Source organism: Methylococcus mesophilus, from assembly GCF_026247885.1.
In the GTDB taxonomy this organism is placed as follows: domain Bacteria; phylum Pseudomonadota; class Gammaproteobacteria; order Methylococcales; family Methylococcaceae; genus Methylococcus; species Methylococcus mesophilus.
The window spans coordinates 114,467-226,817 of sequence record NZ_CP110921.1; the positions used below are offsets into that span (position 1 = coordinate 114,467).

General features: G+C 63.2%; 105 protein-coding genes (2 of these 105 cut by a window edge). 44 read left to right on the forward strand and 61 right to left on the reverse strand.

What is annotated here, in order from left to right; translation table 11 throughout:
- The 3 genes in view from OOT43_RS00635 to OOT43_RS00645 are tightly spaced (at most 29 nt apart) and all read left to right on the forward strand, a layout consistent with a single transcriptional unit that may run on beyond the window.
- A protein-coding gene (locus tag OOT43_RS00635) for a DEAD/DEAH box helicase (protein WP_266022709.1) crosses the window boundary here: on the forward strand, window positions 1-1,138 show its final stretch. Its footprint begins 3,107 nt before the window's first position; the window shows 1,138 of its 4,245 coding nt (coding positions 3,108-4,245); its start codon lies off the left edge, out of view; its stop codon occupies window positions 1,136-1,138.
- A gap of 29 nt (window positions 1,139-1,167) precedes the next feature.
- Complete coding sequence (locus tag OOT43_RS00640; protein WP_266022710.1) at window positions 1,168-2,520, forward strand: GH1 family beta-glucosidase; 1,353 nt, start codon at window positions 1,168-1,170, stop codon at window positions 2,518-2,520.
- Between the two features lie 16 nt (window positions 2,521-2,536).
- Entirely contained in the window at window positions 2,537-3,115 is a 579-nt protein-coding gene (locus OOT43_RS00645) for a DUF4136 domain-containing protein (RefSeq protein ID WP_266022711.1), read from the forward strand.
- An 18-nt stretch (window positions 3,116-3,133) separates the two neighbouring features.
- Here the strand turns inward: OOT43_RS00645 and pbpC are convergent, their stop codons facing one another.
- From pbpC to OOT43_RS00660, 3 genes are all read right to left on the reverse strand, one after another.
- Complete coding sequence (gene pbpC, locus OOT43_RS00650; RefSeq protein WP_266022712.1) at window positions 3,134-5,272, reverse strand: penicillin-binding protein 1C; 2,139 nt, start codon at window positions 5,270-5,272, stop codon at window positions 3,134-3,136.
- A gap of 201 nt (window positions 5,273-5,473) precedes the next feature.
- Window positions 5,474-5,893: a type II toxin-antitoxin system VapC family toxin gene (locus OOT43_RS00655; protein ID WP_266022714.1), complete on the reverse strand. Its 420-nt coding sequence runs from the start codon at window positions 5,891-5,893 to the stop codon at window positions 5,474-5,476.
- Window positions 5,890-6,120, reverse strand: a complete 231-nt coding sequence (locus tag OOT43_RS00660) for a type II toxin-antitoxin system Phd/YefM family antitoxin (protein ID WP_266022716.1) — start codon at window positions 6,118-6,120, stop codon at window positions 5,890-5,892. The genes OOT43_RS00655 and OOT43_RS00660 overlap by 4 nt, the downstream gene beginning before the upstream one ends.
- Window positions 6,121-6,249: 129 nt before the next feature.
- Here OOT43_RS00660 and OOT43_RS00665 point away from each other — a divergent pair, with 129 nt between their 5' ends.
- The gene (locus tag OOT43_RS00665) at window positions 6,250-7,314 is read left to right on the forward strand and encodes an NAD(P)-dependent alcohol dehydrogenase (protein WP_266022717.1); all 1,065 of its coding nucleotides are present in this window, start codon (window positions 6,250-6,252) and stop codon (window positions 7,312-7,314) included.
- Window positions 7,315-7,477: 163 nt separating this feature from the next.
- On the opposite strand, the gene OOT43_RS00670 is transcribed toward OOT43_RS00665, so the two are convergent.
- On the reverse strand, window positions 7,478-9,211 hold the full coding sequence (locus OOT43_RS00670) for a DEAD/DEAH box helicase (RefSeq protein WP_266022718.1): 1,734 nt from the start codon (window positions 9,209-9,211) through the stop codon (window positions 7,478-7,480).
- A 241-nt stretch (window positions 9,212-9,452) separates the two neighbouring features.
- Here OOT43_RS00670 and OOT43_RS00675 point away from each other — a divergent pair, with 241 nt between their 5' ends.
- Both OOT43_RS00675 and OOT43_RS00680 read left to right on the forward strand, forming a co-directional pair.
- Complete coding sequence (locus OOT43_RS00675; RefSeq protein ID WP_317134027.1) at window positions 9,453-9,842, forward strand: glycine zipper family protein; 390 nt, start codon at window positions 9,453-9,455, stop codon at window positions 9,840-9,842.
- Between the two features lie 90 nt (window positions 9,843-9,932).
- On the forward strand, window positions 9,933-11,465 hold the full coding sequence (locus tag OOT43_RS00680) for a long-chain-fatty-acid--CoA ligase (protein ID WP_266022720.1): 1,533 nt from the start codon (window positions 9,933-9,935) through the stop codon (window positions 11,463-11,465).
- 35 nt (window positions 11,466-11,500) lie between these two features.
- Here OOT43_RS00680 and OOT43_RS00685 read toward each other — a convergent pair whose 3' ends face one another.
- Both OOT43_RS00685 and OOT43_RS00690 read right to left on the reverse strand, forming a co-directional pair.
- Window positions 11,501-13,462, reverse strand: a complete 1,962-nt coding sequence (locus OOT43_RS00685; protein ID WP_266022722.1) for an iron-containing redox enzyme family protein — start codon at window positions 13,460-13,462, stop codon at window positions 11,501-11,503.
- Window positions 13,459-15,222 (reverse strand): carbamoyltransferase family protein, encoded by a 1,764-nt coding sequence (locus tag OOT43_RS00690; protein WP_266022723.1) that lies wholly within the window; start codon window positions 15,220-15,222, stop codon window positions 13,459-13,461. Before OOT43_RS00690 ends, OOT43_RS00685 begins: the two co-directional genes overlap by 4 nt.
- A 20-nt stretch (window positions 15,223-15,242) precedes the next feature.
- Between OOT43_RS00690 and OOT43_RS00695 the strand changes: the two genes are divergently transcribed.
- The 4 genes from OOT43_RS00695 (at window position 15,243) to chrA (ending at window position 19,326) form a co-directional block, all read left to right on the forward strand.
- Entirely contained in the window at window positions 15,243-16,352 is a 1,110-nt protein-coding gene (locus OOT43_RS00695; RefSeq protein ID WP_266022724.1) for a fatty acid desaturase, read from the forward strand.
- A complete protein-coding gene (locus OOT43_RS00700) occupies window positions 16,336-16,536 on the forward strand; it encodes a hypothetical protein (RefSeq protein ID WP_266022725.1) in 201 nt (66 codons plus the stop codon). Before OOT43_RS00695 ends, OOT43_RS00700 begins: the two co-directional genes overlap by 17 nt.
- Window positions 16,537-17,002: 466 nt before the next feature.
- Window positions 17,003-17,953 (forward strand): chromate resistance protein ChrB domain-containing protein, encoded by a 951-nt coding sequence (locus tag OOT43_RS00705; protein ID WP_266022726.1) that lies wholly within the window; start codon window positions 17,003-17,005, stop codon window positions 17,951-17,953.
- Window positions 17,950-19,326, forward strand: a complete 1,377-nt coding sequence (gene chrA, locus OOT43_RS00710; protein ID WP_266022727.1) for a chromate efflux transporter — start codon at window positions 17,950-17,952, stop codon at window positions 19,324-19,326. Before OOT43_RS00705 ends, chrA begins: the two co-directional genes overlap by 4 nt.
- Before the next feature lie 358 nt (window positions 19,327-19,684).
- Here chrA and OOT43_RS00715 read toward each other — a convergent pair whose 3' ends face one another.
- From OOT43_RS00715 to OOT43_RS00735, 5 genes are all read right to left on the reverse strand, one after another.
- Window positions 19,685-20,092, reverse strand: a complete 408-nt coding sequence (locus OOT43_RS00715; protein WP_266022728.1) for a VanZ family protein — start codon at window positions 20,090-20,092, stop codon at window positions 19,685-19,687.
- A 114-nt stretch (window positions 20,093-20,206) separates the two neighbouring features.
- The gene (locus OOT43_RS00720) at window positions 20,207-21,427 is read right to left on the reverse strand and encodes a ribonucleotide-diphosphate reductase subunit beta (protein WP_266022729.1); all 1,221 of its coding nucleotides are present in this window, start codon (window positions 21,425-21,427) and stop codon (window positions 20,207-20,209) included.
- Window positions 21,428-21,481: 54 nt separating this feature from the next.
- Window positions 21,482-22,036 carry a cytochrome b gene (locus OOT43_RS00725; protein WP_266022730.1) on the reverse strand — a complete coding sequence of 185 codons (555 nt, stop codon included), beginning with the start codon at window positions 22,034-22,036 and terminating at the stop codon, window positions 21,482-21,484.
- A 36-nt stretch (window positions 22,037-22,072) separates the two neighbouring features.
- Window positions 22,073-22,492: a hypothetical protein gene (locus tag OOT43_RS00730; RefSeq protein ID WP_266022731.1), complete on the reverse strand. Its 420-nt coding sequence runs from the start codon at window positions 22,490-22,492 to the stop codon at window positions 22,073-22,075.
- A 110-nt stretch (window positions 22,493-22,602) separates the two neighbouring features.
- Window positions 22,603-25,512 (reverse strand): ribonucleoside-diphosphate reductase subunit alpha, encoded by a 2,910-nt coding sequence (locus OOT43_RS00735; RefSeq protein WP_266022732.1) that lies wholly within the window; start codon window positions 25,510-25,512, stop codon window positions 22,603-22,605.
- 206 nt (window positions 25,513-25,718) lie between these two features.
- Between OOT43_RS00735 and OOT43_RS00740 the strand changes: the two genes are divergently transcribed.
- Window positions 25,719-26,930, forward strand: a complete 1,212-nt coding sequence (locus OOT43_RS00740) for a toxic anion resistance protein (protein WP_266022733.1) — start codon at window positions 25,719-25,721, stop codon at window positions 26,928-26,930.
- 48 nt (window positions 26,931-26,978) lie between these two features.
- Here the strand turns inward: OOT43_RS00740 and OOT43_RS00745 are convergent, their stop codons facing one another.
- From OOT43_RS00745 to OOT43_RS00775, 7 genes are all read right to left on the reverse strand, one after another.
- Window positions 26,979-28,004, reverse strand: a complete 1,026-nt coding sequence (locus tag OOT43_RS00745; protein ID WP_266022734.1) for an HD domain-containing phosphohydrolase — start codon at window positions 28,002-28,004, stop codon at window positions 26,979-26,981.
- Window positions 28,005-28,014: 10 nt separating this feature from the next.
- Window positions 28,015-30,945, reverse strand: coding sequence for a PAS domain S-box protein (locus OOT43_RS00750; protein ID WP_266022735.1), 2,931 nt, complete (start codon window positions 30,943-30,945; stop codon window positions 28,015-28,017).
- Window positions 30,942-31,850 (reverse strand): phosphate/phosphite/phosphonate ABC transporter substrate-binding protein, encoded by a 909-nt coding sequence (locus OOT43_RS00755; RefSeq protein WP_266022736.1) that lies wholly within the window; start codon window positions 31,848-31,850, stop codon window positions 30,942-30,944. The genes OOT43_RS00750 and OOT43_RS00755 overlap by 4 nt, the downstream gene beginning before the upstream one ends.
- A 127-nt stretch (window positions 31,851-31,977) precedes the next feature.
- Complete coding sequence (locus OOT43_RS00760) at window positions 31,978-34,314, reverse strand: mechanosensitive ion channel domain-containing protein (RefSeq protein ID WP_266022737.1); 2,337 nt, start codon at window positions 34,312-34,314, stop codon at window positions 31,978-31,980.
- The gene (locus OOT43_RS00765; protein WP_266022738.1) at window positions 34,314-35,366 is read right to left on the reverse strand and encodes a PspC domain-containing protein; all 1,053 of its coding nucleotides are present in this window, start codon (window positions 35,364-35,366) and stop codon (window positions 34,314-34,316) included. Before OOT43_RS00765 ends, OOT43_RS00760 begins: the two co-directional genes overlap by 1 nt.
- A gap of 112 nt (window positions 35,367-35,478) precedes the next feature.
- Window positions 35,479-36,483: a chromosomal replication initiator protein DnaA gene (locus OOT43_RS00770; protein ID WP_266022739.1), complete on the reverse strand. Its 1,005-nt coding sequence runs from the start codon at window positions 36,481-36,483 to the stop codon at window positions 35,479-35,481.
- Between the two features lie 5 nt (window positions 36,484-36,488).
- Window positions 36,489-37,091: a hypothetical protein gene (locus OOT43_RS00775; RefSeq protein WP_218797788.1), complete on the reverse strand. Its 603-nt coding sequence runs from the start codon at window positions 37,089-37,091 to the stop codon at window positions 36,489-36,491.
- 170 nt (window positions 37,092-37,261) lie between these two features.
- Between OOT43_RS00775 and OOT43_RS00780 the strand changes: the two genes are divergently transcribed.
- The 4 genes from OOT43_RS00780 (at window position 37,262) to OOT43_RS00795 (ending at window position 39,437) form a co-directional block, all read left to right on the forward strand.
- On the forward strand, window positions 37,262-37,759 hold the full coding sequence (locus OOT43_RS00780; protein ID WP_266022740.1) for a hypothetical protein: 498 nt from the start codon (window positions 37,262-37,264) through the stop codon (window positions 37,757-37,759).
- A 7-nt stretch (window positions 37,760-37,766) separates the two neighbouring features.
- A complete protein-coding gene (locus OOT43_RS00785) occupies window positions 37,767-38,534 on the forward strand; it encodes an NAD-dependent protein deacylase (RefSeq protein WP_266022741.1) in 768 nt (255 codons plus the stop codon).
- Entirely contained in the window at window positions 38,531-38,800 is a 270-nt protein-coding gene (locus OOT43_RS00790; protein ID WP_266022742.1) for a hypothetical protein, read from the forward strand. Before OOT43_RS00785 ends, OOT43_RS00790 begins: the two co-directional genes overlap by 4 nt.
- A gap of 67 nt (window positions 38,801-38,867) precedes the next feature.
- Window positions 38,868-39,437: a Uma2 family endonuclease gene (locus OOT43_RS00795; protein WP_266022743.1), complete on the forward strand. Its 570-nt coding sequence runs from the start codon at window positions 38,868-38,870 to the stop codon at window positions 39,435-39,437.
- 87 nt (window positions 39,438-39,524) lie between these two features.
- Here the strand turns inward: OOT43_RS00795 and OOT43_RS00800 are convergent, their stop codons facing one another.
- From OOT43_RS00800 to OOT43_RS00840, 9 genes are all read right to left on the reverse strand, one after another.
- The gene (locus OOT43_RS00800) at window positions 39,525-39,752 is read right to left on the reverse strand and encodes an AbrB/MazE/SpoVT family DNA-binding domain-containing protein (RefSeq protein ID WP_266022744.1); all 228 of its coding nucleotides are present in this window, start codon (window positions 39,750-39,752) and stop codon (window positions 39,525-39,527) included.
- A gap of 118 nt (window positions 39,753-39,870) precedes the next feature.
- On the reverse strand, window positions 39,871-40,299 hold the full coding sequence (locus OOT43_RS00805; protein ID WP_266022745.1) for a hypothetical protein: 429 nt from the start codon (window positions 40,297-40,299) through the stop codon (window positions 39,871-39,873).
- A gap of 65 nt (window positions 40,300-40,364) precedes the next feature.
- Complete coding sequence (locus OOT43_RS00810; RefSeq protein ID WP_266022746.1) at window positions 40,365-40,955, reverse strand: hypothetical protein; 591 nt, start codon at window positions 40,953-40,955, stop codon at window positions 40,365-40,367.
- Between the two features lie 16 nt (window positions 40,956-40,971).
- Complete coding sequence (locus tag OOT43_RS00815; RefSeq protein ID WP_266022747.1) at window positions 40,972-41,376, reverse strand: type II toxin-antitoxin system VapC family toxin; 405 nt, start codon at window positions 41,374-41,376, stop codon at window positions 40,972-40,974.
- The gene (locus OOT43_RS00820; RefSeq protein WP_266022748.1) at window positions 41,373-41,651 is read right to left on the reverse strand and encodes an antitoxin; all 279 of its coding nucleotides are present in this window, start codon (window positions 41,649-41,651) and stop codon (window positions 41,373-41,375) included. Before OOT43_RS00820 ends, OOT43_RS00815 begins: the two co-directional genes overlap by 4 nt.
- 338 nt (window positions 41,652-41,989) lie before the next feature.
- Entirely contained in the window at window positions 41,990-42,421 is a 432-nt protein-coding gene (locus OOT43_RS00825; protein ID WP_266022749.1) for a hypothetical protein, read from the reverse strand.
- 92 nt (window positions 42,422-42,513) lie between these two features.
- On the reverse strand, window positions 42,514-43,608 hold the full coding sequence (locus tag OOT43_RS00830) for a helix-turn-helix transcriptional regulator (RefSeq protein WP_266022750.1): 1,095 nt from the start codon (window positions 43,606-43,608) through the stop codon (window positions 42,514-42,516).
- A 72-nt stretch (window positions 43,609-43,680) separates the two neighbouring features.
- A complete protein-coding gene (locus tag OOT43_RS00835; protein WP_266022751.1) occupies window positions 43,681-44,700 on the reverse strand; it encodes a helix-turn-helix transcriptional regulator in 1,020 nt (339 codons plus the stop codon).
- Between the two features lie 224 nt (window positions 44,701-44,924).
- Window positions 44,925-46,391: a DUF2779 domain-containing protein gene (locus OOT43_RS00840; RefSeq protein ID WP_266022752.1), complete on the reverse strand. Its 1,467-nt coding sequence runs from the start codon at window positions 46,389-46,391 to the stop codon at window positions 44,925-44,927.
- 239 nt (window positions 46,392-46,630) lie between these two features.
- On the opposite strand from OOT43_RS00840, the gene OOT43_RS00845 reads away from it, so the two are divergent.
- Window positions 46,631-47,056, forward strand: coding sequence for a hypothetical protein (locus OOT43_RS00845; RefSeq protein ID WP_266022753.1), 426 nt, complete (start codon window positions 46,631-46,633; stop codon window positions 47,054-47,056).
- Entirely contained in the window at window positions 47,053-49,311 is a 2,259-nt protein-coding gene (locus OOT43_RS00850) for an AAA family ATPase (RefSeq protein ID WP_266022754.1), read from the forward strand. The genes OOT43_RS00845 and OOT43_RS00850 overlap by 4 nt, the downstream gene beginning before the upstream one ends.
- 22 nt (window positions 49,312-49,333) lie before the next feature.
- Here OOT43_RS00850 and hypF read toward each other — a convergent pair whose 3' ends face one another.
- The 10 genes from hypF to OOT43_RS00900 all read right to left on the reverse strand — a co-directional run bounded on the left by hypF (window position 49,334) and on the right by OOT43_RS00900 (window position 62,509).
- On the reverse strand, window positions 49,334-51,586 hold the full coding sequence (gene hypF, locus OOT43_RS00855; protein ID WP_266022755.1) for a carbamoyltransferase HypF: 2,253 nt from the start codon (window positions 51,584-51,586) through the stop codon (window positions 49,334-49,336).
- A gap of 8 nt (window positions 51,587-51,594) precedes the next feature.
- Entirely contained in the window at window positions 51,595-52,695 is a 1,101-nt protein-coding gene (gene hypD / locus OOT43_RS00860; RefSeq protein ID WP_266022756.1) for a hydrogenase formation protein HypD, read from the reverse strand.
- A gap of 12 nt (window positions 52,696-52,707) precedes the next feature.
- The gene (hypB, locus tag OOT43_RS00865) at window positions 52,708-53,559 is read right to left on the reverse strand and encodes a hydrogenase nickel incorporation protein HypB (protein WP_266022757.1); all 852 of its coding nucleotides are present in this window, start codon (window positions 53,557-53,559) and stop codon (window positions 52,708-52,710) included.
- 35 nt (window positions 53,560-53,594) lie between these two features.
- Complete coding sequence (hypA, locus tag OOT43_RS00870; protein ID WP_266022758.1) at window positions 53,595-53,948, reverse strand: hydrogenase maturation nickel metallochaperone HypA; 354 nt, start codon at window positions 53,946-53,948, stop codon at window positions 53,595-53,597.
- Complete coding sequence (locus OOT43_RS00875) at window positions 53,941-54,177, reverse strand: HypC/HybG/HupF family hydrogenase formation chaperone (RefSeq protein ID WP_266022759.1); 237 nt, start codon at window positions 54,175-54,177, stop codon at window positions 53,941-53,943. Before OOT43_RS00875 ends, hypA begins: the two co-directional genes overlap by 8 nt.
- Window positions 54,178-54,289: 112 nt before the next feature.
- The gene (locus OOT43_RS00880) at window positions 54,290-55,762 is read right to left on the reverse strand and encodes a Do family serine endopeptidase (RefSeq protein WP_266022760.1); all 1,473 of its coding nucleotides are present in this window, start codon (window positions 55,760-55,762) and stop codon (window positions 54,290-54,292) included.
- Window positions 55,763-55,879: 117 nt separating this feature from the next.
- Complete coding sequence (locus OOT43_RS00885) at window positions 55,880-56,536, reverse strand: CerR family C-terminal domain-containing protein (RefSeq protein ID WP_266022761.1); 657 nt, start codon at window positions 56,534-56,536, stop codon at window positions 55,880-55,882.
- A 54-nt stretch (window positions 56,537-56,590) separates the two neighbouring features.
- A complete protein-coding gene (locus tag OOT43_RS00890; protein WP_266022762.1) occupies window positions 56,591-59,758 on the reverse strand; it encodes an efflux RND transporter permease subunit in 3,168 nt (1,055 codons plus the stop codon).
- Entirely contained in the window at window positions 59,755-60,915 is a 1,161-nt protein-coding gene (locus OOT43_RS00895) for an efflux RND transporter periplasmic adaptor subunit (RefSeq protein ID WP_266022763.1), read from the reverse strand. The genes OOT43_RS00890 and OOT43_RS00895 overlap by 4 nt, the downstream gene beginning before the upstream one ends.
- Before the next feature lie 31 nt (window positions 60,916-60,946).
- Window positions 60,947-62,509 (reverse strand): efflux transporter outer membrane subunit, encoded by a 1,563-nt coding sequence (locus tag OOT43_RS00900; RefSeq protein WP_266022764.1) that lies wholly within the window; start codon window positions 62,507-62,509, stop codon window positions 60,947-60,949.
- Between the two features lie 140 nt (window positions 62,510-62,649).
- Between OOT43_RS00900 and mntA the strand changes: the two genes are divergently transcribed.
- From mntA to OOT43_RS00920, 4 genes are read left to right on the forward strand one after another with little or no spacing between them, the layout of a single operon-like run.
- On the forward strand, window positions 62,650-63,054 hold the full coding sequence (gene mntA / locus OOT43_RS00905) for a type VII toxin-antitoxin system MntA family adenylyltransferase antitoxin (RefSeq protein WP_266022765.1): 405 nt from the start codon (window positions 62,650-62,652) through the stop codon (window positions 63,052-63,054).
- Complete coding sequence (gene hepT / locus OOT43_RS00910; protein WP_266022766.1) at window positions 63,044-63,463, forward strand: type VII toxin-antitoxin system HepT family RNase toxin; 420 nt, start codon at window positions 63,044-63,046, stop codon at window positions 63,461-63,463. The genes mntA and hepT overlap by 11 nt, the downstream gene beginning before the upstream one ends.
- Window positions 63,463-64,119 carry a thermonuclease family protein gene (locus tag OOT43_RS00915; protein ID WP_266022767.1) on the forward strand — a complete coding sequence of 219 codons (657 nt, stop codon included), beginning with the start codon at window positions 63,463-63,465 and terminating at the stop codon, window positions 64,117-64,119. Before hepT ends, OOT43_RS00915 begins: the two co-directional genes overlap by 1 nt.
- A gap of 4 nt (window positions 64,120-64,123) precedes the next feature.
- The gene (locus OOT43_RS00920) at window positions 64,124-64,759 is read left to right on the forward strand and encodes an RluA family pseudouridine synthase (RefSeq protein ID WP_266022768.1); all 636 of its coding nucleotides are present in this window, start codon (window positions 64,124-64,126) and stop codon (window positions 64,757-64,759) included.
- Between the two features lie 65 nt (window positions 64,760-64,824).
- On the opposite strand, the gene OOT43_RS00925 is transcribed toward OOT43_RS00920, so the two are convergent.
- On the reverse strand, window positions 64,825-66,924 hold the full coding sequence (locus OOT43_RS00925; RefSeq protein WP_266022769.1) for a phosphocholine-specific phospholipase C: 2,100 nt from the start codon (window positions 66,922-66,924) through the stop codon (window positions 64,825-64,827).
- A gap of 332 nt (window positions 66,925-67,256) precedes the next feature.
- On the opposite strand from OOT43_RS00925, the gene OOT43_RS00930 reads away from it, so the two are divergent.
- The 5 genes from OOT43_RS00930 (at window position 67,257) to OOT43_RS00950 (ending at window position 70,782) form a co-directional block, all read left to right on the forward strand.
- On the forward strand, window positions 67,257-67,628 hold the full coding sequence (locus OOT43_RS00930) for a VOC family protein (protein ID WP_266022770.1): 372 nt from the start codon (window positions 67,257-67,259) through the stop codon (window positions 67,626-67,628).
- A 49-nt stretch (window positions 67,629-67,677) separates the two neighbouring features.
- On the forward strand, window positions 67,678-68,361 hold the full coding sequence (locus tag OOT43_RS00935) for a helix-turn-helix transcriptional regulator (protein WP_266022771.1): 684 nt from the start codon (window positions 67,678-67,680) through the stop codon (window positions 68,359-68,361).
- Between the two features lie 16 nt (window positions 68,362-68,377).
- Window positions 68,378-69,670 carry an RNA polymerase sigma factor gene (locus tag OOT43_RS00940; RefSeq protein ID WP_266022772.1) on the forward strand — a complete coding sequence of 431 codons (1,293 nt, stop codon included), beginning with the start codon at window positions 68,378-68,380 and terminating at the stop codon, window positions 69,668-69,670.
- 13 nt (window positions 69,671-69,683) lie between these two features.
- Window positions 69,684-70,292 (forward strand): GyrI-like domain-containing protein, encoded by a 609-nt coding sequence (locus OOT43_RS00945; protein WP_266022773.1) that lies wholly within the window; start codon window positions 69,684-69,686, stop codon window positions 70,290-70,292.
- 97 nt (window positions 70,293-70,389) lie between these two features.
- Window positions 70,390-70,782, forward strand: coding sequence for a YciI family protein (locus OOT43_RS00950; RefSeq protein WP_266022774.1), 393 nt, complete (start codon window positions 70,390-70,392; stop codon window positions 70,780-70,782).
- A gap of 102 nt (window positions 70,783-70,884) precedes the next feature.
- On the opposite strand, the gene OOT43_RS00955 is transcribed toward OOT43_RS00950, so the two are convergent.
- Window positions 70,885-72,621 (reverse strand): tetratricopeptide repeat protein, encoded by a 1,737-nt coding sequence (locus OOT43_RS00955; protein WP_266022775.1) that lies wholly within the window; start codon window positions 72,619-72,621, stop codon window positions 70,885-70,887.
- A gap of 277 nt (window positions 72,622-72,898) precedes the next feature.
- On the reverse strand, window positions 72,899-74,359 hold the full coding sequence (locus tag OOT43_RS00960; protein WP_266022776.1) for a beta-barrel assembly-enhancing protease: 1,461 nt from the start codon (window positions 74,357-74,359) through the stop codon (window positions 72,899-72,901).
- 96 nt (window positions 74,360-74,455) lie between these two features.
- On the opposite strand from OOT43_RS00960, the gene tusD reads away from it, so the two are divergent.
- The 6 genes from tusD to ubiA all read left to right on the forward strand — a co-directional run bounded on the left by tusD (window position 74,456) and on the right by ubiA (window position 77,321).
- A complete protein-coding gene (gene tusD / locus OOT43_RS00965; RefSeq protein ID WP_266022777.1) occupies window positions 74,456-74,827 on the forward strand; it encodes a sulfurtransferase complex subunit TusD in 372 nt (123 codons plus the stop codon).
- The gene (gene tusC / locus OOT43_RS00970; RefSeq protein WP_266022778.1) at window positions 74,824-75,192 is read left to right on the forward strand and encodes a sulfurtransferase complex subunit TusC; all 369 of its coding nucleotides are present in this window, start codon (window positions 74,824-74,826) and stop codon (window positions 75,190-75,192) included. The genes tusD and tusC overlap by 4 nt, the downstream gene beginning before the upstream one ends.
- Window positions 75,189-75,497: a sulfurtransferase complex subunit TusB gene (tusB, locus tag OOT43_RS00975; protein WP_266022779.1), complete on the forward strand. Its 309-nt coding sequence runs from the start codon at window positions 75,189-75,191 to the stop codon at window positions 75,495-75,497. Before tusC ends, tusB begins: the two co-directional genes overlap by 4 nt.
- A complete protein-coding gene (locus OOT43_RS00980; RefSeq protein WP_266022781.1) occupies window positions 75,488-75,811 on the forward strand; it encodes a TusE/DsrC/DsvC family sulfur relay protein in 324 nt (107 codons plus the stop codon). The genes tusB and OOT43_RS00980 overlap by 10 nt, the downstream gene beginning before the upstream one ends.
- Window positions 75,812-75,957: 146 nt before the next feature.
- Complete coding sequence (locus tag OOT43_RS00985) at window positions 75,958-76,446, forward strand: chorismate--pyruvate lyase family protein (RefSeq protein WP_266022782.1); 489 nt, start codon at window positions 75,958-75,960, stop codon at window positions 76,444-76,446.
- A complete protein-coding gene (gene ubiA / locus OOT43_RS00990; protein WP_266022783.1) occupies window positions 76,443-77,321 on the forward strand; it encodes a 4-hydroxybenzoate octaprenyltransferase in 879 nt (292 codons plus the stop codon). Before OOT43_RS00985 ends, ubiA begins: the two co-directional genes overlap by 4 nt.
- 109 nt (window positions 77,322-77,430) lie before the next feature.
- On the opposite strand, the gene OOT43_RS00995 is transcribed toward ubiA, so the two are convergent.
- Complete coding sequence (locus OOT43_RS00995; protein WP_266022784.1) at window positions 77,431-78,252, reverse strand: cytochrome C assembly family protein; 822 nt, start codon at window positions 78,250-78,252, stop codon at window positions 77,431-77,433.
- A 102-nt stretch (window positions 78,253-78,354) separates the two neighbouring features.
- Here OOT43_RS00995 and ffh point away from each other — a divergent pair, with 102 nt between their 5' ends.
- From ffh to groL, 5 genes are all read left to right on the forward strand, one after another.
- Window positions 78,355-79,713 carry a signal recognition particle protein gene (gene ffh / locus OOT43_RS01000; RefSeq protein WP_266022785.1) on the forward strand — a complete coding sequence of 453 codons (1,359 nt, stop codon included), beginning with the start codon at window positions 78,355-78,357 and terminating at the stop codon, window positions 79,711-79,713.
- A gap of 134 nt (window positions 79,714-79,847) precedes the next feature.
- Window positions 79,848-81,395, forward strand: coding sequence for an IPT/TIG domain-containing protein (locus OOT43_RS01005; RefSeq protein ID WP_266022786.1), 1,548 nt, complete (start codon window positions 79,848-79,850; stop codon window positions 81,393-81,395).
- A gap of 160 nt (window positions 81,396-81,555) precedes the next feature.
- Window positions 81,556-83,133, forward strand: coding sequence for an IPT/TIG domain-containing protein (locus OOT43_RS01010; RefSeq protein ID WP_266022787.1), 1,578 nt, complete (start codon window positions 81,556-81,558; stop codon window positions 83,131-83,133).
- A gap of 467 nt (window positions 83,134-83,600) precedes the next feature.
- On the forward strand, window positions 83,601-83,891 hold the full coding sequence (gene groES, locus OOT43_RS01015) for a co-chaperone GroES (RefSeq protein ID WP_266022788.1): 291 nt from the start codon (window positions 83,601-83,603) through the stop codon (window positions 83,889-83,891).
- Between the two features lie 49 nt (window positions 83,892-83,940).
- Window positions 83,941-85,569 (forward strand): chaperonin GroEL, encoded by a 1,629-nt coding sequence (gene groL, locus OOT43_RS01020; protein ID WP_266022789.1) that lies wholly within the window; start codon window positions 83,941-83,943, stop codon window positions 85,567-85,569.
- A 119-nt stretch (window positions 85,570-85,688) separates the two neighbouring features.
- Here the strand turns inward: groL and arsB are convergent, their stop codons facing one another.
- From arsB to OOT43_RS01085, 13 genes are all read right to left on the reverse strand, one after another.
- Window positions 85,689-86,777: an ACR3 family arsenite efflux transporter gene (gene arsB / locus OOT43_RS01025; RefSeq protein ID WP_266022790.1), complete on the reverse strand. Its 1,089-nt coding sequence runs from the start codon at window positions 86,775-86,777 to the stop codon at window positions 85,689-85,691.
- Window positions 86,774-87,262, reverse strand: a complete 489-nt coding sequence (locus OOT43_RS01030) for an arsenate reductase ArsC (RefSeq protein WP_266022791.1) — start codon at window positions 87,260-87,262, stop codon at window positions 86,774-86,776. Before OOT43_RS01030 ends, arsB begins: the two co-directional genes overlap by 4 nt.
- Before the next feature lie 53 nt (window positions 87,263-87,315).
- Window positions 87,316-87,813: an arsenate reductase ArsC gene (locus OOT43_RS01035; protein WP_266022792.1), complete on the reverse strand. Its 498-nt coding sequence runs from the start codon at window positions 87,811-87,813 to the stop codon at window positions 87,316-87,318.
- Window positions 87,810-88,151: an ArsR/SmtB family transcription factor gene (locus OOT43_RS01040; protein ID WP_266022793.1), complete on the reverse strand. Its 342-nt coding sequence runs from the start codon at window positions 88,149-88,151 to the stop codon at window positions 87,810-87,812. Before OOT43_RS01040 ends, OOT43_RS01035 begins: the two co-directional genes overlap by 4 nt.
- Window positions 88,152-88,290: 139 nt before the next feature.
- Window positions 88,291-88,524 (reverse strand): formate dehydrogenase subunit delta, encoded by a 234-nt coding sequence (locus OOT43_RS01045; RefSeq protein ID WP_266022794.1) that lies wholly within the window; start codon window positions 88,522-88,524, stop codon window positions 88,291-88,293.
- A 44-nt stretch (window positions 88,525-88,568) separates the two neighbouring features.
- Complete coding sequence (fdhD, locus tag OOT43_RS01050; protein WP_266022795.1) at window positions 88,569-89,459, reverse strand: formate dehydrogenase accessory sulfurtransferase FdhD; 891 nt, start codon at window positions 89,457-89,459, stop codon at window positions 88,569-88,571.
- 6 nt (window positions 89,460-89,465) lie between these two features.
- Window positions 89,466-92,309 (reverse strand): formate dehydrogenase subunit alpha, encoded by a 2,844-nt coding sequence (gene fdhF, locus OOT43_RS01055; RefSeq protein ID WP_266022796.1) that lies wholly within the window; start codon window positions 92,307-92,309, stop codon window positions 89,466-89,468.
- Between the two features lie 57 nt (window positions 92,310-92,366).
- The gene (locus OOT43_RS01060) at window positions 92,367-93,917 is read right to left on the reverse strand and encodes a formate dehydrogenase beta subunit (protein WP_266022797.1); all 1,551 of its coding nucleotides are present in this window, start codon (window positions 93,915-93,917) and stop codon (window positions 92,367-92,369) included.
- Window positions 93,914-94,393, reverse strand: a complete 480-nt coding sequence (locus tag OOT43_RS01065; RefSeq protein ID WP_266022798.1) for a formate dehydrogenase subunit gamma — start codon at window positions 94,391-94,393, stop codon at window positions 93,914-93,916. Before OOT43_RS01065 ends, OOT43_RS01060 begins: the two co-directional genes overlap by 4 nt.
- Before the next feature lie 142 nt (window positions 94,394-94,535).
- The gene (locus tag OOT43_RS01070; RefSeq protein ID WP_266022799.1) at window positions 94,536-96,167 is read right to left on the reverse strand and encodes a GTPase; all 1,632 of its coding nucleotides are present in this window, start codon (window positions 96,165-96,167) and stop codon (window positions 94,536-94,538) included.
- Window positions 96,164-97,966: a GTPase domain-containing protein gene (locus OOT43_RS01075; protein WP_266022800.1), complete on the reverse strand. Its 1,803-nt coding sequence runs from the start codon at window positions 97,964-97,966 to the stop codon at window positions 96,164-96,166. The genes OOT43_RS01070 and OOT43_RS01075 overlap by 4 nt, the downstream gene beginning before the upstream one ends.
- A gap of 156 nt (window positions 97,967-98,122) precedes the next feature.
- On the reverse strand, window positions 98,123-98,854 hold the full coding sequence (locus tag OOT43_RS01080; protein WP_317134030.1) for a J domain-containing protein: 732 nt from the start codon (window positions 98,852-98,854) through the stop codon (window positions 98,123-98,125).
- On the reverse strand, window positions 98,851-99,558 hold the full coding sequence (locus OOT43_RS01085; protein ID WP_266022801.1) for a hypothetical protein: 708 nt from the start codon (window positions 99,556-99,558) through the stop codon (window positions 98,851-98,853). The genes OOT43_RS01080 and OOT43_RS01085 overlap by 4 nt, the downstream gene beginning before the upstream one ends.
- Before the next feature lie 186 nt (window positions 99,559-99,744).
- Between OOT43_RS01085 and OOT43_RS01090 the strand changes: the two genes are divergently transcribed.
- Window positions 99,745-100,173: a hypothetical protein gene (locus tag OOT43_RS01090; RefSeq protein ID WP_266022803.1), complete on the forward strand. Its 429-nt coding sequence runs from the start codon at window positions 99,745-99,747 to the stop codon at window positions 100,171-100,173.
- A gap of 75 nt (window positions 100,174-100,248) precedes the next feature.
- Here the strand turns inward: OOT43_RS01090 and OOT43_RS01095 are convergent, their stop codons facing one another.
- Window positions 100,249-102,741, reverse strand: coding sequence for an ABC transporter permease (locus tag OOT43_RS01095; RefSeq protein WP_266022805.1), 2,493 nt, complete (start codon window positions 102,739-102,741; stop codon window positions 100,249-100,251).
- Window positions 102,738-103,451: an ABC transporter ATP-binding protein gene (locus tag OOT43_RS01100; protein ID WP_266022806.1), complete on the reverse strand. Its 714-nt coding sequence runs from the start codon at window positions 103,449-103,451 to the stop codon at window positions 102,738-102,740. The genes OOT43_RS01095 and OOT43_RS01100 overlap by 4 nt, the downstream gene beginning before the upstream one ends.
- Between OOT43_RS01100 and OOT43_RS01105 the strand changes: the two genes are divergently transcribed.
- Window positions 103,450-104,052, forward strand: a complete 603-nt coding sequence (locus OOT43_RS01105) for an arylesterase (RefSeq protein WP_317134032.1) — start codon at window positions 103,450-103,452, stop codon at window positions 104,050-104,052. The genes OOT43_RS01100 and OOT43_RS01105 overlap by 2 nt on opposite strands.
- A gap of 2 nt (window positions 104,053-104,054) precedes the next feature.
- Window positions 104,055-104,408, forward strand: coding sequence for a HopJ type III effector protein (locus tag OOT43_RS01110; protein ID WP_266022807.1), 354 nt, complete (start codon window positions 104,055-104,057; stop codon window positions 104,406-104,408).
- A 4-nt stretch (window positions 104,409-104,412) separates the two neighbouring features.
- On the opposite strand, the gene OOT43_RS01115 is transcribed toward OOT43_RS01110, so the two are convergent.
- Together OOT43_RS01115 and OOT43_RS01120 are read right to left on the reverse strand one after the other, a co-directional pair.
- On the reverse strand, window positions 104,413-105,630 hold the full coding sequence (locus OOT43_RS01115) for a transglycosylase SLT domain-containing protein (protein WP_266022808.1): 1,218 nt from the start codon (window positions 105,628-105,630) through the stop codon (window positions 104,413-104,415).
- A gap of 166 nt (window positions 105,631-105,796) precedes the next feature.
- Window positions 105,797-107,347: an FAD-binding oxidoreductase gene (locus OOT43_RS01120; RefSeq protein ID WP_266022809.1), complete on the reverse strand. Its 1,551-nt coding sequence runs from the start codon at window positions 107,345-107,347 to the stop codon at window positions 105,797-105,799.
- A 1,380-nt stretch (window positions 107,348-108,727) separates the two neighbouring features.
- On the opposite strand from OOT43_RS01120, the gene OOT43_RS01125 reads away from it, so the two are divergent.
- The 4 genes from OOT43_RS01125 (at window position 108,728) to OOT43_RS01140 (ending at window position 110,417) form a co-directional block, all read left to right on the forward strand.
- Window positions 108,728-108,862: a hypothetical protein gene (locus OOT43_RS01125; protein ID WP_266022810.1), complete on the forward strand. Its 135-nt coding sequence runs from the start codon at window positions 108,728-108,730 to the stop codon at window positions 108,860-108,862.
- A 55-nt stretch (window positions 108,863-108,917) separates the two neighbouring features.
- Entirely contained in the window at window positions 108,918-109,769 is an 852-nt protein-coding gene (locus tag OOT43_RS01130; RefSeq protein ID WP_266022811.1) for a class I SAM-dependent methyltransferase, read from the forward strand.
- Between the two features lie 92 nt (window positions 109,770-109,861).
- Window positions 109,862-110,140: a hypothetical protein gene (locus tag OOT43_RS01135; RefSeq protein WP_266022812.1), complete on the forward strand. Its 279-nt coding sequence runs from the start codon at window positions 109,862-109,864 to the stop codon at window positions 110,138-110,140.
- Window positions 110,124-110,417: a hypothetical protein gene (locus OOT43_RS01140; protein WP_266022813.1), complete on the forward strand. Its 294-nt coding sequence runs from the start codon at window positions 110,124-110,126 to the stop codon at window positions 110,415-110,417. Before OOT43_RS01135 ends, OOT43_RS01140 begins: the two co-directional genes overlap by 17 nt.
- Before the next feature lies 1 nt (window position 110,418).
- Here the strand turns inward: OOT43_RS01140 and OOT43_RS01145 are convergent, their stop codons facing one another.
- The 3 genes in view from OOT43_RS01145 to sseA are tightly spaced (at most 15 nt apart) and all read right to left on the reverse strand, a layout consistent with a single transcriptional unit that may run on beyond the window.
- Window positions 110,419-110,826, reverse strand: coding sequence for a F0F1 ATP synthase subunit epsilon (locus OOT43_RS01145; RefSeq protein WP_266022814.1), 408 nt, complete (start codon window positions 110,824-110,826; stop codon window positions 110,419-110,421).
- Window positions 110,823-112,208, reverse strand: a complete 1,386-nt coding sequence (gene atpD, locus OOT43_RS01150; protein WP_266022815.1) for a F0F1 ATP synthase subunit beta — start codon at window positions 112,206-112,208, stop codon at window positions 110,823-110,825. The genes OOT43_RS01145 and atpD overlap by 4 nt, the downstream gene beginning before the upstream one ends.
- Window positions 112,209-112,223: 15 nt before the next feature.
- A protein-coding gene (sseA, locus tag OOT43_RS01155) for a 3-mercaptopyruvate sulfurtransferase (protein WP_266022816.1) crosses the window boundary here: on the reverse strand, window positions 112,224-112,351 show its 3' portion. It continues 727 nt past the right edge of the window; 128 of the gene's 855 nt are visible here — the last part of the coding sequence; its start codon lies beyond the right edge, outside the window; it ends in the stop codon at window positions 112,224-112,226.

A 112,351-nucleotide genomic window follows, 5' to 3' on the forward strand; every position in this document is an offset into this window, starting at 1 on the left:
GGCGCGCATCCATCGCTACACTCTCGGGCGGCTGCGGCAATCGATCGAGCCGGTCACGACGGCCGATTTCGTGCGGTTTCTCTTGCACTGGCAGCATGTGCATCCGGCGGCGAAGGCCCGCGGCAAGGACGGCCTCGCCCTGGTCCTGGATCGGCTCGAAGGCTTCCAGGCCACCGCCGCGGCCTGGGAACGGGAGCTGCTGCCCTTGCGGGTCGAGGATTACAATCCGGCCTGGCTGGACGCGCTCTGCGTCTCCGGCCGTATCCTATGGCGGCGTCTGCCCCGCGAAGGTTCCGGTGGCGGGGCGCTGCGGGTCGCGCCCTTGGTCCTGTTGCCGCGTTCCCACAACACCCAGTGGCTGCCCGCTGCGTCTCCGGAAGTGTCGGGCACCGCGGTCCGCGTGGCCGAGAGCCTGGAACGGCGCGGTGCGCAGTTCTTCGACGAACTGGTGGCTTCGACCGGCTTGCTCAAGACGCAAGCCGAGGAAGCCCTGTCGGAACTGGCTGCGAAAGGCCGGGTCACTTCGGACAGCTTCATGGGCTTGCGCGCCCTGCTGATGCCGGAGCAACGCAAGCGGCGCTACCGCGGCGTGACGGGGATCGAGGAGGCCGGGCGCTGGAGCCTGGTGCCGTCCGACCCGGGCGAGAATCAGGCGGACCGCACCGAGCATGCCGCCCGGGTGCTGCTGAAGCGCTACGGCGTGGTGTTCCGCAGCCTGCTGGAGCGCGAACCGGCGATGCCGGCTTGGCTGGAGCTGGTCCGGGTGTACCGGCGGCTGGAGGCGCGGGGCGAAATCCGCGGCGGGCGTTTCGTCGCCGGCCGCTACGGCGAGCAGTTCGCCTTGCCGGAGGCGGTCGAGTCGCTGCGCAAGCTGCGCAGCCAGCCGCCCGACGGGCTGGTCGTCTCCGTCGACGGCGCCGATCCGCTCAACCTGGCCGGCACCGTGCTGCCCGGCGAGCGCATCGCTGCCAACAGCGGCAAGCGGCTGGTGCTGCGGGACGGCGTGCCGGTGGCGGTGGGAACGGTGCAGGGGGTGGTGCATCTGACCACCGACGGCGGGCCGGTCGACCCGCGGCAAGTGGCGGCGCGGCCGCCGGTGGCGCCCGGCTTGCGGGCCTACCTGGGCAAGCGGCGATAATTCGAAGTTTTCGACAGACAGGACGTTGCATGAGCAGATACGAGTTTCCCGAGAATTTTCTGTGGGGCGCGGCCACCTCGGCCTACCAGGTCGAAGGCTCGCCCCTGGCCGATGGCGCGGGGCCCAGCAACTGGCACCGCTTCTGCCGCCAGCCGGGCCGGATATTGAACGGCGACACCGGCGACCTCGCCTGCGACCACTACCGGCGTTTCCGGGAGGACATCGCGCTGATGAAGGAACTGGGGCTCTCGGCCTACCGCTTCTCGATCGCCTGGAGCCGGGTGTTCCCGGAAGGGCGGGGCAGGCTCAATCCGGGCGGACTCGCCCATTACCAGTCCCTGGTCGACACGCTGCTGGCCCATGGCATACAGCCGATGGCCACGCTCTACCACTGGGATCTGCCGGCGGCGCTCGAGGATGCCGGCGGCTGGGCGAACCGCGACAGCGCGGGCTGGTTCGCCGACTATGCCCATGCCGTCATCCGCGCCCTGGGCGACAAGATCGATTTCTGGGCGACGCTGAACGAACCCTGGGTCATCATGGACGCGGGCCACATGTCGGGCGTGCACCCACCGGGCCATGTCTCGCCGAAGGAAGCGCCCTGGGTCTCGCATAATTTGCTGCGCGCCCATGCCTTGGGCGTTCAGGCCTTCAGGGCCGACGGCCAGGGCCGGATCGGCCTGGTGGTCAACCTCGAGCCCAAGTACGCCGCGACCGGCAGCCGGGACGACCGCGCAGCGACCGAGCGCGCCCATGCCTACATGAACCGCCAGTATCTCGACCCCGTGCTGCGCGGCGCCTATCCGGAAGAACTGGCGGAAGTCTTCGGGCCGCATTGGCCCCGGTTCGAGAGCGAAGACCTGCGCCTGATCCAAGAACCCATCGATTATCTAGGCATCAACTATTACACCCGTGCGGTGGTGAAGCACGACCCGCTGGGCGGGCCGCTCAAGGTTTCGGCCATACCCCAGCGCGGCGCGGAGCACACCGAGATGGGTTGGGAGGTTTACCCCCAAGGCCTGAAAGACATCCTGCTCTGGGTCAAGGCCCGCTACGGCGACATCCCGCTCTACATCACCGAAAACGGCGCCGCCTTCGCCGATCCGCCTCCGGCAGACGGCCGGATCGACGACCCGCGCCGCATCGCCTATTACCGAAGCCATCTGCGCGCGCTGCACGAGGCCATCGCCGAAGGCGTGGATGTCCGAGGCTATTTCGCCTGGTCGCTGCTCGACAATTTCGAATGGGCCTACGGCTATGCCAAGCGTTTCGGCCTGGTGCAGGTCGATCCGTTGACCCAGCGGCGTCATCCTAAAGCCAGCGCGGGATTCTATTCGGAAGTTGCCGGCAGCAACGGCGCAGTGCTGGAGCGGGAAGACTGAGGAGGGGGAGGTGGCCATGAAACGAATAGTTGCGATAGGGACGGCCCTGCTCCTGGCCGCGTGCGCCGGACCGGCCTTGAAGAGCGGGTTCGACAAGGATTACGACTTCGCCCAGGCCAAGACTTGGAGCTATGCCGTCATGCCCGGCCCCGACAAGGCGGCTGCCGAACGGCTGCAACTCGACGCACTGATGAGGGGCATTCTCGATCCGCTGCTGGCGGCCAAAGGCTACACCAGGCGCGAGGCCGGTGCAGATTTCCAAGTCGGCTGGTCCTTCGGCGAATGGAAGATCGACCGCCGTCACAAATCCAGCAGCGAGTGGGGCGCGGTCGGCCTGTTCTATCCCGGCATGCACGCCGTGCCTCCGCCAAAAGAGCCAAGCGGACGGGCTTTGCCGCCCAGCGTCGATCCTTACGGTTCGTCCTACGAAAAGGCCAAGCTGGACTTGGTGGTGGTGGACGGCAAGACCCAGCGCGTGGTCTGGCATGCCAGCATCGAAGACGACGGCGACTTCGGCTACAACCCGGACACCCAAAGGACGGAAATCAGGGAGGCGGTGGAAAAGGCGTTCCAGGCATTTCCGCCAGGCCGATAGGTTTGCAGTCTCCGGACGTCAACGCACACCCCGCACCTGAAACTTCACCGTATCCACGATCCTCCCGCGGTTGTCCTTGAGTTTCAGCACATGGCTGCCCGGTTCCGGCAGCCATTTGACCGGATTTTCCGCACCGCCCATCGGTCTGTCGTCGAGCAAGAATGATGTGCCAGACCGGGCCGGCCGGGCGCGGAAGACCAGTTTCTGGTTGCGGAGGGGGATGTCGGGATCGAGAGCGACGATCATTCCGTCGGCGGGCGATTCGATCCGGGGCGGCTGCGTCATGGGATCGGGGATTGCCAGTTCCGCGGTTTCGGTGCCGGCGATGAACCACTCCTGGCGTTCCGGTTCCAGGCCGTCGGCGTAATGGATGCGCCGGCCGACTACCCCGTCCGGCGGCGACGGCGGCTGGCTGGGGAGGTCTGCATGCAGGCTGTTCATGATTTCGAGCCAGGCCGGGGCCGCGCCGGTGACGCCGGAGACGTCCTGCATGGCATCGCCTTCGAAGTTGCCGACCCAGACGCCTACGGTGTAGCGCGCGCTGTAGCCGATGCACCAGTTGTCGCGCATGTTCTTGCTGGTGCCGGTCTTGACCGCGGTCCAGTAGCGGGTGGTGAGCGGGTTGTCCAGGCCGAAGCTGAGGGCGCGGCTGGAGCGGTCGCTGAGGATGCTGCCCACGATATAGGCCGAGCGCGGATCGATCAGTGGGCGGGATTCCCCGGACGCGTCGCCGGGCAGAATATGAAGAGGCGTCTGGCGGCCTCCGTTGGCGAGGGTCCGGAAGGCGTTCACCTGCTCCCCCAGGCTGACTTCGGCCGAACCCAGGGCTAGCGAGTAGCCGTAATACTCGCCGTCCTCGGTCAGGCCCTTGTAGCCCACGTTCCAGAGCCGTTCGTGGAAGGGTTCCAGCCCCACCATCATGAGCGTGCGGATGGCCGGAATGTTGAGCGAGGCGGCCAGGGCGGTGCGGACGCTGACCCGGCCTTTGAAGTTGCGATCATAGTTCTGCGGCACATAGAGACCGGTGCGGGTCTCCAGGTTGAGCGGCGAGTCGTCCAGGATGGAGGCGGCGGTGAGGTAGCGCTTCTCCAGGGCCAGCGCATAAAGGAAGGGCTTGAGGGTGGAGCCGGCCTGGCGCCGGGCGCGGACGCCGTCGACCTGACCGGCTCGGCTGGTCGCTCCCGCCGAGCCGACGTAGGCGAGCACCTCCCCGCTGCGGTTGTCGACCACCAAGGCCGCTCCGTCGCGGACGTTGCGCGCTTTCAAGCCCTGGAGCTGCTGTTCCAGGGCTTGGATGGCGCGGCGCTGGACCGCCGCGCTGAGCGTGGTCCGCACGCTTTCCCCGCGCTTTTTCAGCAACTGGCGGGCGAGATGAGGAGCGAGCGCGATCGAAGGTGGCGGACGATTGGCATGGGTCAGCGCCATCTCCGCACGGCGCTCAAGATCGCCGCAGTCAAGCGGGAAGGCGGCAGTTTTCGCGATGGCGCAGGCGCGGCGGGAGATTCGCGCCGGGCCGGCGTTGGGGGACGGCAGGATCGCGGCGAGCAGCGCCGACTCGGCCTCGTCCAAGCCCGAGGCCTGCTTGCCGAACAGCCCTAAGGCCGTCGCCGGCACGCCTTCCAGTTCGCCCCGGAATCGCACCCGGTTGAGGTAGGCTTCCAAGATATCGTCCTTGGTCCAACGGCGTTCCAGCTTCAACGCCGCGGCGATCTGCCCGAGCTTCTGCCGGATGGAGCGGCCCCCGCCGTGCATGGCGAGCTGCGGATCGAGCAGCGCCGCCAGCTGCATGGTGATCGTGCTGGCCCCGCGCTTGTGGCCGCCGAACGTGCCCCATGCCGCTGCGGCCATGGCCTGCCAGTCTACGCCGCCGTGGCGATAAAAGCGCCGATCTTCGGCGGCGACGATGGCTTTCAGCAAGGCCGGAGAAAACGTAGTTAATAACATCCAGGGTTTGCGCCGGGCGGAAAAATCCACCCGCTGTTCGTGGATGACCTCGCCGTTGCGATCCACAAGATAGGCTTCCGACGGAATCCATTCGGCTTTGACGGCTTGGAATTCGGGGATGGAGGCTTCCGGGAGGCTTAGGAAAACGACGGCGACAACCGAGAGTATCAGCAGGGCGATACCCATGAGCCAAGGGGTGGTGTGGCGGGTCATGCTTGGCTTCGATTCGGCAGATCTTCCAGCCGCTATCGTCCTCGCCGAGCGCCGTTTCCAAAACATTGATGCGGTCGGCGACGCCTAGACAAGGAGACCCTGACCGCAAGATTCGAACAATTGTTGAGGGTCATGACATGAAAGGATTGGAGGAAATTCGCAGTCGGGCGGCAGGAAAACCGAGGAGGGGCGAACCCTGTCTTACATCGCGATAAGGCCGATACCTAACGCTTCCGCCGCCGCATTCAGCCGCTGATCGAGGCTGAACATCTCGGCGCTCAAGCGCCGGGCCACGGCGAGATGCAAGGCGTCGCCCGCCCGCAGAACCAGCGGGCCGTCGATGAACACTGCCGCAGTACGGAAATCCGCCGGCTCGATTTCCACCACACCGAGTTCGGCCGAAACGAACCGCTGAAAATTCGCCAGCGCTTGCTGGCGGGTGGCCGCATCGATGGCCCCGGTACGCGCTTTGATACCACCGACGCTGGCCATTTCGGTCAGGGTCCAGGCTGAAACCATCAGCTTGCGTTGGCGCAGCCGTTCGAGCCAGGTCAGCAGTTCGGCGGCATTCGCCTCCCGGAAGAAGATCGCTCCTAGCAGGGAGGTATCGAGATAAATCACAGCCTATCCTGTTCGCGCATTTCAGCGACCGTCAGGCCTTGAGGCGCAGCCCCCTGGGCGACCCAGGCGCGCAAATCCGACCAGCCGAAACCTTCGGCACAGGGTTCCGCGACCAGACGGGCTACGGGTTTTCCCCGCCGGGTGATGACCACCTCTTCACCCGCTTCGATGTCTGCGAGCAGAGCGGATAAATGCGATTTGGCATCGGCGATGCTGGCGGTTTTCATAGGCAAAGTCATAACATGGTCAAATATGGCCTTATTTTCTGCTCTAATGGTCATCCGAGCAAGAGCCACATGGCCGCCCTTCCCAGTGCTGCCCCGCCTGAAATAACTGTATCTATGGAGGATATCCGCATGTACACCGCTAAAGCTTTTGCCGCCCACAGTGCCAGTTCGCCTTTGGCGCCGTTCGCCTTACAGCGCCGCGAGCCGCTGCCGCAGGATGTTCGCATTGAAATCCTGTACTGCGGTGTCTGCCATTCGGACCTGCACCAGGCGCGCAACGAATGGAATGCGACCACTTACCCTTGCGTGCCGGGGCACGAGATCGTGGGCAAGGTGGCGCAGGTCGGCAGCGGCGTGACGAAGTTCAAGCCGGGCGACATGGTCGCGGTCGGCTGCATGGTGGATTCCTGCCGGACCTGCCCGAGCTGTGCGGACGGCCTGGAACAGCATTGCGAGCACGGTCCGGTGTTCACCTACAACAGCCCGGACCGCCATAGTGGCGGCATGACTTACGGCGGCTACGCCGACCGCATCGTGGTCGACGAGGCTTTCGTCCTGCGGGTGCCGGAGAAGCTGGATCCGGCCGCCGCCGCGCCTTTGCTGTGCGCCGGCATTACCACCTATTCGCCCTTGCGGCACTGGAAGGTGGGGCCGGGGCAGCGGGTCGGGATCATCGGCCTGGGGGGCCTGGGGCATATGGCTTTGAAATTCGCCCATGCCTTCGGTGCCGAAGTGGTCCTGTTCACGACTTCGCCGGGCAAGGCGGAGGATGCGCGGCGCTTGGGCGCGGGCGAGATCGTAGTGTCGAGGGATGCGGAGGCGATGGCGCGCCAGGCCAACCGTTTCGATTTCATCCTCGACACCGTATCGGCGCCGCACGACATCAACGCCTATCTAAACCTGCTGAAGCGTGACGGCACGCTGACCCTCGTCGGCGTGCCTCCTGAAGGCCTGCCGGTCATGCCTTTCAGCCTGATCGGCGGGCGCCGCCAGTTGGCGGGCTCGCTGATCGGCGGCATCCGGGAAACCCAGGAGATGCTGGACTTTTGCGGCGAACACGGCATCGTCTGCGACATCGAGGTGATACCGATCCAGCGAATCAACGAGGCCTTCGAACGCCTGCTCAAGAGCAACGTGAAATACCGCTTCGTGATCGATATGGCGACGCTGGGCGGGGAACCGGCCGGGAATTGACGAAGCCCGTTTCCCTCACGCGGCCCTAAAGGCCACCTTTTGTTTTCGGGCAGTCCTGCCCGAAGCCCTTCGGGCGGGCTCCGCTCGACCAAAACCGCTCCTGGCGGATTTGTCCCAGAGGGAGAAGGAAAGACATTCCCTTTCCCTCTGGGAGAGGGGATGGTCAGCCGTTCTTCTTCGGATAACCCTTCTTCTTCTTCTTCGGCTTGTCGAAAACCGGTGCGGCAGGCGCGTCGCCGGTCCAGAGCCGGATGTTGATCGGCTTGCCGACGATCCACACTTTCTCCAGCCGTTTCAGCGACTTTTTAGGCATGTCGGCCGGCAGGCTGACCGTGCTGAAGTCGTCGTACAGCTTGATGTGGCCGATGGCGCTGCCGGGAATATCCGCTTCGTTGGCGATGGCGCCCACGATGTCCTTGGGCGCGGCCCCGTCGTTGCGGCCCACGTCGATGCGGTAGAGCACGCCACCGTCTTCGCGCTCCTTGCGCTTGGGTTTCTTGTCCCGCGGTTCGCTATCGCGGAATTTCTTCTGCGGTTCGCGGCCGGACGGGGTGTATTCGGCCGGTGCGGGCTTCTCGTCCGGAACCAGCGGACGGTCCTTCTGGACCAGGAAGGTGAGAGCCGCAGCGATATCGGTGGGCGAAATACCCTGTTCCCTTCCGAGTTGCTGGACCAGCGGCCGGAAGAAGTCTAGGTTCTCCTCTTCCAGCGTCGCCATGACCTGGGCCTTGAACTGCTCGACCCGGCGTTCGGCGATGTCCTGATGGCTGGGCAGGCGCATCTCGGCGATGCGCTGGCGGGTGGCTTTTTCGATTGCGCTCAGCATGCGCTTTTCGCGCGGGGCGACGAACAGGATAGCCTGGCCTTTACGCCCGGCGCGGCCGGTGCGGCCAATGCGGTGGACGTAGGCCTCGGTGTCGTAGGGGATGTCGTAGTTCACCACATGGCTGATGCGTTCGACGTCCAGGCCGCGGGCGGCGACGTCGGTGGCGACCAGGATGTCGAGGGTGTTTTTCTTCAAGCGGTCGACCGCCTTTTCACGCAGCGCCTGGCTCATGTCGCCGTTCAGGGCGGAGGCGGAATAGCCGCGGGCCTCCAGTTTTTCCGCCAGTTCTTCCGTCAGCACCTTGGTGCGGACGAAGATGATCATGGCGTCGAAGTCCTCGACTTCGAGGATGCGGGTCAGCGCGTCGAGCTTGTGCGCGCCCGAGCCCAGCCAGTAGCGCTGGGTAATCGCCTCGACGGTCGCGGTCTTGGCCTCGATCTTGGCTTCCTTGGGGTGGCGCAGATGACGTTTGGCGACCTTGCGGATCACCTCCGGCATGGTGGCCGAGAACAGGGCGATCTGGCGCTGGGGCGGGGTGTGCTCCAGGATCCACTCGACGTCTTCGATGAAGCCCATCCGCAGCATCTCGTCTGCCTCGTCCAGCACCAGGGTGCGCAGGCTGTCCAGGCTGAGGCTCTTGCGGCGCAGATGGTCCATCACCCGGCCTGGCGTGCCGACGATGACGTGGACGCCGCGGCGCAGATGGCGCAACTGGGCGTCCATCGACTGGCCGCCGTAGATCGGCAGGATGTGGAAATCGGGCAGATGGCGGGCGTAGCTCTGGAAGGCTTCGGCGACTTGCAGCGCCAGCTCGCGGGTCGGCGCCAGCACCAGGGCCTGGGGTTCGCGGCGCTCGAGATCGATGCCGTTCAGGATCGGCAGGGCGAAAGCGGCGGTCTTGCCGGTGCCGGTCTGGGCCTGGCCCAGCAGATCGTGGCCGGCGAGGAGATGGGGAATGCTCGCCGCCTGGATGGGCGAGGGGGTCTCGTAGCCGATTTCGCGGATCGCCTGGAGAATGGGAGCCGAGATGGCCAGATCGGAAAAGGAAAAAGAAATTTCAGTCGATTGCATCAGGATGGGAAGTATAGAAGTGAAAACGCCAGATGAGAGGGGACCGCACGCCGATCGGCGGAGGGGTTCAGGCGGTCGTTGCGTTCATCGGATACCGTGATCATAACAGAAGCGCCGGATATTCCCGAATCGGCCGAGTGTTCGGCGGGAACTCTGTTTTGATATAGTGGCTCCGTCTTCCAGCACGGGACCCCGGCGCCCGGCTGTAAGGATGGAATTTTCGAGCGAGGAGTTTATGAACATGCTGAAGAATATATCGGTACTGCTGATCTCCGCCGTGGCCGTTTCGGGCTGCGCCACCTATACCGGCTGGAAGCCGACCTACGACACCTACAAGGATCCCAACGCGGCCCGCATTTCCCTCGATGAGGAGGAATGCCGGATGATGGCCAATGAAGCCGGCAGCGCGGGTACGGAAGCCCTGAAGGGCGGCGCAGTGGGCGGTCTGGTGGGTGCGGCGGCCGGTGCGGCGATCGGTGCGGCGGTGGGAAGCCCTGGGACAGGCGCGGCCATCGGTGCAGCGGCCGGCGGCATCGGCGGCGCTACCCAGCAGGGAGTCTCCGGCGACGAGCAGTACAAGCGCGCGTTCATCAACTGCATGCGCGGACGCGGCCACAACGTCATCAACTGATGCTCAAGGCATAACCCTTTTCCCCGGATGAGAGGGGTGTGGCCGGGTTTGCCGCGGCCGCCGCCATGAAACGTTTTTAAGTTTCCAAGAATGCAAGCATCACTCCCGGCTGCGCTCCGGCAGGCCGCAGCCCGCTTTTCGTCCCTTCCCGCCGTTTTGGCGGACGACCGGCCCATCGGGTTCGCCGAGTTCGACCGCTCCTCCGACGCCATCGCCGCGGGGCTTGCCGCCCGTGGTGTCACCAAGGGGGAGCGCATCGGTCTCTACTGCATCAATTCCGCGGAATTTGCCCTTGCCTACGTCGGTATCCTCAAGACCGGCGCCGTCGTCGTGCCCGTCAACCTGCTGCTCAGTGCCGAAGAGGTGCATTACAACCTTGCCGACGCCGGGGTCAGCGGGCTGATCTATCACGGCCACGTCTCGGCAAATGCCTCCGCCGTGCTGGATCGGCTTCCCGGCCTGAAGGTCCGCGCCGGCATCGGCTGCGACGGTTCGGACGGAGAGGTTTGGCGGGCCTTGCTGGAAGATGCCTGCGCGCCCCCGTCCGTCGAATTCGACGCTCTGGAAGACTTGGCCGCGATTCTCTACACCTCCGGCACGACCGGTCATCCCAAGGGCGCGATGTTGACCCACGGCAATCTGCTGGCGAATACCGCGAGCGTGCGGGAGGCCCTGGACTGGCGTCCCGGCGAGGACCGGGTGTTGGTGGTGCTGCCGATGTTCCATGCCTTCGCGGCCACCGTCGGCATGCTCACGCCGCTCCTCCACGGCTGTGCCCTGGCGCCGCTGGCGAAATTCGAGCCGGACACGGTCGCCGACACCATTGGCCGGCACGGGGCCACCCTGTTTCTCGGCGTGCCCAGCATGTATGCCTTGCTGTGCCGGCTGCGTGACGATCGAGTCGCTCGGTTCGGAACCATCCGCCTGTGCGTGTCCGGCGGCGCGGCCTTGCCGCCCACCGTCATGCAGCAGTTTCAGGCGCGTTTTGGCTTAGCCATTCACGAAGGCGACGGTCCCACCGAATGCTCGCCTGTCACCTGCGTCAACCCCGTGGGCGGCCCCGTCAAATGCGGCACGGTTGGCTTGCCGGTGCCGGGTGTGGAGATGAAGATCGTCGACGAGCAAGGCGCCGAACTGCCGGTCGGCGAGATGGGTGAAATCGCCGTGCGCGGCGCCAATGTCTTCAAAGGCTACTGGAAGCAGCCCGAAGCCACTGAAGAAAGCTTTCGCGACGGCTGGTTCCTCACCGGTGACCTGGGGCATGTCGACGAGGACGGCTATTTCAGCATCGTCGACCGCAAGAAGGACCTCATCATCGTCAACGGCATGAACGTCTATCCAAGGGTGATCGAAGACGTATTGTGCCGGCATCCGGCGATCCGCGAGGTGGCCGTGGTCGGCGATCCGGACCCGTTGCACGGCGAGCGGGTCGTGGCCTATGTCGTATTGGAAACCCTCGCCACCGAGGCGGAAATCCGCGCGTGGTGCAAACCCTATCTGGGGCGGCACGAGATCCCCCGCCATGTCGTAGCGCTCGAGCAACTGCCCAGGAACGCCGCCGGCAAGATATTGAAGCGGCAGTTGCGGCGGCAGGGGGAAGTGGAGCGTGGGGTGGATGTCTGAGCCCCCCTTCGGCAGAGCGTTGCCGAAGCCTGTTTTCAACCTCGCCGGCTTCGTAGCTGGGAGCGAAGCCGCCAGGCCAGGCTCAGCCCGGCGGTGTAGAGCGAGAGATAGCCGGTCCAGATTCTCCTCCATACCTGGTGTGAAACCTCCGCGCCGCCCTTCCGTTCCATTTCGTCCATGTAAATCATGACGGCATCCCTTGCCCGGGCGGCATGCCCGGAGGCGAGATTGTCGATGCTGAGGTGCAACTGGATGATGGCGGGGTCGATCCCATGGTCGCGCAGCAGGTCGATCAGCCGCATGTAGCCGGCGCCGAGTCCGCTGAGTTCGATGGCGAGATTGAGACCGAGCAGTTCTGGGAAATAGCGGCGGGGGTCCTGGCCGATGGCGAGGAGGTAGACGGGTAGGTCGAAGGCGGCATCCAGGAAGCGCGGGTCATTGGCAAAGGCTTCGCTCGCGAACGGCGGCAGCCCGATGCCGAGGTCGTCGAGCAGGCGGCGGTAGACGTTGGGATGGTTGCGTTTGGGTCGGCCGTTGCCCAGTTCGTCGGCGTAGATTTTCAGCAGATGGCGGTTGATGGTATCCAGGTTTTCGGCAGCCGTGGCGATGCCGGCCAGCCAGCAGCCGTCGACCAGGATGGTGGGCGCGAGCTGGAGGATGACCCATCGGCAGAAATCCTTGCCGATCCGAGGCGGCACGGCGAGCGGGCGGTAACGCTCGATTTCGTGCCGGTATATGGCTTCGATGCGGGCGTGGAAAGCCGTCTCATCGTAGGGGAAAAAACGGCGGTCACCTCGTTGCAGTTGCATGAAAAAGCGGGTCAGGCGGAGAGTCCGTTCTATGGCCTCGGTGGCTTGTCCGGGGATATCTGACGTCGACTCGGCGTCCAGCAGGGCGGTGTATAACGCACGCTTCGAGCGAGGGCCGGACTTTGGCCGTCGGTTCACGAGATTCGGCCGTGGAATGAAGGCCGAGCCGGTCGCCGCAATGCCGACGCTCCGGCGCTCATCTTCGATCCAGTCCAGCCAAACCCGCCGCTCGGCGGCATCGAACACGCCGAACATCGGTCCGCCGAAGTCCATGGCGCGGATCAGCCGGCTTTCTTCCGCGCAGGTTCGGTCCACGTAGGGCGAATCGCGCAGCGCGTCGAGCAGCGGTTCCGGACCGGCCTGCGCCAGCCATTCATCGAGGCTGCGTCCGGCGAGCAAGACCCTGCCGTGATGGCCGAGGGCATGGGCGCGTTTGGCCTGGACGATACTGGCCATCGCTTCTCTGGCCTGGAGTCGGCGGGCCAATTGGCCGGCGGCTTCCTGGAGCAGTTCGGTGAACGACAGGCAGTAAAGGGACCAGCCGGCCTGGACGCGACCTTCGTCGCGATCCGTGCAAGCCTCCAGCGCGGTGCGGGCCAACGCGCGGCAGTGGCCGGTTTCGGCTGCATCGCCGTCATCCCACCAATCCGGTTCCCGCAGGCTGTGGGCCAGAGTCCAACCCAGCAGTTCCGGGAAGTAGCTGCGCGGGCGATGGAACAGGCAAAGCTGGACGGCCGGCAGCGCCCAGGCGAAATCGGGAATGTTGGGAGCGTGAAAGAAGGTGGGATCGTCCAGGGCAGGCAGAGTCGCGCCGGCGAGGGTGAGCTTTGCCCGGAACTTCAAGGGAGCCGAGGTGGCGGGCTCGTCGAGGCCGACGCTGCGGCAATACAGTTCGAACAGCTGGCATTCGGCGAGGCGGTGCGCCGTGGCCGGCCGCGCGGCGCGGGCCAGCCAGATTCCATCCAGCAAAAGCGTCGGCGCCAGGGCGAGAAGCACGATGCGCCGTCCGGCTTCTTCTTTTGGATTGGGCCGGACCGGTGGCGACCAGGGATTCCCGAAGCTCGGGAGCGTGCCGGCCTGCACGGCCTTAGCGAGCGTCGACTCGAAGAATTCCGATGCCCCCCGAAGCGTCTCGGCATCGGCGGGACCGTGCAGCAGCGCCCGGCACAGGCCGCGCAGCCCGGTCATGGCAGTGTCTCCGGTTTGGTGAAGAGATAATCGCCGGCGACCAGGGCGTCCAGGCCCGATCCCAGGAATACACCGAAGGCGTCTTCCATGCTGTGCACCATGGGCTTCCCCATGACGTTGAAACTGGTGTTGAGCAATACCGGCACCCCACTCAGCCGGTGGAATGCTTCCAGAAGGGCATGAAAGCGCGGATTCCAACTCTGTTTGACGGTCTGCAACCGGCCGGTACCGTCCACATGCACCACCGCCGGCACCCGCTTCCGTGCCTCCGGCCGGAACCGCAGGGTACGCTCCATGTACCGGGATTCCTGATAGGCCTCGAACCAGTCGGGGCCGTGTTCGTGCAGGATGGCGGGAGCATAGGGCCGGAAGCGTTCGCGGAACTTTACCTCGCGGTTGATGCGCTCGCCGGTTTCGGCATGGCGGGGATCGGCCAGGATGGAGCGGTTGCCGAGCGAGCGGGGGCCGAATTCGGCCTTGCCCTGAAGCCAGCCCAGGACCTTGCCTTGGGTCAGCAGTTCGGCCGCGCTGCCGATGAGGGCATCTCCGGGGAGGTGCCGAACCGGCAAGCCGGCGTAGCGGGCGAAGCGTTCGATGTCCGGGGCCGCGATTTCGCTGCCGAGATAAGGGGAGAGACCGCCCGGTTCGAAGGATTGCCCGGGGTGATCTTCCCGGAAGGCGAGCCATGCCGCCCCCAGCGCGGTGCCGTCGTCGGCCGGCGCCGGCGGCACGTACAGCGCCCGGAACGGCGTCCCGCCCGGAATCTGGCCGTTGCATACCGAGTTCAGCGCGCAGCCGCCGGCCAGCGCGAGGTGTTCGGAAAATCCGCGAGCGTGGAAGTTGGCGAGCAGCCGATTGACGGTTTCGGCGAAAAAAAGCTGGCCTGTATGGGCGAGGTCGGCAGCGGCTTCCGGCGCTTGCTCCGGATGCCGCCGGCGGGATTCGAGCCGTTGCAGCCGGTCGAAAAACACATCGTGGCCGGTCTTCAGGCGCAGGCCGTCCACCTGCATCATGTCCCGTAGCCAGCCCATCACTTCCGCGTCCGCGCGCCCGTAGGAGGCGAGCCCCATGACTTTCCATTCCTCGCCGCCGAGCCAGTCGAATCCGCAGAGTTCGGTGAGCTTCATATAGTAGAATCCCAGACTCTGCGGTCCCTCGAGTTTGGCCACGGGGCGCAGCCGGCCGTTGCGGTAGTCGAAGAACGCCATCGATCCGGTTTCGCCGTATGAGTCGATCACGGCGCAGGCCGCGGTCTCGAAGGGGCTGCCGTAACAGGCCAGCGCGGCATGGCTGAGGTGGTGGTCGTAGCCCCGGATACGGACCGGGACGCCGGGAAAATCGCGGCGCAGGCTTCGTGCAAGGTTGAGCAGCCGGCTTTTCAAGGCATGGTGCTGGGCGGCTTGCATATGATAGAGCTGATGGGGCTCCAGCCAGGCATGGAGCCGGCGGCCTGCATCGGCAAGGATGCCCTCAGGCGACAGCCATCCCAGCCAGCGTGCGAGATGCTCGTGCAGAGGGCGCGACTCCTGCCAGTTGCAGGCAATGACGAATTCGTCGGCGTCGGCGCAATGCGCGTGCAACAGTGCAGGCGTTTGGAACAGGTCGTCTGGCGGGGCGTTCAAGGCCCGCTTGCTCTGGAGCCGGCGCTCGGCGGCTTCGGCGAACAGGATGCCGCCGTCCGGACCGACGATCGCCAGGGCCGGATCATGGTAGGTCAGGCACAGGCCGAGATAATAGGTTCTCGCTTTTGATGGCCGCATCGTGAGGTTCCGCAAAGCCCATGAGCATTCTATCGAAAACCCGATCGGAGGCCATTTGGCCGCTGCCGTGGTGGACCGGCTACGGACTCAGCCTGGTGTTTCCTCTGGCCGTGCTCGGGTTTCTCGCCACCGGTCCGCACCGGCCGGCGGCTGCGCTGCTCTGGACTCTGCCCATGCTCGGCCTGCTGCTGGCCGAGTATTTCGGTCCGGCGGAAACCCGCGTGGTGCAGGAAGATGCGCCGCATCTTTTCTTCGACGGCATCCTCTATTTGCTGGCCGGACTGCAGGTGCTGAACCTGATCCTGCTCGGCCGGCTGGTGTCGCAACTCGGCTGGACTGGATTTTCCGAAATCGTGGCGAGCCTGGCCGATATGTTCGCGATACGGGCGATGGTCTCCGCGGATTTCGTCTGCGCGGGCATCTGTCCGGCCCATGAGCTGATGCATCGGCGCTCCCGTCTGCAACGAAGGCTGGGACGGCTGCTGCTCGCCTCGCTCGGCTACGACCATTTCTACGTCGCGCACAAGCAGGGACATCATGCCCGGCTGGGAACGGCCGACGACCCCTCGACTGCGCACAGAGGGGAGAACTTCGAGGATTTCTATCGGCGCGGGCTTCGCCAGCAATGGCGCATCGCCTGGTCGGACCGGCGGGGGGCGGCGGTGGCGGGGTTGGTGTTCGAACTGGCATGGCTGGCGCTCTACGCCGCGCTGTTCGGCTTGCTGGCAGCACTGGTGCTGCTGCATCAGGCGCGAGGCGCGGTACGGACCCTGGAATCGGTGAATTATTTCCAGCACTACGGCCTGACCGAAGATTCCGGCCAGAGCGGGGCGATCGCATGGCGCAATGATTCGGCCCTCAGCCTGTTCATGTTCCTCGGGCTCAGCCGCCATGCCGATCACCATCTTCGGCCCGGCGTGAGCTATGCGGAGTTGCGGACTACGCCGAAGGGACCGGGGATGCCTTATGGCTATATGGGCATGGCGCTGTGGGTGCAACGCCGGAACGAGAGCTACCGTCGATGGGCCGAAGCGCACCTTGAACGGGTCGCTGCTTCAGAGAGCGCTTGGTCGACGCGGCGAACACCTGGGGTCAGGCAATCGGAAGCGGGTCTTGTGGAAACACCGTGAGAGACGCCTGACGGATTCAGTCCCGCTCGGTTTTCAGGATTTTGCCACTGACGTCCAATTCGAGTTCGAGTTCCTCGCCATTCTCTTTGAGCTCGACCTCATACCCGGTGACCGTGCCATCGGGTTCATTATTTTCTCCGCTTCCTTCACCTTGCCTTTCGGATATGCGCTTGTGACGGCCTGAATGACGGGATCAGGCAGCGCCTTGCTGTCGATTTCCTCTTCCTTCTGCAGAAGGAAGCCGTGAGCGTCGTAGAGGGGCTCGTATTCCCTGTCGCTCTCCTCGTGCTCCACTTCATAAGCGACCTTGCCTTCGACGGTTTCCTTCTCAAACTCTACGCCTTTGACATGGGGATAGGCGTTTTCGAAGGCTTAGACCAGCATCTTGGGCACCTGCCGCCTGCTCAGTTCCTGTTCCTCGCCCCGGGCGTGCCCAGGCGCCAGTCAAGGGGTAACCAGCACCGCCGTAGCCAAGATTCGGGTTTTCGTACTTCCTTGTCGGGTGGAACTGAATGAGCGCTGCAAAGCCCGCGATCACAGGCCTTAAAACACCCGAAGATCAATGACACAGCAACAAGAAAATCGCTGTTGACTACCTTCTGCTCTTATCGTGTAGGATATTCAACACAAACGTTATATAAGAACAATAAATGAAATACTCTTGGCTGGTCCTTATCCTCACTCTGCCCACTCATAACGCCACCGGCCGCATGCGCGTCTGGCGCGCGCTCAAAGCCGTCGGGTGCGGTGTATTGCGGGATGGCGTCTATCTTTTGCCCAACCGGCCGGGACATAGGCAGGCCTTGCGGGTGCAGGCCGAAGAGGTGGTCGCCGGAGGGGGCAGCGCCCACGTACTGGTTCTGGACGGCGAGAATCAGGAGCAACAGCAGACTTTTGAGGCGCTGTTCGACCGTTCAAGCGAATACGGCAAGCTGGTCGATGCGGTCCGGCAAGCTGTCGATCTGGAACTGGAATCGGCGGAACCCGCCCGCCTGCGAAGGCAAGTGACACGGCTGCGCAAGGAATTCGAGACGGTCGCGGCCTTGGATTACTTCCCCGGTGCCGCGCGCGACCAAGCCGCCGCGGCGTTGGAAGAGTTGGAGCATGCGGCGAGCGACCGGTTGACGCCGGATGAGCCCCATGCCGCCCACCGGCGGATCAAGCGGCTGCAGCTCAAGGATTATCAGGGCCGGCTTTGGGCCACCCGCCGCCGTCCCTGGGTTGACCGCCTCGCCAGCGCCTGGCTGGTCCGGCGCTTCCTTGACCCCGAAGCCCGTTTTCTCTGGCTGGCCTCGCCGGCCGATTGTCCTCCTGATGCGGTGGGCTTCGATTTCGATGGCGCAGCTTTCACCCATGTGGGTGCCAAGGTCACCTTCGAAGTGCTGCTGGCCAGCTTTGGCTTGACGGACGCCGCCCTGCAACGCCTGGGGGCGCTGGTGCGCTACCTGGATGTCGGCGGAATCCCGGTTCCGGAAGCGGCAGGGCTGGAAGCACTCATGCGGGGCATGCATCAGCGGCTGGCGGATGACGACGCTCTCCTGGCCGAAGCACAAGAGGTATTCGATTCCTTCCATCAGGCCTTTTCGGAAAACGGCGCATGAACATCTCCCAATCGACACCCGTCCGGCCCCCGGTTCCAACTTTGGGACAAGCCTTCTGGTACTGGCTCAAGCTCGGCTTCATCAGTTTCGGCGGTCCCGCAGGGCAGATTGCCATCATGCACCACGACCTGGTCGAGAAAAAACGCTGGATTTCCGAGCGCCGTTACCTGCATGCCCTCAATTACTGCATGCTGCTGCCGGGGCCGGAAGCCCAGCAACTGGCGACCTATATCGGCTGGCTGATGCACCGCACCTGGGGCGGCGTGATCGCCGGCGGACTGTTCGTCCTGCCCTCGCTGCTGATCTTGATCCTGCTGGGCTGGATTTACCTGGCATTCGGCCAGGTACCTGCCGTTGCCGGCGTACTGTACGGCATCAAGCCGGCGGTGACCGCCATCGTGGTGTTCGCGGCTTACCGCATTGGCTCTCGCGCCTTGAAGAATTGGGTGTTATGGGGCACGGCGGCGTTGGCGTTCGTGGCCATCTTCGTCTTTGATGCACCCTTTCCCCTGATCGTGCTGGGGGCGGCGGTCCTGGGCGCCATTGGCGGAAAACTCATGCCGCGGAAATTCGCCTTGGGTGGCGGCCATGGCCCGGCCAAGGACAATTACGGCCCTGCGCTCATTGACGATGACACGCCGGTTCCCGCTCATGCCCGCTTCACCTGGGCGGGACTACTCAAAGTCGTCCTGGCGGGCTTGATCCTCTGGGGCGCTGCGATCGGCTTCCTCGGCGCGCGCTACGGCTGGGACGGTGCGCTCACGCAGATGGGCTGGTTTTTCACCAAGGCGGCCCTCCTGACCTTCGGCGGCGCCTACGCGGTGCTCCCCTACGTCTACCAGGGCGCGGTCGAGCATTACCAATGGCTGACTCCCCCTCAGATGATCGACGGCCTCGCCTTGGGCGAGACCACGCCGGGACCGCTCATCATGGTCGTGACCTTCGTCGGGTTCGTCGCCGGCTGGGCCAAGGCGCTGTTCGGCTCGGACCAGCTTTTTCTTGCGGGCGCCACAGCCGCTTTCGTGGTGACCTATTTCACTTTCCTGCCCAGTTTCTTGTTCATCTTGGCCGGCGGCCCCCTGGTGGAATCCACCCACGGCAATCTCAAGTTCACTGCCCCACTGACGGCAATCACCGCCGCTGTGGTGGGCGTCATCCTCAATCTGGCCGCGTTCTTTGCCTGGCACGTGTTCTGGCCGCAAGGCCCTTCGGGACTTTTCGACAGGGTTGCCGCCCTGATCGGTTTGGGTGCGCTGCTGGCGCTGTTTCGCTACAGGATCGGGGTTATTCCGCTGATCGGCGCCTCGGGCCTCGCCGGGCTTTTGTTCACTTTCCTCCCGCCCTGGCTGATCCAGGCGGGAGTGCTGCCATGAACCGTTTAACGTTTCCGAGCGTTGCAATCGGAATTTTCCTTTTCCTGAGTCATGCCGCGCTGCCGGTCCGCGCGGAAGAACCGCCGCTCTTGACCGGCACGGCTTAGGTAACCTCCTGGTTCGGCGCCGTCGTCGCTGTGGTCGATCTCGAAGAAGGGAGAGTGAAGCAAGCCAGCCCCGCTGGTAACCGACAATAACGCACGCAGCGTGTCGACCGTCGATACCAAGACCAATGTCGTGATCGGAAGCTTTACTACCGGTTTAGACGCCCGTCATACGCCATCCCCTGCTATGCCTGCCTGGGGTGCCAGCATTATCGAGAGCCAACACCTTGACCCTGCGACGTCCAGAGACTTGCCTAACGGGTTGATCGGCAGGACCGGTAAAGCAGATCATCAAGCTCTTTTAGGCTCTTGATGAGCGGAGTGAAGGTAAGACTTAAGCCTATGAAAACGCCGATTCCGTTGGCCAGTATATCGAAGGGGTCGGTAGTCCTGATGCCGGTGAAGCCTTGCAGCAGCTCGAGGAGGCTCCCCAGCGCGATGAAGAAAGCTGGCCAGCGCCAGTGGCGGGAATAACTCAGGGAAAACCAGAGCGTCAGGACCGCATACGCGAGGAAATGCTGGGCCTTGTCCCAGCCCAGCAGGGACGGAGCCTTGGGCAACTGCGGAACGAGGGATAGAGCGACGACCACGGCGACCATCGCCCAGCCGAGGCCTCGCCAAAGGGTGGCGTAGCGGTATGAGTTCTGCATCCGATCATTCATGCCCGCTCCGTTGATCAGGGGAAAAAAGCCGCCGGATTTCCCGCACGAGCCAGACGGGGAGAAAGTCTCGTGCGTTCAGCGGAAATCGCGGCGGGCGCGTTGCTCTGTGCTGCGTCAGTCCCAGCTCAGGGTGCCGCCGGTCTGATACTCGGTGACTCGGGTTTCAAAGAAATTTTTCTCCTTCTTGAGGTCCAGCACTTCGCTCATCCAGGGGAAGGGATTCGACACGCCGGGATATTGCTCGGGCAGGCCGATCTGGGCGCAGCGGCGGTTTGCGATGAACTCCAGGTATTCCTTGAACATCGGTGCGTTGAGGCCCAGGATGCCGCGCGGCATGGTGTCGTAGGCGTACTGGGTTTCGATTTCGACCGCTTCGCGGATCATCATGATCATTTCCCCTTTGAAGCTTTCCGACCACAGATGCGGGTTTTCGACCTTGATCTGGTTGATGACGTCGATGCCGAAGTTCATGTGCATGGACTCGTCGCGCATGATGTATTGGAACTGCTCGGCGGTACCGGTCATCTTGTTGCGGCGGCCCATGGACAGGATTTGGGTGAAGCCGACGTAGAAGAAGATGCCTTCGAAGATCACGTAGAAGGCGATCAGTTCGCGCAGCAGGCGCTGGTCGTTCTCCGGCGTGCCGGTGTGGAAGTGCGGGTCGGACAGGTACTGGGTGAAGGGCAGGGCCCATTCGGCCTTGCGCGCCACGGCCGGCAACTCGCGGTACATGTTGAACACCTCGCCCTCGTCCAGCCCCAGCGATTCCACCACGTACTGGTAGGCGTGGGTGTGCAGGGCTTCCTCGAAGGCCTGGCGCAGCAGGTACTGGCGGCATTCGGGGTTGGTGATGTGGCGGTAAACGGCCAGCACCAGATTGTTCGCCACCAGCGAATCGGCGGTGGAGAAGAAGCCGAGGTTGCGCTTGATGATGGTGCGCTCGTCTTCGGTCAAACCGTCGGCGCTCTTCCACAGGGCGATGTCGGCATTCATGTTGATTTCCTGCGGCATCCAGTGGTTGGCGCAGGCATCCAGGTATTTCTGCCAGGCCCAGTGGTACTTGAAGGGCACGAGCTGGTTGAGGTCGGCCCGGCAGTTGATGATCTTCTTGTCGTCCACCTGGATGCGGCGGGCGCCCATCTCGATGTTTTCGAGGCCGGTGGCGCCGGTCGTGGCGACGGAAGGCGCCAAGCTGTCCAGACGCATTTCGGCGACGGGGGCAAGCGGCGTCGGCGCGGGTTCGACGAAGGTTTCGATGTCCAGGGTGACGGCGGTGTTTGACGGCGGATTCGACCGGGCCGTCAGGCCGGCGAGGGGATCGTCCCAATTCAGCATGGTTGTTGCTCCCTTTAAGAAATTGTGTCGGTGCCGCTCAAGGAAAAAGCCGGCTCAGTCGATGCGCGGTTGTTGGCCGGGCAGCATCCGCTTCAGAACGCCGTCGCGGTCGATATGGTGATGCTTGATAGCCATGACGACATGGCCCACCACCAGGGCCGCCAGAGCCCAACCCAGGAATTGATGGATTTCCACGAAGGTTTCGGCCAGGGCTTCGTTCTTTTCGATCAGGGCGGGCAGAGTAATCAATCCGATCAGCTTCACCGGGTAGCCGTAGCCCGAGCTGATGACCCAGCCGCTCATTGGCTGGGCGATCATCAGGCCGTACAGGGTCCAATGCGCCGAATGCGCCGCCTGCTGCAGGCCGGGCGACATGCTGTTCGGCAGCCGTGGCGGCGGATTGAGCAGCCGCCAGGCCAGCCGCGCCGTTAACAGGGCCAGCACGGCCGTGCCGAAGCCCTTGTGCCAGCCCATGATGAGAGCCTTCTCCGGGCCTTTGGGCAGGTCGGCCACGTAAAGCCCGATCACCCATGCCAGCACGATCAGTGCGGCCATGACCCAATGCAGCCACTTGGCGGTCGCGGTGTATTGATCCCGAGTCGTATTCATCGACACACTTCTCCGCTTGCAGGCCCGGCGACAGCCTCAGTGGCCCGTGTCGTGCTTGCCGTTGGCCGCGCCGGCGGCACGGGACGGTGCATCGGCACTCCGGTCCACGCTGACGTTGCCTACCGGGGCGCCGTCGAGCGTCATTTCGGTGATGCCCCGGTCGCGCTCATAGCGGCAGGTCAGCACGTGGTCGCCGTTGTTGGTGTAGTTCCAGGTCAGGTTTACATAGCTGCTGCCGTCGCTCTGCGACTCGCTCGGCATGTAAAGATGGGTGCCGGCCTTGGCTTCGCCGGCCTGGGTGCAGGAATCCCGCGCGTAGGTGTTCAGCATGTTGCCCGACATCAGCAGCGCCTGCCCGACCTTGTCCTGGTCGGTTTCCTTGGAGAAATACACGATGCCGAAGCCGATGACCATGATGCCGACGAATGCGTAGATGAGTTTGGTCAGTTCGCTCATTTGCCTCTCCTTACCTCTCGATAGTTCAGTTATTTTCAGGGAGTCTTCCGCCAGGACCCGACGGCCTTGCCGGACGCCAGGCCCATGATGCACAAGGATGAGCGTTCCGGCTACTGGCACGCTTCGCAAGTGGGATCGTCGATCAGGCAGGCCTTGGGTTCGGCCGGCCGGACGTCGGCATGGGCGGCTTCCGCCTGGCGCAGGCCTGGGATCGCGTCGTCGATCGGGTCGGTCTTCACCGCATTGAGCTTGCCGTCGAAGGCCGTGCTCTTCTCGACGTGGGTGGCGCCCAGCGAACGCAGGTAGTACGTGGTCTTGAGGCCGCGCACCCAGGCCAGCTTGTAGAGCGTGTCGAGCTTCTTGCCGGAGGGCTCGGCCAGGTACAGGTTCAGGGATTGCGCCTGGTCCAGCCATTTCTGCCGGCGCGAACCCGCCTCGATCAGCCAGCGGGCGTCGATCTCGAACGCGGTGGAGTAGAGTTGCTTCAGCGGCTCGGGGACGCGCTCGATCTTCTGCACGCTGCCGTCGTAGTACTTGAGGTCGTTGATCATGACCGCATCCCACAGTCCCAGCGCCTTGAGGTCCTCGACCAGATAGGGGTTGACCACGGTGAACTCGCCCGACAGGTTCGATTTGACGAACAGGTTCTGGTACGTCGGCTCGATGGACTGCGAGACGCCGCAGATATTCGAGATGGTCGCGGTGGGCGCGATCGCCATGGTGTTGCTGTTGCGCATGCCGACCGTGCGCACCCGTTCGCGCAGGGCATCCCAGTCCAGCGTCCAGCCCCGGTCCATCTGCAGATAGCCGCCGCGTCCCTCTTCCAGCAGGGCGATGGAGTCGACCGGCAGGATGCCCCGGCTCCACAGCGAGCCGTCGAAGCTGCTGTAGCGGCCCCGCTCCTCGGCCAGATCGCTGGATGCCTGGATCGCGTAGTAGCTCACCGCTTCCATGCTCAGGTCGGCGAAGGCCACGGCTTCCTGCGAGGCATAGGGCAGCCGCAGCTGGTACAGCGCGTCCTGGAAGCCCATGATGCCCAAGCCCACCGGGCGGTGGCGCAGATTGGAGCGGCGCGCCTGCGGCACGCTGTAATAATTGATGTCGATCACGTTGTCCAGCATGCGCATGCCGGTGGCGATGGTCCGCTGCAGCTTCGCCGTGTCCAGCGCGCCGTCCGGCGTGATGTGCGCCGCCAGGTTCACCGAGCCCAGGTTGCACACGGCGATTTCGCCGTCGTTGGTGTGCAGGGTGATCTCGGTGCAGAGGTTGGACGAATGCACCACGCCGGCGTGCTGGTTGGTGTAGCGCAGGTTGCACGGGTCCTTGAATGCCAGCCAGGGGTGGCCGGTCTCGAACAGCATGGACAGCATCTTGCGCCACAACTGGCTGGCGGGCAGGCGCTTGTACAGCTTCAGCTCGCCGCGCTCGGCCTTGGCTTCGTAGTCCAGGTAGCGCTGCTCGAAGGCCAGTCCCGTCAGGTCGTGCAGATCGGGGGTGTCGTTCGGCGAGAACAGGGTCCAGTCCTTGTCTTCCGCCACCCGCTTCATGAACAAATCCGGCACCCAGTTGGCCGTGTTCATGTCGTGGGTGCGGCGGCGGTCGTCGCCGGTGTTCTTGCGCAGGTCGAGGAATTCCTCGATGTCGATGTGCCAAGTCTCCAGGTAAGCGCAGACCGCGCCCTTGCGCTTGCCACCCTGATTCACGGCTACCGCCGTGTCGTTGGCGACCTTGAGGAAGGGCACCACACCCTGGGACTTGCCGTTGGTGCCCTTGATGTGGGCGCCCATGCCGCGCACCCGGGACCAGTCGTTGCCGAGGCCGCCGGCGAACTTGGAGAGCAGGGCGTTGTCCTTGATGGCACTGTAGATGCCGTCCAGGTCGTCCGACACCGTGGTCAGGTAGCAGGACGAAAGCTGCGGCCGCAGCGTGCCGGCGTTGAACAGCGTCGGCGTCGAGGACATGAAGTCGAAGGAGGACAAGAGGTCGTAGAACTCGATCGCACGCTCTTCGCGGTCGACTTCCTGGATGGCCAGCCCCATGGCGACGCGCATGAAGAAGGCTTGCGGCAGCTCGAAGCGGATCTCGCCGCTGTGGATGAAATAGCGGTCGTACAGGGTCTGGAGACCCAGATAGTTGAACTGCAGGTCGCGCTCCGGCTTGAGCGCCTTCCCTAACCGCTGCAGATCGAAGCGGGTCAGCTCCGGCGACAGCAACTCCAGCTCGGCGCCGCGCTTGACGTAGTCATTGAAATATTCGCCGTAGCGCTGGCTCATCTCGTCCTGGGTGGCGGAGACGGGGCCGTGGCCGAGGAAGCTCAGGGCTTCCCGGCGCAGCGCGTCCAGCAGCAAGCGGGCGGAGACATAGGAATAGTTCGATTCCTGCTCGATGCGGGTGCGGGCGGTCATCACCAGGGTCGGCGCGACGTCCTTCTCCGGCACGCCGTCGAACAGGTTGCGGCGGGTTTCCTCGATGATCCATTGCGGTTCGACGTCGGAGAGGCCGCGGCAGGCTTCTTCCACGACGCGATGGAGGCGGGCGGTGTCCAGCGACTTGCGGCTGCCGTCGTCCAGCGTGACGTAAACCACGTCCTCGCCGTCTGGCTGCGCTTTTTCCTCGCGGCTCTTTTCGGCGCGCAGGCGGGCGCGCTCCTCGCGGTACAGCACGTAGGCGCGGGCCACTTTCTGGTGGCCGGAACGCATCAGGCCGAGTTCCACCTGGTCCTGGATGTCCTCGATGTGGATGGTGCCGCCGCCCGGCAGGCGCCGCAGCAGAGCCTTGACCACCTGGTCGGTCAGTTCGTCCACGCTTTCGTGAATGCGCCGGCTGGCCGCCGCGTTGCCGCCTTCCACCGCGAGGAAGGCCTTGGTGATGGCGACGCTGATCTTGGCGGCATCGAAGCCCGTGACTTTTCCATTGCGGCGGATGACTCGGACTTCGCCCGGAGACAGGCTGCGGAGTTCGGCGGGCGCGGCGTCTATCGAGGCATCGGAGAGGGGGCGTGCGGCGTTTTCGGTAAGCATGGATAGGACCTCCGGGGGTTGTGGTCGCGAGTACAAACACTATAGACGGTGTTTTTAGACAGCGTCAAGCACATTATCTTGTGTCAAAGCAGTGGATGAGGTGTGGATAGCCTGTGGAAAACCGGCCCCAGCCCCCGCCGGTTCGCAAGTCCGTGCGGCCCGGTGATACAGTTACGCCTCCTGATTTTCCCCCCGATGGAGCCCCGATGAGCGCAAATTCCGAGCTGACGCCCCCCGAAACCCTCAGTCCGCCGCAGCCGGTCCAGCCGGTCGACGAGGCGCGAGCGGCCGGCATGGTCCGGCTCGAAGCCGAGACCCTGGCGAAACTGGATATGAAGATCGAGGATTTCATCGCCACGGTCATCGACCGTCCGCTGCAGAGCGAGGAGTTCAAGGCCAGGCTGGCGGGGGCGCACACCCTGGGAAACGAGGAAATCCGGGCGGCCGCCGGCATTTCCAACCGCCTGCTGGAGAAACCCATGCGGGCCATGAGCGCCGGGGTGTTCGACAGCGGCTCGGACATTTCCCGCGCTCTGCTGGATCTCCGCGCCAAGGTGGAAGAGCTGGACCCCTCGCGCCAGGGCAATCTGCTGGAGCCGCGCAAGCTGCTGGGGCTGATCCCGATGGGCAGCCGCATCCACGACTATTTCCGCCAGTACGAATCGGCCCAGGCCCACATCAACGGCATCATCCAGGCCCTCTACGGCGGCCAGGACGAACTGCGCAAAGACAATGCCGCGATCGAGGAGGAGAAGATCCAGGCCTGGAAGATCATGGAGAAGCTGGAGCAGTACGCCTATGTCGGCAAGAAGATCGACGCCGCGCTGGAACAGAAGCTGGCCGAGATCGAGGCGCAGGACCCGGAAAAGGCCCGCGTGGTCCGCGAGGAATTGCAGTTCTACGTGCGCCAGAAGGTGCAGGACATCCTCACCCAGCTCGCCGTGACCATCCAGGGCTATCTCGCCATGGACATGATCCGCAAGAACAACCTGGAGCTGATCAAGGGGGTGGAGCGGGCGACCACGACCACCGTCTCGGCGCTGCGCACCGCCGTCATCGTCGCCCAGGCCCTGGCCAACCAGAAACTGGTGCTGGATCAGGTCGGGGCTCTGCGGGCCACCACCGGCAATCTGATCGAATCCACCTCGGCCATGCTCAAGCAGCAGGCCGGCCGGGTGCAGGAGCAGGCCGGCGGCACCGCCGTCGATCTGAAGCAGCTCCAGGCCGCATTCCAGAACATCTACGAGACCATGGACAGTGTCGCCGGCTACAAGCTCCAGGCCCTGGACAACATGCGGCAGACGGTGGACGCCCTGACCCAGGCGGTCGCCAAGTCGAAAACTTATCTCGACCGCAGCAGGGAGGAAATGGTGGCGGAAGTGGCGGGAGCCCTACCTGCCGACGAAATCGTTTTGTAGGATCGGCAAACATACGCCGGTAAGCACCGGAGCGTTCGCGGCTCCGCTTCAGGCTGGCAGGCGGTAACCTCTTTCCCGAAAGAGCTTTAGACAAGCATCGACTGCCGCGGCGTCGTAGAGCGTATCCCGATGCCGCGCGATTTCTTCCAGCGCCGCCTCGATGCCCAGCGCCGCCCGATAGGGGCGGTGCGAGAGCATCGCTTCCACCACGTCCGCCACGGCCAGTATACGGGCTTCCAGCAGGATTTCTTCGCCTTGGAGTCCTTGCGGGTATCCGGTTCCATTCAGCCTCTCGTGGTGCTGCAGGACGGTTCGGGCGATGGGCCAGGGAAAGTCGATGGATTTGAGGATTTCGTAGCCGGTCTGGGGGTGTTCCTGGATGATGCTGTATTCGAGATCGCCCAATTGGCCCGGTTTGCTGAGGATTTCGGCCGGGACGCGAATCTTGCCGATGTCGTGCACCGCGCAGGCCAGGTAGAGGCCTTCGACCTCGTCTTCCGGCCTTTGCAGTTCCCTGGCGATGGCGCTGGCGAGGTGGCCCACGCGCCGCTGGTGTCCGGCGGTGTAGGGGTCGCGCATCTCGATGGTGGCAGCGATCGCCGTGATGGAATCCAGCAGGCTCGCCCGGAGCTTGGTCTCGCTTTCCCGGAGTTCGCGGGTGCGCTCTTCGACCAGCTCCGCCAGATGGTTGCGCAGGCGATCGATTTCGAGATGGGTGCGCACCCGGGCCAGCAGTTCTTCCCGTTGATAAGGCTTGGTGACGAAGTCCACCGCGCCCAGCTCGAAGCCCTGCACCTTGTCGTCCGTTTCGGACAAGGCGCTGACGAAGATCACGGGTACGGTCCGGGTTTCGGGGTGGGCTTTGAGTCTGCGGCAGACTTCGAAGCCGTCCATCTCCGGCATGCGGATGTCCAGCAATATCAATTCCGGCGGGTTGCCGATGGCGGCATGCAAGGCCAGCTCGCCGTTGATGGCGGAGCGCACCTCGTAGCCTTCCGCTTTGAGGATGTCCGACAGCAATTTGAGGGAGGCCGGGGTGTCGTCCACGGCCAGGATATTGCCTTTGTCTGCCATGCTTATCCGGTCAATCGTGTGGTAAGGCTTTCAGAATAGCGGGGTAGTCGAAATTTTCGGCGAAGCGGGACAGCGTCTTGTGCAATTGGGGATCGAGCGCCGCCACCTTGCGGAGGGCGGCGTCGATGCGCTCGCTTTCCAAGCTGCTCAGGGCGCTCCGCAATTCCTGGCGTAAATCTTCGGGCAATCCGCTCAGCATCTCCGGCAGCAGCGTTTCGGCCGCTTTTTGCTCGGGGGCCTCATTGTAGCGGTATCGCACCCCCAGTTGCTTGGACAAACATTCGTAAATCTCGCCGGAGCGGTAGGGTTTGCGTACGAAGCCGTCCATGCCGGCGCCGCGCAGCTCTTCCTTCTGTTCTTTGAAAGCGGAGGCGGTCACCGCGACGATCTTGACGGTCTGGCCGCCGGGCAGCCGGCGAATGCGCCGGGTCGCTTCCACGCCGTCCATCACCGGCATGCGGCGATCCATCCAGATGAGATGCGGCTGCCAACTCTGGAACAGCTCGACGCCGCGTTGCCCGTTCTCCGCCACTTTGACCGGAAAACCAATGGATTCCATCAGCTTGACCAAAAGCAACTGGTTGTCGGTCTGGTCTTCGACGATCAGGATGCGGTATTCCGGCTGTCCGGGCGCGAGCCCCGCGACATCCCGCTGTTCGACAGCCTCGGACGGCGGGAGGACATTCTGCCCGACTTCATGCAGCGGCAAATCGATCCGGAACAGCGAGCCTTTGCCCGGTGTGCTCTCCAGTTGAATGCTGCCTCCCATCAACTGCACGAATTGGCGGGCGATGGCCAGCCCCAGCCCCGCGCCTTCGTTGCCGCCGTCCTGCCGGTCCAATTGTACGAAGGGCTTGAATATGCGCTGCTGGTCCTCGGGTGTGATGCCAGGCCCCGAGTCCTCGACTTCGATCAGCAGCCGCGGGGCATCGCCGCGCGTCGAGCTCAGCCGCACGGTGACGCCACCTTGACAGGTGAACTTGATGGCATTGCCAACCAGGTTGATCAATACCTGACGCAACCGCGCTTCGTCGCCGACGACGTAGCGGGGAAACTGCGAAGACTGCTCGGTCAGCAAAAGCAGCCCCTTCTCCTGTGCCCGCAGCTTCATCATGTCCATGGTGTCGCGCATCAGCAGGCCCAAGTCGAACGGTGCATTTTCCAATTGCACCCGTCCGGCTTCGATCTTGGCCATGTCCAGCACGTCGTTGATCAGGGTCAGCAGGTGCTCGCCGCTGCGGTTGACGATGTCGAGGTACTGCCGCTGGCTTTCGGGCAGGGAGGGGTCTTTGCGCATCAAGCCGGAGAATCCGAGGATGGCGTTCAAGGGAGTGCGCAGCTCGTGGCTCATATTGGCCAGGAAGATGCTCTTGGCCCGGTTCGCCGCTTCGGCGGCATTGCGGGCCGCCAGCAGGTCCGCGGTGCGCTGGTCGACCAGTTCTTCCAGGTGATCCCGATACCGCGTCAGTTCGTCTTCTGCGCGTTTACGCTCGGTGATGTCGCGGGCTATGGTGGAAATGCCGGTGACCTTGCCGAAAGCGTCCCGGATGGGCGAAAGCGTGAGCGCGACGTGGATGCGGCTGCCGTCCTTGCGGATTCTTTCGGAATCGCGGCTGACGACCATTTCGCCGTTCCGGATTTTTTCCAGTAGCGCTTGAATCTCGGCATGGCGCGCGGGGTCCGCAAGCACCGTGATGGATTGGCCGACGATTTCTGCTGCGGTGTACCCGTAAATCTTCTCGGCCGCCTTGTTCCAGTGCGTGATGATGCCGTCCAGGGTCTTGCCGATGATCGCATCGTTGGAGGATTCGACGATTGCCGAAAGCTGCATGCGCGTGGCATCCGCCCGTTTGCGCTCGGTGATGTCGCGGGCCGCCGCGAACACCCCTTGCACCGTGCCGGTGTCGTCGCGGTAGACGCTGGCGTTGTACAGCACTTCCATGACGTGTCCGTCCTTGTGGCGGAGGCTCAAGGGGTAATCGGTCAGTAGTCCATTGAGGAAAACGCTCCGGTAGCCTTCACGCGCCCGCTCCGGTTCGGTGAAATAGTCTGAAAAATCCGTGCCTATCAATTCGGTACGGCTCAGGCCGGTGGCTGTTTCGGACGCTCGATTGACGTCGGTGATTTTCCCTTCCGGGCTGATGGTCACCAGCGGATCGAGGCACGCTTCGATCAGGCTGCGGGTATAGCGCGATGCGCTGTGCAGATCCTTTTCGTTTTGCGCCAGCGTATCCAGCATCAGGTTGAGGCTGTCGGCCAGCTTGCTGAGCTCGTCTTTCCGGTTGGAAATGACGGCGCGCGTGCTGAAATTTCCCGCTTGCACGTCCTCCGCCACGCGCACCAACGCGCCGATACGGTAGCCCAGCCTGCTCGCAATGAGGAAGGCGGCGAGGAGAGACAGGCCGAAAGCAATGCACACGAAGACGATGCTGCTCGACACGATGCTGTGCAAATCGGCGGCGATGCTGTCCCGGCCTAAGCCGATTCTTGCCCAGCCGATAGGCCGTCCGTCGATCTCGATGGGCACGGCGACATCGACGAGGGTTTTCGTGTCTCTCAACACCCGGCTCGTCGGTGGCGCTTGGAGGAGAGTGAGGCTGGTGGCGTCGGAAAGGAACAGCCCCGTTTTCGAGGCATCGCTGTGGGCGAGCACCTGACCCGAAGGGGAGATGACCATGGCATAACGCAACTCGGGATAGCTTTGGAAGGAATGCACGACTTCCTGCAGTCCCGCCAGATCGTAGGCCAGAACCCAGGAGCGGGAGCTGACCGCGAGAGATCGCGCCAACCCTTGGGCTGAGTCTTCGCTTTCATGGTACAGGTAGGCGCTTTCGGTATTCACCATATGGCCAGCAAAGGGCACGACGAGAAAAAAGAAGCCGCCTGTGAAGGTCAGGATAATCTGTCGTTTGAACGATCTCCGGCTGAAAAATCTCTTCATTTCTGCGGTTCGTCCAAGGGATACACGGTCCGGCCAAACCGGCGCAGAAAATCCTCGACGACGAGGTAACGCCGGTCGTCGGCCAATTCGAAGCGGGAGAGCGGTATGCGCGCCAATAGGGCTTTGCCTTCCTCCGTCGTGTGCAAGGTGTCTAGCAGGCGCGCTACCTCGCGGACAATCTGCGCGGGGGTGTCGTCCCTGGCGACCACGCCGTTGTTGATGAGCGGCTTGGTTTCCCACTTCAGTTCCAGCTCGCGCGCCCGGTCGGGGTACTCTTTCTGGAACATCTCCCAGGGTAGCGGCCAGGTCGCGCCGGCCGCTACTTTGCCGAAATAGACGTTCATGATCGAGGACTCCTGCGAACCGACATACAGGTTCTCGATATCGCGATTCACGTCCACCCCGTGGGTATGGAGAAAATATTGCGGCATCAGGGTCGCGGCCAATGCCGTACGGGCCGGATAGGCGACCTTTTTGCCTTTGAGGTCCGTGACTTTCTCGATGCCGCTGTCGCGCCGGACCAGGATGATGCCGGTGAATTTCGAGTCTTCGCCCATTTTGGCGATGACGTGATAGCCGTATTTCAGCGAATTCAGTGTCTGGTAAGGATTGGGTAGAGCGAAATCGTATTGCCGCGAGTATAGCTTCTTGTCGAATTCGTCGTAATTGCGCGAGGCTTCCAGGCGGAATGTGGCGGCTGGAATATTCCGGTTGAGATAATCGACCAGTGGGGCATATATCTCGAACAAACGTACCGGATTATGCAGCGGATGGATGGCGAACACATAGGTCTTGCGGATTGCCGGCGCCTTCGCGGTGAACTCGGGTGCGGTCGTTTTGCCGTCCTCTTTTGGGCCGCAAGCCGCTAGCGCCAATGCGGCGAATAGCATCCAAAGCGTTTTCACGTTCCGTGGAACTCCCCATCGTTGCTGCTCCATGCTGCTTCATCGAATAGCCTCGACAAGGTCATCGTAATATCGGTGCGCGCATGCCTTGATCCTCGACTGGGTGCTCGCCGGAGGCGCTCGGCGTTTAGTTCCGGTTCGGGATGATCTCGATTTGCAGGGGACGGGGAGTATCGACATGGACGTCGCGCTGCGGGAACGCCAGCGCGATGCCGTCCTCGGCGAAGCGTTTTTCGATCATGAAGCGGAGGTCGCTGGCGATCTGGTAGGCGCTCATGGAGGGGTGCATCTCCAGCCAGTAATAGAGCCCGAACACCAGCGAGTTTTCGCCGAAATCCTCGAACCAGACGAACGGTGCCGGATCGCCGAGAATCAGGCCGTGGCGGCCGGCGCATTCCAGCAGGATGTCGGAAACCCGGTGCGATGGCGAGCCGTAGGCGACGCCGACCTTGACCGAGCGCCTCAGCTTGGGCGTGGTGTAGGTCCAGTTGGTGACCTTGTTTTCGAGAAAGGTCGCATTGGGGAGCATCGTCTCCACCCCGTCGAAGCCGCGCACCGTGGACGAGCGGACGTCGACGTCGGTTACCGTGCCGACGATGCCGTCCACTTCCACGATGTCGCCGACCTTGATCTTGCGTTCGAACAGGATCAGGGCGCCGCTGATGAAATTTTTCAGCAGGGTCTGGGTGCCGAAGCCCACGCCGATGGCGAGGGCGCCGCCGAGGAAGGCGAAGGCGGTGAGCGGGATGCTCATGAAATCGAGCACGACCAGGAGCAGCACCACGATGAAGGCAGCGCGCAGCCAACGGCGGAACAGATTGGCCTGGGGGGCGTCCATGCCGCCGCGGGTGATCAGGACATGCTGGAACCGCTGGGTGAACACGCCGGACAGCCAGTAGCCGAGCAGGAACAGCAGCACCGCACCGACACTCTTGCCGAAAGTTACACTGCGACTGATGGCGACGGCCTTGCCTTCGATTTCAATGCTGTCGTCGACGGCGAACAGTTCGAATTGCCAGACCGATTTGCCGATACCGACGGCTGCGGCGATAAACTCGCCCAACCGCTGTTTGAAGCCGAGCAGGCTGAGCTGAACCTTGTGTTCGTCCCGCCAGCGCCGTAGCGTGCGCTCGGTACGATCCACGAAGAGCCGCACCTTTTGGACGGCTTCCTGGCGGGCGCGGTAGGCTTCGGCCGCCGATTGTTCGTAGTCCCGGACCTGGTCGGTACTGCCTTGCAGCTTGTCCAGCCGCGCCGCCTGGCCGCGTTCTTCCGCATACGCCAGATCGGATTCGCCGTCGAGGTAGGCCAATACGGGCTGCAGCCGTTCGATGCTCTGGCCGACGAGGTCGAGTGCCTGGCGCCGGGCTTCGGGGTCGGAGTTGGTCACCAGAACGTAGCGTTGCTTCCAGAGATCGGAAAGATACCGGCTGATCGCCCCCCTCGTGTTCACGGCGTAGCTGCGGAACCGGAAAGTCTGCAGCCAGGCGTCGGCGGCTCTCAGGCGCGCAATGAGCGCATCGATCTCCGGCGCCGGTGTGGCGGCATCGGATTTGGCCTGCTGCAGGGCTCGCGCGGCTGCATCGCGCTCCCGGCTCCAGTGTTCGTGATCGGACAGGATGCTTTGCTGTTCCCGCTCCAGGGGCTGCTGAGACTGCCGCAGGCGCTCGAGTACGTCCTCCAGGTCCCGGGGCGTGAACGAGCCATGGTCCCTGGCCTTGGCGATCTGCCTCTGGAGCAGCGCGGCTTCCGACCTCGAAGCTTCAAGGCGGGTCTTGGCCAGGATGAATTCGAGCCCGCTCCAGGCCAACCGGTTGTCCATCACGCGTTGACGCAGTTGGGCCAAGGCTTGGTTCGATTTCGCCTTGGCTCCGTCCTCCGGAGTTTTGGCCTTCTCCACGGCTTCGGCGGCCAGTCTCACTGCGGCCTTTTCCTGCCTGGCGTCTGCCTCGAACCGGACGGCGTCGCGCTGGAGCTGGACCTGGGCGGATTCGAACGCCGCAATCTTGGTCCGGGCGGCGTCGAGCGCATCCTGAAGATCGTCCAGCATCAGCACCGAATAGGGCGGCGGCTGGTCGAAACCCGACCAGGCCGCTTCCTTGGCCTTGGCCTCATCGCGGGTCCGGCTCGCCGCCTCCTGTTCCGACAAGGTCTCCAATTCGGCTTGATAGACGTAGACCAGGAGATCGGCCTGGCGGCGGGCCAGCGCCTGGTCCTCTGGCGTAAATTCCGGCGCGCTTTCCTCGCTCGCCAGTCTGTCCCGCAAGGCGGTGGCGTCTTCCAGTTTTCGCCGGATTTCCGGACGCAGTTCCGCAGGGGCCGGCATCGCGGCCGGGGCAGGGGAAGCTTCCGCCTGGGCATTGCCGCCCGGCACCGCGGGAACCTGGCCGGATGCGCCGGGCGTGGCCAGAGCGAGCAGCGCCAACAGCGCGCCCATACGGCCGCGCACGCTCAGTGTTGCCATCAGGAACCCCATCCGGTCTGCCAGCGGTCAAATTTGTCTTTCAGGAACCGGGCATGCACCGCGATGGCCTGGGCGTCGTCCCGGTACAGGCTGTTCAGCATCTGGCGCAGGGACTGGTCCAGCACGTCGAGCTGTTCATGTAGCACCGCCTGAGCCGTCTTGCCGTGCAGCAGTGGTTCGGTGCGGGCCAGGTCGGCGGGCAGCGCGAGATAGTGCTCCACCGCGTCCGGCAGATATTCCAGGGCGATGCGGCGGACGTCGTAGAGCATGGGGTCGGCCTCATGGGCCGTGCGCAGGAGCCGGTCCAGAGCCGCGAGCAGCGACTCGCCGATGCTGGCGATCCGGGCTTCCGCCTCGGGGTCGAGGCGTCCGGCGATGCGGTTTTGGAGGTTTTCCAGCCGCACCCGTACCGTCGCCGCCGGGTCTTCGTCGAACTGTTCGCGAAGCTGGTCCAGATTGCCGGCGGTGCGGGCGAAACGCTCGCTGAATGTTTCGAACGCGATCTGCCGAAGGCTCTGTTCCAGCGTGTCGAGTTCGGCGACGAGTTGCTGTTCGGGCGTCCTGCCGTCGTCGAGCCGGTGACTGGCGGCGTAGTGCTCGGGAAGTTCCAGATAATGGTTCAGCAGCGCGGGCAGTTCTTCCAGTGCCGCCTTGCGCACCGCCAGCAAGGTCGGCGACTGCTGCGAGCGGGGAAGATCAAGCTGTGGAAGCAGTGACTGCACCAAAGCCTCGGTCTCCGAAAGCCTGGCTTGCAGCGCCGGCAGCCTCGCCCGCGCGCGGGCGCCGTCGAACCGCCGGGCCAGACCCCGCGCCTTTCTCCGCAGTCCCCAGGACAAACCCGCTCCCCGCGCCGGCAGCACCAGCCAGAGCACCAGGTAGAGCCAGAACGTAAAGCTGAAGCTGAAGAAGATCGAGACCAGGAAGATCAGGCGGACCAGCGACACGTCCAGCCCGAAATAGCGTGCGATCCCCGCACACACACCGCCGATGCGGCGGCGGTCGGGATCGCGTTCGAGGCGGGAGGGACGGGGGAGGGCAGAAGGGGGTTGCATGGATCGCATCGAAACCATTGGGCGGCCGTAAACCGGGCAAGCATAGCGCAACTCGGCCCGTGCCTGCTCCCTCCAGTCCGGGATGCGTTCCCCGAAATCCGGGGGTACCCGGTCAGAGGGCGAGTATTCCCAGCAAATGGGAAAAATCGTCCCGGAATCGCGCATCGGATTCCCGCGCTGTCTGCGCCTCACGGCAGGCGAGCAGCACCGCCGCGGCGTCTCTGCCTCCGAACCTGCGGCCAACTTCCTCGAGGCCATGATCGGTAAGCTCCAGGCACAAAGCCATGGCAAGCTGGAGCGGAAGGGCATGTTGGTTCGACAGTAGATCGCCGGGAGCGATGCCGAAATGGTCCGCCACCGCTGCCTGGACGCGTTCGACGGTGATCATCCGTTCCGGCAAGGCGATGACGTGACGCAGTTCCCAGGCCGCGGTTTCGAGCGTGATGGGCTGCCGGGCGCATGCCGCCAGCCGAAGCAGCGCCCTTTCCAGCTCGGCCAGATCCGTACGGATGCGCCTGCCGAGGAAAAACGCCACCTCCGGAGGCAAGTCGATCCCCCATGTCCGCGCCTTTTGCATGAGGACCGCGGCGCGGGTCTCCAGGTCCGGCGGTTCGATGGACACGGACAGTCCCAGGTTCAATCGCGTCTTGAGATCGCCGGCCACCCCCGTCATGTCGTAGGGAGAACGGTCGCCCGCCAGCACGATCGACCGGAGGCTTTCGAGCAGCGCATCGAATAGCCAGACCAGTTCAGCCTGGGCGCGAACCTTCCCCGCCAAGCGCTGAACGTCGTCGAACAGCAGGAGGTCGGCACTTTCGTAGCGGCTTCTGAAGCCGGCGACAGCCCCTTCCTGCAGAGCGGCGGCCAGGTCCGCCTCGAAGCCGTCCCCGGTCTGATAGACGATACGGGCCTCGGGATTCAGGCGTAGCCTTTCGTTGCCGATGGCCTGGAGCAGATGTGTCTTGCCCAGGCCGGCCGCGCCCCAGATGACCAGAGGGACAGACGCCGGTCCCAGGTTCCGGGCGACCCGCAGCGCTGCCGTTCCGGCCTTGTTGTTCGATCGCGCCTCGATGAAATTGGAAAACTGGAAAGACGGGTTCGGAGTCTCGGGACGCATCGCGGTTACCGCTCCGAAGTCTTCTTGCACAGCGTCAGGTTCTCACCGCCGGCCGCCAGCCAGGCCATGATCGCGGGAGAGAGTTTGTGCGCCTGTTCCCGCAGGCTGGAGGTGGCGCCGCCGTTGCCGCGGTCCTCGGCATTCTTCTGCAATCCCTCCAGCAGCTGATCCAGCGTTTTCTGGGCCAATTGCGCTTTCAGGGTCTGCTCCGCCAGCGCCTTGTTGAGCTCGACCACGCGCTGATCGGCGTCCAGCACCCGGCGGTCGGCCTCCTCGACCTGCCGCTTGAGCTGCTCGTATTTGTCGATCACCTCGGCGGGGGCTTGCGGGCGGACTGCCGTGACAGCGGCGGTGCTGGTCTCCTGAGACGGCGAGGGGAGCCTGACGCGAATGCCCATGAGGTCGGACAGCAGAACGGCGGCGGTGGCCAGAACCACACCGGTGAGGAGACCGGAGGAGAATTTCAGCGCCGAAGCCGGACGGCGGGGTGGGGGAGACGAGTTCGGCTCCAGCGGGAACGGTAGGTATTGGGCCGGATTTGGCCGGGCGTGGCGGCGATCGACTTCACGGATCGATTTGGGCAGGAAATAGCCGGCTTCGCGGTTCATGACGGTGCTCCCTGGAAATAAGGAGCACTCAGCCTAGCCGCACCGGGCGTCGTTTCAGGTCGCGTACGAATTTCCGCGCCGGATGCGACCTGAAACGACGCGGCTCCTCCGTAGGCTATATCCCGAGGGCGCGAACCGCCCGGATCGCAACGACAACGTCAGGAACTAACATGATGGAAACACGCAACGAAGAACACGCCAGCGAACATGCCGCCGCCGTCGGCGCCATCGCCACGGCAGCCGCCCGTGGCGAACTGGACATGGACAGGCTCGGGGAAATACTGTCCGGCCACTATGGGGAGGTCAACTGCTACCCCGGCAAACCGACCAACGCCTGCCACAATGTGGCGTACTTCATCGCCCTGGAGGGGCTCGCCGGGAGCCGTCTCCGGAGCGACGCCCGGTGCGATGAATGGGAGCGCGAATTTCGCCACCATCACCGGTTTCACGGCGGAGACTGGTACGGCATCGCCTACATCCTCGACCGCTTCGTCCGCCACATGCAAGGCGGCTGCGCCGGCATGACCCGCCAGGCCGTCATCATCACCGACGCCTGGGACCCGATCGCCTATGGCTACTGGCGGGCGAACATCGCCCAGATCCGCAAAACCGCCGCGGTCGAGATTCACCTGGTCGGCGATGGCGGCTTGAAACAGCGCATCCTGTAGGCACCCCATGGAATTCTCCGACGAACTGCTGGCCTCCCTGCGTGACGCCCGCCACATCGCGGTGTTCACCGGCGCCGGGGTGTCCGCCGAGAGCGGCATCCCGACCTTCCGCGACGCGCTGACCGGGCTCTGGGAAAACTACGACGCCTCCACCCTCGCCAGCCCCGAAGGCTTCGCGGCCGACCCGGCGCTGGTATGGGGCTGGTACGAATGGCGGCGGACGCGGGTGCTCCGGGCCGAGCCCAACCCCGCGCACTACGCCATCGCCGCGCTTGCGGCGGACTGTCCCCGCCTGACGCTCATCACCCAGAACGTCGACGACCTGCACGAACGCGCCGGCAGCGCCGATCCCATCCGTCTGCACGGCAGCCTGCACCATCCGCGCTGTTCCGCCTGCGAGGCGCCATATAGGCTGCCGCCCGGCATTCCCGACGAACCCGAAGGCGGCCGGCGTGTCGACCCGCCCCGCTGTGCCCGGTGCGGTGCGCCGGTAAGGCCCGGCGTGGTCTGGTTCGGCGAAAACCTGCCGCAGGCGGCCTGGGACGCCGCGCGCCAGGCCGCCGAGGTGTGCGTTCTGATGTTCTCCATCGGCACCTCCGCCCTGGTCTGGCCCGCGGCCCAGTTGCCGGCGCTTGTCGCCCGGCGCGGCGCCACGGTGGTCCAGGTCAACCCCGCCGAAACCGCCCTGGACGGACATGCCGGCTACAATCTGCGGGGCGCGGCGGGCAAGGTCATGCCGCTGCTGCTCCAAGCCCTCCGGAGATCACGCCCATGAAGATCAAACTCCTGGCTGGAGCCGCCCTCGGCATCAGCCTGGCGGCCGCCGCCGACGATCCCGCCCGCTGCTACAACATCCGCGATCCCGATCTGCGCAACGCCTGCCTCGCCGACACCCGCGGCGACAAGAGCCGCTGCTATTCGATCCAGGACGCCGACGCCAAACAGCTCTGCCTCGCCCGCCTCACCGGCGACAAATCGCGCTGCTACAACGTTCGCGACAAGGATCTGCGCGCGGCCTGTCTGGCGGGGATGGGGCGCTGAGCTTGCGGCAAGCCCCCGCCGGTTTCAGAATCGGCTCTCCAGACGCAGAACCGCAGAAAACGACCGTATGACAGCTCCCGCCGAACGCCTCGCCACCTATCAAGACCTGTTCGATCTTCCGGACAACGTGATTGGCGAGATTCTGCACGGTCAGATGATCACCCAGCCGCGGCCCGCGCCTCGGCATGCCCGCGCCGCCTCGGTCCTCGGCGGGGACTTGATGAATCCGTTCGACCACGGCAGAGGCGGCCCCGGCGGCTGGTGGATACTCTTCGAGCCGGAGCTCCATCTCGGCGCGCATATCCTGGTCCCCGATCTCGCGGGCTGGCGGCGGGAGCGGATGCCCGTGTTTCCGGACGAAGCCTATTTCACGCTGGCGCCGGACTGGGTCTGCGAAGTGCTCTCGCCTGGCACCGCGCGGATCGACCGCGTGGTGAAGATGCCGCTCTACGCCGAACACGGCGTCGGTTGGCTCTGGCTGGTGGACCCGGATCAGCGCACACTGGAAGTGTTCCGGCTGCACGAAGGCCATTGGCTGATGGAACAGGCCTGGCAGCAGAACGAAGAGGTCGGCGCCCCGCCCTTCGGCGAATGGCGGTTTGCGCTGGCGGATTTATGGGTGCCGGACGCGACCTAGCATCCGCCCGCTCCGTTCACGGTCGGCGCGGCTACAGTTGTGTCATATGGGTCAAGGCGTCAGCTTCGTCGACCCCGGTGAATACGGTCACTTGGCGAGTTCCCGAAGCACATTGCGCCGCCGCTTCATGATTTCCTCGGCCTCGCTCATTTGCCGCTCGAAGCCGGGATCGTAGCCCAAGATGTGGAAGCCGTCGGGCGACTCGGCCAGGAACACAGCGTCGCCCTTCTCCAACTTCAGCCGCGCCAAGACTTCTTTGGGCAGAATCACTCCGACGGAATCGCCGATCTGGGTCAGTCTGAGGGTGTAGTGCATGGCGGCTCCCGGTCGATGTTATAACGACAGCTATGCTACCGATTACAGGCTGGTTGTGGAAACAAAGCAACGTATGCCAATACCCTATGCCATCCGGTTCCTATGGTACTTCAAACGCTCAGAACGTTTCCGCCCAGCGTTCCCAGAATCCCGGTTCATCGTGATGCGCATTTTTCATGGCGCTTTCCAGCGACAAATACCAAAATTCCACCTGTGGTTGCCGCATGCTGCCATCCGGATTTTCTAGGAAATCCCGTAGGAAGCAATAGCGTTGATCGCTCTCGTCAAGCGGTATATCGATATATATCTGTCCCCGATAGGACCTAAGGGAATTCTCATTGGCAAAATCCCCGCAGGGCTGCCAAGTGTAGCCATGTTCTTCCAGCCATGCGAGCACTCGCTGGCGTACGGCGTCATGGCGATATTCATAATTGCGCTCCGATTCGGGACGGAATCCATGAGCGCTATCAGGATGGAAAGTCAAATACAACACGCCTCGTTTCTTTTCACGGGCGATGGCATCGATGTGCTGAATGAGTTGTGGCATAGCGGCGGCTCCGAAGGGGAATACGTTCTAAGTATACGATTGCAACTGGTTGTTAGTTTGGCGGCTCACTCCTTGGGCAGTTCCTTGTGCGCGTCGACGACGGTGTAGGTTGTCTTTGGCTTGGAGAGATTTTTTGTAAGCTCATCTATTAGCACGCCCACAAATGTGCCGCCCGCGCCGATAACAACCCAGAGCGGCACGCCGATGCCGCCACCAAGCGCCGCAATACCAGCGCCGGCACTGCCGACCGTTGCGACGGTGGTGATAACCGCGCCAAGACCAAGACGTGATCCCCAAGAGCGCTCATCCCAACCAACGCGCTTCAGCTCGCGAGACATTACCTTGATGAGCGGTGATATTGCCTTGCATTCGTTGGTGATTTTGACCGCCGCTGTGGCTTTTTTATGAATGGGTAGATTGCTCTCGCGAAATTGAACCAATCGCTGCGCCCACGACAGTAATAGCTGTTGCTCATCCGGAGTGGTTGCCCGAACCACTGACTGAGCGACCGATGAGTGACTTGCCTGCTCTGTATCCTCAACCACGAATCTCTCTTGACAGGGTAACAACGGTTTTACCACCGCTATATTACCGCGGCAGCCGAATTTGAGGTAAGGGATATCGGTTACTCCACTGTTCATGGGGAAGGCTTTCAACAGAAACTCGGGCCCGTCACGATCCGCGCGTCCAATTTTCGACCGCCAAGCCCGGATAGCCGGTGAAATCGGCCTCATTGTTGGTGACCAGGACAGCGCCCAGGCTCACGGCATGCGCGGCGATCAAGCGATCCAAGGCATTCCGGCGGCAACCCGGCACCGCGGCGCGCAAAGCCCCGTAGGCGAGCGCGGCGCCCTCGTCGAAAGGCAGGAACGGCACCCGCTTGAGGAACAACTCCAGAACCCGCTCGTTGTGCTGGCGCGTATCCGTCAGTTTTTCGATCCCGACCCGAAGCTCAGCGTAGGTAATGACCGAAATGCCGACATCCCCGACCTTGAGCGCACGGAATCGTGAAGCCAGCGCCGGGGGCTGCCGGTGTATCAGATAGATGCAGATGTTGGTGTCGAGCAGGTACTTCATTGTTCAAGCCGTTCCTCCTGGATTGAGAACGGGCCGAAGGTTTCCCAGTCCCGATCCCGTTCCGGCGACTCCTCGCGCCCCTCAAGCATGAATTCGGGGGAAAACATCGCCAGAATGTCCGTCACGTCCGCCAGGCTCTCCTGCGCCACGGGCCGAATCACGAGCGTGTTGCCTACCCGTTCGATTTCGACCTGCTGCGCCACTTCGGCAATGGCCAGTTCCTTGGGAATCCGGATGGCGAGAGAATTCCCGCTTTTGAAAATTCGGGTCAGCATCGTTTCATCCTCAAAAGTATGTATATCCATGATATACACCCTGCAAGCAGACAGCAATGCGGGAAGAGCGGCAGACCCTTATCGTCTTATAGACCGCGGCTCCCGCTGTCGCAGACGGCGGCTATGCTGGAACGCCCATTCCCGCGCATCCGTCCAATGCCAAACAGAAACGACCCGTCCCGACCAGCAACCAAAGTCCCGAGCCCCGCGGAACGCGCAGCCCTGTGCCGCCTCAACGCCTATTTGGCAGAACTGGAGAACCTCATCGTGACCGAGGCGATAGTCGCCGATCGGGCTTTGCTGGCGCGCAAACACGATCCCGCCGATCCGATGAACGATTACGTTGCACTTGGTACTTTAAACTGCCTAATAAAGTTAGTCAGGACGGTCTGGAGATCATGCTTAAGATTCTTGATTTCTCCAATTTGTTGTTTTAAATAGATGAAGTTACCGTCCACTATAGTCGGCTCATTTAGCTCGTACCCCCTGGTTTTTACATCAGTTTTTCGTTGTAGCTCAAGTTCAGCCATCAAGAGGGTTTGGTTGTCTCGAAAATCGATGTATAACCAAAGCGTCCCTACATCTTTTTCATCCTTATCTCGAATCCATATATATGATCCCACCCATGCCCTATCGTATTGCCATGTCCGTTTTCCGTCGGTCTTGGGGTGAATTTCTATATTGATCGAGTCGCGGTGTAATTGTGCATTGAATACCTGGCCGATTTCATTGATGTTATCTGTCAAGACTTGTTTGGTGATGTCCGCCATAATGCTACTCCCTCGATATATCGCACGGATTATATTAAGATATGGAGTGCCTGGATTGAACATTGCATCTAGAAAAGAGGAATCATTCGCATTCATTTTGTTCTCTCCGCAAATTCATTCAAGTAGTCTGCCGCTCGCGAATTAGGCTGATGTCTGTCGATATTAAGATTTAATACACTAACTTCAAGAAGTCCTGTCAATAATAATAAGGAAGTCTTAGTGTAGATTGAAAAATCTCCGCCAATTTGGGAAATGATGACTCGTAAGTTTTTTAGAAAATCTTCCCATTGAACAAAATCAAATCCGTAGGCTGACGAATTGGCTGAAACACCATTTACCAGTGCTACAGGAGAAAATGATTTGTATATCTGTTCTAAGGAGAGTAAGTACCCTACATTCTTTAACATGTCAGCATTGTTTGCGTGCGTCAATTTGGTTTCGATGATAAGAGCTTCGTCGTCAGGATAGACGGCTGCGATATCCAAGCGGCCTTGTTTGTTTAAATGGCCGTGATCAACAAACAATTCCCTATAAACAGTTTTAGGATATTCAGCTGAGCTCTTCTTGGCGTTTCTCCCAAAAGCCCTGAATGATGAGTTTTTTGGGAGTAATTTGATAATTTCAGCCAATACATCGTTTACCTGGTTTTCATTTTTTAGCTTGATGGCTCTATAGATATTACTGTATAGGAGCGGCTCACTGCCTAATTTTGCTTCGGATATGGATACGATATTATTAAGTTGCCTTGATAATTCATCTTCGTAATTTTTATGTGCCAATAAAATTGATTTAATTATGTCGGTTGGAAACGGAATCGATCCTAATTTATCCTGCAGGCAAGATTGTTCGGCGGTTAATCTGTCGTCGATAGAGCCTTGTCTAAAATTTTTTCCAAGTGCTGAATACGTAAAAATAAGTTGCGTTAGCTTGTAACCTTCAATATGTTTTAAATGCATATATCGCCTTTTCCATTCTTCAATGTCTACGGCACTCCACAAAGGCGATGCAGCGGTTATTTGAACAGGGGGGGGGAAACCCAGGTAACGAGTGGTGTGCCACCTACTCGTCGTGCTTGGACTGCTGCCTAGGAAACGAGCAACATCGCGTAGAGAAAGAAGTTCAAGTTTATTTGGAGACATGATGGCCATAGAAAAAATAATGTTCGAATGAAAAACATCGTTCCACATGAAAATTCTAGCAATCGATTGGTCGAATTTCAAGACCGCTGGGAGACCGATGCTAGTGAACAAACCTAGAGTCTAGAAGAGATATTTTTTCCGTAGCCAACACGTCTGCTCCGCCATCGCCTCGCGCAGCTCGGCGGGTTCGAGCACTTCCACGTCGGCGCCGAAGGAGCAGAGCCACCATTTGAGCTGGCCGGTGTGCAGGACGGTGGCGGTGAGCACGAAGTGGTAGGGATCGCAGGGCTCCACCTTCTGGTCGTCGGAAAGGGGGGTGTCCAGCAGGTGCTGGCCGACGGGGTTGTAGAACCGGGCGACGAGGCGGATCGGTTCGAGGCTGCCGCCCATGCCGAACAGGCCGTCGGCGATGGCGCGGTCGAGGTCGAAACCCGCGGGACGTTCGGCGGGGGCGTCCAGCCGCTCGGCGTTCTTGAAGCGGTGGAGGGCGACGACCCGCGGGTCGTCGTAGCCGTCGTAGGTGCAGACCAGGTAGATCGAGACGCCGCGCTGGACGAGGGCGAGGGGGTGCAGGGTGTATTCCACCGGTTCGTCCTGCCAGGGCTTCTGGTAGTTCACCCGGAGCTGTTGGCCGCGGTCCAGGGCCTCGAACACGGTGTCGCGCACTTTCGGATCGACCTGCGGCGGCAGCAGCGGCTGCCAGGCGGGCAGGGTGCGTATCTTGTCTTGCCAGTGGCGGCGACCGGGGTTCCTGGCTTGATCGGCCTCGATTTTTTCTTCGGCGTGACCGAACACCGCTTGCAGGGGTTCGAGGTGTGCGGGCGGCAGCAGGGGGGCGAGCTGTTGCTTGACCAGGGCGAGGGTCTGGGCTTCCCGCAGCGTCAGGCCGGGGAGGTCGAGCGAGGCGCCTTTTCCCCAGCACCAGCCGTAAGGTGTGCCTTTGTCGTTGCAGTGGAGGGGGAATTGCTGGCCGAGTGTGTCGAGGGCGCGTTCGACCCAGCGTTTGCTGATGCGCTTTCCGAGCCGTTCGCTGAGCTTGGCTTGCAGTTCGCTGGCGGTGGCCTGGGCGGGATGCTTGGGGATCAGCTTCAGCAGCTCGAAATACTGGGTGAGGGATTCGCCGTATTGTTTTCTGGCCATGGGGTTGATTGTTGCGTGTCGGTTTCAGAGAGTTTGGGGATTACTAAGCGTTAAGAAAGAAAAGTCACTCGTCACCTCGGCATGGATTCGGCACGCGCTCTGGCGTGTGCCGAGGTCCAGGTTATATGGATGTATCAGCTTTGCCATCCCTGGCTTCTGGATTCCGGCAATCCATGCCGGAATGACGAGCGATGCGACATTCATTTCTTTAGTAAAAAGCATCGTCACTCTGGCCCAGAGGGTGAGGGTGCGCCGGCTCTGCCTTCCAGGTACCAGGCTAGGCGGACCATGGCGAGGGTGTCGAGCCGGCAATAGTCGAGCAGGTTCCGCCGCAGTTCGCCGCGGCGCTGCGGGACCGTGCCGGGGTCGATGAGTTCGGCGTAGGCTTCCTGGGCCATGGCGCCGTGCTGGACTTGCAAGGCCGTGTAATCGAGGTCCGGGGCGAGGGTGGGCAGCACGCTCTTGATCGACCAGGAGCCGTCCATGCCGGGATGATAGTAGTGATTGCGGACGAGAGGCAGCAGGTCGACCATGCGTTCGCCGATCGCCAGCAGCGGCGCGGACAGGTCGGGGAAATCGCTTGCCAGTTCGTTCGTGCGGGTACGTTCGAAGCCGATGTGGTAGACGAACACTGGGCCGCTTTCGCCGAGTGGGGCGATCAGGGCCTCGGCGAAGCGGCGGCGCGGGTCGTCGCCGCTGCCGTCGAGGAATTCCAGGTGGCGCAGCTCGCCCGGCGCGTCCTCGACATGGCAGGACCATTGGAACACGAGTTGCTGGTAGGGTCGGGTGCTGGCCCAGCGCGGCACGGCGAACTGGATGCTCTCGAAGTCCAGGTAGTAACGGGGGTATTCGTGTCGGGACAGGGCGGCCGCGGCGGCGGGATCGAGCTCGGCTTCGCCGCTGAGGGCGACCCGGTGGATGCGCCGGTGTTTCGGTTTGGCGAGGCGTTCGGCAGGCACGTCGCGCAGATCCCGGTAGCCTTCGGCTTCGAGTTCTTCGATCAGCTTGCCGGGGTACGGCAGCAGCCGCAGCGGAAACTCCGATTCCGCGGGTAGCCCAGCGGCTTCGGCGCAATGGCCGAGGAAGGGGCAGGCGTAAGGGGCATGGCATTGCACCCCCGGCGCGATGGCCGGTTCGCCGCGTTCGAGCGTGGCGCGGGCGGCGGCGATACAGCCGGGAATCTGCGAGATCAGCGGCTGGAGGGCTGCGGTCAGATCGACATGCCGCAGCAATCCGCGGTAGTCGCCGCCGCCGGGATAGACGAAGCCGCTGTCGACATGGGCCAGCTCGACCCGGTTCAAGCTCAGGCCGGCCTGGCGGCAGACCCAGGCCTGGATGGCGCAGTCGCTGAGGTGATAGTCCTTCACCCTTGTGCTGGCTTTCACTTCGACCAGCCGGTGCTCTCCCTCTTCCGGTATCAGCACGTCGGCCCGGATCAGCACGCCCTCGTGCTCGAAGGTGGCTTCGAACAGCGTCCGGTTCAGTTGGGAGGCCAGCGCCAGCCGGGTGTCGGCCAGGGCATCCGCCAGGTTGGCGCCGTCGATCAGCCAGCCGTCCGGATACAGCGTCCGCGCCGCTTCGCCGATACCGTAGCCGTGTTGGATGGCGATGGCCGAGGCATCGGCCCATTCGGTCAGCTCCGGCCGATGAACCTGCAGCCAGAGGCGTTTCGGGCACTGTCGGTGAGCCATCAGTTTCGATTTGGACAAGCCGTAGGCCACGTAATACGCCTCCCAGGAATGAGGATTTCAGTTTAGCCCCACTCGCGTCAGCACACGTCGCGCCCGGCTTTCGACGGTGAGTGGGCAGGGCGCAGGCCTACCGGCGAAACCGTGACGCAACGAGTGCGACTTCAACTGTCGTGGCGATCACATTCAATGGTTCTCCGCCACCCGGCACACGATCCACCCTGCCCTTGGAGAGACACACCATGGCCCGGAAACCTCAACATCTGTCCTCCCGCGAACTGCTCGAGCGCATTGGCCTGAGCGAGGACAATCCCATCCCTTTGCTCGAGGATGAGCCGCTGGACGGCATGCGGGGCGACATCGCCGCGGCCCTGCGAACGCGCTACCGCCTGTTCTTCCAGACTCACCGCTTTGCGCCGGGCGATCTGGTGACGTGGAAGCCCGGCCTGAAGAACAGACGGATTCCCCGGTACGGCCAGCCGGCGGTCGTGGTCGCCTTGCTGGAGCCGCCGGTCCTCGACCATGAGGAGGAAAGCGGCAGCACCTACTTCCGCGAACCGCTGGACCTGGTGCTAGGCGTGGTCTGGGACCGCGATCCCGGACGCGGCGAATTCGTCACCTTCCACTTCGACAGCCGCCGCTTTCAACCCTGGAGGGACAACGCATGACACCACCGACGCATCGAAGCCTGTGGCGCGCCGACTTCGTCGCCGTGCCTCCGGTCGAACGCCGTTTGGCGCGGTACGCGCTGCAGTTGTTCCGGCACGATCCGCAGCGTGCCCTGAATCTGTCGGACCATGAGGTGCTCGGTGCCTTGTGGCGGCTGACGGCGCCGCTGCTCGATCCGCGGGCGGCCCGTGAACTCATGGGTTGTTCCGAGGAGGAGGTCCCATGGGCTGCCGAGGCTTTGGAGTCGGAATCGCTCTCGAGGGAAGAGGTCGTCCGGGATCTGGAGGCGGCCTTTGCCCAGGACCGGAACGAACCGGCCCGGCCCGCGCCGGTCGCCGAACGGCGGCAGCGCTGCCGGGCGGTGTTCGAGACGCTGCCGCAGCAGATTGCGAGGCGTCTGGCCGAGGCCGACGGCGCGGCGCCGACGTCCTCTACCGTCGCGACCCTGGGCCAGGCCCTGGGGCTGAGCGCCACCGAGGTCCTGATCCTCGAGTATCTCGAACACCGGGAATTGAGCCGCCCGCTCCGTGTGTTGCTGCGTGCCGAGCCGGGCGCTAGATACGCAGGACGCGCCGTTGGCCGGCTCAACCTCGCACGTCTGGCTGCCATGCTGGGCGTGGAGCAGGAAGCGATGCGGGGTGCCCTGGCCAGGCTGGCACCGTTGCAGTCGTTGGGGCTGGTTGAGTGCGATTTCGAGCTTCAGAGAGATATGGAGGATTTCCTCAGCCCCACCGCCTTGCTGCGCCGGGTGCTCGAGGCCGCTCCGCCGGATGCCGACGCTCTGCTGGCCGAGCTGATCGAACCCGCGCCCGCCGGTGTCTGGCCGTTGGAGGCTTTTCCCCATTTGCGGGACACGACGGAGCGACTGCAGGGGGTATTGGGTCGCGCCGCGGCGGAGGGGGCGGTGGGAATCAATCTGCTGTTCTACGGCCCGCCCGGCACCGGCAAGACGGAGCTGGCGCGCGCGCTGGCCCAGGCTTCCGGACTGCGCGCCTACCAGGTCAGGAGTAGCGATGACGAGGGCGACGGATTGAATCGCGAAGGCCGGCTGTCGGCTTACCAGCTCGCGCAGCGCCTGCTCGCCCGGCGGCGGGACGCCATGCTGATCTTCGACGAGGTCGAGGACGTGTTCGAAATGTCCGACCCGCTGTTTTCCTGGATGCGCGGACGCGGCGCTACCGGCCGCCAGAAGGGCTGGATGAACCGCATCCTGGAAGAGAACCCGGTGCCGGCGATCTGGGTCACCAACGCCACGGATTGCTTCGATCCGGCTTTCCTGCGGCGCTTCCTGCTGCCGGTCGCCTTCGTTCAGCCACCGCGCTCGGTGCGCCGGCAGATGGTGGAGTCTCACTTCGGCGAGTGCGCGGTCCCGCCGTCGTTGCTGGACGAGCTGGCCGATGACGCGGTGCTTGCCCCGGCCCAGTTGGGCTCGGCGCGCCGATTGTGGGAGCTGCTGCCGGAAGCACCGCCCGAGGAGACGATCCGGGCCGGCGTGGCCGCGCTGCGCACGCTGTTGCACGGGTCGCCCTCGCCCCGCCGGCGCCGGGCGGACACCCGGTTCGATGCGGCCTTCCTGAATCTGGCCGGCGGAGTGAGTCCCGGCGCCATAGTCCGGGCTCTTTCGCAGCACGGCCACGGCAGCCTGTGCTTCTATGGCCCGCCGGGCACCGGCAAAACCGCGTTCGCCGAAATCCTGGCCGAGGCGCTCGACAGGGAACTGGTGGCGCGCCAGGCTTCGGACCTGCTTTCCCCCTTCGTGGGCGAAACCGAGCAGAATCTGGCCCGTCTGTTTCTGGAGTGCGATCCCTCGCAGTCGGTCTTGCTGCTCGATGAGGTCGACAGCTTCCTGACCGACCGGCGCCAAGCGCAACGGTCCTGGGAGCGCACCCAGGTCAACGAGCTGCTGCAGCAGATGGAGCGCTACCCCGGCATCTTCATCGCTGCCACCAATCTGATGAGCGGCATCGATGCGGCGGCCTTGCGCCGGTTCGATTTCAAGTTGCATTTCCGCGCCTTGACCCCCGCGCAGCGGCTCGCTCTGTTTGCGCGGGAGGCTTTCGGGGATGCCACGGCGCCGGTGCCGGCGGACCTGATCTATGCGCTGGAGGGCTTAGAGGGCCTCACGCCCGGCGACTTCTCCGCGGTCACACGCCAGTGCACGCTGCTCGGCGAGCGGCTGACCCCGGAGCAGTTCCTGCGCCGACTGGCGGCGGAATGCCGGCTGAAGCGGACGGAGCCCCTGGAGGAGGCTTGATAAACCGACAGTCGGCCCGGCATCAAGCGGGGCTGGACGCGCGGCCGGCGCCGGCGGTCTCGACGATCTGGCCGTAAGCGATCGCGGCATCGTTGACAGGAAGGCTGGCGGGCAGGACGACTTCGAATCCGTCGGCCCGCAGCAGACCCGCGGTCAGTTCGGCGAGAATACGGTTCTGGAACACGCCGCCGGTGAGGCCGGCCAGGTTTACGCCCGATTCGCCACGGATCGCTCGGGCCTGGGCCAGGACCGCGCGGGCCAGGCTGGTATGGAGCAGGGCGCTGCGGTAGCCGGCCGGTTGGCTCCCGTCCATCAAAGCGGGCAGCAGGGGGCTCCAGTCGGCGCGATACAGGCCGTTCTCACGCCGCAGCGGCAGTTCGATGAAATCCGCCGTGTCGCCGGCCAGCGCTTCCAGCCGCATACCGGCCTGGCCTTCGTGGCTTTGATTCAGCGTGACGCCGAGCAGGGCGGCGGCGGCGTCGAACAGACGTCCGGCGGAGCTCGTGTAGGGACTGTTGATCCCGCGTTCCCAGACGTGCCGATACGGCGCGGGGTCCACCGGGCAGCCGGACCAGTCCAGCCCCGCTTCCCAGCAGGCCGCGAGCGCGCAGCGCCAGGGCTCGGCGCTGGCCTTTTCGCCTCCGATGAGCCGGAACGGCCGCAGGCTTCCGACCCGGCGCCAGCCGCCGGGCCGGCCGAGCAGGGTTTCGCCGCCCCACAGGGTGCCGTCGCCGCCGAAGCCGGTGCCGTCCCAGGCGAAAACCAGGATGTCGCCGCCCGGCCCGAACTCGCCGTAAAGCGCCGAGGCGTGGGAGTGGTGGTGGAGGACGCGGTGGATTTCGAGCCCGCAGGCCCGGGCCCAGCGACTGGAGAAGTAGTCGGGGTGAGCGTCGCAGACCACCCGCTTCGGCTCGATCCCGTACAAGGCGGACAGCTCCCGAATCAGTTGCTCGAATACGTCGAGGCTGCGCGGCGCGCCGAGATTGCCGAGGTGCGGGGAGACGACCGCGCGGTCTTCGAAGGCCAGGGCGATGGTGTTCTTGAGATCGGCCCCGAGCGCAAGAGTGGGTTCGGCCACCGGGTAGCGGAGACGCATTTCGAGCGGCGCCGTACCGCGACCCAGCCGCAAGGGCCGCATACTCCCGGCGCTGCGGCGGTAAACCGAGTCGTCGGCGGGCCGGCGGATCGGCCGGTCATGATGCAGGAAGGCATCGGCGACGTGAGCCAGCCGGCGCTCGACTTCCGCGCCGTCCGTCAGCACCGGCTCGCCGCTCAGGTTCGCCGAGGTGGCGACCAGCGGCGCGCCGTAATCCCACGCCAGCAAGTGATGCAGCGGGCTGTAGGGGTACATCAGGCCGATCTCGTCCAGGCCCGGCGCGATGAGGCCGGACAGATCGCTGTCGACGGAGCGCTTGAGGATGACGATGGGCCGGAGCGGGGATGCCAGCAGTTCGCGTTCGTCAGGGCGCGGCTCGGCCAGGCGTGCCAGCCAGTCGATCCCTTCGCCTTCGAACCAGGGGATCAGCACCGCGAGGGGTTTGTCCGGGCGGCGTTTGCGTTCGCGCAGGCGCCTGACGGCGGCATCCGAGCGGGCGTCGCAGAGGAGGTGGTAGCCGCCGACGCCTTTGACGGCGACGACCTGGCCTTGCCGTAGGGCTTCGATGCAGCCCGAGAGCGCCGGTTCGTCGACGCATGCGGACGGCTCGCGAAATTCCAGCACCGGCCCGCACCGAGGACAGGCCAGCGGCTGGGCGTGGTAGCGCCGGTCGTGAATGTCTTCGTACTCGCGCCGGCAGTCCTCGCACAGCGGGAAGTCCGCCATCGCGGTGTTCGGGCGGTCGTAGGGCAGCCGGTCGATGAGGGTGTAGCGCGGCCCGCATTGGGTGCAGTTGATGAAGGGATACCGGTAGCGGCGGGCGGCGGGATCGCGCATTTCGTCCAGGCAATCGGCGCAGACGAAATGGTCCGGCGGCACGTGGATGGGCGTTTCGTTTCCGGAATCGCTGAGCAGGATTTCGAACCCGGCGTAGCCCCGGAATTCGGCGGGCAGGCGAACGGGCGGCTGCGGATCGGCCAGCGGCGGGGCACGGGAGACCAGTGCGTCGATGAGCCGCTCGATCGCGGCGGGCTCGCCTTCGGCGTGGATCTCGACGCCGCCGCCGCGGTTCCTCACCCAGCCGGCGAGGCCGAATTCGCGGGCGAGCCGGCAGACGAAGGGACGGAACCCCACGCCCTGCACACGGCCGCGGACCTGGATGCGCTGGGCGGTCCGCATGCGGGCTTTCAGGCGGCGGCGGAGTCCTTGCGCACGCCGGCCGCCCACCAGATGCGGCAGGCGCCTTCGTCCGAGACCATGCAGGGGCCGACCGGGCTGCGGGGGGTGCAGGGTTTGCCGTAGATGCGGCACTCGTCCGGCTGGATCTTGCCGAGCACGACGCGGGCACAGTCGCAACCCGCCGGCATCTCGCCGGCATGGCGCCGGTCGCCCGCGTTGTAGTCGGGGAAATGCAGGCGGGCGTCGTGCGCGGCGAATTCCGGCTTCAGCGCGTAGGCCGAAGCCGCGATCGGCCCGATGCCGCGCCAGTTGCCGGCGGCGACGTCGAAGCTGCGGTCCAGGAATTCCCGAGCCTTCGGATTGCCCCCCGGCTTCACCGCCTCCGGATAGCAGTTAGCCAGCCGCGGCGTTTCCTCCAGCCACTGGACGATCGTCGAATGCACCGCCTGGAGCAGGCTGGCGGGGGTGAAGCCGGCGATTGCCACCGGCAAGCGGTAGTCGTCGGCAACGAAGTCCCACTCTTCCGGCCCCATCACCGTGGCCACGTGGCCGGGCGCGACCAGGGCGTCCAGCACGCATTCGTCGGAATCGAGCAGCAGCTTGACTGCCGGCCAGGTCAACCGGCCGCTGCACAGGATGTAGAGGTTGTCGGGCAGGCCTTCCGCCATCAGGGCGGCGACCGGCGCCATGGTGGTTTCGAAGCCGACCGCGAACAGTACCACCGGCTTGCCGGCCGCCTTTTCGGCGATGATCCGCGCCTCGATGGGCGAGGCGATGGGCCGGATGTCGGCGCCCGCCGCCTTGGCCTGTTCCAGCGAGCGCACGGCCTGGCGCCCGAGGTTGACCGGCACCCGCAGCATGTCGCCGAAGGTGGCGACGACGGCATCGCCCTCGAGGCCGAGCCGGATGGCTTGGTAGATGTCTTCTTCCGGGCAGATGCAGACCGGGCAGCCGGGGCCGGGGATCAGGCGGATGGCCTGCGGCAGCGCGGTACGCAATCCCGCCATGCTGATCGAGCGCTCGTGCCCGCCGCAGACGTTCATGATGCGGATCCCGTCCGGAATCGGCAGCTCCCTGATCCGCTCCAGCCAAAGCCGTCCGTCGCTCATCGCCCGGCTCCTTCAGGCCGTTTCGGGCTTCGGTGCGGGCTTGAAACGGACGTCCGGCTTGGCGAGGCCATGCAGCCTCCGGCCTTCGGACTGCACCGCCGGGCTCAGGCTGCGGTTTTCGCGCCGCAGGTTCCGGTAGTGCTCCAGCCGACGGTTCAGCCAGTCCAGCCATTCCTTCATGCCTTCGCCGGTCTTGGCAGCAAGGCGCAGCACCGGCGCGTTCGAGGCCAGGTTGCGCAGGCAGGCTTCCGCCCGTTCCGGGGAGAATTCCTCGAGCACTGCCAGGAGATCGGTCTTGCTGAGGACCATGGCGTCGGCCGCCCGGAACATTACCGGGTACTTGGCCGGCTTATCGTCGCCCTCGGTGACGGACAGCAGGGTCAGATTGAGATGATGGCCCAGGTCGAAACTGGCGGGGCAGACCAGGTTGCCGACGTTCTCGATGAACAGGACATCGATGTTCTCCAAATCGAGCTTGGGCAATACATTGGCGACCAGATGCGCGTCGAGATGGCAGGCCGTGCCGGTGGTGATCTGGTGCGCCTCGACGCCCAATGCGCGGATGCGCGCCGCGTCGTTTTCGGTTTCCAGGTCGCCTTCGATGACGGCGATGCGCAGGCCGCCGTTCAGCGCCTTGATGGTCGCTTCCAGCAAGGAAGTCTTGCCTGAGCCGGGCGAGGACATCAGGTTGATGACCAGTACGCCGTGCCGGTCGAACAGGGCGCGGTTCGCCTCGGCCTGGGCGTCGTTGTGCTGGAGCAGTTTGTTCAGGACGGAGACGGCGGTGACTTTGGCGTGCGAGCCGTCGGCGCGCAGCAGATGGCGGTTGCCGTCGGTGATGTTGCAGCCGCAGGTGTCGCACATGGTGGGCTTACCTCATACAGTCTCGAAAAGCGGATTCAGTCTGCGGCCTGCAGCAATTCGACCCGGGCCAGGATCATTTCGTCGCCGGCGATCAGCGCCGTGTCGGTGCCGGAGCAGGCCGGACAGCGCAGGTCGCTCGGCCCGGCGTCCGCCTCCAGGCCGCAAGCCCGGCAGCGTATCCTCGGCTCGATCCTCTCCGTGCGCAGACGCGCATGCTCGGCGACCGTGCCCAGCCGCGCCATTTCGAAGGCGCTTTCCAGGAGGCCGGGTTCGACGCCGGAGAGCGATCCGATCCGCAGGACGATGGTGTCCACCCGTTCGGCCTCGTGGCTGCGGGCTATGGCTTCGACCTGGTCGATCAGCTCCATGCAGATCGACAGTTCATGCATCGGCATCGCTCGCGGCGAGGATCTGGTCGAACAGCTCCCAGGTCGCCTCGGCATCCTCCCGGCTGATCTTCTGGATGGCGTAGCCGACATGGACCAGGACGAAGTCGCCGGGGACGATGCCTTCGTCCTGCAGCATGAACAGACTGACCTCCCGCTCGACGCCGCGCGCCGTGCAGCGCGCGGAAAAGCCGTCGAGCCGGGTGATCTGCATCGGGACAGCGAGACACATGGCCGTCTCCTAAAGCCCGCGGACCGGATCCGCGGTCGGTTCGATTCGGAACATGGTCTGCTTGAATCCTCGGAGCCGGTTCAAATGCCCGTCAATATACACCGCTTCGGATTCAGCCTAAATCCAGCGGCACGAAAATCCTCGTACCGCCGCGCTGCACCAGCAGGGCCACATGTTTGTCCACCCGGTCCGCCAGTTCGCGCAATTCACCGGGATTGGACACCGTATGGCCGTTAAGCGCCAGTACCACGTCGCCCGGCCGGATGCCGGCGCGTTCGGCCGGCCCCGTGATCGCCTCGACCAGCACGCCGCCGTCGACGGCCGCCGCCCGCTGTTCTTCCGGCGACAGAGGCCGCACCGCCAGCCCCAGCCGGCCCTTGGCCAAGCCGTTGCTGGGCGCGGCGGCCTGCTGCGCGTCGGGCATTTCGCCGACCTGGACCGTCACCTCGTCGCGCCTGCCGTTGCGCCAGAGACCCAACCTGGCCTCGCTGCCGGGCTTGATGTCCGCGACCAGCGGAGGCAACTGGCCGGAATTCTCGATCGGTTGGCCGTTCAGGCTCAGGATGACGTCGCCCGGCTTGATACCGGCCTTGGCTGCCGGTCCGTCGTTCGGCACCGAATCGACCAGGGCGCCCGTGGGCCGCTCCAGGCCGAAAGATTCGGCCAGCGACTGGTTCAATTCCTGGATGCCGACGCCCAGCCGCCCGCGGCTGACCTTGCCGTCCGCCAGCAACTGTTTTTCCACCTTCAGTGCCACATCGATGGGGATGGCGAACGACAGGCCCTGGTAGCCGCCGGTGCGGCTGTAGATCTGGGAATTGATGCCGATGACTTCACCGTTCAGGTTGAACAGCGGGCCGCCGGAGTTGCCGGGATTCACCGCCACGTCGGTCTGGATGAACGGGACATAGGTCTCCTCGGGCAGGCTGCGCGATTTGGCCGAAATGATGCCGGCGGTCACGCTGTTCTCGAAGCCGAACGGCGAGCCGATCGCCACGACCCAGTCGCCGGGCCCGGACTGCGCCGGCTGCCCCAGCGGCACCACGGGCAGGTTGTCGGCCTCGATCTTGAGCACGGCGACGTCGGTCGGCTTGTCCACGCCGACGATCTTGGCCTTGTATTCACGGCGGTCGGTCAGCTTGACCGTGACTTCCTGGGCACCGTCCACCACATGGGCATTGGTCAGGATCAGCCCGTTCGGACGGATGATGAAGCCCGAGCCCAGTCCGTGCGTGGGAGCACCCTCCCCACGGGGAATCTGTGGCTGGAACCGCCGGAAAAATTCGCCGAATGGATCGTTCGGGTCGAACTGGGGCGCATCCGGCATGTTGACTCGGGCGGTGCCGCTCACGCTGATGTTGACGACCGCCGGTCCGTTGCGCTGAACGATGGTGGCGAAATTGGGCAGGGGCAGCGCGGCGGAGGCCGAGGGCGGCATCGCCGGCTGCTGAGTCGCCTGGGCCATCGGCTGGACCTGGGCCGACTTCGGCACCAGGGTGTAATCTCCGTAGCGGGCATAGCCTGCGCCGAGGGCGGCAATGACGGATGCGGCAATCAAGGTGGGACGCAGTATGTTCGTTTGCATGGCGGTATTTTCCTCACGAATCAGCGGCAATCGCTGCTTGGTGATCACGATAAGGCGGGAAACTTAAAACAGGCTTAACCGGAAATCCGAACCGCGGTGAACTCTCCGGCCATCGTGTCAGGAGCCGGCTGGCTCCGGGTGCAGATGCTTCAGTGCCGCGATCGAAAAGCGGGCGATGTGCTCGGCGGTCTTTTCGATTTCTTCCGGCGTGGCGATGATCTCCGGATAGACCCGGTCGATCAGCGAGCGGGAGTGCCGGTACATCAGGCACTGTCCGACGATGCTCAGGCCCAGGCGGTGCATGTCCGCTTCGCTGTAGCCCGGCCCGACCAGCGTGGCGACGATGCCGTGCAGAATCGAGCAGTGCGGCTTCATGGTGGTTTCGATGACCTGATCGAGCGCCGCCGTCGGATCAGCAATCTCGCGCCCAATCAGCTTGCCGTGCCGGCCCAGATGGGTCTCGTCCAACAAGCGTGCCAGAAAGTTTGAGATGAAATGGCGCAGCCGCGTTTCGGGGGGGAGGTCCGGATCGCTGGCCAGTGTGTCGGGATAACGCTCGTGCGCTTCCCGGAAGGCGAAGCTCAGAACTTCGGAGTAAAGCGCCTCTTTGCTCCGGAAGTAATAATTCACGGAAGCGGTGTTCGCTTCCGCTCGGGCGCAGATTTCCCGCACCGTTGCGTCGCGAAATCCTTTGTCGGCAAACACGTCGAGCGCGGCCTGGAGCAGCCGTTCGCGTGTCGGATCGTGGCAAGGCGCCGCGTTCAAGGCACACATATTGTTATGTTTATTGGGGTTCCAACCATATTGTTCAATCGGGCGACACGCATTTCAACCTTCGCCGGGGGACACCTCCGCGGCGCGGCCGTGACTCCGGTCGGCCATCTTTTGCAGAACATAGTAAAACACCGGGGTGAACAGCAGGCCGAACACGGTGACGCCGAGCATGCCGAAGAAGACCGGCACCCCCAGGGCCTGCCTCATCTCGGCTCCCGCTCCGGTCGCGAACATCAATGGCAAAACGCCCATGATAAACGCGAACGAGGTCATGAGGATCGGACGGAACCTGAGGCGGCAGGCTTCGAGAGCCGCCGCCAGCGCATCCACCCCCTCTTCGCGCCGGGCCTTGGCGAATTCGACGATCAGGATGGCGTTCTTGCTCGCCAGCCCGACCAGCACCAGCAGGGCGATCTGGGTGAAGATGTTGTTGTCGCCGCTGCGCAGCCACACCCCGCCCAGCGCGCACATCAGGGTCATGGGCACGATGAGCACGATCGCCAAAGGCAGGATCCAGCTCTCGTACAGAGCTACCAGGACCAGGAACACCAGCAGGCTCGAGAGGGCGAACACGTAAGTAGCGGTGTCGCCGGCCAGGATTTGCTGGTAGGTCAGCTCGGTCCACTCGAAATCCATGGACAGCGGGATGGTCCTCCGCACCAGATCCTCCATCAAGGCCACCGCCTGCCCCGAGCTGACGCCGGCCCCGGGAGAGCCGTTGATCTCGGCGGCAGGGTACATGTTGTAGCGGAGCACCCGGTCCGGCCCGCTGATTTCCCTTACCGCCATCAGCGCGGCCAGCGGCACCATGTCCCCGGCGGCATTGCGGGTCTTGAGCCGGCCGATGTCCTCTGGCTCGCGGCGGAATTCGCCGTCGGCCTGGGCCGTGACCTGGAAGGTGCGTCCGAACAGATTGATGTCGTTGACGTAGAGCGACCCGAGATAGATCTGCATGGTGTCGAATATCTCCGACAGCGGGATGCCCTGGGACTTGGCCTTGACCCGGTCGATGTCGGCGTAGAGCTGCGGAACGTCGTTCTGAAAGCTGGTGAACAACCCCTGCAAGCCTGGCGTTTGCCGGCCCGCGTTGAGCGTGGCCTGCAGCGCACCGTTCAGCGCATCGAAACCCTCGTTGCCGCGATCCTGGATCTGCAGCTTGAAGCCGCCCAGGCTGCCCAGGCCCAGAATCGGCGGCGGGGGAAAGATGCCGATGAATGCCTCCTTGACGCCGCCGAGTCTGGGCTGCAGCTCGCCCAATATGCGCTGGGCGGACAGGCCCTGGGCTACCCGCTCCTCGAAGGGCTTCAAGGGCACGAAGATGGTGCCGGCGTTGGAAGTGTTGGCACCGCTGACGACCGAAAAGCCCGGAAAGGCCACCGTTCCCTTCACGCCCGGCTGGGCCAGGATGATTTCGGAGGCTCGGTGCAGCACTGCGTCGGTCCGCTCCAGCGAGGCGGCCTCCGGCAGTTGCGCGAACACCACCAGATAACCCTTGTCCTGCATCGGAATGAACCCGGCCGGCACCCGCTGAAATTCGAACCCGGTAAAGGCGAGCAGTCCTGCGTACAGCGCCAGTACCAGGCCGGACAGCCGCAGCAGCCGTTTGACCAGCTTGGCGTAACCGCTGGAGCTGGCATCGAAGCCGCGGTTGAACCAGCGGAAGAACCAGCCGAACAGGCGGTGGATCCAAACGCTCAGGCGGTCTTCGCGGGCGTGGTGCGGCTTGAGCAGGACTGCGGCGAGCGCAGGGCTGAGGGTCAGGGAGTTGAACGCGGAGATCAGGGTGGAAGCGGCGATGGTGACGGCGAACTGGCGGTAGAACTGGCCGTTGATGCCCGCCACGAAAGCCGCCGGAATGAACACCGCACCCAGTACCACCGAGATGGCGATGATCGGGCCCGTCACCTCCCGCATCGCCTGGCGCGCCGCCGCCTTGACCGAAAGTCCGAGGCCGATGTGGCGCTCGACGTTCTCCACCACCACGATGGCATCGTCGACGACGATGCCGATGGCGAGCACCAGCCCGAACAGCGAGAGGTTGTTCAGCGAATATCCCATGGCCGCCATGACCGCGAAGGTTCCGACGATGGAGACCGGCACGGCCAGCAGCGGAATGATCGCCGCGCGCCAGGTCTGCAGAAACACCAGCACCACCAGCACTACCAGGGCCAGTGCCTCGAAGAAGGTGCGGGTGACGGCATCCAGTGATTGCTCGACGAAGATCGTGGTGTCATAGACGATCCGGTAGTCCACTCCTTCCGGAAACCGCTTCTTCAGGGTCTGCATCGTGCTCTTGACCAGCTTGGCCGTATCCAGGGCATTAGCGCCGGGCCGCAGCGAAATCGGTATGGCGACGGCGTCTTCGTTGCTCAGCTGGCTGCGCAGGGAATAGCGGTTGGCGCCCAGCTCGATCCTGGCGACGTCGCGCAGACGCACCAGGCTGCCGCCTTCGCCGTACTTGACGATGATCGCGCCGAACTGTTCGACGCTGGCGAGGCGACCCATGGTGTTGACGTTGAGCTGGAAGTCCGGGCTGCCGTCCAGTGGGGGCTGCCCGATCACGCCTGCCGGCACCTGGATGTTCTGTTCACGGATGGCGCGCACCACGTCGCCTGCGGCCATGTTCAGGGCCGCGATCCGGGTCGGGTCGAGCCAGACCCGCATGCTGTAATCGCCGGCGCCGAAGGTTCTGACGTCGCCCACCCCCGGCAGCCGCAGGATCCGGTCGCGGATGTTGAGCAGCGCGTAGTTGGAAAGGTAAAGCTGGTCGTAGCGCTGGTTCGGCGAAACCAGATGGATGACCAGCAGGATGTCCGGAGAAGACTTCTTGGTCGTCACGGCCTGCCTGCGCACGTCCTCCGGCAGCTTGGGCGCGGCATTGGATACCCGGTTCTGCACCTGCATCTGGGCGATGTCCATGTCGGTGCCGATCTCGAAGGTGATCGTGAGCTGCATCTGCCCGTCGCTGGTCGATTGCGAGGACATGTACAGCATATGCTCGACCCCGTTGACTTCCTGCTCGATGGGGGCGGCCACCGTCTCGGCGATGACTTTGGGGTTCGCGCCGGGATAGGTAGCCGACACGACGATGGTCGGCGGCACCACTTCCGGATACTGTGCAATCGGCAGGGCGAACATCGCGATTCCGCCGATCAGTACCAGGATGACGGAGAGGACGATGGCGAAGCGCGGCCGGTCGATGAAGAAGTGAGCGAATTTCATCGGCCCGCCCCCGGCTTCGCGCCCGGCATGTCGATGCGGGTGGCGTCCACCGGCGCGCCGGGCCGGACGAACTGCAGCCCGTTGACGATCACCCAGTCGTCCGGCGACAGGCCGTCCGACACGATGCGCAGGCCGTCATGCAGCCGGCCGGTGACGACGGGACGGTATTCCGCTCGGTTTTCGGCAGTCACGACCATGACGTATTTCTTGCCCTGATCCATCGCAATCGCCCGGTCGCTGACGAGCAGGCCCCGGTAGCGGCTGCCGCCCGGAATCCGGACCCTGGCGAACAGCCCCTGCTCCATGAGTCCGTCGGGATTGGCGATGACGCCGCGGGCGCTCACGGTGCCCATGTCGGCGTTGACTTTCGGGTCCACGTAGTCGAGATAGCCGCGATGCGGGTAGCCCTGCTCGTCCACGAGCCCCATTTCGAGCGGCGTTTCGTTCTTCCTTTCGCCGTCGATTTCCAGGCGGCGGTACTTGAGCAGGGCGCGTTCGTCGGCGTCGAAATAAACGTACATCGGATCGACCGAGACGATGCCGGCCAGCACCGTGGAATCGGCTGTAACAAGGTTGCCTTCAGTGATCAGCTTACGGGAGATGCGCCCGTCGATGGGCGCGCGGACCTGGGAGAACTCCACGTTGAGCCGGGCCAACTCGACCTCGGCCTGGGCCGAATCCACGTCCGCCGTGGCCTGGACCAGGCTCTGGTGGCGGGTATCGTATTCCTCTTCCGAAATCGCCTGTTCCTTCAGTGGACTCTCGGCCCGCTGGAGATGGTTCTGCGCCAGTTTGAGCCTCGATTTGGCCCGCTCGAGTCCGGCCTGCGCCTGCTGGAGTTGCGCCACATAGGGCCGAGGGTCGACGACGAACAGCAGATCGCCTTTCTTGACCCGGCTGCCGTCGGCGAAAAGGATTTGTTTGAGGTAACCGGAAACCCGGGCACGGACCTCTACGGATTCCACGGCCTGCAATCGGCCGGTGTATTCGTCCGTCTCGGCGATTTCCCGCTGTACTGGCCGGCTCACCTCCACCTTCGGTGTCGGGAGGCCCGCCATGCCGCTTTCGCCGCCGCCGCAGCCGGCGAGCTGGAGCAGGGCGATCGCCGCCACAATGTGAACCGTCGAGACGGCGCGGGAAGGTATGATGTTGTTCACGGTCGAGGATTCTCCTGAATGAGAGGCCGATTCAGCTTCCGCCGGCCAGCTTGCCCGAATCGACCAGGGCGGTTTCCCAGCCGCCGCCGAGGGCTTTGTACAGCGACACCAGATCGGCGGCCACGGTAGCCTGGCTCCTCACCAGATCGCTCTCGGCGGAGTAAACCGCCCGCTCGGAATCGAGCACGTTGAGAAACGAGGTGAGCCCGGAGCGGTAACGCTCCTTGGAGAGCTTCAGCGCCAGCCGGTTCGATTCCACCGCCTGCTCCAAGGCCGTCCTGCGATCCTTTTCCTGGGCGTAGGCGACCAGGGAGTCCTCCACGTCCTTCAAGGCACCGAGCACGGTGGATTGATACGCCAGGAAGCTCTGCTCCTGCTGGGCCTCCTTGGCGTCGATGTTGGCCTGGATCCTGCCCCAGTTGAATATCGGGGTGGTCAAGGTTCCGGCAGCCGACCAGGATTTGCTCAAGGCGGTGACGTCGGTGATCTTCATGTTCTGGAAGCCGAGGAAGGCGGCGATGTTGAACTTCGGATAGAGATCGGCCGTAGCGACGCCGACCTGCGCCGTGGCGGCGGCCAATTGCCGCTCGGCCAGCCGGATGTCGGGTCGGCGCCGCAGCAGCTCCGAGGGCAGGTCGAGCAGGATACGGTCGGGCGCCGACGGCACCGGCTGTTCGGGATCGAGCAGGGCCTGCAATGCGCCGGGGGTCTTGCCGAGGAGCAATTCGAGCTGGTGCATGGACTGCTTGCGGGCGGTTTCGTACACCGGCAACTGGGCCTGGGTCTGCGCGGCGAGGGCTTCGGCCTGAACCGCTTCCAGAGAGTCCGACAGGCCGGCCTGGTAGCGGATACGCATCAGCCGGGCGGTCTCGAGCTGGAGCTTGAGGTTGGCCTGGCTGACGTCCAGCAGGTGCTGGTTGCTGCGCATTTCGATGTAGGCGCGGGCGACGTCGCCCAGGAGAGTGACCAGGACTGCCCGGCTGTTTTCGACTTCGGCCTCGAGGTTGGCTTCCGCCGCTTCGATCGAGCGCCGGATGCCGCCGAACAGGTCGATCTCCCATTGGACGTCGAACCCGAGCTGGAAGATGTCGATGTTGTTGCCGAAACCGACGCCGCCGGGTTGTCCGCCCGCGCCGCTTTGGCCGGCGTTGTTGAGGCGCCGGCTCAGGCTCTCCTTGTTGGAGACGATCGGCAGACCGTTCGCGATGGCGACCAGGCGCTGTTCCCGGGCAGCGCGGATGCGGGTGTAGGTTTGCTTGAGATCCAGATTGGCGACCATCGCCTCCCGGATCAACCGGTTCAGTACCGGATCGCCGAAAGCTTTCCACCAATCCGCGCCGGCCGTTTCCGACGGGGCCGCCGCCGGCGGCTTGGCTTCGTGCCAGCGTTCCGGCGTCGCCGTGTCCGGGCGCTGATAGTCAGGACCCACCGGCGAACAGGCGGTAAACACCGCGCCGAGCAGACATGCGGAGAGACGCGGGATACGGCGTGGCACCTCGCCGCGGGCGCACTGTCCTGTGCGGATCGGCCCCGCGAACTGCAGGACGCGTTCGTTGCTCGAATTGTGATAGTCGGGCGGATTCAAGAAATTCATTCAATTAATTCAAACGACTGTTTGAATCGAAGATACGAAACAAGTGTTTGGATGTCAACCGGAATATTTCCTATTGTGTTTGGCGGCCTTTTTCGCTGCAGGATGGACGATCCGGCGGCGGCTGGCGGAAAATGGGCTCAATGACCATCACGCAACGCACATCGATCCTCCGAACCCTGCAATCGGGCCTGCCCCAGCTACTGGCCGTCTACGCATTCGGCAGCCGTATCCGCGGTGATGCGCGGCCGGACAGCGACCTCGACCTGGCTGTGCTGGTAGCGGGGTACGCCGATCCGGTAGTTCTGTGGGAACTGGCCGGGGAACTCTCCGATGCCGCCGGTTGCCAGGTCGATCTGCTGGATCTGCGCGCGGCCTCCACCGTCATGCAATACCAGATCGTCACGACCGGAGAACGCTGGTGGTCCAAGGACGCCCAGGCGCCGATTTACGAGGCGGCGATTCTGAGTGAGAAGACCGCGCTGGATACCGCCCGCGCGGCTCTGCTCGACGACGTTCGCCGTGAAGGAAGAATTTATGGCCGATGACGTCTTGCTCAATAAATCCGCCATCATCGAACGTTGCGTGAGGCGGGCGAAAGAGGAATATGCCCGCGATCCGGCGGGCTTCGCGACCGATTTCACCCGCCAGGACGCCGCCATTCTGAACATTCAGCGTGCCTGCGAAGCCGCACTCGACCTGGGCCAACATCTGATCCGGCGGGAAAGGCTCGGTGTCCCCCAGAGCGCACGGGACGTGTTTGCCCTGTTGGCCCAGGGCGGCTGGATCGACCCCGCTCTCGCCGATGCGCTCAAACGCATGGTGGGATTCCGCAACATCGCCGTGCACGATTACCAGAGCCTGCAGTTGCCCATCACCGTCAGCGTCATCGAGAAACATCTGGACGAATTTCTGCAGTTCAGCCGCACGCTGCTCCTGCGCGATGCGGCCAGGTGATGTCCATCCTTCGACGTTCTTCCGGCGCGCTGGTCGCTTGGCTGCTGCTGGAGGCCGCGTCCGCTCTGGCCGGCCCGAGTTTCAGCGGACGGGTGTCGGCGGTGCTGGACGGCGATTCCATCACCGTGGTGGAGACCGGACAGCGCGGACTTCAAGTGCGGCTGGCGCAGATCGACGCACCGGAATATGGACAGACGGACTGGCAGGCGTCCAGACAATCGCTGTCCGATCTGCTGCTGGGGAGAGCCGTGACCGTGGAGCGGGTGGACGCGGACCGTTACGGCCGCGTCGTGGGCCGGGTGTGGGCGGATGGGGCCGATGCCAGCCTGGAGCAGGTTCGGCGCGGCATGGCCTGGGTGTACCGGCAGTACGCCACCGATCAGGCTTATTTCCGTGCCGAAGAGGAGGCACGGAAGGAAAGGCGGGGCCTGTGGTCGCAGCCTCACCCGGTTCCACCGTGGCGATTCCGCCATCGGGCCGGATCAGCGGCTTCCGAACCCCGCCGCTCTCCGGCCAATGGCGTCCGCCAATGTGGCGCCAAGCGCCGCTGCGCCGAGATGGCCTCCTGCGAGGAAGCGCGTTTCTACCTGATCCGCTGCGGCGTAAAGAGTCTGGACCGTGACGGCGACGGCACCCCTTGCGAAAGCCTGTGCTGAAGCGATGGAATTGGTTCACGCCGATGCCGCATTGCTGGTCTTGTCCAAGCCCAGCGGCCTGCTTTCGGTACCGGGGCGCGGCCCCGACAAGCAGGACTGCCTCAGCGGACGGGTTCAGGTCAGGTTTCCCGACGCCCTCATCGTGCATCGCCTCGACATGGCCACTTCGGGCCTGATGGCCATGGCGCGCGGACCGGCGGCGCAGCGCATCCTGAGCCGGGCCTTCGCCTGCCGGGAAGTGGTCAAGCGTTACGAAGCGGTGGTCCACGGCGTGCTGAGCACACCGCCGGACGCCGAGGACGGCTGGAGCAGCATCGATCTTCCCCTGGTCCTCGATTGGCCCAATCGCCCGCTGCAAAAGGTCGACCCGTTGCACGGCAAACCCAGCCTGACCCGCTGGCGAATCCTGGGCCACGAAACCGATGCCACCCGCGTCGAACTCGAACCGGTCACCGGACGCTCCCACCAGTTGCGGGTCCATCTCGCCGCCCTGGGGCATCCGATGCTCGGCGATCCGCTGTATGGGCACGAAGCGGCGAAATCCCGGGCCGGCAGGCTGCTGCTGCACGCCAAGGGCCTGGGACTCCACCATCCGGTGAGCGGCGAGTGGCTCGAATTCGAAAGCCCGGTGCCGTTTTGAACAGGCCCTGACACGGGCGGCCGGAAGCCTTCCTAGGCGCGGCCGGCCGGCCCGCAGACTGCGGACTAGATCAATCCTCCCATCAAAGGGTCGCTGATGCTGTCCTTGCCGGTTTCGACATGGCCGGCGAGTCGATATTCGAAGCCGGCATCGCCTTCGACGGTGACGATCAGGTCGTACCACCCGGAGAACAGACCGAGCGGCCAGCGCCGCGACCTGCCGACGCCGTTCTGCAGTTCGAGCACCGTGAACCTGCCGGTGTACTTGTCCAGGATACGGACCTTGGCCTTTCCTTGTGCGAGGTTGGCGATGTTCAGAGTGATGCCGTTTTTTACCTTGTCGTAGCTGGCATTGACGTTCAGATTGGCCGGGCCGTTCGGACTGCCTTTGAACGACCGGAAAAAACCGTTCGGGCCGTAAACCGACAGGTCGTAGCCGGTGGAGGCGCTCCAACTCCCGGAGAGCGATTTGGCGGGCTCGACGGTGTAGGTTCTGGGCATTTCCTGGTCGTTCCGCGAACGTACCTGAAAGACGGCGGCTGCCATACCGACGTTGTCGAAATCGATGCGGAACGCATCGCCGATGCGGGCGCCATGGGCATGGAGCGCATAGGGCAGAGCGCGTGCCCGACGGACACCGGATTCCTGGACCGGCAGCGTCTGGTTGACGGGCGGGGTCGGTATCTCTTTCGAATAGGCGTCCTTGTTCAGGTCGGTCGGCACATAGGCGCCGGTGGCCGGCAGCCTGACCTTCCAGGCGTTGGGTCTCTTGAAGTCGAGGGTGCTGGTGAGATCGCCCACCACAGCACGTCGCCACGGGGTGATATTGGATTCGATCAGGTCGGGATGCTCGTCCGCGAAACGTGCCTCGATGAAGCGGATGGTCGAGGTGTGGTCGAATACCTCCGAGTTCACCCAGCCGCCCTTGCTCCATGGGGATACGACCAGCATCGGCACGCGCATCCCCAGGCCATAAGGGGCGGACGGAGGGTTCCTGGGATCGGCGGGGTTGCCCGGAAAGATTTCATTGACGGTGTCGACGGTGGACAGGCCCTGGCCGTCGTTCATCGGCGGGGTCGGCGGGACCATGTGGTCGAAGTACCCGCCTTCCTCGTCGAAATTGATGATGAAGACGGTCTTGCTCCAAACCTCCGGGTTGGCAACCAGGATGTCCATGATCCGGGAGATGTACCACGCACCCCAGTTGGCCGGCCAGATCGGATGTTCGCCATAGGCCTCGGGCGCGGCGATCCAGGAAACCTGAGGCAGGTTGCCGGACATGACGTCCGCGCGGAAGTCCTCCAGCAGCATCAGCGGATCCTTGCCGTGCGCCTTGATTTCGGTTCCGGTCTTGGCGCGATCCGCCAGCGGATTGCCGGGCTGGGCGTTCTGGTATTGATGGAAATACAGCAGGGAGTTGTCGCCGTAGTTGCCGATGAACGGATCGGAAGTCCAGCCCCACCAGTTGCCGTTGTCCGCGTTCAAGCCGTCGCCGATATCCTGATAGACCTTCCAGGTAATGCCGGCGTCCTGTAGCCGTTCCGGATAGGTGTGCCAATCGTAGCCGGCCTCGTCGTTGAAGATCACCGGACCGCCGCCCTGACCGTCGTTGCCGCACCAGCCGGTCCACATGTAATAGCGGTTGGCATCGGTTCCGCCCAGCAAGGAGCAATGGTAGGCGTCGCAGATCGTGAAGGCGTCCGCCAGCGCATAGTGGTAGGGGATGTCCTTGCGGCCCAGGCAGGTCATGGCGGCGACCCCCTTGTTCGGCACCCACTGGTCGTAGTTGCCCCAGTTCCAGGCGGCATGGGTATTGTTCCAGCTGTGGGGCGGATCCGGCGAGAACCACAGGCCTGCGTTTTCGACGTCCGGGCGGAACGGCAGGAGATAGCCGGCGCCATTGGGCTGATGCCAGACCGGCTTGCCGTTCGGCAGCGTCACCGCCCTGGGGTCGGCGAAGCCCCGTACGCCTCGCATCGCGCCGAAATAGTGATCGAAGGAGCGGTTTTCCTGCGTCAGGATGACGATGTGCTCCACGTCCTTGATGGTGCCCGTGCGATGGTTGGCGGGGATTTCCAGGGCGCGGGCGATGCTGGTCGGCATCGCTGTAGCCATTGCGCCGGAGCCCATCAACTTGAGGAATGTACGACGATCGGTATTGCCCATGGGATGCCTCTGTGTGGATTTGTTGTTGATCCGCGCCCACTCCGAAGCACCGTTCCGAATCGTCAGGTGATGCAGGCAGGCCGGTTACGGGCCTGGAAGATTTCCGGGCAGATGCAAAATTGTAGGTCCGCAATAATGTCAACTGTGAAACAGGCGGATTAACGATTCGTTACAGGATTTCGGCAGGGCAGAGATTCCCGACGTATCTGGGGGAGAGAGGATCGCAAGAGGGCTGACGGTTTCGATAAGGAAGCGAACATTGCTGACACCACGTTGTCAGGAACCCGCCCTTACCATGCAGCCTCCTGACAAACTCCAAGGAGACCATGGATATGAGCAACGTAGCGAACTGGTTCGAAATTCCCGTGAATGACCTGGCGCGAGCCAAGGCCTTTTATCAGGAAGTCCTACAAACGACGTTCAAGGACGAGGAAATGGGGGGCTACCGGCTGGCCATTTTCGCGTCCGAAGGCGAGGCGGTCGGCGGCATGCTGGTCGCCGGCGAACACTACGAGCCCAGCCGGACCGGCGCGGTCATCTATCTCAACGGCGGAGCGGACCTGAGCCAGCCGTTGCAGCGCGCAGTCGAGCACGGCGGCAGCGTGCTGGTGCCGAAAACGCCCATCCATGAAGGCGACTGCGGCTACTTCGCGCAATTCCTGGACAGCGAAGGCAACCGCATCGGCTTATACTCGCCGGCTTGAACCTTGCCGAGACGGGCGGCCGAGCGCACCTCGGCCGCCTGCCCACCCGATGCGACGCGCCGACCGCCTGTTTCAGATCGTCCAAATCCTGCGCAACAAGCGCTTGGTCACCGCCAAGGCGCTGGCCGAACGGCTGGAGGTCTCCGAGCGCACGATCTACCGCGACATTCAGGATATCAGCCTGTCGGGCATTCCCGTCGAAGGGGAAGCGGGTGTCGGCTACACCTTGCGCCATGCCATCGACATACCGCCGATCATGTTCACCGCTGCGGAACTGGAGGCGCTGGCGGTCGGGGCCAGGATGGTGAAGTCCTGGGCCGGAATCGAACTGGGCCATTCCGCGCAATCGGTGCTCGACAAGGTGACGGCCGTCGTCCCCGCCGATCTGAAGGCCAATATCGAGCGCAGCAAGCTGTTTTCGCTGCGCTTCGGCGAACGCGAGGACATCGATGTCACTCTCGACATCTGTCGGAAAGCCATCGACCTGAAGCGTTTCCTATACTTCGGCTATTGCCGTGCGGACGGCGAGCAAAGCCGGCGCCGCATTCGCCCTTTAGGCCTCTACTTTTGGGGAAACGTATGGTCGCTGGCCGGCTGGTGCGAACTTCGGGAGGACTTTCGCAATTTCCGGCTGGACCGCATGCAGTCCATCCTGATGGAAAACCAGTCGTTCGAAGATGGGGCCGGGCAAAGCCTGCAGGACTTCATCAAACGGATGACTTGCAATTCGTGACTTCGGTGGGGCGGGCATGCTCGGGGAATCGCAAAATGAAAAGGGCGGGGGCGTGACGGGTAAGGAATCGGCAGACCGCGTTCGCGGCAGATTGGAGGCCATCTACCGCGAGGAGTCTCGGCGGGTGTTCGCCACGCTGGTGCGCCTGCTCGGCGACTTCGACCTTGCCGAAGAAGCGCTGCACGACGCCTTTCGCGCGGCACTGGAACAATGGCCGAGGGATGGCGTCCCGGCCAATCCCAGAGCCTGGCTGGTATCCGCCGGACGTTTCAAAGCCATCGACGGCATGCGCCGCCGGTCCCGTTTCGAAGCCTTGCCGGACGAGGTCGCCGAGCAACTCGCGGACGATCTCGCCGATCCGGCCGGCCTCGATGGCGAAACCCTTGAGGACGATCGGCTGCGGCTCATCTTTACCTGCTGCCATCCCGCGCTGTCGCCCGACGCGCAGGTCGCACTGACCCTGCGCGAAGTGTGCGGCCTGACCACCGAAGAGATTGCACGCGCCTTTCTCACGGCCGCTCCCACGCTCGCCCAGCGCATCGTCCGGGCCAAGGCGAAGATCCGCGATGCCCGCATTCCTTACCAGGTTCCCGCGCGCGAGGAGTTTCCTGTCCGCCTGGATGCCGTGCTGCGCGTCGTCTATCTCGTGTTCAACGAAGGTTATTCGGCGTCGTCCGGCGAGGCTCTCATGCGGCACGATCTGTCTAGCGAAGCCATACGTCTGGGGCGGCTGCTGATCGAACTATTGCCTGATCCGGAAGCGCTGGGATTGCTGGCGCTGATGCTGCTTCACGAATCCAGGCGCTCGGCGCGCAGCTCGCCCGAGGGCGAACTGATCCTGCTCGACGAGCAGGACCGCACGCTCTGGAACCGGGATCAGATTGCGGAAGGACTGTCCCTGGTGAGCCGGGCCCTGGCATCGCGGTACGTCGGCCCCTACGCGCTGCAGGCGGCCATCGCCGCGGTGCATGCCGAAGCGCCGAGCGCCGCTGCCACCGATTGGACGCAGATCGCAGGCCTGTACGAAGTGCTGCTGCGCGCCGAACCCTCGCCCGTCGTGGAACTGAACCGCGCCGTGGCGGTCGCCATGCGCGACGGTCCGGCGGCGGGATTGGCCCTGGTCGACGCCATCGTGGCGGAGGGTGTCCTGGCGGACTACCATCTGGTGCATGCGGCGCGAGCTGACCTGTGCCGGCGGCTCGGGCGCACCGCCGAGGCCCGGGCTGCATACCAGGATGCCATCGCCCTCGCAAAACAGGACGCAGAGCGGCGGTTTCTGGAGCGGAGATTGCGGGAATTGCCGGATTGAAGAGGGATAAGTCATGGAGAAAATCGATTTCAAGAAGCAACTGAAGCCGCTGTATCAGGCCTCGGCCGAGGGACCCTCCCAACTCAATGTGCCCGCACTGAATTTCCTCATGGCGGATGGGGAAGGGGACCCGAATACCTCCCCAAGCTACGCCGAGGCGGTGGAAGCCTTGTTCGGGGTGGCCTATGCGGTGAAGTTCATGATCAAGAAAGGGCCGCTGGCGATCGATTACGCCGTCATGCCGCTGGAAGGGCTATGGTGGGCCGACGATCCGTCGGTGTTCGCGGCGGGGGACAAGACCCGCTGGAAATGGACGATGATGATCCTGCAGCCGCCGTTCGTCGGCCGGGAAACCATAGACGACGCCATTGCCGAGGTGGCGAAGAAAAAGAAGCCGCCCGCGATATCAAGGTTGCGCCTAGAAACCCTGACGGAAGGCCGTTGCGCGCAAATCCTGCACGTCGGCCCATTCTCGGCGGAAGGGCCGACGATAGAAAAGCTGCACGGCTTCATCGACGCCAACGGCGAAAAGGCCGGGAAACACCACGAAATCTATCTGAGCGACATCCGGAGGGCGGAACCGGCGAAGTGGAAAACCATCATCAGGCAACCGATGCGGTGAAACACTGAGTCGAATTCCAACCTGTCCAAACGACTAGGAAGCGACGGGAACCCAGCCTGGGAGGCGGGCCCGCAAACTGATCGTCAAGGAGAAAAATATGAAATATATCTGTTTCGGATATCTGGACGTCGAGAGCTGGATGAAAAAATCGAATAGCGAGCAAAACGCCATGATCGACAAGTGCTTCGCTTACGACGAGGTGCTTAGGAAAAACGGACATTGGGCTGGCGGGGAGGGGTTCAAAGGTCCGGACGCCGCCACGACGCTGCGTTACCGGAACGGCAAAGTCTCCATCACCGATGGGCCTTACGCCGAGACAAAGGAGCTTCTAGGCGGGCTGTTGATTCTGGAAGCTGAAGACTTGAATCAGGCCATCCAGTTGATATCGAATCATCCCGGCCTCCATATGGGGTCCTGGGAAATCCGGCCAGCCGAGGATTTGTCGGCCATGATTGCGGAAAGCGAGAAGCGCCGCGCCGCTGCAAAATAATAGCCGCTACACACACAACGTCGGAGAAAATCGACCGGTACTTGAGAGAAGGAGGTTGAGGCCACGTCCGAGTCGCCGGACGAGGCCATGGCTTCGCCGCTTTCACAGCCGGTCCATGGCGAGGGGGCTCTGATTGCCTGCCCGCACCTTCTCCAGGATGCGCTGCGTTTCCGCTGCCGCGCTCATGTTTCCGCGTTTTCGCTGCACTTCCGCGAGGGCCCAAAGTGCCCAGGCATCGTTCGGGGCCTGTTCGAGCGAGGCGCGCAGTTCCCGCTCGGCGCCCGCGAGGTCGCCCGCCAGGAATTTCAAGGCCCCCAGCGAGCGGCGGACCGGGTAATACCAGTAGGGAGGCTCCATGTAGGGCAGTTTCTCCTGCTGGGCCGCCGCCCGCTCGAAGGCGGCAACGGCTTGCGCGGATTCGCCCCGCGCCTGGGCGATGCGGGCGCGGAGGACCTCACCGGCGATGTGGACCAGATCCGGCGCCGGCACTCCGGCGGCGGACAGCGCCGAAAAATCCGCCGTTGTTTCCAGCCGCAACAAAGCGTTTAGTTCCGTCTGGGCCTCCCGAACGGCCGTCTGGCGAGCCGCAGCTACCCCCCGGGCATAGCGCCACATGGCCTGGACGTAAGGGAACTCCGAACCCGGGTCGGCCAGCTTCGATACGGCCTCCGGCGTTCCGAACTGGGCCTGGGCGAAATACGGAGCCGCCTTGATGGGCTGCGCCCAGGGTACGGCCCGGACGGCGTCGTCGGCGATGACAGTGGCGAGTTTGCCCGCGGTATCGAGAGCCATAGCGCCGTCACCGGCCATCTGCGCAGACACCATCAGGAAATGCACGTTGTGGGGATAATAGGCGAGCGCGTAGATGCCTTTGGCGCCGGTTTCCTTCAGATAAGCCTCGTCCGCGGCGATGGCGGCGCGATTGGCTTCCAACGCGTCACGATAGCGGCCCAGGCGGTAATACAGGTGGCCGGGCATGTGCACCATGTGGCCGGCGCCGGGCATCAGCCGCGCAAGCCGGTCCGCATGGGCTTCGGCCCGTTCGGGCCGGTCGGAGCTTTCCACCACGTGGATGTAGTAATGGATCGCGCCGGGATGGTCGGGATTCCGCGCCAGTACCCTTTCCAATACCTGCAGGATTTCTGTGGTGCGGCCCTTCGGTGTGTGCCTATCTTCTTCCCAATAGTCCCAGGGCGAGAGGTCCATGAGGCTTTCCGCATACAGGACGGCGATCTCGTCATCCGTGGGATAACGCCGATAAAGTTTGCCCATGGCCTCGGCATAGGTCTGGTCCAGGGTCTTGCGGCCGGCTTCGGAATTTCCGGCGTAGCGCTTGGCGAGCGCCTCGATCAAAGCCCGTTCCTTACGAGGCCCTTGCCTGACGAGCGTCCTGGCCTGCCCGATCGCTGAACTGGCCGGAGCGATGGCGGCGGGTTCCATGGGGGCATTGATGTTGGGGCCGAGTACCAGGGCTTCGCCCCAGAAGCACATCGCGCAGCTTGGATCGAGCTTCTGTGCCTTGCGAAACGCGCGCCGGGCTTCCAGGTGATTGAACGCGTAGCTGAGGCGCAGACCCTGGTCGAAGTAGCGCTGGGCCAGCTTGTCATGGGTCTTTATCCTGTAGCTCAGCGTACCGAGGTTGCTCCAAAGGGGCGGTTCGGTCTCGGCATAGTCATAAGCCGCCAAGGCCGCCGTCGGAAGCCGCCCCGCCTCTCCGTGACCGTGGGTATGGCCGGGGTGGCCATCGGCAGGCACGTTGACGCTGGCTGCCAGCATCGCGGCGATTAGCGGTACGTTCCTCCCGAGGGAGATGAGGGTGAGCGGCCTGTTGCAGTTCATGGATTCATAAATTAAAAAACGAGAGGTTAGCTGGACGACCGGCGGCGGAATGTCCCGCCAAGCTGACCCCACGAATACGCTGCGACAGCGAACTGATCCGAATCGCTTCCGGCGAGGGCAGCGCTTTCCGGATACCTTTGATCAACTCGGCAGTGAGCTGGTACGCATTGCGATCAAAGTCGAAGGTTCCCTTTTTCGGGAGGTCACGCCTCTGTGTTGAAGCTCGGAGGATGCCGGGAAAGCGCTGCCTTCACAAGTCAGGATGCTACGTGGGTGCCTACTTTTCCCTTTCTGCCTTCTGCTCTTCCATCAATTCCTTGAGCCGCTCCTCGATTGCCGAGTCGGTCTGGAAATCGCGCCCTGGCGCTTTTTGCGCGAGCTTTAGGTGCAGAATCGCGTTGCGGGTCTGGCCGTCGGCGTAATAGGCTTCGGCCAGGTAGCGGTGGGATTCGGCTTCGTTCCCGAGTTGGGAATGGGCTTGCGCCAGCAGTTCGTATACTTCCGGCGTCGCGGGAAAACGGAGCAGGTACTCCTGCAGCCGCTTGCGCGCCTCCGCGGGTTTGCCGGACCGGACCAGAGTCTGGGCGTAATTCAGGCTGAGCGCGTGGTTGCCGGGAAAGCGCTTCAGGGCTTCGTCGTAGGTGGCGAGAGCGGCGGGATAGTTCTTGGCTTCGCGCTCGGCATCGGCGAGCGCATTGTAGAATTGCGACTGCTCGGGATAGTGGCGGATGAGCTCCTGGAGCATGGGTCCGCCCTGGCCGATCTTGCCCTGGGCGATCAGCGCCAGGGCCAGGCCGTAGCGGGCCACATCCCGCTGCTGGCGAGTGCCGACGTCGGAAATCGCGGTGAAATAGCTGACGCTTTCCTGAGGGTTGTGGGTCGTCTGCACGTGCAGCTTGGCTCGGATGATCTGGTAGGTGAAAGAGTCCGGATACTGCTTATAGGCGTACTGTTCGGCCCGCCCTCGGGTATCGGCGATACGGGACATGGTCACCGGATGGGTCAGCAGAAATTCGGGGGTGCTGCGTCCGGTGGAGAAGCGGGTCGATTGCTGCATCCGCTCGAAGAAGGTGGGCATGGCGCGGGGGTCGAAATCCGAACCGGAGAGGATTTTCATGCCTACACGGTCGGCTTCCGCTTCGTTGTCTCGGGTAAAATTGATCTGCGCCTGCTGGCTGGCTGCCGATGCGGCGATGACGGCCGCTTGACCCAGTTGGCTGGATCCCGTTCCGGCACCCAGCAACACCCCGGCCAGCATGGCCGCGGCGGTCGGCAGCGACATCCGGCCGGCGGCCTGGAATGCTTCGTAGAGGTGGCGCTGGGTGATGTGTGCGATTTCGTGGCCGAGCACCGAGGCCAACTCGCTTTCGCTTTCGGTCGTGAGGATCAGGCCCGAGTTGACGCCGATGTAGCCGCCGGGGCCGGCGAAGGCGTTGATCACCGGCTGGTTGACGACGAAAAAATGGAAGGCCTGTCCGGGCGTATCGCTGTGTTCCACCAGTTTCCGGCCGAGCGCCTGGATGTAATCGGTGACTTCCGGGTCTTCGTTGATCTGGACCTGGTTGTGCAGGTTCCGGTAAAAGGCTTCGCCCAGCGCCTTCTCCTGCTGGGGAGTGAACAGCGTGCCGGTGGAGTCGCCCATGTCCGGCAATTCGAGGTTGAGAGGTTCGCCGGCGGCGGCGGGGACCGCAGCGACCAGGAGCGCCGTCAGTGCGGCGGCCCACACGCAGGCTGGCATGGATGCGAATCGGCGGGTGCGGGGAAAAGTCATGAATGGGGTCGGATACATGGGGCGGAAAACGGCTTGGAGCGGTTCGCAGCGGAGTCGGTGATCATGAAATTCGTCATACAGATCAATGCGAGCCCTCGCGAGGCTCAGGCGGCGAACACCGCGTATCAGTTTATCAAAGCCGCGTTGGCGAACGGGCACCATATCCCGCTGGTGTTCTTTTACTATGACGGCGTCTGCAATGCACAAGTTTCATCGTTTGCCGGCGAAGACGATCTCTCCGCCCGCTGGAGCGCCCTGGTGCGTGAACATGGCCTGGATCTGGTCCTGTGCGTCTCCGCCGCCCAGCGCCGGGGTTTGGTTTCAACGGATGGAAAGGACGAAGGACTGCTGGCGCCGGGCTTCCGGATCGGTGGTCTCGGCCAGTGGGTGGACGCCTGCCTGAAAGCGGACCGGCTACTCACCTTCGCCGCATGAATCATCCTAAGAGTTTCGTATTCGTGGTGCGGCGGCCGCCTTTCTGCGGTGGCCGCAACGCCGAGATGGTGGACCAGTTGCTGGCGGTTGCGGCATTCGATCAGCCCGTGGACGTCCTGTTCCTCGACGACGGCGTGTGGCAGTTGCAGGCGGCTCATGTCCTCGAAGGCGCGGGGCTTCGCCCGTTGGCGCCGCTGCTGCAGACCCTGGAGTTCTACGACGTCCGCGAAGTTGCGGCGGAAACCGAATCGCTCGCCGAGCGCGCGCTGTCGCCGGATGGGCTGGTCTTGCCGGTGCGGCTGCTGGCGCGGAGCGAGGTTCCGGGCTGGATCGCCGGCCATGACCTCGCTGTGGGTTGCGGATGAGCGTGCTGCATCTGGTCAATGCCTCGCCCTTTGAGAGCGCCGCCCTCAGCCGATGCCTGGCCCGGGCGGGGGAGGGCGACGCCGTGCTCCTGCTGGAAAACGGCGTCTACGGTGCTCTGCCCGGTCGCCGATTCTCGGATGCAGTCGCTCAGGCGGCGGCACGGCTGGACATCCGCGTGCTGGCGCCGGATCTCGACGCCCGCGGCCTTTGCGCATCGAGCCTGCTGCAAACGCTCGGCCAGGTGGACTATGACGGCTTCGTCGAACTCGCGGCGCGGCACGAGCTTTCGCTGACATGGACGTGAATCAGCCTTTGCGGCTCGGCGCCGACGGTTTCCTGTTGGACTCGCAGTCCTGGGAAGAAGGTACGGCGGAACGCCTGGCCGAAACGATCGGCATCCGATTGACCGACGCGCACTGGGAGATCGTCCGCTTTATCCGCGACTACCATCGCCGCTTCGATCATCTGCCGAACGCCCGCCTGTTCGTCAAGGCGGTCCGGAAAGAGTTGGGAGAAGCCAAAGGCAACAACCGTTATCTACATGGGCTGTTTCCCGGCGGGCCGCTCAAGCAGGCCTGCCTGATCGCCGGCCTGCCCAAACCGCCGGGCTGCCTGTAGCTCCGGCGGCACGAGGCTGCGGTCTGCTAGAATCCGGCGTCCTTTTCCACCGAGCGCACGCCTTGTACTCCAGGAGCAAACTTTTCTCTTCCCTGCCGAAATTCCGTAATGCACATCGGGGCTGCGGCCCGGCGATACCGCGGCCCATGGAATCCTGGGTGTTCGAAAGGGGCTCCCTGACCCGGCGTCTGAAAGCCGCGTGCGGCGCCGACTTCAATGTTCGGGTGATCCGCCAGGGTTTCGCCCATCCCTTTCCGGACGAGGCTTTGCTGCTGAAACTCAGGTCCGGCCGCCGCGCGCTGGTGCGCGAAGTCGAACTCCGATCCCGCGAACGGCCTTTGGTCCTTGCCCGCAGCGTCCTTCCGGTGCAAACCCTGAAGGGTGTGGGACGCCGGCTGGCGCACCTGGGCAATCGCCCGCTGGGCGAAATTCTGTTCGCGTCACGGCGTCCGCGGCGTCATGGGTTCGAGGCGGCCCTGGCCGAGGTCCGCCATTGGCAGCCGGCGGTTCGCGCCGGATTGGGCTCGGCCGCGCCAGTCTGGGGCCGTCGCTCGCTCTATTCGATTGCTGGCAGGCCCTTGCTGGTCGCCGAGTTCTTCCTTCCCGCCGTGCTTTCCGCCCCGGAGTCCGCATGAACGTCCCGCCTTCGGTGAAATCGCGTGCCGATGCCTACTGGCGCCTGATGCGTTTCGACAAACCCATCGGCATTTTCCTGCTGCTCTGGCCCGCGCTGTGGGCGCTGTGGATCGCCGGACAGGGACGCCCTGATCCGGGCGTGGCGGCTGTGATCGTGCTCGGCGTGATCCTGATGCGGGCGGCGGGTTGCGTCATCAACGACTACGCCGACCGCGATTTCGACCCGCATGTCGAGCGCACCCGGCTGCGGCCGATCGCGGCGGGGGCGGTCACGCCGAAGGAGGCTTTGGTCCTGTTTGTAGTCTTATGCCTCACCGCGTTCGGTTTGGTGCTGACGATGAACGGGCTGACCATCGCCCTGTCGGTGCCAGGCGCGTTCCTGGCCGCCTCATATCCCTTCACCAAACGCTATACCCATCTGCCCCAGGCCTATCTCGGCCTGGCCTTCGGCTGGGCCATTCCCATGGCTTTCGCCGCCCAGACCGGGTCGATTTCGGCCGTGGCCTGGGCGCTGTACGCGGCAACGGTGCTGTGGGCGCTGATCTACGACACCATGTACGCCATGGTGGACCGGGACGACGATCTGAAGATCGGAGTCAAATCGACGGCTATTCTGTTCGGAGAGCATGACCGCGAAATCATCGGCGCCCTTCAGATCGCCATGTTGACGATCCTGTTCGGCATCGGTCGGTATCTTGGCTTAGGGTGGCCCTACGCGCTGGGCCTGGCTGCCGCGGCGGGATTTTCGGTTTACCAGCAGATCCTGATATTCCGGCGGGAGAAACCCAAGTGCTTCCATGCCTTTCTCAATAATCATTGGTTCGGTGCGGCGGTGTTCGCCGGGCTGTTTGCCGATTACGCCTGGTCTGACTGAGCCGTCCGCTATCGAAGGCCGTTCGATCTCATTTGCCTCATGCAGCAGGACGGCCTTTTCAAACTGACGGAACCGCTGCCGCCAGCGGACATCCTCTGCATTCATCGCTTCACACCCGGTGCAGCACCAGCTCCAGCACCATCTTGCTGCCGAAATAGGCCAGCATCAGCGCGACGAAGCCGCCCAGGGTCCAGCGGATGGCGATCCTGCCTCGCCAGCCGCGGAACCAGCGGCCGCCGAGCAGGGCGGCGAATACGCCCCAGGCGGCGATGGACAAGACGGTCTTGTGGGCCAGATGCTGGGCGAACAGGTCTTCGACGAACAGGAAACCGGTGATCAAAGAGATGCTTAGCAGGACGAACCCGGCGCCGATGAGCTGGAACAGCAGCTTCTCCATGGTCTGCAGGGGCGGCAGCGAGCGCACGAAGCCGCTGGCGTGGTGGGTTTTGAGCCGCCAGTCCTGCAGTGCGAGCAGGATCGCCTGCAGGGCGGCGATGTTGAGGAAGCTGTAAGCCAGCATCGACACCACGATGTGCAGGCGCATCTCCAGAGAGTGGTTCTTCAGGAAATGTTCCGCGTCCGGCAGCGAAAGCTTGAGGACCAGGATCAGGGCGGCCATCGGAAATACCACGATGCCGAGCTTCTCGACCGGGCGGAACAGCGCCCCGGCCAGCAATACCGTCACGATCATCCAGGCCGCGGCGGACAGCGTGTTCAGAAAGCCGATGTTGAAGTCCCCTTCGGCGTCGAACAGCGTGGAGAGCGTCAAGGCATGACAGCCGCTCGCAAGAAAGCCGAACACCAGGGTCGCCCACTTCTGGCGGCGGGTCTCCTCCGCGGAAAGGTAATCGGTGTGCAACGATGGGTAGATGGACGCGGCGGCGGCCAGATAGGCCAGGATCGCGGTGACGGCGAAGATCGTGGAATGCATACGGGGTCATGTCCTCCGGGGCGTAGTCTGGCATAATGCGCGGTCTGTTTGAAGCCGAGCGGACCGCGCCGGCACCCGAGTTACAAGATCAGGAAACAAGCCATGTTCGACAATCTGACCGACCGCCTTTCCGACTCCCTGCGCAAACTGCGCGGCCAGGGGCGTTTGACCGAAGCCAACATCCAGGACGCCCTGCGCGAAGTGCGTCAGGCGCTGCTCGAAGCCGACGTCGCACTTCCGGTGGTGAAGGACTTCATCGAACAGGTGAAGGAACGGGCACTGGGTCAGGAAGTCCAGAAGAGCCTCACCCCCGGCCAGGCCATGATCAAGATCGTCAACGACGAACTGGTGACGATCATGGGCAAGGCCAACGAGAAACTGAATCTCGCCACCCAGCCGCCGGCCGTGATCCTGATGGCGGGTCTGCAGGGGGCGGGCAAGACCACCACCGTCGCCAAGCTGGCGCGCTGGATCAAGGAGAACTTGCGCAAATCCGTGCTGGTGGCCAGTGCCGACGTCTACCGGCCGGCCGCCATCCAGCAGCTTGAGACCCTGGCCGGCGAAGTGAAGGCCGAATTCTTTCCCAGCGACGCCACCGAGCAGCCGGTGGACATCGCCCTGCGCGCGATCGAGCATGCCAAGAAACGCTACGTCGACGTGGTCATCATCGACACCGCGGGCCGTTTGCACATCGACGAAGAGATGATGGGTGAGATCAAGGCCGTGCACGCCGCGATCAAGCCGATTGAGACCCTGTTCGTGGTCGACAGCATGACCGGCCAGGACGCCGCGAACACCGCCAAGGCCTTCCACGATGCCCTGCCGCTGACCGGCGTCATCCTGACCAAGACCGACGGCGACGCCCGCGGCGGCGCGGCGCTGTCGATCCGCCACATCACCGGCAAGCCGATCAAGTTCATGGGCGTGGGCGAGAAGACTGCGGCGCTGGAAATGTTCCATCCCGACCGCTTGGCCTCGCGCATCCTCGGCATGGGCGACGTGCTCTCGCTGATCGAGGACGTCGAGCGCACCATGGACAAGGCCAAGGCCGAAAAGCTCGCCAAGAAAATTCACAAAGGCCGTCGCTTCGACCTCAACGACTACCGCGACCAGCTGCTGCAGCTCAAGAACATGGGCGGCTTGGCCGCCATGCTGGACAAGCTGCCGGGCGTCGGCAACGTGCCCCAGCACGTCAAGGACAAGATCAACGACAAGGAAATGTATCAGCAACTGGCGATGATCGATTCCATGACCCCCGGCGAGCGCTCCGACCCGGATGTCATCAATCCCTCCCGCAAGCGCCGCATTACTTTGGGGTCGGGCACCGATGTGCAGGATCTCAACCGCATGCTCAAGCAGCACGAGCAGATGCAGAAGATGATGAAGAAGCTCAAGGGCGGTAACATCATGAACATGATGAAGGGCATGAAAGGCCAGATGGGCCGCCGGATGCCGTTCTGAAGGCCGGCCGGCGACACTTTACCCTTTGCCGGTCCGATACCGCGCGCCGACGTTTTCGCAGCGATGGGGTAACGTTCCTGTAACCGCCGGAAGGTAGGCTGGCCGCCAAACTTCCAGCCATGGGGCGGCACCCAATGAACGTTCGTGCACGGAATCCGCAGGGCTATTTTTCTCTATCGCTTGCCGCCGTTCTGCTGGTCTCGGTTGGGCCATTCGGCCCCGATGCCGCAGCGGCCGGTTTTGCCACCATTTATGTCGCTCCGCACGTACCAAGACGCCTGAACAAGCTTCTCGGCGAGCGTTTCAATCTGACGCCCTTGTCTGCCGAATCGGCTCCGACTGTCTCGCTACAAGGTGGCGCAGGGGGGATCGTTCTCGGCAGCAAGGACTTGGATGTCCCCGAACTAACTAAGCTTGCCCGTGAAGCATACGGCCTGGGTCTCAGTGTCGCTATCGCGGATGCCGATGCCGAAGATACGGAGCGCTTGCGCGCTATTCTGAGCCGGAGCCTGCCTATTCCGCTCGGCAAGAACTCCAGGCTTAGCGGCAAAGTCTCCCTGTTGGCGGTACGCGAAGAAGCTGCCCCTACCTGTTGCAGGGCGTCCACAGTCCGAACCCACATAATGAAAAGGGCGGATAGAAAGGCGGACTCGCGAACGGTCGATTGGCTTGAGGCCGTCTTTCGAACTCGACAGACCACCACTGCAGCAGGGTCGCAGGGCGACGTCCAGAATGATCTCACCAAACTTGCCAATTCGACCTTGACGGACCAGTGGGTCACCAACAAGGAAGGCAGTGCTCTGCAGGTACTGAACGAGGCGTGGGCAGCACGCTCTTTCGTGTCTAACGTAGATTATTACTATGTACAACAGTGGGTGACAATTGCTAATTCAAAGGGAAGTTCGCCAAAATTAATCAAGGATGTTACATACACTGTTAATCAATTGGTAGCACCGTTTGGTTCCATCATAATACAGGCGGCTCCGGGTACGACCCAGAACGCTACGACCTATACCAGTGGAGTGAGCTTTTCAACGGGAGCCACTGCCGGATATAACGCAGGCAATATTCTTACTGCCACGGCAGGGTTAACTATTTCTAACTCCACCAGCACTACGGTTGCCCCGACACAGATCAAATATCAAGGAAGACCGGAAACGGGAATGCCGGTCTGGAAGACAATCACAAAAGAAGAAAAAAAAGGCCTTAACGCAAAATCGTACAGTTACACGCAGAACTGGATATGGGCCGTACCATTCGATTCCTACGAGGCAGATCAGACGTCGATCAACTACCTTACAATTACAACGGAACAGATCTATCGTGACTGGTCCGGCTTTAAGGAACCCGATCCCGTCCAATTCTTGTCCCTCGCGATAATGTCAGTCGTCCCGCTTCCGTTCAATCAGACCCAGCTTGCTCCACCATCCGTAACTGGGGTAAGTACACTTTCAGCGAGCCCGGGTGATGTAATTACCGTAACAGGTGCAAATTTTTACTTATTGAATTCAGTATTGATCGGCGGTAACCCTGTTCCGGTATCGAACTACTCGGTTGTCAAAAGTGACACATCTTTGCAGATCATTATTCCAGCCAATCAACCGTCGGGGCCAGGGCAGAGCATTGTCATCAATACCGATGAAGGCTTGTCGAATTCAGATATCACCCTGACGATAAACTGACAGTTATTGGCAGGTGGCTTTCAGTGGAAAGCAGATAAAAAAGCGAAGGGTGATCGGAGTCATTAGACTGTAATTTCGTCAATAAATTACTAATTCGCCCGGATTTCAATAGTGTCTTTGGATGGCCGTGGCGTAATGATTGAACAACACCGAAAGGCCCATGGAAATCTTGCAACCTAATCGCCGTCACTTGGCTGCCATTTTGTTCGGTAGCGTGCTTTTTTTCTCATCTTTATGCTCGCATGGCGAGGAACTCAGCCCAGGGAAGATATATGTCGCCCCTCATGCAAGGGGTCACATAATGAAACTCCTTGGTAGGCGCTTCAAAGTCCTTCCGGTTTCTGCCAAGACGGCGCAGCGCCGCCAATTGCAAGGGAATATTGGTGGTGTCCTTCTAGGCAGCAAGGATCTAAAGAGTCCGCCAATCGCGAGGCTGGCTAAAGACGCCTATGCGGCAGGTCTGACCGTCGCGGTGGTAGGAAGTGGGTCGGAGGAGGCCGAAGCTCTCCGGATTCTTGTTGGCCGGGATGTCCCGATTGTCCTGGGAGAGGATATAACTGGAAAAAACAAGGTATCACTGGTTGCGATACGCGAGGATGCCGGATCCGAATGCTGCCAAATTCGTCATCAACGGACTCATATATTGAAATCCGCATACAAGAAGGCGGACCATCGGATAACCGACTGGCTTAAGCAGGTCTTCCAATCTTGGCCAACTTCACCTCCCGAAACTTCCCCCGAGGGTGTGCAAGACGACCTCACTCAGATGGCGAATTCGATACTGACGGGTACAGTGTTGACTGATAAGGAAGGTGGTGTGGTACAAGTCGTGAACCAGACGTGGGCCGCGCGGTCTTTTGCGTCGAACCTCGATTTCTATTACGTCCAACAATGGGTCACGATTGCGAATCCCCACATGGAGGATAAGTTTGCTCACGTTGATAAAGATGTCGCAAAGGTATCAAATGCGATTATTGTGCCCATCAGTCTATATACGAAACCGTTGATTGTACAATACGCACCGGGAACGACTGAGAACGCTACTACCTATTCAAGCGGAGTCGAATATACAATTGGCGGGACTGCTGGTTATAATAAGGCAGATATATTGTCGGTCTCTGCGAGCATGAAGATCTCAAATTCGACAAGTACGACAGTCAGTCCAACCCAGATCGAATATTCAGGAAGTCCAGGCACTGGAATTCCTGAGTGGAAATATACCACGAAGCAAAAAGATCAATATCTGGATGGCGACACTTATATATATACCCAAAATTGGATATGGGCCGTACCTTTCGATGCGTATACTAATGGAGAGACATCGATAACATATTCTACGCGGCTGAAGGGAGAGCGCGAAACAGTATGGTATTCTTATTATGAAGGAAATGAATATCCACATTACGAAGTTAAGACCATCGCGGAGGGGGCGTTGTATACTGCAGTACCTTTCCCGTTTAACGATACGGAACTTTCGGCACCCACTGTAATCAGTGTAGATAGAAATTCTGCTAAGCCAGGCGACGTCATCACCGTCACCGGAACAAACCTGTATCTTATCGAAAGCGTGGTAATTGGAGGGAATCCGTTACCCGCTGGCAACTACGAGGTCGTCGACAGTGACACGACGATCAGGATAGTTATACCTGCAAATCAACAAAAAGGGCCTAATCAGAGTATAGTCATCAATACTCAAGAAGGGTTTTCGAACTCGAGCGTGGTGTTGTCGATTGATTGAGTCTGCAATTGGCGGAGAAATGTTTGCGGTTGCTCAAGCCCTGGGCAATGTAATCCGTGAAATATCTATTTGGAGAAAGGCTTATAACAGGTGGCGCCCGATCGTGCCCTGGCGCGAATCTCGATCTCTACCTACCCAATGAGCTGTAGGGAAGCTTCAAGGGGAGTTATTTCCAGGCAACCCGACGCCCTCCGCTAGTGCCCTTGGATGCAGCGTCGCCGGTCGGAAGGCGGATTCCACAGGGCGCGCGACTCCACTTTTTTGTCCTACATCTGGCGCACTCACATTGCCGACAGCTCCGTGAGACTTCTTTTGATTCGTGATGTGAGTCGCCGAGACTCAAGCCTTGAAAACCAAGTTCGACGTCTCTATATCGCTGCCAGCACCCGAGTGAGAGTGCTAACCGCTGAATCCCGTGCATTTCGCACAATTCGTTGAAGCAACATAGTAAGGAGTTCCAAGTCATCATGAAAATCCGTCCCTTGCATGACCGTGTTGTGGTTGTCCGCCGGGAAGAGGAGAAAACCTCTCCGGGCGGCATCGTGATCCCCGATACCGCGAAGGAGAAGCCGATCAAGGGCGAGGTCGTCGCCGTCGGCACCGGCAAGGTGCTTGAGAACGGTCAGGTGCGCGCGCTGGAAGTGAAGGCGGGCGACGCGGTGCTCTTCGGCAAGTATTCCGGCACCGAAATCAAGATCGACGGAACGGAGTACCTGATACTCCGGGAGGACGACATCATGGGTGTCCTCGAATCCTGATCTTTAACTTATGCCAAGCCTTTGAATTGAACATTGGAGGAATGAACTGATGGCAGCAAAAGATGTACGTTTTTCGGGTGACGCCCGCCACCGCATGCTGGCCGGCGTGAACGTATTGGCCGATGCGGTGAAGCAGACCCTGGGTCCGAAGGGGCGCAATGTCGTGCTGGAGAAGAGCTTCGGCGCTCCGGTCGTCACCAAGGACGGCGTATCCGTCGCCAAGGAAATCGAGCTGAAGGACAAGTTCGAGAACATGGGCGCGCAGATGGTCAAGGAAGTCGCGTCCAAGACTTCCGATGTCGCCGGCGACGGCACCACGACGGCGACCGTGCTGGCCCAGGCCATCGTGCGCGAAGGCCTGAAGTCGGTGGCCGCCGGTTCCAATCCGATGGACATCAAGCGCGGTATCGATCAGGCGGTCGGTGTCGTGGTGGAGGAGTTGAAGAAGCTGTCCAAACCCTGCACCGACAGCAAAGCCATCGCCCAGGTCGGCACCATCTCCGCCAATTCCGATGAGAGCATCGGCCAGATCATCGCCCAGGCCATGGACACCGTCGGGAAGGAAGGCGTGATCACGGTGGAGGAGGGCTCGGGCCTGCAGAATGAGCTGGATGTCGTCGAAGGCATGCAGTTCGACCGCGGCTATCTGTCGCCGTACTTCATCAACCAGCAGGACACTATGGGCGTGGAGCTCGAGAATCCTTTCGTTCTGCTGTACGACAAGAAGATCTCCAACATCCGCGACCTGCTGCCCGCGCTGGAGAAAACCGCAAAGTCCGGCCGCTCGCTGCTGATCATCGCCGAGGACGTGGACGGCGAGGCGCTGGCCACCCTGGTGGTCAACAACATGCGGGGTATCCTCAAGGTCTGCGCGGTCAAGGCGCCGGGCTTCGGCGACCGCCGCAAGGCCATGCTGGAAGACATCGCCATCCTGACCGGTGGCCAGGTGATTTCCGAGGAACTGGGCCTGAGCCTGGAAAAGGTCGAACTCGCCGATCTGGGCCAAGCCAAGAAAATCCAGATCAATAAGGAAAACACCACGATCGTCGATGGCGCCGGCTCGACGGATGCCATCAAGGCCCGCGTCGAGCAGATCCGCAAGCAGATCGAGGATACTACCTCCGACTACGACCGCGAGAAGCTGCAGGAGCGCGTGGCCAAGCTGGCCGGAGGCGTGGCCGTTATCAAGGTCGGCGCGGCGACGGAAGTCGAGATGAAGGAAAAGAAGGCGCGTGTCGAGGACGCACTGCACGCGACCCGGGCGGCCGTCGAAGAAGGCATCGTGCCGGGCGGCGGTGTCGCGCTGATTCGTTCCCAGCAGGATCTGAAGACGCTGCAGGGCAAGAACCACGACCAGACTGTCGGCATCGCCATCCTGCGCCGGGCCATCGAGGAACCGCTGCGCCAGATCGTGGCCAACGCCGGCGAGGAGCCTTCGGTCGTGCTCGCGAAAGTCCAGGAAGGCACCGGGACCTTCGGCTACAACGCCGGCACCGGCGAATACGGCGACATGATCGAAATGGGCATCCTCGACCCCACCAAGGTCACCCGTTCCGCCCTGCAGAACGCGGCTTCCATCGCGGGCCTCATGTTGACCACGGAAGCGATGGTCGCGGAAATGCCCAAGAAGGAAAAGGGCGGCATGCCGGCAGGCGGCGGAATGGACGACATGATGTAATCGGCGCCCAGGCTTCGGGACTTTCCTGAGTTCCCAAAGCCGCGAAGAAGCCGGGGATGGCCATCCCCGAATCAACCCCCGGTTCCGGCGCCGTCATGGCACGGAATCGGGGGTTTCGTTTATCGGGCGGCTGATCTTCCGTTGGCGGGGAACCACCCTCGCGTCCGGTTGCATACCGCGCAGACCGATAGCATCACCGGTACCTCGACCAGCACGCCCACCACGGTGGCGAGGGCCGCCCCGGATTCCGGGCCGAACAGCGTGATCGCGGTCGCGACCGCCAGTTCGAAGAAATTGCTGGCGCCGATCAGCGCACCCGGTGCCGCCACGGCGTAATTCACCCGGAAAAGGCGCATCAGGCCGTAGACCAGCGAAGCATTGAAATACACCTGGATCAGGATCGGCACGGCGATCAGCGCGACGTGCAGCCAGCGGCCCGTGATGTTGTCGGCCTGGAAGGCGAAGATCAGGACCAGGGTCAGCAGCAGGGCGCCGATTGCAATCGGGTGCAGTCGGGGCAGGAAAGCCTGCTCGAACCAGGTGGCGCCCTTGCTGTGCAGCAGCCAAAGCCGCGACAGCACGCCGGCGGCCAGCGGCAACACGATGAACACCACCACCGAGTAGAACAGGACGTCGAACGGCACGTCCAGGCCCGCCGCCCCCGAAACCAGGTATTTCACGATGGGGACGAAGGCCAGCAACATGATGAGGTCGTTCACCGCGACCTGGATCAGGGTGTAGGCCGGATCGCCGTCGGTGAGGTAGCTCCATACGAACACCATCGCGGTGCAAGGCGCGGCAGCGAGGATGATGACGCCCGCCAGGTACTGGTCTCCCGCCTCAGGGCCAATCCAGGGGAGGAACAGATATTTGAAGAACAGCCAGCCGAACAGCGCCATGCTGAAAGGCTTGACCAGCCAGTTGACGAACAGTGTCACCATCAGGCCGCTGGGGTTCCGGCCCACGTTCACCACCGAGGCGAAATCCACTTTCAGCATCATCGGATAGATCATCAGCCAGATGAGGCCGGCGATCGGCAGGTTGATGTGGGACAGTTCGGCCGCCCTTAGGGCCGCCACGGGTTCGGGCAGGGCCTTGCCGACCAGGACGCCGGCGGCCATGCACAGCGCGACCCACACTGTCAGGTAGCGGTCGAAGAAACTCATGCGCTTGGGCGCGGTTCGAGTCGGCCTGGGCTTTTTCTTCATGCGATTTTCCCGATACGTTCCAGTTCCACCGAAAGCTCGGCGGGGCTCATGTGTTCGATCCGCAGCGCCATCAGCGCCCGTACCCTGTTCTCCAAGGTTTCGAATGTCGCGTCGAACACGCTGTCTATTTCCGCCAACGTGCCCGTCGCCTTGGCCGGATCCGGCATTCCCCAATGGCCTCGGATGGCCTGGCCCAGGTAGGCCGGGCAGGTTTCGCCGGCCGCGTCGTCGCACACGGTGATCAGGATGTCGAATACGATGTCGCCGAGGGCATCCCAGGACTTGCTGCCCAAGCAGTCCGCGGGCAGGCCATGCCGGCGCAGGGTCGCCAGCGCATGGGGATTGACCTTTCCGGTCGGATGGCTCCCGGCGCTCCAGGCCCGGAGGCGGTCTCCGCCGAGATGATTGAGCAGCGCCTCGCCGAGGATGCTGCGGCAGGAATTGCCGGTGCAGAGCACCAGCACGTTGATCAGCTTTCGGTTCATGTGTGTTTCCTTGGCTTCAAATGCCGAACAGGCCATCTCCCGTCCAACTTGCGCTAACCCGTGCGTCCGATGTTGCGAAGCTTCCGCTCCAGGGCGAGCCGTTCCAGGCTGTGGGGATTGAGGGCAGTGAACAAGGTGATGCGCCGTTCGAGAACCGCGAAGGCTTGGGCGAATGCGAGCCGTCGCTCGCCTTCGGAACCTTCGACGGCTGCCGGATCGGGCAGGCCCCAATGGGCGGTGACCGGCTGGCCGGGCCAGACCGGACACACCTCACCGGCGGCGTTGTCGCAGACCGTGATGACGAAATCCAGCGGCGGTGCGCCGGGGCTGGCGAACTCGTCCCAGCTCTTGCTGCGCGCCCCATCCGCCGGAACGCCTTCTTTTTCCAGCCGCTCCAGCGCCAGCGGATTAACGCGACCGGCCGGATGGCTGCCGGCGCTGTAGGCGCGGATACTCCCTATGCCGAGATGGTTGAGCAGCGCTTCCGCCATAATGCTGCGGGCCGAATTGCCGGTACACAGAAAGAGCACGTTGTAGGTTCTCTCGCTCATTCACGGGTCTCCTGATCGCTTGCGCATTGAATCGGGGTTGATGTCGTGCAGGGGGCGCCGCTGCAACAATTCTCGGTAAGAAACCCGATCAGCTCGTTCATCGCCTGAAAATTTGCCGAATAGATGACATAGCGGCTCTCCTGCCGTGATCTGATCAGACCGGCATGGGCGAGTTCTTTGAGGTGGAAGGACAAAGAGGATGGCGCAATTCCCAACGCCTCCGAGATCCTGCCCGCGGACAGGCCCCCCGGCCCGGTCTGGACCAGCAGACGGAACACGGCCAGGCGGGAATCCTGGGCAAGGGCGGCAAGCGCGGTGACTACGGACTTAATTTCCATATTTCTATGATTATGGAAATAATGATGCAAAGCAAGAGCCTCACGACGTTCGCGCTCGGCCAGAGCGGAAGTTTCATACAAAACCCCGCAAATGCGGGGTATCTGAGCGAGAGGTTTTGCTCGGCGGCGAGGCGGCCGGTCAGGCCGCGTTCTTCTGCTGTTCGTCCCTGAGGACGGTCACGGCTTCGCACGCAAGCGCACTCAGTCCTTCACCGCCGGACTGGAGGTGGGCGATGATCTGCCGGCGCATCCGTGGCTCCCAGAATTTGTGCAAATGATCGACCACTCCCTGGACGGCTACGGCGTGGTCGGGCTCGGCCTGGAAAAATGCGCTGATGTTGTTTGCCATCTTGACAAGGTTTTCGCTATGCATGTGGAACCTGGGCTCCTTCTCGGCACTTTAGGTTAGAAACTCGCTTATTGTTCGTGCAGGCGGTGAGGATGGGCATAAACCACGCACGCCTCGCCGCGGACGAAACCGACCAGGGTCAGGCCGGTCTCCAGCGCGAGCCGGACGGCAAGGCCGGTAGGCGCCGAAATCGCCGCCAGAAAGCCGATGCCGGCCTCCGCGCATTTCTGCACCATCTCGTAGCTGGCCCGGCTGGTGACCAGGACGAAGCCCTCGTTGCGTGAGGTGCGGGTTTTCGCCAGCAGGCCGATCAGCTTGTCCAGGGCGTTGTGGCGACCGACGTCTTCCCGCAGGTGAACGAGGCCCTTGCCGGGCACGACCCAGGCCGCGGCATGCACCGCGCCGGTCAACGAATTGATGTCCTGCCGCGCGCGCAGTTCCTCCTGGGCGCGGCGCAGATCGGCCACCGACACGCCGGTGCCCGTCCCCACCGGCGGGGGATGGCGCACCGCTTGCTGCAGGGTTGCCGAGCCGCACAGGCCGCAGCCGGTACGGCCGGTGAGATTTCGCTCCTTGCCGGGCAGGCCGGCGAAACGTTCCTCGGTGATACGCAGCCTCACCTCGATGCCTTCGCTACGGTTGTGGGTGCGGACCGACAGGATTTCGGACGGCGAGCGGACGATGCCCTCGGTCAGGCTGAAGCCGATCGCGAAATCCTCCAGGTCCAGGGGCGTCGCCAGCATGACCACATGCGGCACCCCGTTGTAGACCAGAGCCACGGGCACCTCCTCGGCCACCTCGTCGGTCTCGACACTGGCGATCCCGTCGCGCAGGCGCTTGACCGTGACCCGGCTGTGGCTGGGCCGGCTTCCGTCTTCCCGATCCAACGCACCCGGCGCGTCGTCCTCGCCGCTCGGGCAGGTAACCGGATCCAAGACGATCGCCGCCGGGCCCGCCATCCGGAATCAGCCCGCCGTGGCCTTTTCCAGGAAGGACAACTGCTCTTCCGTGAAGCTGCGGAACTTCTCCTGCCATTCCGAAGGCGCATTGACCTTGGTCACCTGCACGGCGGTCACCTTGTATTCGGGACAGTTGGTCGCCCAGTCCGAATTGTCGGTGGTGATGACGTTGGCGCCGGATTCCGGGAAGTGGAAGGTCGTGTAGACCACGCCCGGCTGCATGCGCTCGGAAACCACGGCGCGCAACACCGTCTCGCCCTGGCGGCTCTTGATGCCGACCCAGTCGCCGTCGTTGATGCCGCGGTTTTCGGCGTCGTGCGGATGGATTTCCAGGCGGTCTTCCGAATGCCACGCGGTGTTCGCGGTGCGGCGGGTCTGTGCGCCTACGTTGTACTGCGACAGGATGCGGCCCGTGGTCAGGATCAGCGGGAATTTGCTGCTGGTGCGCTCCTCGGTCGGCACGTATTCCGTGAGCATGAACCGGCCTTTCCCCCGCACGAAATGATCGACGTGCATGGTGGGCGTGCCGTTCGGCGCCTCTTCGTTGCACGGCCACTGCAGGCTGCCGACTTCGTCCAGGCGCTTGAAGCTGACCTTGGTGAAGGTCGGCACCAGGCTGGCGATCTCGTCCAGGATTTCCGAAGCATGGCCGTAGTTCATCGGATAGCCCAGCGCGTTGGCCAGCATCTGGGTCACCTGCCAGTCCTCGTAACCCGCCAGCGGCGGCATCACCCGGCGCACCGGCGAAATGCGCCGTTCCGCGTTGGTAAAGGTGCCGCTCTTCTCCAGGAAGGAGGCACCGGGCAGGAAGACATGGGCGAACTTCGCGGTTTCGTTCAGGAACAGGTCCTGGACGACGACGCATTCCATCGCTTCCAGCGCCGCAAATACGTGCTGGGTGTCCGGATCGGACTGGGCGATGTCCTCGCCCTCGCAATAGAGGCCCTTAAAGCTGCCGTCCACCGCCGCCGAGAACATGTTGGGAATGCGCAGGCCCGGTTCGGGGTCCAGTCTGGCGTTCCAGGCCGCCTCGAATTGGGCGCGGATCGTGGCGTCGGAGACGTGGCGGTAGCCGGGCAGTTCGTGCGGGAATGAGCCCATGTCGCAGGAACCCTGCACGTTGTTCTGGCCGCGCAGCGGGTTGACGCCTACACCTTCGCGGCCGACGTTGGCGGTGGCCATCGCCAGGTTGGCGATGCCGATGACCGTCGTCGAGCCCTGGCTGTGTTCGGTGACGCCCAGGCCGTAATAGATGGCGGCACTGCCGCCGGTGGCGTAGAGCCGCGCCGCTTCGCGCAGGGTTTGCGCGGGTACGCCGGTGACGGATTCCATGGCTTCCGGAGAGTTGCGCTCCTGGGCGACGAAATCCTTCCATTTGTTGAAGGATTCCACCTCGCAGCGCTCGTTCACGAAGGCTTCGTCGACCAGCCCCTCGGTGACGATGACGTGGGCGAGGGCGGTCACCACGGCGACGTTGGTGCCGGGCTTGAGCTTCAGGTGATAGTCGGCCTTGATGTGCGGCGACTTGACCATGTCGATGTCGCGCGGATCGACTACGATCAACTTGGCGCCCTGGCGCACCCGCTTTTTCATCAGCGAGCCGAACACCGGGTGGCCGTCGGTGGGATTGGCGCCGATGACCATGATGACGTCGGACTGCATCACCGAGTCGAAGGTCTGGGTGCCGGCCGATTCGCCCAGGGTCTGCTTGAGGCCGTAGCCGGTGGGCGAATGGCAGACGCGGGCGCAGGTGTCGACGTTGTTGTTGCCGAAGGCGGCGCGGACCAGCTTTTGCACCAGGTAAGCTTCCTCGTTGGTGCAGCGGCTGGAGGTTAGCCCGCCGACGGAGTCCTTGCCGTACTTGGCCTGGATGCGCTTGAACTCGGATGCCGCGTAGTTGACCGCCTCTTCCCAGCTCACCTTCTGCCAGGGATCGTGGATGCTCTTGCGGATCATCGGCGAGGTGATGCGGTCCGGATGGGTCGCATAGCCGAACGCGAAGCGGCCCTTGACGCAGGAATGGCCGTGGTTGGCCTGGCCGTTCTTGTCCGGCACCATCCGCACGACCTCGGAACCCTTCATCTCGGCCTTGAACGAACAGCCGACCCCGCAGTAGGCGCAAGTGGTGATGATCGAATGGTCGGCCTGGCCCTTGTCGGCAACGGACTTTTCGATCAGGGTCGCGGTGGGGCAGGCCTGGACGCAGGCGCCGCAGGAGACGCATTCGGAATCCATGAAGGCCTGGTTCTGTCCGGGGGAAATCTTGGACTCGAAGCCGCGGCCATCGATGGTGAGGGCGAAAGTGCCCTGGGTCTGTTCGCAGGCGCGGACGCAGCGCGAGCAGACGATGCACTTGGAGGGCTCGAACTGGAAGTAGGGGTTGCTCAGGTCCTTCTTCGCATCGAAATGGTTCTCGCCCTCGTAGCCGTAGCGCACTTCCCGCAGTCCGACCACGCCGGCCATGTCCTGCAGTTCGCAGTTGCCGTTGGCGGAGCAGGTCAGGCAGTCGAGCGGGTGGTCGGAGATGTACAGCTCCATGATGCCGCGGCGGACCTGGGCCAGCCGGTCGTTCTGGGTCACGACCTTCATGCCTTCGAACACGGGGGTGGTGCAGGAGGCCGGCAACCCGCGCCCGCCCTCGATCTGAACCACACACAAGCGGCAGGAACCGAACGGTTCCAGGCTGTCGGTGGCGCAGAGTTTGGGAATGTCGATGCCGATGCTGGCGGCCGCACGCATGACCGAAGTGCCTTCCGGCACGGTGGCGGTGAAGCCGTCGATTTCCAGGGTCACCAGCTTGTCGGAAGCGCTGGGCGGCGTGCCGAAATCTTTGTCTTGTAATAGAGCCATGGGGCTATCTCCTCTCGTGGTCGGTGCTTGCAGGGCACCCGTCAGGGAAGGGCGGCGTCAGGCGACCTGCGCTACGCTCTTCTCGCCGAAATCTTCCGGGAAATGGTTGAGCGCGCTGAGCACGGGGTAGGGCGTCATGCCGCCCAGCGCGCACAGGGATCCGGCCAGCATGGTGTCGCCCAGGTCCCGCAACAACGCCAGATTCTTCGCCCGGTCCTGGTCGTCGATGATGCGGTCTATGACTTCCACGCCGCGGGTCGAGCCGATCCGGCAGGGCGTGCACTTGCCGCAGGACTCGATCGCGCAGAATTCCATGGCGTAGCGCGCCATTTTGGCCATGTCCACCGTATCGTCGAACACCACCACGCCGCCGTGGCCGAGCACGGCCCAGATGGCGCTGAACGCCTCATAGTCCAGCGGGGTGTCGAATTGGGATTCCGGCATGAATGAGCCCAGCGGACCGCCGACCTGCACGGCGCGGATCGGGCGCCCGCTGGCGGAGCCGCCGCCGTAGTCGTACAGCAGCTCGCGCAGGGTCATGCCGAAGGCTTTCTCGATCAGGCCCGGCCGCTTGACGTTGCCGGCGAGCTGCAGCGGCAGGGTACCGCGCGAACGGCCCATGCCGTAGTCGGCGTAGTACTTGCCGCCCTTGTCCAGGATGATCGGCACCGAGGCCAGCGAGATCACGTTGTTGACAACCGTGGGCTGGCCGAACAGGCCTTCGATGGCCGGCAGCGGCGGCTTGAAACGGACCATGCCGCGCTTGCCCTCGATACTCTCCATGAGGGCGGTTTCCTCGCCGCAGACATAGGCGCCGGCGCCCAGGCGGACTTCGAGATGGAAACGCCTTCCGCTGCCGAGGATGTCATCGCCCAGATAGCCGGCCTCGAGGGCGGCAGCTATAGCCTGGTTCAAGGCGGCATCGGCATGCGGATATTCGACGCGGAGGTAGATGTAGCCCTGGGTTGCCCCCACGGCGAGGCCGGCGATGGTCATGCCCTCGATCAGCACGAAGGGATCGCCTTCCATGATCATCCGGTCGGAGAAGGTGCCGGAATCGCCCTCATCGGCATTGCAGACGATGTACTTTTGTTCGGCGGGGGTATTGAGCACCGTCCTCCATTTGATGCCGGTGGGGAAGGCGGCGCCGCCGCGGCCGCGCAGGCCGGAAGCCGTGACTTCCTCGACGATGGCGGCCGGGTCGAGCCCCAACGCGTTGCGCAACCCGCGGTAGCCGTCGTGTGCCAGGTAATCGTCCAGGCTGACCGGGTCGGTGATGCCGACGCGGGCGAAGGTCAGGCGCTCCTGGTTCTTGAGGTAAGGAATCTCTTCCGTGGCGCCCAGGCACAACGGATGCGCCTTGCCTTCGAGGAAGCCGGCGTCGAACAGGCCGGCGACGTCGCCCGGCTGCACCGGACCGTAGGCGATCCGGCCGGCAGGTGTGGCGACCTCCACCAGAGGTTCCAGCCAGTACAGGCCGCGCGAGCCGTTGCGGACCAGATCGATCGGGAGATTGCGCTTGGCGGCTTCCATCTGGATGGCGCCCGCCACCCGCTCGGCGCCGAGGCCGAGAGCGCTGGAGTCGCGGGGTACGTAGACGGTGGTCATGCGGCGAACTCCCTCAATTCATTGACGATCGCGTCGAAGCTCTGCGGGGTGACGCGGCCGTGCACTTCGTGGCCGATCATCATCGAAGGCGAGCAGGCGCAATTCCCGAGGCAGTACACGGGTTCCAGGCTGAAGGCGCCGTCCGCCGTGGTTTCGTGGTAATCGATCCCCAACCGAGTCTTGATGTGCGCCTCCAGCGCTTCGGAATTCATCGCCTGGCAGGATTCGGCCCGGCACAGGTGGATCGTGCGCTTACCCGGCGGGGTGGTCCGGAAATAGTGGTAGAAGCTGATGACGCCATGGACTTCGGCCCGCGAGAGATTCAGTGCCTTGGCGATTTGCGGAACCGCGTCTTCCGGAATGAACCCGATACGGTCCTGGATTCCGTGAAGAATGGGCAAAAGCGCCCCCGGCATGGATTTCTTCTGTTCGATGACTTCCGTCACCGCATCGCGATCCCATTCGGTCTGCGTCATGGTGCGTCTCGTGAGTGCCTAACGAAATAGTTGATTAAAGTAGTATGGATTTATAGCACAACGGCAATCCGGTGCAATAGGAGTTAACCCGAAAATTAAAGCACTTTTGTCCTGCCTGCTCAATGACGTATAGGCTGGTTGCTCAGCGCTTCGCCAACAGTCTGGCGATTCTCGAATCCGCAAAAACCTTGTTATTCGTTGGGTTTTCGCAGGATTTCAGCCATTCCGACGCCGTTTCGGAAAGCTGTTTGCTTCGGCGCCCGAGGTGCTCAAGCGACTGGGACACCCCGGCTCCGATTTCGTCCAGCCCGACCTCGAGACCGCTGCGGATTCCTCGCAGGGCCGCGCGTTCGGCGGATGGCTTGAGGAGGCGGTACAGCAGGTAGGGCAGCAGCCAAGCCAGGACGATCAACAGGGTGCTGTGCACGGCGAAATCGACGCCCAGATAACCCAGATGCTCGGCGCTGCTGCGGTAATAGAACGTCACCACGTTGAATGTGACCCAGCCGGCCGCCCCCAGCGGCAGGAGCAGGGCGAGTACCCAGCAGAGCCGGTAGAACACGCGCTGCAGCCGGTTGCCAGGGCGGGCGAGGGCGCCGCGCAGCCGCTCCTCAACCCGCCTCCCTACGGTTGGCGCAGCGCCATCCACGAATGGCGCCAGCGCCTGCTGTAAGGGATGTCGTGGCAATTGTCGCGCGTCGGCATCGACGGCCAAGGCCGCGAGCGTGTCCTCCCAGTGCTGCTGCGCCCAAGGATCCCAGACGGCATTGACGGACGGGGCGGCACGTCCGGCCGTGGACTCAGGCGGATTCAGCGATTTGAGGCGGCCCTCCAAAAATTCAGCGGCGGCTCGTTCGGTCACCCAGGCGAGTCCGCCTCTGATCTCGCCTTTATTCACGGCCCATCGCGCCTCCCAGTGGGTCCGCAGGGCATCCCAATGCGGGCGCTGTTCCAGCCGCGCCTTGACTGTGCCGAGGCAGGTTTGCAGGCGCCGGGTACGGTGGGCCAGCGCTTGGGCGTCGATCTGGTCGACCAGATGTTTGTCCGCCAGTTCTTCGATCAGGTTTTCCAATGCCGCGAAATCGTCCGCTACGGCGGGCGTGCCGTCGTCGCTGGCGCACTGGGTGCGGAACAGGTAGGGCTCGGCGAAACCGCCGTTTTTCAGCAGGCCGAGGAAATCCTGGATCTGCACCGGGTCGCCGTGATCCCACTGGTTCATGACGAAGGCCCAGGCGTGGGTTCCACGCTGCGCCATCAGCATCTCCCAGCCGCAATCATCGCGATAGCGTTCCGGGCTCACCACGTAGATCAAAAGGTCGATGTGAGGCAGCCAGCGCAGTGCCAGGTCCCGGTTGGCGGTTTCGGCGCTGTCGATATCCGGCATGTCGACCCAGACCAGTCTGCGCAGGGCGTCGTTGTGGTGGCGGGCCAATCGGACCCGGTCCAGGGGCAGGCCGGCCGGGAAGCGCTCGAGTCGCACCGATTCGTGGGCATAGAGCGAGACTTCGCGCGAGGTCGGCCGTTCGACGCTCACCGTGGCGATGGCTGCGCCGGCGAGGCGGTTGAGCAGCGAACTCTTGCCGACGCCGGTACCGCCGAAAAAGCCGATCACCAGGGGGCGGTGGATGCTGCCGTCGAACAGCGTGCCCGGACTCGTGTCGTCCGGGGCGGCGAAGGGTTCGAGATCGTCGCGGCTGAGCCAGCCGGCGTGCCCCAGCGCCTGGACCCAGGCGAGGACTTCGCTCCGGAGTGTCGAATATTCCTGCTGATTCATGATGTCCGGGATGTACCGGCGAGTTCCCGCTCCGCCGCCTCGATAACGTCGACGGGAATGAAGAAACCGGTGTCGTAAGGCATATCTTCGGGCAAGCGGAGCAGATTTGCCGCGAGGTGATCGTCAAACAATCCGCTCACCGCGGCGGCCTGGCGTCTTTTCAGGTCCTCGGCGGCCCGCTGGACGTAGTGGCCCAACGCGCTCTCGGTCAGCAGCGAGGTGAGCGACAGGATGGCCGGGGCGATCACGAAATCCTGTAGCCCGATTCCTCCCGTATGCAATCCGACCGCCAGCGCTGCCGCGTCGGTGGTGACACGGGTGGCCCTGAGGCTGTTGAGCACCGCCGGATGCTCTCCCAGACGGTCGTACAGCGCATGCGCCGTCTTTTCGACTTCCGGCTCGAATTCCCGCGCGTAGGCCGAGGCGGCCTGCGAGAAAAGGTCGATGGCAACAGCTTGCCTCCGGCCGAGCTCGCGCCCCAGTGCCAACCACCAGGGCCGCGTTTCCGTAGCGTTCTCGGCGATTTCGGCCACTTCCTGGCGCAGCGTGAGCATGACGTGCAAGGCGGTCTGCTGCAGCACCGACTGCTCGCTGCCCAGATTGGCGGCATCGGGCCGCCAGCGCCGTCCGAACTGCCCGATCTGCCTGACCGGCCAGGTCATGATCCGCCGCATCTGGGTCAACACCCGTGCGACGCCGGGGATTTCCAGCAGGGTCAGCAGCTCGGCCAGCGCGCGCTGGAAGGTCTCGTAATGGTGGGGGTGGTCGAGATAATCGCGGCGGTAGATCCGGTTCGCCGAAGCCACCGTCCGGCCGACCAGGGTGCGCCATTCCTGCTGAGCCTTCTGCTCCACGCGGACCGGCGCGAGCCAGTTTTCCCAGTTTGCCCGCAGAAACCGCTGCAAACCCAGGGGCTGACGCGGCCGGTCCGTTTGCCGGAGGAGGGTCCGGGCGGCGTCGACCAGTGCGTCAACACCGGGAGGCTCGAGCGCATCGGCACCCAGATAGGGCAGGGCGACGATGGGGGGCGTGGCGTCACGCCGCATCTGGCTCCACTTCCCGGTCAGGGATCGCACCACCGTCTCCGCGGCCGCGGCAGGCGTCTTGTTCAGGCAGATGAGGCCGGGGATGCCGAGCGGCTCGATCATGGCCAGCAGTTCCCACACCGACTGGTCGGCGTACTTGTCCTTGCTGAGCACGCAGACCAGCAGGTCCGAGAGGGCGATGGCCCGGAGCAGGCCGTCCCGGTACCGTTCCGAATCGATCGAATCGAAATCCGGCGTGTCCCACACCGTGACGGGACAGCCCAGCCGTGGAAGGCCGGCACGCACCGGCTCGAAACCGAAAAACCGGAAATCCTCGGCGGGCAGCTCGGAAATGGGCCTCGGCTGCAGGGGCTCGAAGTAGCGGTGCAGCGTGGAAACGGCCGTCCCCTCGTAGCCGTAGGCGAATCCTTGCGGGTGCCGGGTGAATCCCGCCAGCGGACTCGCTACGGCGGCACTCTCGCCCAGGAGCCAGTTGATCACGGAGCTCTTGCCGGCCTGCGTAGGGCCGATCACAGTGATCTGGGGCGGCGCTGCGCTCAACGTGAGCCAGCGCAGCCGCAGGTTCGCCAGTTGGAGCGAATACAGGTTCCGGCGATGATCCGCGGGCCGGGCCGCGCCGGTTTTCGCCAGATGCTCGTCCTTGCGCAGGTAGCATTTTTCCAGTCTGGCGAGGAACTGCCGAAGCGCCGGACCGCAAGGACCGTCGCCGGAACTCACCAGCAAGGCATTACGGACTGTTCCGTCTTTCTGCATCAAAGCAGGTTCCCCGGTGCAGCAATCAGAGAAGCGGGGCCGGCGGTTTCTTGCTTTCGATACGCTGGGCTGGAATACATGAGCGGTGAAGTGGTCGGGATGGCCGGGATGATGCGGGCCTCGTGTCGGCGAATTTTACCGCGTTTGAGCGCGCGGTCAGCGGTTTTCGCGCAGCAGCACGTCCTTCGCCTGATTTATCTTGGCCGCGAGATAGTCCGATCCCCCCCGGTCGGGATGCAGCTTCTGCATCAGCCGCCGATGCGCTTCGACGATGGCCTCGCGTTGCGCGCCTTCCTGCAGCCCCAGTATCGCCAGGGCTTCCGCTCGGCTCATTTTGCCCGATGGCGACGCGGCGGCAGCCGCTTCGTCCGCTCCGGCGCCGGACCGCCAGCCGGCCCCCATCACACGGTCCAGGTAAGCGCCCAGCAGGCGGGCGGATTCGGCATCGGCCCTCAGCAGTTCGGCATGGAATTCCCGCAGGTCCGCCGAACTCAGGTCGTAGAGCTGGCGGCCAGCCAGCCTTCCGGCCAGCACTTCGCCACGGATTTCCCCTGTGGTCCGGTCCAGGCGCATGCGCAGGAAGGGCGTTTCCACGATCGATTCTCCCGCGGCGTCGAAGGTTTTCCGGCGCCACAGGCGTTGCAGGACAGGCAGCAGGGGAAGCAATGCCGGGAGCAGCCGAAGCAAGACCGCGAATACGGCGCCCGCCAGTGGCACGACCCAGCCCAGCCGGCCGGTAGCGGCCAGCCCGACGAACAAAAGCAGGAGGAGCCATAGCGCAATTCGGCGAAAGCCGCCGGCCAGGGCGGGACCCAGCGCACGCAGCAAAGCCCCCAGAGCGGGCAGGACGAGCAGCAGGATCAGGAGCAGTAGGACGATCTGGATCAAGGCTGACGCAACTGCCGGGTCAACTCGGGTATTGCGGCGTCCCCGCGTCCCGCCAGCGCCTGCATCGACCGGATGCCGCCCGCGGCGTACACGGCGACGGCGCGAAGCAGTCGGGCAAGGCGATCCGGGCTGCCCGCATCGAAGCGTGCATAGGCGCCGCCGCTCAATCGGGCAATTCCCCGGAAAACCGTCTCGACCCGCGGATCATCGCCTTCCTGGAACATGAAGATCCGGACCCCTTGCAGGCCCAGGTTCCCCGCCAGGGCCAAGAGCGGTTCCTCGTCCTCTTCCAATGCGTCTCCGATGAATACCAGGGCATTCAACGGCTCCCGCCGATGTTCCGCCAGCGCATGGCGCAACACGCGATCCACCTGGGTGTAGCCGCTGACACAGCCGATGCGCTCCATTTCCGTCCGCAACGCCTCTGCGGCCGTATACCAGGGCAGCGTTTCGAAGCCGTCGAATCCCTGGTAATAGCAGACCTGAATGGCCAACTGCCCGACTTCAGCGGCGACTTCGAACATCTGGGCCTGGAGGCGGGCGGCCCGGCGCCAGGTGGGTTCGCGACTCGCCGTGGCATCGACGGCAAAGATCAGGCGGCCTGCGCTCGGTGCGGGTTTGAGCTGCCGCACCGCGGCCATTTCGGCCAAAAAGGCATCGACGCCAGATGCGCTTCCCTGGACCGCAGGACGTTTGTCGTTCATGCGAAACCTCCGGCGCTGCCGCTCGTTGGCGGACGTTTTTTCATCATGCAGCACAGTGTACCGGAGACGAGCCCGGCCGTTGAATCCCGGCCGGAACCGCCCTCCTTGTTCGAAGATGGGGCAACATGGTAACGTGCGCGTACCCTGGGAAGGGGAGACTTGATCCCAAAGAGGAGGTAATAACGAATGTCTAACGAAAACAATAGCGAAGGATCCGCGAAGCCAAACATTTTTGACACGCTCAAGGCCAATCCAAAAGCGCTGTATGCGATCGGCGTGGCGTTGGTCGTGATCCTGCTCGCCCTGGCCATGGGCGGCGGCGGGAGCGGGGAGGTCCAGGTCAAAACTGCGGTCCAGGTCGGGCAGACGGTAGTGGTGTCCAACCCCAACGTAGGCGACTCCCAGCTGACCGCAGCGCCAGGGCTGATGAGCGTGGCGTCGGGGGAAGAAGACAACGACGAGCAGAAAGTCTGCGTAGTGAAATCGGGTACCCGGGCGACGGTGGAGGAAGAATCTATCGTAGGCGCTCTGCCCTTCGTGAAACTCAAGATCCTGGACGGTCCCTGCGAAGGCAAGAGCGGCTGGACTTCGAAGGTCAACGTATCTGCGAATTGAGTACTGTCGGCGATGGGTGGAGCAGAGGATCGAACCTCCCATCGCCGCTCTGTGCAAGGCCTCTTTCCTCTTCCTTCAAGAGAGATCACGCAGGACGTCGTTGGGACTCGTATCGACGACCCGGCGGACACTCCATCGTCCCGCAAGCCCAACGCTTATCGCGCCCAGGCCGGGTGCGGCAAGCCATAGCCAGGGGTGTGCCTGCGGCGTCAGATTCATCATCCTGGAAAATACCACGGCACTGACCAGTTCGGCGCAGGCGGCGGCAAGGATTCCGGCAAGAAACCCCAAGCTCGCAAACTCGATCCACTGGCTCGCTTTCAGAAGCGGCGCATCCGCGCCGATGGCCCGCAACAGGGCGTCCTCCCGCATCCGCTCTTCCGCCGTGGCGTGCACCGCCCCGAAGAGCACCGTAAATCCGGCAACCACCGCGAGTCCCAGAACGACCTGGACCGCCAGCGTCACCTGCTGCAGGATCGATTGAAACTGTTTCAGCAGGGCGTCGACCTCCAGGAGGGTGATGCCCGGAAACGCCTTGACCAGCGCATGGAGCGCAGCGCTCCGCCCCGGAGCAACGTGAAAGCTGGTCAGATAGGTGCGCGGCTGGTCCTGCAGGCTGCCGGGCGAAAATATAACGTAGAAATTCGGGGTCATGGCGTCCCAGCGAACGCTGCGTACGCTTTCGACCGTTGCTTCTACCGGGGTGCCGGCGACATCGAACGCAAGTTGAGTGCCGGTGTGGATACCCAGTTCGGCGGCAAGCTTCTCCTCCACCGACACCCGTTGAGGAACACCTGACCACCAGCGGCCCTGGACGATGCGGTTGTCGGAAGGCGGTGCCTCGCTCCAGGTCAGGCTGAGGTCCCGCTCGATGGCCGCTTCGGCTTGGGAGCCCTTTGGCGCGAGCTTCCGTGCGTCGATCCCGTCCACACTGACCAGACGTCCCCGAACGATAGGATAGAACTCGCTGCTTTCTATCGATTCTGCCGTAAGAGACTGCCGGAACCGGTCCAGTTCGGCCTCCTGCAGATTGAGCGCAAAATAGTTGGGCGCATTGTCCGGCAGCTGTCGTTTCCATTCCGACACGAGCTCGTTCTGTACGACGTAGCTGATCAGCATCGCGGCCATGGCCAGCCCGAACCCCATGATCTGAAACGAGGCGAGACGCCGCCGTCGCAGCAGATTGTGCAGGCCGAGACGCCAGATCAGAGGGCGCTGCCGCAGCAGCGCCGGCAGCAAGTGCAGCATACCACCGAGCCCCAGGCGAAAGGCCGCCAGCGCCGCAGCGCCGCCCATGATGATCAGCGCGACCAGCGCGGGATCGCGGGCGGGACGCAACAGGAGGGCACCCAAGGCGAGGATGGCAAACCCTAGGCTCAGCCAAACGCTGGGCGGCGTCGGCCCGAGGTCGCGCCGCAAGACCCGCAGAGGTGGCACACGCATCAGCCCCGGCAATGGCGGCACGGCGAATCCCGCGAGGACGACCAGTCCCAGGAGCGGCGCCGTCAGCAACCCCTCCAGTCCCGGCTGGGCCAGGCCATTGGGGAGGAGTCCCGCGACCGACCGGGCGATGCCGGCCTGGACGAGATAGCCGAGGGTGCTGCCGAGCACCGCGCCGGGCAGGCCCACACACACCAGGACGAAGGCATAGATCGCCATGATGTCGTTCTTCCGCGCCCCCATGCACTTGAGCAGGGCGGTCGTATCGGAGTGACGCTCGGTGTAACGCCGGGCGCTCATTCCGATCGCCACTCCCGCGATCAGCACGACCATCACACTGGTCATGCCGAGGTAGCGTTCGGCGCGGTTCAATGCGGTGCCGACCTCGGGGCGGTCCTCGTGCACGTCCAGCAGCCGGTCGCCGCGCTGCAAACGGGGCTCGAGCCAGGTTTTGAACCGCCTCACGGCGGCGTCCTCCCCCGCGAACATGTCGTAGTAGTGCACCCGGCTGCCGGGCTGAATGACCCGAGTGGCCGGCAGATCCCCGAGGTTCATGATCACGCGCGGCGAGAGGCTGTAAAGGTCCCCGCGCCGGTCCGGCTCGTGCGTGAGGAGCCGCTCAATGCGGAATTGTGCGCTGCCGACCGTGAGCGGTGCGCCGATCGCGAGGCCAAGGGTGCTCAGCACCCGGGATTCGACCCACACGGTGCCCGGTTGCGGAACGCCACCCGCCGGCCTTTCGTCCACCGCTTCCGCAGCTCGGGTGCGGACTTCCCCGCGTAAGGGGTAGGCAGGACTCACGGCCTTGATCCCTCCGAGCAAAATCTGCTCGTTCTCCATGAGCACGCTGGGGAATTCCACGCTCGCCGCGTGCTTCAAGCCCAGGGTCTCCGATTGCTCGATCCACTCCGGCGGAATCTTGCGATGGCTCGCCAGCGTCAGGTCGCCGGCGATGAACTCCGCGGCATGGTCGACCATGGTGCGGGCCAGCCGATCGCCGAACAACTGGGTGGCGGCGGTGGCGGCCACGGCGATCACCAGGGCGGCGAGCAAGACGCCGAGTTCGCCACCCCGCCAGTCACGCCTGGCAAGCCGCCAGGCCAGGCGGAAATTGTAGGCGGCGCTCATGACTCGAGTATCCGCCCGGCCTCCAGCCGGATCAGGCGGCCGCAGCGCGATGCGAGGCGGGCGTCGTGCGTCACCAGGACCAGCGTGGTGCAATGCTCGTGGTTGAGATCGAATAGCATGTCGATGACGGTTTGGCTGGTACGGTCGTCGAGGTTCCCGGTCGGCTCATCGGCGAAAAGGACCGCCGGTACGGTGACGAAGGCGCGGGCGAGGGCCACCCGCTGTTGCTCCCCGCCGGAGAGCTGGCGGGGATAGTGGCCCAAGCGATGTTGGAGCCCGACCCGGGACAGCATCCGGCGCGCCCTGTCCTGAGCTTCGCCGAGATGGCCGGCGAGTTCCAGCGGCAGCATGACGTTTTCCAGGGCGGTGAAGCTCGGCAGGAGCTGGAACGACTGGAACACGAAGCCGACGCGCTGCGCCCTCAGCCGCGCCAAGGCGTCTTCGTCCAGTTGTGAAAGCCGGCGGCCGTCGAACTCGATCTCGCCCGCGGACGGCCGGTCGAGCCCGGCGAGCAGGCCGAGCAGGGTCGACTTGCCGGAACCGGAGGTGCCGACGATCCCGACGCTCTCCCCCGGTTTGATCGCCAAGTCCACACCTGTCAAGATATCGAGCCTTTCGCCCGCGTTCTCGACCCATTTGCCCACCTGTTTCGCCATGATCAAAGCGCGCTTGCTCCCCGGTCCGGCATCGTTGCTGTTCTTGTCCGTCATGTCTGGATTCATCTTGGGGTTTCCCCCGCCTGCGGATTCCGCCCAGGCGGCATCGCTGCTCGTCGTAGGCGACAGCCTCAGTGCCGGCTACGGTCTGGCGGATAGCGGCAAGGGGTGGGTGGTATTGTTGCAGGAAAAACTGCAGACTCGGAACATTGCCGTGGTCAACGCCAGTATTCCCGGTGATACCAGCGCCGGCGGACTGGCCCGCTTGGCCCCGGCGCTGGCCGCGCACCATCCCCGGATCGTGATCCTGGAACTCGGCGCCAACGACGGCCTGCGCGGACTGCCTCCGGCGGCGCTGAAAGCCAACCTCGGCGCCATGGTCGATCAGGCGCGATCGGCCGGGGCACAGGTACTGGTCTTAGGCATGAAGCTTCCGCCGAATTACGGCGGCCGCTATGCGGAAGCCTTCGAACGGGTGTACCAAGAACTCGCGGAAGAAAAAAAGGTCCACGTCCTGCCATTTTTTCTCGACGGGGTAGGCGGCAACGAACATCTGCTGCAGTCCGACGGCCTGCACCCCAATAGCGAAGCGCAACCCATCCTGATGAAAAACGTGCTCGAGAAACTCGACCCGATACTGATTTCAATCGAGTGACCATGACGACAGAAGAACTCATTGCCCGCGTACGGCAAGGCGACCGCATCGCCTTCAACGATACCATCCAGGCGATCGACTCGATTTATCATTTCACCCCCGCCGAATTTCGCAATGGGCTGGGGAATGATGCCGTGATCAATCCGGCCGGCACCAACTCGGGTTCGTGCAAGATTTTCGGCTTCGCACGGCTGCATGGGCTGTCGGCCGCCGAAACCCTCGCACTGTTCGGCGACTACTACTGGCAGGACGTACTCGGACATCCGGATGGCGACGACCATCGCAACATCCGGACTTTCATGAAATACGGCTGGGAGGGGATCGTCTTTTCGGAAAGCCCTCTGGTACCTCGCTGAGCCGCTAACCCTGCTTGGAAGTCCGAGGGAGAGCCGATAGCGTAGCGCTCCGCCTCCCGCTGCTTTTCCGGGGCGTTGCCGGTTTCGCGCCTTCGAGGCTTGATGCCAGAACCGCGGCGCTCTCGACCGGCAGCAAAACGTCGTAGCTGCGTTTGGGCGGTTGCACGCCGGGCTTGAGGGCAGGGTTCATCTTGAAAAACTCCTGCTCGGGGAGTCGTGATCCGGCGACGACTTCAGACACGCGCACCTTCGAATCGATCTCTACTCTCGCCAAGTAAGGCTTGTCCTGGATTTTCCTGAGTTTCAACCCGTAGCCTTCCGGATTGGCGATAATGCTGGACAACGCCAGTATCCGAGGCACGTAGGCACGGGTTTCGGCCGGCAGATCGAGCGTCCAGAAACTGCCGCCGCGGCCGGCTTTGAGGCTTGCCGAGACCGCCCGCTGCACCGCGCCCTCCCCGGCGTTATAGGCCGCCAGCGCCAGCAGCCAGTCGCCTTTGAAGACGGTACTGAGGTGTTTCAGATAAGACAGGGCGGCGGACGTCGAGGCATGTATGTCGTAACGGCCATCGTAGTTCTCGCCCACGGTGAGTCCGTGTTCTTCGCCCGTGCTCCGCACGATCTGCCACAGGCCGGCGGCATCGCGGCCTGAGAGCGCCTGAGGATCGAACGCGCTTTCGACCATCGGGACCACAAGCACGTCCATGGGCAACCCTTTGCGCTCGATTTCGCTCGCCAGATAATGCAAGAAGGGTTCGCCCCGCCTTGCCAGGGCATCGAGATGAGCCGGGTTGTGCGTGATGGATTCGATTTCTGCGTCCACCGCTTGATGCCGGATGTCCCCCAGAACCAGCTTCTGCCTGATATGCTGCCACAGGCCGTCTTTCCCCGGTTGGCCGGACATCGCCCTGGCCAGGCGCAGACCGGGCGTCACCCTTGCTTTTCGTCGCTTGCCTCCCTGCGCACTTGCGGCTTCGGATTCCTCCTCCATAGGCAGATCGCCTTCCCAGAGGCGGCTGGCGAGCCGGTTCTGCAGAAGCGCCAGATCCGAGGGAAGCCGAACGTAGGACGGGTTATCCGGGTCCGGCTTCCGGGAGGGGGATTCGGCATCGCGATGTGACATCGAATGCTGGCCGGCTGGCGGCAGCGAGTGAGCGCAGGCCGCCAGGAGCGGCGGAAAAGTCAACGTACCGATCAGTCGCGTCGCTCTTCGCAGCAACACAGACCGCCACCTGAGCCCGGCGCCAATGGGAGCAGGCAGGGAAAATCGATTTGTCATAAGCTCATGAATATTTTTGACAAAACTGCTTAGTCCATATCTTATGGATACCTGATTCTGCCTCAAACACCCATCTGTGGCAAGCCTCAACTCCAAGACCAAACGATGCTTACTGGTTCTTCTTCATTTGGCGAATTTCAACCGGCGACGCCCGACCTGCTGCCGATATCTTGTCATATACCTCGTCGAATGCCAGCTTGCATAGCGGCAATTTTTCACGCAGACGATCGTAGCCGCTATGATCGAACATCTGCCTGAAGTCGGTACGGCTCAGAGCCGTTTTTGCATACAGCGCCTGGTAACCCCCATGCCGCAGCACGAACCGTTCAAGAAGAATGAGAACATCCCTGGCATCTACGTCTTTCTTTTTAAGGGCGCCGTAAGCGCCGATATCCACGAACAAATCGTCCTCGACACCGTTCTCGTCGCGGAACGGATGGATGAACCCGTTATCGTGGCCGTTGCGCCATATTGACATGGGAGACAGCCAGAGAGGATAGAGACCCGTCTGCTCGTCAAAATATTCGATGGATTCTTTCAGATATCGAACGGGGATCAGCATATCCTGAATCATCTGGTGGCGCTCCCTCAGCTCCCTCGTGGTCTCGGTTTCTGTATATTTCAGCAACTCAATTCTTGGCGGCAACGCCCAACCCAATAGTGCCCGAAACAACGGATGGTTGCCGAAGGGAATGACGTCTTCCATCATCCAGAAATAGCTCCGCGTATGTCTGTGAAAATAATCCTCTACGGGAATATATTCGACAGCGCTCAAATTCACTTGGAGATGGCTCTCCACATGCTTGAAGAACCAGGGCTTATACCAGCGGGTTATGGGGTTGACAGGACCGTCGCGCTCCGCCATGTCGGCCAATTTGCCGCACATGATGACAGCCTTGTCTTTGCTGTAGACGATCCCTTCCACGAAATCATTCTCGGCGTTCCTTGACTCGAATTCGAATAGCCTTGTCATTTCGTTCAGGGAATATACGGGCTGATAATGCAATCGCACATACCGTTTCGAGGGGATTATTTTCAGTTCCGCAGCTACGAGAAAACCGAGCGTGCCATGACTCCACGGAATCTGATAAAACAGCTCCGGATTTTCAGAACGACTGCAACGAACCAGCTTTCCTTCCGCGGTTACGATTTCGAACGATTCGCATATATGTTGAAACAGTCCGTATTTATGGCTGCTGGTTTCAACGCCGAAACCCATGATCAAGCCACCCACCGTCAAATCGTTCAGTTCGGGAACCACGGGTAGCATCCATCCTTTGGCCTTCAAGCTGGAGGATATCTGTCCCATTGTGACCAGCGGCTCAACCCTTACGACACCTCGAGTCGCATCGATTTCCAAAATATCGTACAAGTCAATATATATTTTCCTGTGAGAATATTTATATCTTGGCACGAGTTCGCTCATGCTTTTCCAACCGGAGCGCCCAGTACACAATTTTTCCTTGCAGCCTTGTTCTCTCCACAGATCGATCTGCTGAGTCACCGCCTTGACTTTCTCTTCATGCCTAGCAGGCGCGCTCCGCCAGAGAAACATGAAGCTATTTCTAAGATTCACATATACAGCGTAGATAACGGAGATGGGCAAGAGAAATAGCGTCGCAAAGATACCGCGGTGGTAGGTTAATATATATTCGAACATGCTTGAATTAATATCGATAAGTACTTATAAAGGCCAAGCCAAGTTACTGAGAATTGCTGATACCGGTTGGTGCGACCCGGTCTCTCCCTGACAGCAGATTATATCAGAACGATCCTTCGCTATCTCAACGGACGCCCGGTTGGATTGCGGATCCGTATTCCGGCATTATAGCGATTAGGATGGCAGGCCGACCGAACACTCCGGCCAGAACTCTTCATGGAGGACTTCGTTGTCCGGCCGTTCGTAAATTCTTGGGAGTTCGTTTATCGTGATTCCCTTTTCGTAGACGGCAATTCGTACCACTGGACGATGGGCTTTGCGGACGGCTTTCGCGGCGGTTTGTCGAAGGTTCGGATTATCCTAGAGGACGCTTTCCCAGCCTTGACCTTGGTTTCTGATCGTTCCTCGCTAGCTTGAACGGCGCCGTTCCGGCTGGCGCTGGCATTTCAGAAGGTGCGCCAACGTTGTTGGTCGACACGCCTGATTTGACCAACTTCGATGTAGCTCGCCTGCCGTTCCAGCTAGGCCGCGCGGACGGTTTCCCTCCAGCGGTGAATTCGGGGGCTTCGATGGCTCTCCCCGTCCACGCAACCTGTTAGGCGGCGTAGCTAATGCGATCCAAGACGCAGCGCCGAGTATCTTGTTGGTGGGGAAGGCATCGCCCTGCTCGTTGGAGTCCGGATGGCTGGTGAGGATCGTGCCAGCTTTTTCGGCATGCTCGACGACCTCGTCATATCAGCTTTCCTCTTTCGAAGGGAGCGAACGCTTGATGCGCTTCACGCCGGACTCGAAGACACCTTATCTTCTGCGGACCCGACGGGGCCAAGGATCCGTGCGGCAGCCGCAGCCGGCGCGCGGTGGCCTGTACGATCAATTCGGGCCGGATTACTAAGCGTTAAGGAAGAAAAGTCATTCGTCACCTCGGCAGGGAGTGCCGAGGTCCCGGTTACATGGACGTATCGGCCTTGCCATCCCCGGCTTCTGGATTCCGCCACAAATCCGCCGGGAGCGGATTTTATGCGGCACATCCCTATGCCCCCTTCGGGCGCTACGCGTGCAAATCGGCTGTCCTGCCGTGAATCCATGCCGGAATGACGTGCGATGCGACATTCATTTTTTTACGCTTAGTAATAGCCACAGGTTTTGGTGATGGCGCGTTTGGCATTTCGGGTACGCGTGGCTCAGCGCGCGCGCGGTGTCATCGAGCCCACACCCACAGGCAGAGCTGCCCTGGTTTCTATCCACCGTTGATCCGGTCTTCGGCAGGCGTCCGCGCTATAAGTAATTGATAATCAGGAATGAGAATAATGGCCCGCTTCGTGCATGTACCGTTGACAGAGCACGGTTTATTCCCGGTGCGGCATTCGGAATACAAAAATCATGAAGTTTCTGGACAAGGCGCTCGATGAGCTAGAAAATTTCTCCGCGGACCAGGACACGGGGCATCACGAACGTACCCTTACCTTCCTCTTGGTCGGCTTCGTTTCACTGATTGTTTTGACTGCGTTGATCTGATACTCGGTAAGGGAAGGCTGGTGCAGGGCCGCATGTCCGATAGACAGGAGTATTCGTGGCCCGGCATTCCCACGATCCGCAACTTCCCTATTTCGATGCATTGCTGGAGAGCTTCGAGGCGGGAGATGCGGCCGTCTCCGAGGCTTTTGGCTGTCATGTCCATTGGGGCTATTGGGACGAAGAACCGGAGCGTGCACCTGGGCCGACCGAGTTCGCGGCGGCGGCCGAGCGTTTGTCCCGAGAGGTCTGGCAAATGGCCGGCGTCCATGACGGTGAACGAGTGGTGGATGTCGGCTGCGGCTTCGGCGGGACGCTGGCCAGCATCGACGCGCATTTCAGTGGGGTTGCCCTCGCCGGCGTCAACATTGACCACCGTCAGTTGCTCCGTGCCGCCCGGAGGCGTGCCGCCAACGCAGGAAATACCCTGGCGTGGATTCGGGCCGACGCCTGCGCACTGCCTTTCGCCGATGCGTCCTGCGACGTCGTTCTCGCAGTTGAGTGCATCTTCCATTTCCCCGACCGTCGACGCTTTTTTTCCGAAGCCTCGCGGGTGTTGAAGCCCGGCGGCCGGCTGGCATTGTCCGATTTCGTGCCGCGCCGAGCGCTGTTGCCGGCCATCGTGGCCGCAGGCTTCTGGCCGGGTTCCCGCGGGTTCTACGGCAAGGTCGACATGCGCTACACGGCGGGCCGTTATGCGAAGCTCGCCGCCGAAACCGGCTTTGTGCAGTTGCTCGATCGCGACATCACCCGCCACACGCTGCCCACCTATCCGTTCCTGCGTCGCTTGAGGCCGCGGCTGCGAGAGCTTCGGTCATCCGCTATGGCTGAAACGCTGTTCGCCGAGCTGGCCAGCCGACTGGGGCTCTTGCGCTATCGTATCCTCGCGTTCCGCAAGCCGGGCGATTGAGCCGGGAATCAGGTGCGGGCCGAGAACTCGCGTGCTTGCACACGTGAAACCGGCTATTCTCTGCGCTCCTTCATCGGCAGCGGGAGACCGTCTTGAAATTCCGGCAAAAGGTTTTGAGCAGAGCCACGGCAGGATGCCTGGCGGTCCTCGGGGGCGGCTGCGGCGATCCCGGCTATCAGGGATATTTGAACCAGGATGAGCCTTTCGGCTATTACTCCGTGGGTGCAGGCAATCCCTACGCCGGCATGGGCTATTACGGCGGCTATGGGGGCCTCTACGGCGATCCTTATTATTACTATGGGATGCCATACGGCATGGGCGGCTATTGGGGGGATCCTTACGTAGGCGTCGTCGATGACCACCATCGCTGAGCCCGGAGCTTCGATGCTGCGTTTTCTTGCTCCTCTGGCCGCCTGCGCATTGGCCGGCTGCGGACCAGGACCCGATGCCTATCTGACCCAGGACGGCGAACCCATGGGCTATTATGCCGGCGCAGCGGGCAACCCTCTGGGCGGGGGAGGCTTCTATGGCGGCAACCCATACTATTACTACGGCATGCCTTATGCCGGACCTTACGGATACGGCGTCGGCGGCGGATATATGGGCGCCGGGTCGCTGAACGGCGGCTACTGGGGAGGTCCGTGGTGATCTAAAGCTTGATCCCCTCGCGCCGCAGCTGCCAAAGTCGTTTCAACATGTGCTGCTCCAGTGCCCTGATGCTGGCTCGGGTTTCCGCCAGCGTCCGTTCTTCGGTTTCCAGTTCTTCCCGCAAAGCCGTGGCGGCGATCCGGTAGTCGTCGTAGAGATAGAACCGCCGGGTCAGGAGTTCGAGCCGGTTGTCGGCGAAGTTCAGCACGGCGCCGGGCAGGGCCAAGTAGCGCCAGGCGGCGTCCTCCGGCTTGAACCGGGCGAGGCCGAACCCTAAGGCCGCGATCAGGGGCGCGTGTCCGGCTCGGATGGCGAAGCTGCCCGTGTCGTCGACGCCGACGAAGGTTTCGATACCCTTCAGCTCTTCGCAGCGGTGGGTGTCCCGGAGACAGAGCGCGAAGGTCCTCATGCGCCGCGCTCCAGCATTCCGCGCATGTAGCATTCCTCTTCCGCCAAATCGTCGTAGTGCCCGGCCAGAAAGCCGTCGCAATCCCTGAGTGTGGCTTCCAGCGGCACGCTGACGCCGGCGAGACCGGTGTGCTGGGCTGTGACGAAGAAAGGCTGGGTCAGATAGCGCTGGAGTTTGCGCGCCCGTAGCACGACGAGCCGGTCCGCCGGCGACAGTTCCTCCAGCCCCAGCATGGCGATGATGTCTTCCAGCTCCCGGTAGCGGGCCAGATGTTCCCGCACTCCCTGGGCGATCGTGTAATGGTCGTCTCCGATCACGTGCCGGTCCATCAGCCTGCTGCTTGAGGCCAGCGGGTCGATCGCCGGATAGATGCCCTTGCCCGCCTGGGCGCGCGACAGCACCACGGTGGTGTCGAGGTGGCTGAGGATGGCGGCCACGGCGGGGTCGGTCATGTCATCGGCGGGCACGTACACGGCCTGTACCGAGGTGATCGCACCGGCAGCGGTCGAGGTGATGCGTTCCTCGATTTCCGCCACCTCGGTGGCCAGGGTCGGCTGGTAACCCACGGTCGCGGGCATCCGGCCCAGCAGGCTGGAAATCTCGCTGCCGGCCTGGACGAAGCGGAACACGTTGTCGATGAGGAGCAGCACCTCGGTATGCAGCGTATCACGGAGGTATTCGGCGTAGGTCAGGGCGGTCAGCCCGACCCGGAATCGCACGCCGGGCGACTCGTCCATTTGGCCGTACACCAGCAGCGATTTGTCCAGGACGCCGGCTTCGGCCAGGTCATGCCAGAGCTCGTGGCCTTCGCGGATACGTTCGCCCACGCCGGCGAAGACCGACACGCCCCGGTGCAGGGCGATGACGGCGTGCATGAATTCCATGATGAGTACCGTTTTGCCCACACCGGCACCGCCGAACAGGCCGGTCTTGCCGCCGCGGGCGAAGGGGCACAGCAGGTCGATGACCTTGATTCCGGTCTCCAGCGTATCGCTGTTCGCCAGCGACTCGGCCAACGGGGGAGGCGGGCGATGGGCGTTACGGTATTCGGAGTCCGGCAGGGGCGGGCCGCCGTCCAGCGGTTCGCCGAAAAGATTCACCAGCCGGCCCAGGCAGCCGCCGGAAACCGGGACCTGCAGCGGCGCCCCGAGATCGCGGACCGCCATGCCGCGCTGCAGACCCGCAGTGCGGTGGAGAGTGACGGCGCGGACATGGCCTTCGTCCACGTGCTGGTGGACTTCGAACAGATAGGTTTCATGGTCGATCCGGCTATACAACGCCTGCCGAAGCGGCGGCAGCGTCTGGCAAGCGATCACCACCACCGGGCCGTGCACCTCGGCGATGCTGCCGATGACCGGGGCGTCCTCCGAGGTAGCGGTCATGCGCGGGAAGGCCGTTCAGCCGGTTTCGACCGGGGTGTCGGTCCGCCCGCCCCATTCGGTCCAGGAGCCGTCGTAGACCGCGGCGTCGGGACGTCCCAACAGGTAGAGGCCCAGCGCCAGGATCGAGGCCGTGACCCCCGTTC

Excerpts from the sequence above, each read along its gene's own strand:
- OOT43_RS00640 (WP_266022710.1), top strand. The coding sequence starts at position 1,168 with ATGAGCAGATACGAGTTTCCCGAGAATTTTCTGTGGGGCGCGGCCACC.
- OOT43_RS00645 (WP_266022711.1), top strand. The coding sequence starts at position 2,537 with ATGAAACGAATAGTTGCGATAGGGACGGCCCTGCTCCTGGCCGCGTGC.
- pbpC (WP_266022712.1), bottom strand. The coding sequence starts at position 5,272 with ATGACCCGCCACACCACCCCTTGGCTCATGGGTATCGCCCTGCTGATA.
- OOT43_RS00660 (WP_266022716.1), bottom strand. The coding sequence starts at position 6,120 with ATGAAAACCGCCAGCATCGCCGATGCCAAATCGCATTTATCCGCTCTG.
- OOT43_RS00665 (WP_266022717.1), top strand. The coding sequence starts at position 6,250 with ATGTACACCGCTAAAGCTTTTGCCGCCCACAGTGCCAGTTCGCCTTTG.
- OOT43_RS00670 (WP_266022718.1), bottom strand. The coding sequence starts at position 9,211 with ATGCAATCGACTGAAATTTCTTTTTCCTTTTCCGATCTGGCCATCTCG.
- OOT43_RS00675 (WP_317134027.1), top strand. The coding sequence starts at position 9,453 with ATGCTGAAGAATATATCGGTACTGCTGATCTCCGCCGTGGCCGTTTCG.
- OOT43_RS00680 (WP_266022720.1), top strand. The coding sequence starts at position 9,933 with ATGCAAGCATCACTCCCGGCTGCGCTCCGGCAGGCCGCAGCCCGCTTT.
- OOT43_RS00685 (WP_266022722.1), bottom strand. The coding sequence starts at position 13,462 with ATGACCGGGCTGCGCGGCCTGTGCCGGGCGCTGCTGCACGGTCCCGCC.
- OOT43_RS00690 (WP_266022723.1), bottom strand. The coding sequence starts at position 15,222 with ATGCGGCCATCAAAAGCGAGAACCTATTATCTCGGCCTGTGCCTGACC.
- OOT43_RS00695 (WP_266022724.1), top strand. The coding sequence starts at position 15,243 with ATGAGCATTCTATCGAAAACCCGATCGGAGGCCATTTGGCCGCTGCCG.
- OOT43_RS00705 (WP_266022726.1), top strand. The coding sequence starts at position 17,003 with ATGAAATACTCTTGGCTGGTCCTTATCCTCACTCTGCCCACTCATAAC.
- chrA (WP_266022727.1), top strand. The coding sequence starts at position 17,950 with ATGAACATCTCCCAATCGACACCCGTCCGGCCCCCGGTTCCAACTTTG.
- OOT43_RS00715 (WP_266022728.1), bottom strand. The coding sequence starts at position 20,092 with ATGAATGATCGGATGCAGAACTCATACCGCTACGCCACCCTTTGGCGA.
- OOT43_RS00720 (WP_266022729.1), bottom strand. The coding sequence starts at position 21,427 with ATGCTGAATTGGGACGATCCCCTCGCCGGCCTGACGGCCCGGTCGAAT.
- OOT43_RS00725 (WP_266022730.1), bottom strand. The coding sequence starts at position 22,036 with ATGAATACGACTCGGGATCAATACACCGCGACCGCCAAGTGGCTGCAT.
- OOT43_RS00730 (WP_266022731.1), bottom strand. The coding sequence starts at position 22,492 with ATGAGCGAACTGACCAAACTCATCTACGCATTCGTCGGCATCATGGTC.
- OOT43_RS00735 (WP_266022732.1), bottom strand. The coding sequence starts at position 25,512 with ATGCTTACCGAAAACGCCGCACGCCCCCTCTCCGATGCCTCGATAGAC.
- OOT43_RS00740 (WP_266022733.1), top strand. The coding sequence starts at position 25,719 with ATGAGCGCAAATTCCGAGCTGACGCCCCCCGAAACCCTCAGTCCGCCG.
- OOT43_RS00745 (WP_266022734.1), bottom strand. The coding sequence starts at position 28,004 with ATGGCAGACAAAGGCAATATCCTGGCCGTGGACGACACCCCGGCCTCC.
- OOT43_RS00750 (WP_266022735.1), bottom strand. The coding sequence starts at position 30,945 with ATGAAGAGATTTTTCAGCCGGAGATCGTTCAAACGACAGATTATCCTG.
- OOT43_RS00760 (WP_266022737.1), bottom strand. The coding sequence starts at position 34,314 with ATGGCAACACTGAGCGTGCGCGGCCGTATGGGCGCGCTGTTGGCGCTG.
- OOT43_RS00765 (WP_266022738.1), bottom strand. The coding sequence starts at position 35,366 with ATGCAACCCCCTTCTGCCCTCCCCCGTCCCTCCCGCCTCGAACGCGAT.
- OOT43_RS00770 (WP_266022739.1), bottom strand. The coding sequence starts at position 36,483 with ATGCGTCCCGAGACTCCGAACCCGTCTTTCCAGTTTTCCAATTTCATC.
- OOT43_RS00775 (WP_218797788.1), bottom strand. The coding sequence starts at position 37,091 with ATGAACCGCGAAGCCGGCTATTTCCTGCCCAAATCGATCCGTGAAGTC.
- OOT43_RS00780 (WP_266022740.1), top strand. The coding sequence starts at position 37,262 with ATGATGGAAACACGCAACGAAGAACACGCCAGCGAACATGCCGCCGCC.
- OOT43_RS00785 (WP_266022741.1), top strand. The coding sequence starts at position 37,767 with ATGGAATTCTCCGACGAACTGCTGGCCTCCCTGCGTGACGCCCGCCAC.
- OOT43_RS00790 (WP_266022742.1), top strand. The coding sequence starts at position 38,531 with ATGAAGATCAAACTCCTGGCTGGAGCCGCCCTCGGCATCAGCCTGGCG.
- OOT43_RS00795 (WP_266022743.1), top strand. The coding sequence starts at position 38,868 with ATGACAGCTCCCGCCGAACGCCTCGCCACCTATCAAGACCTGTTCGAT.
- OOT43_RS00800 (WP_266022744.1), bottom strand. The coding sequence starts at position 39,752 with ATGCACTACACCCTCAGACTGACCCAGATCGGCGATTCCGTCGGAGTG.
- OOT43_RS00805 (WP_266022745.1), bottom strand. The coding sequence starts at position 40,299 with ATGCCACAACTCATTCAGCACATCGATGCCATCGCCCGTGAAAAGAAA.
- OOT43_RS00815 (WP_266022747.1), bottom strand. The coding sequence starts at position 41,376 with ATGAAGTACCTGCTCGACACCAACATCTGCATCTATCTGATACACCGG.
- OOT43_RS00820 (WP_266022748.1), bottom strand. The coding sequence starts at position 41,651 with ATGCTGACCCGAATTTTCAAAAGCGGGAATTCTCTCGCCATCCGGATT.
- OOT43_RS00825 (WP_266022749.1), bottom strand. The coding sequence starts at position 42,421 with ATGGCGGACATCACCAAACAAGTCTTGACAGATAACATCAATGAAATC.
- OOT43_RS00830 (WP_266022750.1), bottom strand. The coding sequence starts at position 43,608 with ATGTGGAACGATGTTTTTCATTCGAACATTATTTTTTCTATGGCCATC.
- OOT43_RS00835 (WP_266022751.1), bottom strand. The coding sequence starts at position 44,700 with ATGGCCAGAAAACAATACGGCGAATCCCTCACCCAGTATTTCGAGCTG.
- OOT43_RS00840 (WP_266022752.1), bottom strand. The coding sequence starts at position 46,391 with ATGGCTCACCGACAGTGCCCGAAACGCCTCTGGCTGCAGGTTCATCGG.
- OOT43_RS00845 (WP_266022753.1), top strand. The coding sequence starts at position 46,631 with ATGGCCCGGAAACCTCAACATCTGTCCTCCCGCGAACTGCTCGAGCGC.
- OOT43_RS00850 (WP_266022754.1), top strand. The coding sequence starts at position 47,053 with ATGACACCACCGACGCATCGAAGCCTGTGGCGCGCCGACTTCGTCGCC.
- hypF (WP_266022755.1), bottom strand. The coding sequence starts at position 51,586 with ATGCGGACCGCCCAGCGCATCCAGGTCCGCGGCCGTGTGCAGGGCGTG.
- hypD (WP_266022756.1), bottom strand. The coding sequence starts at position 52,695 with ATGAGCGACGGACGGCTTTGGCTGGAGCGGATCAGGGAGCTGCCGATT.
- hypB (WP_266022757.1), bottom strand. The coding sequence starts at position 53,559 with ATGTGCGACACCTGCGGCTGCAACATCACCGACGGCAACCGCCATCTG.
- hypA (WP_266022758.1), bottom strand. The coding sequence starts at position 53,948 with ATGCATGAACTGTCGATCTGCATGGAGCTGATCGACCAGGTCGAAGCC.
- OOT43_RS00875 (WP_266022759.1), bottom strand. The coding sequence starts at position 54,177 with ATGTGTCTCGCTGTCCCGATGCAGATCACCCGGCTCGACGGCTTTTCC.
- OOT43_RS00880 (WP_266022760.1), bottom strand. The coding sequence starts at position 55,762 with ATGCAAACGAACATACTGCGTCCCACCTTGATTGCCGCATCCGTCATT.
- OOT43_RS00885 (WP_266022761.1), bottom strand. The coding sequence starts at position 56,536 with ATGTGTGCCTTGAACGCGGCGCCTTGCCACGATCCGACACGCGAACGG.
- OOT43_RS00890 (WP_266022762.1), bottom strand. The coding sequence starts at position 59,758 with ATGAAATTCGCTCACTTCTTCATCGACCGGCCGCGCTTCGCCATCGTC.
- OOT43_RS00900 (WP_266022764.1), bottom strand. The coding sequence starts at position 62,509 with ATGAATTTCTTGAATCCGCCCGACTATCACAATTCGAGCAACGAACGC.
- mntA (WP_266022765.1), top strand. The coding sequence starts at position 62,650 with ATGACCATCACGCAACGCACATCGATCCTCCGAACCCTGCAATCGGGC.
- hepT (WP_266022766.1), top strand. The coding sequence starts at position 63,044 with ATGGCCGATGACGTCTTGCTCAATAAATCCGCCATCATCGAACGTTGC.
- OOT43_RS00915 (WP_266022767.1), top strand. The coding sequence starts at position 63,463 with ATGTCCATCCTTCGACGTTCTTCCGGCGCGCTGGTCGCTTGGCTGCTG.
- OOT43_RS00920 (WP_266022768.1), top strand. The coding sequence starts at position 64,124 with ATGGAATTGGTTCACGCCGATGCCGCATTGCTGGTCTTGTCCAAGCCC.
- OOT43_RS00925 (WP_266022769.1), bottom strand. The coding sequence starts at position 66,924 with ATGGGCAATACCGATCGTCGTACATTCCTCAAGTTGATGGGCTCCGGC.
- OOT43_RS00930 (WP_266022770.1), top strand. The coding sequence starts at position 67,257 with ATGAGCAACGTAGCGAACTGGTTCGAAATTCCCGTGAATGACCTGGCG.
- OOT43_RS00935 (WP_266022771.1), top strand. The coding sequence starts at position 67,678 with ATGCGACGCGCCGACCGCCTGTTTCAGATCGTCCAAATCCTGCGCAAC.
- OOT43_RS00940 (WP_266022772.1), top strand. The coding sequence starts at position 68,378 with ATGCTCGGGGAATCGCAAAATGAAAAGGGCGGGGGCGTGACGGGTAAG.
- OOT43_RS00945 (WP_266022773.1), top strand. The coding sequence starts at position 69,684 with ATGGAGAAAATCGATTTCAAGAAGCAACTGAAGCCGCTGTATCAGGCC.
- OOT43_RS00950 (WP_266022774.1), top strand. The coding sequence starts at position 70,390 with ATGAAATATATCTGTTTCGGATATCTGGACGTCGAGAGCTGGATGAAA.
- OOT43_RS00955 (WP_266022775.1), bottom strand. The coding sequence starts at position 72,621 with ATGAACTGCAACAGGCCGCTCACCCTCATCTCCCTCGGGAGGAACGTA.
- OOT43_RS00960 (WP_266022776.1), bottom strand. The coding sequence starts at position 74,359 with ATGCCAGCCTGCGTGTGGGCCGCCGCACTGACGGCGCTCCTGGTCGCT.
- tusD (WP_266022777.1), top strand. The coding sequence starts at position 74,456 with ATGAAATTCGTCATACAGATCAATGCGAGCCCTCGCGAGGCTCAGGCG.
- tusC (WP_266022778.1), top strand. The coding sequence starts at position 74,824 with ATGAATCATCCTAAGAGTTTCGTATTCGTGGTGCGGCGGCCGCCTTTC.
- tusB (WP_266022779.1), top strand. The coding sequence starts at position 75,189 with ATGAGCGTGCTGCATCTGGTCAATGCCTCGCCCTTTGAGAGCGCCGCC.
- OOT43_RS00980 (WP_266022781.1), top strand. The coding sequence starts at position 75,488 with ATGGACGTGAATCAGCCTTTGCGGCTCGGCGCCGACGGTTTCCTGTTG.
- OOT43_RS00985 (WP_266022782.1), top strand. The coding sequence starts at position 75,958 with ATGGAATCCTGGGTGTTCGAAAGGGGCTCCCTGACCCGGCGTCTGAAA.
- ubiA (WP_266022783.1), top strand. The coding sequence starts at position 76,443 with ATGAACGTCCCGCCTTCGGTGAAATCGCGTGCCGATGCCTACTGGCGC.
- OOT43_RS00995 (WP_266022784.1), bottom strand. The coding sequence starts at position 78,252 with ATGCATTCCACGATCTTCGCCGTCACCGCGATCCTGGCCTATCTGGCC.
- ffh (WP_266022785.1), top strand. The coding sequence starts at position 78,355 with ATGTTCGACAATCTGACCGACCGCCTTTCCGACTCCCTGCGCAAACTG.
- OOT43_RS01005 (WP_266022786.1), top strand. The coding sequence starts at position 79,848 with ATGAACGTTCGTGCACGGAATCCGCAGGGCTATTTTTCTCTATCGCTT.
- OOT43_RS01010 (WP_266022787.1), top strand. The coding sequence starts at position 81,556 with ATGGAAATCTTGCAACCTAATCGCCGTCACTTGGCTGCCATTTTGTTC.
- groES (WP_266022788.1), top strand. The coding sequence starts at position 83,601 with ATGAAAATCCGTCCCTTGCATGACCGTGTTGTGGTTGTCCGCCGGGAA.
- groL (WP_266022789.1), top strand. The coding sequence starts at position 83,941 with ATGGCAGCAAAAGATGTACGTTTTTCGGGTGACGCCCGCCACCGCATG.
- arsB (WP_266022790.1), bottom strand. The coding sequence starts at position 86,777 with ATGAAGAAAAAGCCCAGGCCGACTCGAACCGCGCCCAAGCGCATGAGT.
- OOT43_RS01030 (WP_266022791.1), bottom strand. The coding sequence starts at position 87,262 with ATGAACCGAAAGCTGATCAACGTGCTGGTGCTCTGCACCGGCAATTCC.
- OOT43_RS01035 (WP_266022792.1), bottom strand. The coding sequence starts at position 87,813 with ATGAGCGAGAGAACCTACAACGTGCTCTTTCTGTGTACCGGCAATTCG.
- OOT43_RS01040 (WP_266022793.1), bottom strand. The coding sequence starts at position 88,151 with ATGGAAATTAAGTCCGTAGTCACCGCGCTTGCCGCCCTTGCCCAGGAT.
- OOT43_RS01045 (WP_266022794.1), bottom strand. The coding sequence starts at position 88,524 with ATGCATAGCGAAAACCTTGTCAAGATGGCAAACAACATCAGCGCATTT.
- fdhD (WP_266022795.1), bottom strand. The coding sequence starts at position 89,459 with ATGGCGGGCCCGGCGGCGATCGTCTTGGATCCGGTTACCTGCCCGAGC.
- fdhF (WP_266022796.1), bottom strand. The coding sequence starts at position 92,309 with ATGGCTCTATTACAAGACAAAGATTTCGGCACGCCGCCCAGCGCTTCC.
- OOT43_RS01060 (WP_266022797.1), bottom strand. The coding sequence starts at position 93,917 with ATGACCACCGTCTACGTACCCCGCGACTCCAGCGCTCTCGGCCTCGGC.
- OOT43_RS01065 (WP_266022798.1), bottom strand. The coding sequence starts at position 94,393 with ATGACGCAGACCGAATGGGATCGCGATGCGGTGACGGAAGTCATCGAA.
- OOT43_RS01070 (WP_266022799.1), bottom strand. The coding sequence starts at position 96,167 with ATGAATCAGCAGGAATATTCGACACTCCGGAGCGAAGTCCTCGCCTGG.
- OOT43_RS01075 (WP_266022800.1), bottom strand. The coding sequence starts at position 97,966 with ATGCAGAAAGACGGAACAGTCCGTAATGCCTTGCTGGTGAGTTCCGGC.
- OOT43_RS01085 (WP_266022801.1), bottom strand. The coding sequence starts at position 99,558 with ATGAACGACAAACGTCCTGCGGTCCAGGGAAGCGCATCTGGCGTCGAT.
- OOT43_RS01090 (WP_266022803.1), top strand. The coding sequence starts at position 99,745 with ATGTCTAACGAAAACAATAGCGAAGGATCCGCGAAGCCAAACATTTTT.
- OOT43_RS01095 (WP_266022805.1), bottom strand. The coding sequence starts at position 102,741 with ATGAGCGCCGCCTACAATTTCCGCCTGGCCTGGCGGCTTGCCAGGCGT.
- OOT43_RS01105 (WP_317134032.1), top strand. The coding sequence starts at position 103,450 with ATGTCTGGATTCATCTTGGGGTTTCCCCCGCCTGCGGATTCCGCCCAG.
- OOT43_RS01100 (WP_266022806.1), bottom strand. The coding sequence starts at position 103,451 with ATGACGGACAAGAACAGCAACGATGCCGGACCGGGGAGCAAGCGCGCT.
- OOT43_RS01110 (WP_266022807.1), top strand. The coding sequence starts at position 104,055 with ATGACGACAGAAGAACTCATTGCCCGCGTACGGCAAGGCGACCGCATC.
- OOT43_RS01120 (WP_266022809.1), bottom strand. The coding sequence starts at position 107,347 with ATGTTCGAATATATATTAACCTACCACCGCGGTATCTTTGCGACGCTA.
- OOT43_RS01125 (WP_266022810.1), top strand. The coding sequence starts at position 108,728 with ATGAAGTTTCTGGACAAGGCGCTCGATGAGCTAGAAAATTTCTCCGCG.
- OOT43_RS01140 (WP_266022813.1), top strand. The coding sequence starts at position 110,124 with ATGACCACCATCGCTGAGCCCGGAGCTTCGATGCTGCGTTTTCTTGCT.
- OOT43_RS01145 (WP_266022814.1), bottom strand. The coding sequence starts at position 110,826 with ATGAGGACCTTCGCGCTCTGTCTCCGGGACACCCACCGCTGCGAAGAG.
- atpD (WP_266022815.1), bottom strand. The coding sequence starts at position 112,208 with ATGACCGCTACCTCGGAGGACGCCCCGGTCATCGGCAGCATCGCCGAG.